Origin of the sequence: Streptomyces sp. NBC_00425 (assembly GCF_036030735.1) — a bacterium.
GTDB lineage: Bacteria > Actinomycetota > Actinomycetes > Streptomycetales > Streptomycetaceae > Streptomyces.
This window is the reverse complement of the sequence record NZ_CP107928.1, coordinates 4,526,654-4,641,557: the sequence shown is the minus strand read 5'-3', so window position 1 is coordinate 4,641,557 and position 114,904 is coordinate 4,526,654. Positions and strand designations below refer to the sequence as shown.

General features: G+C 71.5%; 95 protein-coding genes, 2 tRNA genes and 2 pseudogenes (2 of these 99 cut by a window edge). 63 read left to right on the top strand and 36 right to left on the bottom strand.

The window, feature by feature from the left end; all coding sequences use genetic code 11:
* The 14 genes from OHS82_RS19860 to OHS82_RS19795 form a co-directional block, all read left to right on the top strand.
* On the top strand, positions 1 to 121 hold the 3' end of the coding sequence (locus tag OHS82_RS19860; protein ID WP_057577872.1) for a permease. The gene continues 887 nt to the left of window position 1, outside the view; the window shows 121 of its 1,008 coding nt (coding positions 888-1,008); its start codon lies beyond the left edge, outside the window; its stop codon occupies positions 119 to 121.
* Complete coding sequence (locus OHS82_RS19855; protein WP_057577871.1) at positions 118 to 834, top strand: TIGR03943 family putative permease subunit; 717 nt, start codon at positions 118 to 120, stop codon at positions 832 to 834. The genes OHS82_RS19860 and OHS82_RS19855 overlap by 4 nt, the downstream gene beginning before the upstream one ends.
* A gap of 113 nt (positions 835 to 947) precedes the next feature.
* On the top strand, positions 948 to 1,364 hold the full coding sequence (locus OHS82_RS19850; protein ID WP_057577870.1) for a luciferase domain-containing protein: 417 nt from the start codon (positions 948 to 950) through the stop codon (positions 1,362 to 1,364).
* A gap of 124 nt (positions 1,365 to 1,488) precedes the next feature.
* Positions 1,489 to 2,064: a hypothetical protein gene (locus tag OHS82_RS19845; protein ID WP_328434231.1), complete on the top strand. Its 576-nt coding sequence runs from the start codon at positions 1,489 to 1,491 to the stop codon at positions 2,062 to 2,064.
* Between the two features lie 1,015 nt (positions 2,065 to 3,079).
* Entirely contained in the window at positions 3,080 to 4,510 is a 1,431-nt protein-coding gene (locus OHS82_RS19840) for a DUF2252 domain-containing protein (protein ID WP_057577868.1), read from the top strand.
* Positions 4,511 to 4,638: 128 nt separating this feature from the next.
* Entirely contained in the window at positions 4,639 to 5,418 is a 780-nt protein-coding gene (locus tag OHS82_RS19835; protein ID WP_057577867.1) for a hypothetical protein, read from the top strand.
* A gap of 134 nt (positions 5,419 to 5,552) precedes the next feature.
* Positions 5,553 to 6,359, top strand: coding sequence for a Crp/Fnr family transcriptional regulator (locus tag OHS82_RS19830; RefSeq protein WP_242433103.1), 807 nt, complete (start codon positions 5,553 to 5,555; stop codon positions 6,357 to 6,359).
* 92 nt (positions 6,360 to 6,451) lie between these two features.
* A complete protein-coding gene (locus OHS82_RS19825; RefSeq protein ID WP_057577866.1) occupies positions 6,452 to 7,270 on the top strand; it encodes a hypothetical protein in 819 nt (272 codons plus the stop codon).
* Positions 7,263 to 9,512 (top strand): hypothetical protein, encoded by a 2,250-nt coding sequence (locus tag OHS82_RS19820; protein ID WP_328434230.1) that lies wholly within the window; start codon positions 7,263 to 7,265, stop codon positions 9,510 to 9,512. The genes OHS82_RS19825 and OHS82_RS19820 overlap by 8 nt, the downstream gene beginning before the upstream one ends.
* On the top strand, positions 9,509 to 10,582 hold the full coding sequence (locus OHS82_RS19815; protein ID WP_057577864.1) for a hypothetical protein: 1,074 nt from the start codon (positions 9,509 to 9,511) through the stop codon (positions 10,580 to 10,582). Before OHS82_RS19820 ends, OHS82_RS19815 begins: the two co-directional genes overlap by 4 nt.
* Positions 10,575 to 12,050, top strand: a complete 1,476-nt coding sequence (locus OHS82_RS19810; RefSeq protein WP_057577863.1) for a DUF4407 domain-containing protein — start codon at positions 10,575 to 10,577, stop codon at positions 12,048 to 12,050. Before OHS82_RS19815 ends, OHS82_RS19810 begins: the two co-directional genes overlap by 8 nt.
* Before the next feature lie 88 nt (positions 12,051 to 12,138).
* Positions 12,139 to 12,690, top strand: coding sequence for a Pycsar system effector family protein (locus tag OHS82_RS19805; protein WP_057577862.1), 552 nt, complete (start codon positions 12,139 to 12,141; stop codon positions 12,688 to 12,690).
* Between the two features lie 108 nt (positions 12,691 to 12,798).
* Positions 12,799 to 13,785 (top strand): hypothetical protein, encoded by a 987-nt coding sequence (locus tag OHS82_RS19800; protein WP_328434229.1) that lies wholly within the window; start codon positions 12,799 to 12,801, stop codon positions 13,783 to 13,785.
* On the top strand, positions 13,778 to 14,209 hold the full coding sequence (locus OHS82_RS19795) for a hypothetical protein (RefSeq protein WP_328434228.1): 432 nt from the start codon (positions 13,778 to 13,780) through the stop codon (positions 14,207 to 14,209). Before OHS82_RS19800 ends, OHS82_RS19795 begins: the two co-directional genes overlap by 8 nt.
* A gap of 67 nt (positions 14,210 to 14,276) precedes the next feature.
* Here the strand turns inward: OHS82_RS19795 and OHS82_RS19790 are convergent, their stop codons facing one another.
* The 4 genes from OHS82_RS19790 to OHS82_RS19775 all read right to left on the bottom strand — a co-directional run bounded on the left by OHS82_RS19790 (position 14,277) and on the right by OHS82_RS19775 (position 16,936).
* Positions 14,277 to 14,684, bottom strand: coding sequence for an NUDIX hydrolase (locus OHS82_RS19790; RefSeq protein WP_057577859.1), 408 nt, complete (start codon positions 14,682 to 14,684; stop codon positions 14,277 to 14,279).
* Positions 14,685 to 15,018: 334 nt separating this feature from the next.
* A tRNA-Pro gene (locus tag OHS82_RS19785) sits at positions 15,019 to 15,092 on the bottom strand.
* A 42-nt stretch (positions 15,093 to 15,134) separates the two neighbouring features.
* The gene (locus OHS82_RS19780) at positions 15,135 to 15,920 is read right to left on the bottom strand and encodes a Pr6Pr family membrane protein (RefSeq protein ID WP_328434227.1); all 786 of its coding nucleotides are present in this window, start codon (positions 15,918 to 15,920) and stop codon (positions 15,135 to 15,137) included.
* 89 nt (positions 15,921 to 16,009) lie between these two features.
* Positions 16,010 to 16,936 (bottom strand): metallophosphoesterase, encoded by a 927-nt coding sequence (locus tag OHS82_RS19775; RefSeq protein WP_057577843.1) that lies wholly within the window; start codon positions 16,934 to 16,936, stop codon positions 16,010 to 16,012.
* 192 nt (positions 16,937 to 17,128) lie between these two features.
* On the opposite strand from OHS82_RS19775, the gene OHS82_RS19770 reads away from it, so the two are divergent.
* Positions 17,129 to 17,593 carry a GatB/YqeY domain-containing protein gene (locus tag OHS82_RS19770; protein WP_057577842.1) on the top strand — a complete coding sequence of 155 codons (465 nt, stop codon included), beginning with the start codon at positions 17,129 to 17,131 and terminating at the stop codon, positions 17,591 to 17,593.
* 211 nt (positions 17,594 to 17,804) lie between these two features.
* Here the strand turns inward: OHS82_RS19770 and OHS82_RS19765 are convergent, their stop codons facing one another.
* Positions 17,805 to 20,099 (bottom strand): transglycosylase domain-containing protein, encoded by a 2,295-nt coding sequence (locus OHS82_RS19765; protein ID WP_057577841.1) that lies wholly within the window; start codon positions 20,097 to 20,099, stop codon positions 17,805 to 17,807.
* Positions 20,100 to 20,506: 407 nt separating this feature from the next.
* Between OHS82_RS19765 and OHS82_RS19760 the strand changes: the two genes are divergently transcribed.
* A complete protein-coding gene (locus OHS82_RS19760; protein WP_057577840.1) occupies positions 20,507 to 20,845 on the top strand; it encodes a WhiB family transcriptional regulator in 339 nt (112 codons plus the stop codon).
* Positions 20,846 to 20,859: 14 nt separating this feature from the next.
* On the opposite strand, the gene OHS82_RS19755 is transcribed toward OHS82_RS19760, so the two are convergent.
* Positions 20,860 to 22,275, bottom strand: a complete 1,416-nt coding sequence (locus tag OHS82_RS19755; protein WP_057577839.1) for an ArsA family ATPase — start codon at positions 22,273 to 22,275, stop codon at positions 20,860 to 20,862.
* Positions 22,272 to 23,249 carry an ArsA-related P-loop ATPase gene (locus tag OHS82_RS19750; protein ID WP_057577838.1) on the bottom strand — a complete coding sequence of 326 codons (978 nt, stop codon included), beginning with the start codon at positions 23,247 to 23,249 and terminating at the stop codon, positions 22,272 to 22,274. Before OHS82_RS19750 ends, OHS82_RS19755 begins: the two co-directional genes overlap by 4 nt.
* A gap of 120 nt (positions 23,250 to 23,369) precedes the next feature.
* Between OHS82_RS19750 and OHS82_RS19745 the strand changes: the two genes are divergently transcribed.
* The 5 genes from OHS82_RS19745 to OHS82_RS19725 all read left to right on the top strand — a co-directional run bounded on the left by OHS82_RS19745 (position 23,370) and on the right by OHS82_RS19725 (position 26,162).
* On the top strand, positions 23,370 to 23,528 hold the full coding sequence (locus tag OHS82_RS19745; RefSeq protein ID WP_020129281.1) for a DUF4177 domain-containing protein: 159 nt from the start codon (positions 23,370 to 23,372) through the stop codon (positions 23,526 to 23,528).
* Positions 23,525 to 23,989, top strand: coding sequence for a RidA family protein (locus tag OHS82_RS19740; protein WP_057577837.1), 465 nt, complete (start codon positions 23,525 to 23,527; stop codon positions 23,987 to 23,989). Before OHS82_RS19745 ends, OHS82_RS19740 begins: the two co-directional genes overlap by 4 nt.
* A 123-nt stretch (positions 23,990 to 24,112) precedes the next feature.
* A complete protein-coding gene (locus tag OHS82_RS19735; protein WP_057577836.1) occupies positions 24,113 to 24,991 on the top strand; it encodes an NUDIX hydrolase in 879 nt (292 codons plus the stop codon).
* Entirely contained in the window at positions 24,988 to 25,335 is a 348-nt protein-coding gene (locus OHS82_RS19730; protein WP_328434226.1) for a hypothetical protein, read from the top strand. Before OHS82_RS19735 ends, OHS82_RS19730 begins: the two co-directional genes overlap by 4 nt.
* Positions 25,332 to 26,162: an MBL fold metallo-hydrolase gene (locus tag OHS82_RS19725; protein ID WP_328434225.1), complete on the top strand. Its 831-nt coding sequence runs from the start codon at positions 25,332 to 25,334 to the stop codon at positions 26,160 to 26,162. Before OHS82_RS19730 ends, OHS82_RS19725 begins: the two co-directional genes overlap by 4 nt.
* A gap of 43 nt (positions 26,163 to 26,205) precedes the next feature.
* On the opposite strand, the gene OHS82_RS19720 is transcribed toward OHS82_RS19725, so the two are convergent.
* Both OHS82_RS19720 and OHS82_RS19715 read right to left on the bottom strand, forming a co-directional pair.
* Entirely contained in the window at positions 26,206 to 27,024 is an 819-nt protein-coding gene (locus tag OHS82_RS19720) for a nucleotidyltransferase (protein ID WP_057577833.1), read from the bottom strand.
* A 272-nt stretch (positions 27,025 to 27,296) separates the two neighbouring features.
* Positions 27,297 to 27,971 carry a Crp/Fnr family transcriptional regulator gene (locus OHS82_RS19715; RefSeq protein WP_020129286.1) on the bottom strand — a complete coding sequence of 225 codons (675 nt, stop codon included), beginning with the start codon at positions 27,969 to 27,971 and terminating at the stop codon, positions 27,297 to 27,299.
* A gap of 329 nt (positions 27,972 to 28,300) precedes the next feature.
* Between OHS82_RS19715 and nth the strand changes: the two genes are divergently transcribed.
* From nth to OHS82_RS19700, 3 genes are all read left to right on the top strand, one after another.
* Entirely contained in the window at positions 28,301 to 29,383 is a 1,083-nt protein-coding gene (gene nth / locus OHS82_RS19710) for an endonuclease III (RefSeq protein WP_328434224.1), read from the top strand.
* 226 nt (positions 29,384 to 29,609) lie between these two features.
* A complete protein-coding gene (locus OHS82_RS19705; RefSeq protein ID WP_057577831.1) occupies positions 29,610 to 30,305 on the top strand; it encodes an NUDIX hydrolase in 696 nt (231 codons plus the stop codon).
* 13 nt (positions 30,306 to 30,318) lie between these two features.
* Positions 30,319 to 31,518 (top strand): MarP family serine protease, encoded by a 1,200-nt coding sequence (locus OHS82_RS19700; RefSeq protein WP_057577830.1) that lies wholly within the window; start codon positions 30,319 to 30,321, stop codon positions 31,516 to 31,518.
* Between the two features lie 117 nt (positions 31,519 to 31,635).
* On the opposite strand, the gene OHS82_RS19695 is transcribed toward OHS82_RS19700, so the two are convergent.
* The 6 genes from OHS82_RS19695 to OHS82_RS19670 all read right to left on the bottom strand — a co-directional run bounded on the left by OHS82_RS19695 (position 31,636) and on the right by OHS82_RS19670 (position 40,596).
* On the bottom strand, positions 31,636 to 31,818 hold the full coding sequence (locus OHS82_RS19695) for a hypothetical protein (RefSeq protein WP_079041174.1): 183 nt from the start codon (positions 31,816 to 31,818) through the stop codon (positions 31,636 to 31,638).
* A 150-nt stretch (positions 31,819 to 31,968) separates the two neighbouring features.
* Positions 31,969 to 32,919, bottom strand: a complete 951-nt coding sequence (locus OHS82_RS19690; RefSeq protein WP_328434223.1) for an alpha/beta fold hydrolase — start codon at positions 32,917 to 32,919, stop codon at positions 31,969 to 31,971.
* Positions 32,916 to 33,404 carry a phage holin family protein gene (locus OHS82_RS19685; protein WP_057577828.1) on the bottom strand — a complete coding sequence of 163 codons (489 nt, stop codon included), beginning with the start codon at positions 33,402 to 33,404 and terminating at the stop codon, positions 32,916 to 32,918. Before OHS82_RS19685 ends, OHS82_RS19690 begins: the two co-directional genes overlap by 4 nt.
* 173 nt (positions 33,405 to 33,577) lie before the next feature.
* Complete coding sequence (gene nhaA, locus OHS82_RS19680; protein WP_057577827.1) at positions 33,578 to 35,044, bottom strand: Na+/H+ antiporter NhaA; 1,467 nt, start codon at positions 35,042 to 35,044, stop codon at positions 33,578 to 33,580.
* A gap of 303 nt (positions 35,045 to 35,347) precedes the next feature.
* Complete coding sequence (acs, locus tag OHS82_RS19675; protein WP_057577826.1) at positions 35,348 to 37,309, bottom strand: acetate--CoA ligase; 1,962 nt, start codon at positions 37,307 to 37,309, stop codon at positions 35,348 to 35,350.
* Positions 37,310 to 37,734: 425 nt separating this feature from the next.
* Positions 37,735 to 40,596, bottom strand: a complete 2,862-nt coding sequence (locus OHS82_RS19670) for a bifunctional SulP family inorganic anion transporter/carbonic anhydrase (RefSeq protein ID WP_328434222.1) — start codon at positions 40,594 to 40,596, stop codon at positions 37,735 to 37,737.
* A gap of 336 nt (positions 40,597 to 40,932) precedes the next feature.
* On the opposite strand from OHS82_RS19670, the gene OHS82_RS19665 reads away from it, so the two are divergent.
* Entirely contained in the window at positions 40,933 to 42,213 is a 1,281-nt protein-coding gene (locus OHS82_RS19665; RefSeq protein WP_057577824.1) for a polysaccharide deacetylase family protein, read from the top strand.
* 95 nt (positions 42,214 to 42,308) lie between these two features.
* Here the strand turns inward: OHS82_RS19665 and OHS82_RS19660 are convergent, their stop codons facing one another.
* The gene (locus tag OHS82_RS19660) at positions 42,309 to 43,295 is read right to left on the bottom strand and encodes an ATP-binding protein (protein WP_057578130.1); all 987 of its coding nucleotides are present in this window, start codon (positions 43,293 to 43,295) and stop codon (positions 42,309 to 42,311) included.
* 101 nt (positions 43,296 to 43,396) lie between these two features.
* Between OHS82_RS19660 and OHS82_RS19655 the strand changes: the two genes are divergently transcribed.
* On the top strand, positions 43,397 to 44,221 hold the full coding sequence (locus OHS82_RS19655) for a Fic family protein (protein WP_057577823.1): 825 nt from the start codon (positions 43,397 to 43,399) through the stop codon (positions 44,219 to 44,221).
* A gap of 549 nt (positions 44,222 to 44,770) precedes the next feature.
* On the opposite strand, the gene OHS82_RS19650 is transcribed toward OHS82_RS19655, so the two are convergent.
* A complete protein-coding gene (locus OHS82_RS19650) occupies positions 44,771 to 45,604 on the bottom strand; it encodes an HAD family hydrolase (RefSeq protein ID WP_057577822.1) in 834 nt (277 codons plus the stop codon).
* Positions 45,605 to 46,186: 582 nt separating this feature from the next.
* Between OHS82_RS19650 and ssd the strand changes: the two genes are divergently transcribed.
* The 7 genes and pseudogenes from ssd to OHS82_RS19615 all read left to right on the top strand — a co-directional run.
* Positions 46,187 to 47,290 carry a septum site-determining protein Ssd gene (ssd, locus tag OHS82_RS19645; RefSeq protein WP_057577821.1) on the top strand — a complete coding sequence of 368 codons (1,104 nt, stop codon included), beginning with the start codon at positions 46,187 to 46,189 and terminating at the stop codon, positions 47,288 to 47,290.
* Complete coding sequence (locus OHS82_RS19640; protein ID WP_328434221.1) at positions 47,287 to 48,486, top strand: TadA family conjugal transfer-associated ATPase; 1,200 nt, start codon at positions 47,287 to 47,289, stop codon at positions 48,484 to 48,486. Before ssd ends, OHS82_RS19640 begins: the two co-directional genes overlap by 4 nt.
* A 291-nt stretch (positions 48,487 to 48,777) precedes the next feature.
* The gene (locus OHS82_RS19635; RefSeq protein WP_328434220.1) at positions 48,778 to 49,626 is read left to right on the top strand and encodes a type II secretion system F family protein; all 849 of its coding nucleotides are present in this window, start codon (positions 48,778 to 48,780) and stop codon (positions 49,624 to 49,626) included.
* A 64-nt stretch (positions 49,627 to 49,690) separates the two neighbouring features.
* Positions 49,691 to 50,500, top strand: coding sequence for a type II secretion system F family protein (locus tag OHS82_RS19630; RefSeq protein ID WP_328434219.1), 810 nt, complete (start codon positions 49,691 to 49,693; stop codon positions 50,498 to 50,500).
* Between the two features lie 121 nt (positions 50,501 to 50,621).
* Positions 50,622 to 50,852 carry a DUF4244 domain-containing protein gene (locus OHS82_RS19625; RefSeq protein WP_057578123.1) on the top strand — a complete coding sequence of 77 codons (231 nt, stop codon included), beginning with the start codon at positions 50,622 to 50,624 and terminating at the stop codon, positions 50,850 to 50,852.
* A 61-nt stretch (positions 50,853 to 50,913) separates the two neighbouring features.
* Positions 50,914 to 51,330, top strand: coding sequence for a TadE family type IV pilus minor pilin (locus OHS82_RS19620; protein WP_079041203.1), 417 nt, complete (start codon positions 50,914 to 50,916; stop codon positions 51,328 to 51,330).
* 353 nt (positions 51,331 to 51,683) lie between these two features.
* Positions 51,684 to 51,995, top strand: a pseudogene (locus OHS82_RS19615) (Rv3654c family TadE-like protein); the annotation flags it as partial.
* On the opposite strand, the gene OHS82_RS19610 reads toward OHS82_RS19615, so the two are convergent.
* Positions 51,940 to 54,606, bottom strand: coding sequence for a DEAD/DEAH box helicase (locus OHS82_RS19610; protein WP_242433101.1), 2,667 nt, complete (start codon positions 54,604 to 54,606; stop codon positions 51,940 to 51,942). The pseudogene OHS82_RS19615 and the gene OHS82_RS19610 sit on opposite strands and share 56 nt — an antisense overlap.
* Positions 54,607 to 54,687: 81 nt before the next feature.
* On the opposite strand from OHS82_RS19610, the gene bldG reads away from it, so the two are divergent.
* The 11 genes from bldG (at position 54,688) to OHS82_RS19555 (ending at position 71,087) form a co-directional block, all read left to right on the top strand.
* Entirely contained in the window at positions 54,688 to 55,029 is a 342-nt protein-coding gene (gene bldG / locus OHS82_RS19605) for an anti-sigma factor antagonist BldG (protein WP_328434218.1), read from the top strand.
* A gap of 112 nt (positions 55,030 to 55,141) precedes the next feature.
* Positions 55,142 to 55,570, top strand: coding sequence for an ATP-binding protein (locus OHS82_RS19600; protein ID WP_057577819.1), 429 nt, complete (start codon positions 55,142 to 55,144; stop codon positions 55,568 to 55,570).
* Positions 55,571 to 55,877: 307 nt separating this feature from the next.
* A complete protein-coding gene (locus OHS82_RS19595) occupies positions 55,878 to 58,286 on the top strand; it encodes a sodium-translocating pyrophosphatase (protein ID WP_057577818.1) in 2,409 nt (802 codons plus the stop codon).
* Between the two features lie 193 nt (positions 58,287 to 58,479).
* On the top strand, positions 58,480 to 59,079 hold the full coding sequence (locus tag OHS82_RS19590; protein WP_057577817.1) for a hypothetical protein: 600 nt from the start codon (positions 58,480 to 58,482) through the stop codon (positions 59,077 to 59,079).
* 64 nt (positions 59,080 to 59,143) lie between these two features.
* Positions 59,144 to 60,664 carry a DUF7059 domain-containing protein gene (locus OHS82_RS19585; protein WP_057577816.1) on the top strand — a complete coding sequence of 507 codons (1,521 nt, stop codon included), beginning with the start codon at positions 59,144 to 59,146 and terminating at the stop codon, positions 60,662 to 60,664.
* A gap of 368 nt (positions 60,665 to 61,032) precedes the next feature.
* Entirely contained in the window at positions 61,033 to 61,230 is a 198-nt protein-coding gene (locus OHS82_RS19580; protein ID WP_057577815.1) for a hypothetical protein, read from the top strand.
* Positions 61,231 to 61,498: 268 nt separating this feature from the next.
* Positions 61,499 to 64,339 (top strand): type I DNA topoisomerase, encoded by a 2,841-nt coding sequence (gene topA / locus OHS82_RS19575; protein ID WP_328434217.1) that lies wholly within the window; start codon positions 61,499 to 61,501, stop codon positions 64,337 to 64,339.
* Positions 64,340 to 64,543: 204 nt separating this feature from the next.
* Positions 64,544 to 67,771: a dTMP kinase gene (tmk, locus tag OHS82_RS19570; RefSeq protein ID WP_057577813.1), complete on the top strand. Its 3,228-nt coding sequence runs from the start codon at positions 64,544 to 64,546 to the stop codon at positions 67,769 to 67,771.
* A 175-nt stretch (positions 67,772 to 67,946) separates the two neighbouring features.
* Entirely contained in the window at positions 67,947 to 69,152 is a 1,206-nt protein-coding gene (locus tag OHS82_RS19565; RefSeq protein ID WP_057577812.1) for a DNA polymerase III subunit delta', read from the top strand.
* 176 nt (positions 69,153 to 69,328) lie between these two features.
* Positions 69,329 to 70,906 (top strand): alpha/beta hydrolase, encoded by a 1,578-nt coding sequence (locus OHS82_RS19560; RefSeq protein WP_057577811.1) that lies wholly within the window; start codon positions 69,329 to 69,331, stop codon positions 70,904 to 70,906.
* A 107-nt stretch (positions 70,907 to 71,013) separates the two neighbouring features.
* A tRNA-Thr gene (locus OHS82_RS19555) sits at positions 71,014 to 71,087 on the top strand.
* Between the two features lie 191 nt (positions 71,088 to 71,278).
* Here the strand turns inward: OHS82_RS19555 and OHS82_RS19550 are convergent.
* From OHS82_RS19550 to OHS82_RS19540, 3 genes are all read right to left on the bottom strand, one after another.
* A complete protein-coding gene (locus OHS82_RS19550) occupies positions 71,279 to 71,938 on the bottom strand; it encodes a PASTA domain-containing protein (protein WP_328434216.1) in 660 nt (219 codons plus the stop codon).
* A 75-nt stretch (positions 71,939 to 72,013) separates the two neighbouring features.
* On the bottom strand, positions 72,014 to 72,286 hold the full coding sequence (locus OHS82_RS19545) for a DUF4242 domain-containing protein (protein ID WP_057577792.1): 273 nt from the start codon (positions 72,284 to 72,286) through the stop codon (positions 72,014 to 72,016).
* Positions 72,287 to 72,353: 67 nt separating this feature from the next.
* On the bottom strand, positions 72,354 to 74,849 hold the full coding sequence (locus tag OHS82_RS19540) for a helix-turn-helix transcriptional regulator (RefSeq protein ID WP_328434215.1): 2,496 nt from the start codon (positions 74,847 to 74,849) through the stop codon (positions 72,354 to 72,356).
* Positions 74,850 to 75,150: 301 nt separating this feature from the next.
* On the opposite strand from OHS82_RS19540, the gene OHS82_RS19535 reads away from it, so the two are divergent.
* Entirely contained in the window at positions 75,151 to 75,675 is a 525-nt protein-coding gene (locus OHS82_RS19535; protein ID WP_242433100.1) for a hypothetical protein, read from the top strand.
* 340 nt (positions 75,676 to 76,015) lie between these two features.
* Here OHS82_RS19535 and OHS82_RS19530 read toward each other — a convergent pair whose 3' ends face one another.
* The 5 genes from OHS82_RS19530 to rfbB form a co-directional block, all read right to left on the bottom strand.
* Positions 76,016 to 76,774, bottom strand: a complete 759-nt coding sequence (locus OHS82_RS19530; RefSeq protein WP_057578116.1) for a hypothetical protein — start codon at positions 76,772 to 76,774, stop codon at positions 76,016 to 76,018.
* Between the two features lie 13 nt (positions 76,775 to 76,787).
* Positions 76,788 to 81,557: a putative T7SS-secreted protein gene (locus tag OHS82_RS19525; protein WP_328434214.1), complete on the bottom strand. Its 4,770-nt coding sequence runs from the start codon at positions 81,555 to 81,557 to the stop codon at positions 76,788 to 76,790.
* Positions 81,558 to 81,559: 2 nt separating this feature from the next.
* Positions 81,560 to 82,216 (bottom strand): hypothetical protein, encoded by a 657-nt coding sequence (locus OHS82_RS19520; protein WP_057577789.1) that lies wholly within the window; start codon positions 82,214 to 82,216, stop codon positions 81,560 to 81,562.
* Positions 82,213 to 82,629 (bottom strand): hypothetical protein, encoded by a 417-nt coding sequence (locus OHS82_RS19515; protein ID WP_199863751.1) that lies wholly within the window; start codon positions 82,627 to 82,629, stop codon positions 82,213 to 82,215. Before OHS82_RS19515 ends, OHS82_RS19520 begins: the two co-directional genes overlap by 4 nt.
* Before the next feature lie 137 nt (positions 82,630 to 82,766).
* Positions 82,767 to 83,786, bottom strand: a complete 1,020-nt coding sequence (gene rfbB, locus OHS82_RS19510) for a dTDP-glucose 4,6-dehydratase (protein ID WP_057577788.1) — start codon at positions 83,784 to 83,786, stop codon at positions 82,767 to 82,769.
* A gap of 183 nt (positions 83,787 to 83,969) precedes the next feature.
* Here rfbB and OHS82_RS19505 point away from each other — a divergent pair, with 183 nt between their 5' ends.
* Entirely contained in the window at positions 83,970 to 84,767 is a 798-nt protein-coding gene (locus tag OHS82_RS19505; protein ID WP_079041168.1) for an antibiotic biosynthesis monooxygenase, read from the top strand.
* Between the two features lie 46 nt (positions 84,768 to 84,813).
* Here OHS82_RS19505 and OHS82_RS19500 read toward each other — a convergent pair whose 3' ends face one another.
* The 3 genes from OHS82_RS19500 to OHS82_RS19490 form a co-directional block, all read right to left on the bottom strand.
* Positions 84,814 to 85,617 carry an AfsR/SARP family transcriptional regulator gene (locus OHS82_RS19500; protein WP_323184593.1) on the bottom strand — a complete coding sequence of 268 codons (804 nt, stop codon included), beginning with the start codon at positions 85,615 to 85,617 and terminating at the stop codon, positions 84,814 to 84,816.
* 155 nt (positions 85,618 to 85,772) lie between these two features.
* Positions 85,773 to 86,177 carry a hypothetical protein gene (locus tag OHS82_RS19495; RefSeq protein WP_057577787.1) on the bottom strand — a complete coding sequence of 135 codons (405 nt, stop codon included), beginning with the start codon at positions 86,175 to 86,177 and terminating at the stop codon, positions 85,773 to 85,775.
* A 26-nt stretch (positions 86,178 to 86,203) separates the two neighbouring features.
* Positions 86,204 to 87,619, bottom strand: a complete 1,416-nt coding sequence (locus OHS82_RS19490; protein ID WP_057577786.1) for an NDP-hexose 2,3-dehydratase family protein — start codon at positions 87,617 to 87,619, stop codon at positions 86,204 to 86,206.
* A gap of 178 nt (positions 87,620 to 87,797) precedes the next feature.
* Between OHS82_RS19490 and OHS82_RS19485 the strand changes: the two genes are divergently transcribed.
* Both OHS82_RS19485 and OHS82_RS19480 read left to right on the top strand, forming a co-directional pair.
* Positions 87,798 to 88,046, top strand: coding sequence for an acyl carrier protein (locus tag OHS82_RS19485; RefSeq protein WP_057577785.1), 249 nt, complete (start codon positions 87,798 to 87,800; stop codon positions 88,044 to 88,046).
* A gap of 34 nt (positions 88,047 to 88,080) precedes the next feature.
* Complete coding sequence (locus tag OHS82_RS19480) at positions 88,081 to 88,860, top strand: SDR family NAD(P)-dependent oxidoreductase (protein WP_057577784.1); 780 nt, start codon at positions 88,081 to 88,083, stop codon at positions 88,858 to 88,860.
* A gap of 133 nt (positions 88,861 to 88,993) precedes the next feature.
* On the opposite strand, the pseudogene OHS82_RS19475 reads toward OHS82_RS19480, so the two are convergent.
* From OHS82_RS19475 to OHS82_RS19465, 3 genes and pseudogenes are all read right to left on the bottom strand, one after another.
* Positions 88,994 to 90,417: pseudogene (locus tag OHS82_RS19475) on the bottom strand (IS200/IS605 family accessory protein TnpB-related protein); the annotation flags it as partial.
* Between the two features lie 216 nt (positions 90,418 to 90,633).
* Positions 90,634 to 91,851: a cytochrome P450 gene (locus OHS82_RS19470; protein WP_057577783.1), complete on the bottom strand. Its 1,218-nt coding sequence runs from the start codon at positions 91,849 to 91,851 to the stop codon at positions 90,634 to 90,636.
* 2 nt (positions 91,852 to 91,853) lie between these two features.
* Positions 91,854 to 92,525, bottom strand: a complete 672-nt coding sequence (locus OHS82_RS19465; RefSeq protein WP_328434213.1) for a dTDP-4-dehydrorhamnose 3,5-epimerase family protein — start codon at positions 92,523 to 92,525, stop codon at positions 91,854 to 91,856.
* 88 nt (positions 92,526 to 92,613) lie between these two features.
* Between OHS82_RS19465 and OHS82_RS19460 the strand changes: the two genes are divergently transcribed.
* From OHS82_RS19460 to OHS82_RS19420, 9 genes are all read left to right on the top strand, one after another.
* Positions 92,614 to 93,771 (top strand): nucleotide disphospho-sugar-binding domain-containing protein, encoded by a 1,158-nt coding sequence (locus OHS82_RS19460; RefSeq protein ID WP_063894242.1) that lies wholly within the window; start codon positions 92,614 to 92,616, stop codon positions 93,769 to 93,771.
* 44 nt (positions 93,772 to 93,815) lie between these two features.
* The gene (uvrA, locus tag OHS82_RS19455) at positions 93,816 to 96,293 is read left to right on the top strand and encodes an excinuclease ABC subunit UvrA (RefSeq protein ID WP_063894250.1); all 2,478 of its coding nucleotides are present in this window, start codon (positions 93,816 to 93,818) and stop codon (positions 96,291 to 96,293) included.
* On the top strand, positions 96,293 to 97,438 hold the full coding sequence (locus tag OHS82_RS19450) for a Gfo/Idh/MocA family protein (protein WP_328434212.1): 1,146 nt from the start codon (positions 96,293 to 96,295) through the stop codon (positions 97,436 to 97,438). The genes uvrA and OHS82_RS19450 overlap by 1 nt, the downstream gene beginning before the upstream one ends.
* The gene (locus tag OHS82_RS19445) at positions 97,435 to 97,854 is read left to right on the top strand and encodes a cupin domain-containing protein (RefSeq protein WP_057577780.1); all 420 of its coding nucleotides are present in this window, start codon (positions 97,435 to 97,437) and stop codon (positions 97,852 to 97,854) included. Before OHS82_RS19450 ends, OHS82_RS19445 begins: the two co-directional genes overlap by 4 nt.
* 45 nt (positions 97,855 to 97,899) lie before the next feature.
* Positions 97,900 to 99,627: an MFS transporter gene (locus tag OHS82_RS19440; RefSeq protein WP_328434211.1), complete on the top strand. Its 1,728-nt coding sequence runs from the start codon at positions 97,900 to 97,902 to the stop codon at positions 99,625 to 99,627.
* A gap of 174 nt (positions 99,628 to 99,801) precedes the next feature.
* Entirely contained in the window at positions 99,802 to 100,095 is a 294-nt protein-coding gene (locus OHS82_RS19435; RefSeq protein WP_057577778.1) for a hypothetical protein, read from the top strand.
* A gap of 2 nt (positions 100,096 to 100,097) precedes the next feature.
* Positions 100,098 to 102,362, top strand: coding sequence for a TOMM precursor leader peptide-binding protein (locus OHS82_RS19430; RefSeq protein ID WP_328434210.1), 2,265 nt, complete (start codon positions 100,098 to 100,100; stop codon positions 102,360 to 102,362).
* Between the two features lie 53 nt (positions 102,363 to 102,415).
* On the top strand, positions 102,416 to 103,894 hold the full coding sequence (locus OHS82_RS19425) for a SagB family peptide dehydrogenase (RefSeq protein WP_057577777.1): 1,479 nt from the start codon (positions 102,416 to 102,418) through the stop codon (positions 103,892 to 103,894).
* A gap of 90 nt (positions 103,895 to 103,984) precedes the next feature.
* Positions 103,985 to 105,199: a sensor histidine kinase gene (locus tag OHS82_RS19420; RefSeq protein WP_328434209.1), complete on the top strand. Its 1,215-nt coding sequence runs from the start codon at positions 103,985 to 103,987 to the stop codon at positions 105,197 to 105,199.
* 76 nt (positions 105,200 to 105,275) lie between these two features.
* On the opposite strand, the gene OHS82_RS19415 is transcribed toward OHS82_RS19420, so the two are convergent.
* From OHS82_RS19415 to OHS82_RS19400, 4 genes are read right to left on the bottom strand one after another with little or no spacing between them, the layout of a single operon-like run.
* Positions 105,276 to 105,881 (bottom strand): response regulator transcription factor, encoded by a 606-nt coding sequence (locus tag OHS82_RS19415; protein ID WP_057577775.1) that lies wholly within the window; start codon positions 105,879 to 105,881, stop codon positions 105,276 to 105,278.
* 44 nt (positions 105,882 to 105,925) lie between these two features.
* Positions 105,926 to 107,038, bottom strand: a complete 1,113-nt coding sequence (locus tag OHS82_RS19410) for an acyl-CoA dehydrogenase family protein (RefSeq protein ID WP_057577774.1) — start codon at positions 107,036 to 107,038, stop codon at positions 105,926 to 105,928.
* Between the two features lie 33 nt (positions 107,039 to 107,071).
* On the bottom strand, positions 107,072 to 108,187 hold the full coding sequence (locus OHS82_RS19405) for a winged helix DNA-binding domain-containing protein (protein ID WP_057577773.1): 1,116 nt from the start codon (positions 108,185 to 108,187) through the stop codon (positions 107,072 to 107,074).
* Between the two features lie 2 nt (positions 108,188 to 108,189).
* Positions 108,190 to 109,203 carry an MDR family NADP-dependent oxidoreductase gene (locus tag OHS82_RS19400; protein ID WP_057577772.1) on the bottom strand — a complete coding sequence of 338 codons (1,014 nt, stop codon included), beginning with the start codon at positions 109,201 to 109,203 and terminating at the stop codon, positions 108,190 to 108,192.
* A gap of 235 nt (positions 109,204 to 109,438) precedes the next feature.
* Between OHS82_RS19400 and OHS82_RS19395 the strand changes: the two genes are divergently transcribed.
* The 6 genes from OHS82_RS19395 to OHS82_RS19370 all read left to right on the top strand — a co-directional run.
* Positions 109,439 to 109,933 carry a nuclear transport factor 2 family protein gene (locus OHS82_RS19395; protein ID WP_057577771.1) on the top strand — a complete coding sequence of 165 codons (495 nt, stop codon included), beginning with the start codon at positions 109,439 to 109,441 and terminating at the stop codon, positions 109,931 to 109,933.
* 70 nt (positions 109,934 to 110,003) lie between these two features.
* A complete protein-coding gene (locus tag OHS82_RS19390) occupies positions 110,004 to 111,047 on the top strand; it encodes a methyltransferase (protein WP_328434208.1) in 1,044 nt (347 codons plus the stop codon).
* 237 nt (positions 111,048 to 111,284) lie between these two features.
* A complete protein-coding gene (locus OHS82_RS19385; protein ID WP_057577769.1) occupies positions 111,285 to 111,941 on the top strand; it encodes an FMN-dependent NADH-azoreductase in 657 nt (218 codons plus the stop codon).
* Between the two features lie 72 nt (positions 111,942 to 112,013).
* Complete coding sequence (locus tag OHS82_RS19380; RefSeq protein ID WP_057577768.1) at positions 112,014 to 113,282, top strand: beta-ketoacyl-[acyl-carrier-protein] synthase family protein; 1,269 nt, start codon at positions 112,014 to 112,016, stop codon at positions 113,280 to 113,282.
* Positions 113,279 to 114,496, top strand: coding sequence for a ketosynthase chain-length factor (locus OHS82_RS19375; protein ID WP_057577767.1), 1,218 nt, complete (start codon positions 113,279 to 113,281; stop codon positions 114,494 to 114,496). The genes OHS82_RS19380 and OHS82_RS19375 overlap by 4 nt, the downstream gene beginning before the upstream one ends.
* Before the next feature lie 53 nt (positions 114,497 to 114,549).
* Positions 114,550 to 114,904, top strand: the beginning of a protein-coding gene (locus OHS82_RS19370) for an acyl-CoA carboxylase subunit beta (RefSeq protein WP_079041164.1). 1,268 nt of this gene lie beyond the right edge of the window; the window shows 355 of its 1,623 coding nt (coding positions 1-355); the start codon lies at positions 114,550 to 114,552; its stop codon lies beyond the right edge, outside the window.

The following is a 114,904-nucleotide window of genomic DNA, read 5'->3' as shown; positions in this document are numbered from 1 at the left end:
CCTCAAACTGTTCGCGATGCAGGCGGGCACGTTCGGCCGGGGCTTCGCACTGCGCTTCGCCCCGGCGACCTTCGCGCTGGCCATCGCGTCGGCGGTCCTGACGGGATGGGTGCTGCTGTGAACCGACAGGCCCAGTCGGCCGTGCTGTTCCTGCTCGGCGCGGCCCTGCTGCACGCCGGCACCACCGACCTGTATCTGCGGTACGTCAAGGCGGGTCTGCGCCCGCTGCTGCTGGCGGCCGGCGCGGTCCTGATCGTCACGGCGCTGGCGACGGCGTGGTACGAGCGCCGCAGGGTCGGCCGGCGTCACGGGGAGGGACACGCGCACCCGGAGCCCCGAGTCTCCTGGCTGCTGATCCTTCCCCTCCTCGCGCTGATCCTCGTCGCCCCGCCGGCCCTGGGTTCGTACAGCGCGACCCGCACGGGCACGGCTCTGCAGGAGCCCCTGGCCTATCCGTCGCTGTCCGCAGCCGACCCGCTGCCGCTGAGCGTCGTCGACTACGCGGGCCGCGCCGTCTACGACCACGGCCGCACCCTCGCCGGCCGCACGGTCCGGCTGACCGGCTTCGTGGCCCTGGACCACGACGGCACCCCCTACCTGGTCCGTATGGCCCTCAACTGCTGTGCGGCCGACGCCCAGCCGGTCAAGGTCGGCCTGACCGGCCACATCCCTCCGGTCCTCCAGCCGGACACCTGGCTGGCCGTCACCGGCGGCTACACGCCCCGGACGGTCCGCGACCCGGTCAACGGCGGCCCGATCCCCTTCCTCGAGGTGACCGACGCCCGTCCGGTCCCGACCCCGCGTGACCCTTATGACGAGTCCTGGAACAACTGAGCGTGGTCGCCCCGGCACCTTTGGGAACGTCCGGAACGATCCTTGACCTCCCAGGTCGGCGAACCCTGCCGCAACCCCTGGTGGCCGGGCGGTGAGCGCCGCATGATGGGGCCATGACGGCGGCCTTGCGTGCCATGGCACGACTGGTGAACTGGCGGGACCTCGCGGAGGACCGGCCCAGCTGCGGTACCGGCCGGGCACTGCGCTCGGCCGGGGCGGAGATCGTGCACTTCCATTCCGACCGCAGCGTCGATCTGCATCTCACGGCCCGCGCGATCCGCCGGTTCGAGAGCGACCTGAGACACTCCACCGCGATCCGGCTGCAGCCGGGCTCGCACTGGGTGACCGTCCGACTGGAGTGCGAGACGGACATCGACCTGCTCATGACGCTGGTCAGCGCCGCCCTCCAGGCACACCAGAGGCATCCGGCCGTCGACGACGCCCCGCTCCCGCGCTGCAACGACCGCCGGGAGGCGACGCTCACCGACGAGGGCGCGGCCGGCGCGACGCCCCGGCCCTGCGTCCGGTGACCGACTGCGGGGCTGCGGGACTGTGCGTCTGGTGACCTGACGATGCGTCAGTTATGGTCCCCCTGCCGTGCACTGCAGCGCAGTGCTGCACTGCCGTGTGTGCCGTCACGGAAGGGTGAGCGCCATGGAGACCCGTTCGACCCGCCTCCGCAGTCCGCAGCCGCCGGGGCCGCCCCGCTGGGTGGCCATGTTCCACAACGCGTCCTCGGCGTCCTGGCGTTCGGCCGCCGAATCCCCCGACCGCACACCGGTCCTGTACGCGATCGGCCAGATGACCCAGGTCGGACGCGCCCGCGGCGAGGAGGTGGCCGTCGACCTCTGGGGCCCGGGAGCGAACGGGGAGTGGGCGCGGTTCGACCCGGCCCCCGCCACGCCGACGACCCCGGTGGCCACGACGGCCCCTGTGGCCACGACGACCCCGGTGTCCACCACGGCCTCGACGGCCTCGACGGCCACCACGACCTTGACGGTTCCTGTGGCTTCCAGCGCGCCGGAGCCGGGCGCGGGGCACGCCCGGCACGTGGAGCGCATGGAGGACCGCCGACACCAGGTGATCATGGCGGGCCTGAGCAGGGCCGGCCTCTACGACCTCGCGGAGGAGGACGTGGCCGCCGTCCGCACCCTGGTCGACCACGTCGACGAGGCCACACTGCGCCGGATCGCGCACTGGATGGCGGTGGCGGGCGGCCCGGTCGAGTGACCTGCCCGCCAGGCAGCCGGGCAGTCAGGGTGCCAGGACGCGGCGGTCCCGACGGAGCGTGCCCGAAAAGGCGTGTCTGCAAGGGCGGGCCGGGGAGGGGCCGGGGCGGGCCGACAAAAGACCCGGCCGCTGGCGACGGGGGATGCACCAGCGACCGGGCTATGGCCAAGGCTAACAAGGTGGCTGGTCCGGCGGGAGCCTCCTTCTCAGCTGCCTCGCCGTTGTGATCGGGATCACTGTCCCGACCTGGTCGGGCTGCGGGCCGCCCCCCTTGCGCGGACCGGTGACGAACGGTGCGGGCGGGTGTGCCGCGCCGTGGCGGCGTGTCTCGCGGAGCGGACACGGGACCGGGCCCGGAGGGGGCTGCCGCGCCGGGACCGAACGGAAGGTGTCGACCGGCCCGCAACCCCAGAACCGAACCACCGAGCACGGGCCCCGACGGCGAGCGCGGACAGCCGGGCACTGAGAGCCGCCGAATCGCTGAGCCGCCCAGCCCCCCAGCCGCCGGACCGCGCAGCCGCCCAGCCGCCGGACCGCGCAGCCGCCGGGCCGCCCAGCCGCCCAGCCGCCGGACCGCGCAGCCGCCCAGCCGCCGGACCGCGCAGCCGCCCAGCCGCCGGACCGCGCAGCCGCCCAGCCGCCGGACCGCGCAGCCGCCGGGCCGCCCAGCCGCGCAGCCGCCGGACCGCTGGGTCGCTGAGTCGCCGGGCCGCCGCGTCGCCGCGTCGTCGGGCCGCTGAGTGGCCGGGCCGCCGGGCCGCCGAGTCGCCGGAGGCAGGGTGCGGAGATACGTTGGAGGACGGGCGCCGGTCGCCCGTCCGGCCCCTGTCCCACCTGCCGACGAGGACCGCTCGGTCCGGTCCTCGCAGAGCGGTCCGGCCGGCCGACGACCGGCCGCCGAGGTGCCGGCCGGCCGGAGGATCCGGGACGGCCCCTCTTCACCTCCCCCTTCCCCCCTTCCCCCTCTTCCTTCTCTTCCGTCAACGGCCGACGAGCCCCGTGTGGAGCGTCTGAGATGAGCGAGAGCAGCACGACCCGCAACGGTCACGGCGACGACCGGCGCCACCGCACCCCGAGGGAGCGGGCCGAGCGCGGCAGGGCGGCGAGGGCCGACGTACCGAGGTCCGCCCACGCCGAGTTCACGCCGCCGCCGAAACGCACCGATCCGGTGGACGTCATCGAGGCGCAGTCCGCGCAGCGGGTCCCCGAACTCGTCCCGATCCGCTACGGGCGGATGAGCGAGTCGCCGTTCCGCTTCTACCGGGGCGCCGCCGCCATCATGGCGGCGGACCTGGCGGAGACGCCGCGCACCGGCATCCGGGTCCAGCTGTGCGGCGACGCGCACATGCTCAACTTCCGGCTGCTGGCGTCTCCGGAACGGCGTCTGATGTTCGACATCAACGACTTCGACGAGACGCTGCCCGGCCCCTGGGAGTGGGACGTCAAGCGGCTGGCGGCCAGCCTCGTCATCGCGGGCCGGGCGAACGGCTTCAGCTCCAAGGAGCGGGCGTCGGTGGTCCGGTCGGCCGTGCGGGCCTACCGCGAGCGGATGCGCGGCTTCGCGGAGATGGGCAACCTCGAGGTCTGGTACAGCCGCTTCGAGGCGGACGAACTGCAGGAGACGTACGCCCCGGAGCTCGGCGCCAAGAACCGTGAGCGCTGGCGGCAGGCCAGGGAACGGGCCCGGCAGCACGACAATCTTCAGGTCGTCGAGAAACTCACGCACGTGGTCGGCGGCCGGCGGCTGATCGCGAACGACCCGCCGCTCCTGATCCGGCTGGCCGACCTGCTGCCGAGCGCCGAGAGCGACGTGATGGAGCGGGAGATCGGCAAGATCGTCGGCGGGTACATGGGGTCCCTGCAGTCCGACCGCAGGTTCCTCCTGCAGGGCTACCGCGTCGCCGACATCGCCCGCAAGGTGGTCGGAGTGGGCAGTGTGGGCACCCGCTGCTGGATCGTGCTGCTGCTCGGCAAGGACGACGACGATCCCCTCTTCCTGCAGGCCAAGGAGGCCGACGAGTCGGTGCTCGCCCCCTTTGCGGGGGCCGGCGAGCACCACACTCAGGGCGAGCGGGTCGTCGCCGGTCAGCGGCTGATGCAGGCGACCAGCGACATCTTCCTCGGCTGGGAACGCACCACCGGCCTCGACGGCCGGCGCCGCGACTTCTACGTCCGCCAGCTGCGGGACTGGAAGGGCATCGCCGTGCCGGAGAACATGTCGCCGAACCGGATGTCCCTCTTCGGCAGGCTCTGCGGCGCCACCCTGGCCCGGGCCCACGCCCGCTCCGGCGACCGTATAGCGATCGCCGCCTACCTGGGTTCCGGCGACGTCTTCGACCGCGCCCTGACCACGTTCGCCGAGCTCTACGCCGACCAGAACGAATCCGACCACCAGGCCCTGCTCCACGCCGTCGCCTCGGGCCGGGTCCGCGCCGAGGCGGCTTGAGACGCGCGGATTCCGCCGGACTGCGCCCGATGACGTCAACTCCCTTGATTCCAGGGAGAAAACAATGTGCTGAATCCTTGGCCAAAGCCTTACGATCCCCCTGATTCACCGACTCAGGGGGAACACTCATGCGCGCAACCATGCGCCTCGCTCTGCTCGGCACCGGCATCGCGCTGGTCGCCACCGCGACCGGTGCCACCGCCGCCCAGGCGACCGACGGCGGCGCGGGCGACATCCGGATCGACAAGGTCGTCGTCAACGGCGGCAAGCCGGTCGTGGTCGGCACCACCAGAGTGGTGTCCGCCAAGGTCTCCGTGACCGCGACGGACGACTCCGGCATCGCCAAGACCACGTACATCAGCGCCTTCGGCCCGACGCCGAACTTCGCGCAGGTCTGGGACGACGACATCACGTGCGTCAAGAAGAGCGCCACCACGTCGACGTGCACGGGCACGCTGACGTTCGATCCGACGGCGGCCACCGGCTTCGTCGGCAACAGCGCGGCGGGCACCTGGAAGCTCGGCACCCTGGTCTCCGCGAACGACTACGACTACATCCACCGGGACGCGGCCACCACCTTCCGGGTGCAGCGCGACGCGCGGCTCACCACGAACGCCACGCCCGAGCCCGTCAAGAAGGGCAGGACCATCACGGTCACCGGCGTGCTGTCCCGGGCCGACTGGGACACCAACAAGTACGCGGGCTACGCCAAGCAGAAGGTGATCCTGCAGTTCCGCAAGAAGAACTCCAGCACGTACACCAACGTCAAGACGGTGACGTCGTCCGCGACGGGCTCCCTGAAGACGACGGTCAAGGCGACCCAGGACGGCTACTTCCGCTACCGGTTCGCCGGCACGTCGACCGCCCCGGCCGTCGCCGCCGCCGGCGACTACGTCGACGTCCGATAACCGCCCCCGATCCAGCCCGCACACAGGCCCCCCGCGCCCACCCGCAGGGGGCCTGCCCTGTGCGCGCTGCTGACGGTTCGGCGGTTCGGCGTTCATTCGGTCAATTCCGGCTGCGAAGCGAGGAAATAGGCCACATGCCACCCCGGCTGTTTTCCGGGACGCGATTCGACGGCAACATGGTCAGGCATTTGAACGGCCCACTGTGCTGCCAAGTGAGATCGTCGGGGGTGCTGGTGAATCATGCGTGGCCGCCGTCCACCTTTCTCGGCCGGTTGCGGAATGCCACACGGGACGAACTTCTGAGGCAGGGCACGCCGATCACCTATCCGCCGCATCGGGCGCTGCTGCAGCAGGGTGACGACAGCCGGCACGTCCTACTGGTCACGAGCGGTGTAGTGAAGGTGGTCGCCAGCGCGGAGAGCGGCTACGACATGCTGCTCGCCGTCCGTATAGCGGGTGACCTGGTCGGCGAAATGGCGGCCTTCGAGGAGCGCCCCAGATCCGGCACGGTCGTGGCGTGCAGCGACGTGACCGCCCGCATCATCCAGGTGCGGGCGTTGGAGACCTTCCTCACCCACCACCCGGACGCCGTTCGGGCCATCCTCCACATGCTGAGCGCCCGGCTGCGCTGGGCCAACCGGCGCCGGATCGACTATCAGGCCTACGACTCGCTGACCCGACTGGCCCGGGTCCTGGCCGAGTTGAGTCAGGCCTATGCCCAGCCAGTGCCGGACGGTGACGGCAAGCGGTGTGACCTCGGGGTGACGCTCACGCAGAAAGAGCTCGCGTCGCTGGCCGGTCTCGCTCTCAACACGGCCGAAAAGAGTCTGGCCGCCCTGGCCGCCAAAGGCCTGGTGGAGCGCAGTTACCGAAACATAACCATCTGTGACGTTCCGAAACTGCTTGAATTCGCCAAAGTCGTGGCCGACAACCCGTATTGATACGGGATCACTCCACGCGAACGCTCCTAGCCTCTCGGGCAGCACTTCGTGGGCCCTGTCCGCCCACGCCCAGCTCAGAGAGGAATGATCCGGTGCTTGAGTGGTCCGGGTTCTGTCACTGCGCCTGTATAGCCGTGGACGCGCAGGCCTACGGCAGCAAGAACGACCGAAGTCAGTCCGAAATCCAGCATGACCTGCCGCGATTGCTCGACCGAGCGGCCAGGGGCGCCGGCCTGGACCGTGCGCAGTGGCAGATCCAGCGCAAAGGCGACGAACAGCTCGCGGTGCGTCCTCTGGACGGCACCGAGCCGCGGCTGGTCGACGACTACGTCCGTCATCTCGTCGCCGAGCTGCGCCGGTACAACGCCCAGCGCGTGCCCGAGGCCCGGATGCGTCTGCGGGCGGTGGTCCACCAGGGGCTGGTGGAGACGGCCGAAAACGGCTTCGCCGGTTCGGCCGTGGTGGCCACGGCACGACTGCTGGGCGCGGACCAGCTCTACGACGCCCTGGCCGCGCACCCCGACGCCGACCTCGTGCTGTTGCTGTCCGACGACGTCTTCCGGTCCACGGTGGCGGGCGGTCACACCACCCTGTCCACCGAAGACTTCACCCACGTCACCGTCCGAGTGAAGGAGTACGAGGCATCCGCCTGGCTGAGCGTGCCCGCACTCGGCATGCCGACCGCCGCCCCGCGTACGCCCGGAGCGGCGGAGGAGGGGCGGCCCGCCTCCGCCGCTCCGGCGTCGCGGCCGCCCGCAGGGCACCGGCACGAGCCGGTCGCCGTGGACCCGGTCGCCGGTGGAACGGGGATCAGCAACGAGTACCGGGCCGAGAGCATCAACGTCACCAACGTGGCAGGCTCCGTGGACGCCCGGGGCGCCGTCTTCGGCTTCGGGAGCGCCGGTGGCTGACGCTTCGGACCCGGACGAAGGGCCGGCCGTACCGCCCGTCCAGGAGGACGGCGCAGGTGACGGCCCGCCCGAGGCCGCAGAGGAGGATCCCGGCCCCGATACCGGCAAGGACATGGCCGCCGGGCGGCGCAAGGAGCCGGACGAGCGGGAGGACGACGACCGGGGCTTCGACGAACTGCGCCGCGTCCACCAGCTCGTCAACAACAACTTCTACGGCGTCGTCGACGCCTGCGGAGCGGCATTCGGCTTCGGCGCGGCGTCGTCCCCCGGACTCGCCCCCGGCACCATCGAGCGGGAGGAGGTGGACCGGGCCCTGCGGTTCTACGTCGCGCCGCAACCCTGCTTCGACGAGGCCCTCGGCAAGCTGCGCGAGGACGCCCTCGTCGTACTGACAGGCCAGGACAACAGCGGTCGGGGCACCGGGTCCCTCGCCCTGCTCAGAAGGATCCTGGGCGAGGACGTCGGGCCGCGCAGCCTCTCGCCCGCCAACGCCCTCGCCGACCTGGCCGCTTCCAAGGATCTCAAGCCGGGGCAGGGGTACGTCATCCTCGACTACGTCGGCGAGCGGCGTCCCGAGGCCGTACAGGCCTACGACATCGGGCGGTTGAGCGAGGAGCTCAGCCGCAAGGGGTCCTTCCTGGTGATCACGGCGGGTGACACGGCCCGCCGTCGGCTGGCGCTGCGGGACCACTGCGTGTCCTGGCAGGCTCCTGACCCCGGGGAACTGTTCGAGCACTGCGTGGAGCAGCTGCCGGACGCCGTCCTCGAGCCGGAAACCGAGAAGGAGCTGCGGGAGCGGGTCAGCGAACAGCGGCGGCCGGCGGACGTCGTCGCAGCGGCTGTGGCCCTGTCCCGGGACGGCGCGGAGAAGGCGCTGGACACCCTGCGGGACCGCTACCGGGAGCGGGTCCAGGAGTGGTTCCGGGAGCGGCCGAGCGCTGAGGACCTGCTCCCGCTCGCTGCCCTGGCCTTCCTGGAGGGCATCCCGGAGCGGACGTTCGAGAAGGAGTGCGCCGCCCTCGCCACGCATGTGCGCAACTGGGAGCAGAGCGGCGAGACGCCGATCGCGGAGCCGGACGGATCGACCGCGGCGCCGTCGGCCGGTGCGGTGGCCGGCCAGTCCCGCGCCCGATGGCGAGAACGGGCGGCGGGGCTGGTGGCGACCGAGCACAGGCTCGGTCCGAGCCCCGGCGACGGGCGCAGTGAACGGTGTCTGGTCTTCACCTCACCCCGCATCCGCGAACTCGTCATCGCGGAGCTGCACGACCTGTACGGCTACGAGCTCTGGTATCCGCTGCGCCAGTGGCTCGGCGAACTGGCCCTGCTGGGCGACCTGGACACCCGGACGGAGGTGGCCCGGGGCGTCGCGCTGCTGGCCCGCTACGCGCTCGTCGAGGTCGACGAGAGCCTGCTGACGGTGTGGTCCGAGGGTTTCACCAACCAGCGGGTGACGGCCGCGCTGACGCTCCAGTTCATGTGCGACGTCGAACACCTCGCCCCACAGGCCCTGAGCACGGTCGTGAGCTGGGTGGACAACCGAGGCGCGGGGCGTGCGGTGACGGCGGCCATGGCGCTGACGGGTCGCCTGGGCTCGCTCTACCGCCTGGAAGCGCTCAAGTGGCTGTGGTTCCTGGCCTGCCGGGGCGAGCGGGTCGCGTTCTCGGCCCGCCACTCCCTGGTGCTGCTGCTGCAGACCGCGGAACGGGAGCCCGAACGCGCCCTGCTGATCCTCCGGTTCGTACGGACCGTGATCGTGAAGGCGCCGCCGGGTTCCCGGGAGCGGACGATCGCGCTGAGGATCGCCGTCCAACTCCTGGAGACCACCCGGCTGGAAAGCGCCGAGCCGGCGACCGCGGCACTCCTGCGCAGAGTTCCCGACAGCGCCCGCCATCTCGCGTCGCTGTGGGCGGACGTCCTGCACAGCAGCAACCGCAGCCGGGCGGTGAGCGCGCTGTGCCGGACGCTGGTGCAGTTGCGCGACGACCCGTCCGTCACCGGCACCGTCCGCGAACTCGGCGAAGCCATGCGGAATGCCATGACCCCGAGGCAGTGGACCGCGCTGCGCCATCACCTGTCCCTCGCCCTCCGGCACCCCGACTACGCGATGCCCGATGCCGGCCGTCTGGTCCAGGTGCTCCTCGGATCACTGCGCGGACAGGCGTCGGCGGACTCCCGGCGCTCCACCGTGTCTCTTCCTCCCATCGTCCCCTTCCCTTCCGCTCAAGGAGGCCGAAGCAAGTGAACTACCCGGTCATAGCCGAGCACATCCTGGCCACGGTCCAGGGCACCTGGTGGTCTCGGCGTCGCCGTCGCGACGGCGTGCCTCCGCTACCGCCCGGCGCGGTCCATGTCTTCCGGGTCGGCGGGAACTACCGCACCTTCTCCGACGGCATGGTGTTCGACCCGTCCCACCCCGACGTGCTCGACGCCACCTCGGTGAGCCTGATCGACACCCGGGCGCGCCTGGTCGATGTGGAGCGCACACTGCCGTCGGTGAGCGAGGCGGACAACTTCACCCTGCGGGCGTCCTTCACCTGCCAGGTGACCGACCCGACCGTCGTCGCCCGGCAGGGGATCATCGACGTCACCGTTCCCCTGCGTGCCTACCTGATGGGCGACTGCGACCTGCCGAGGGTGAGCGCCGGACACCGCGTGGAGGAGATCAACGCGGTGCGCACCGAGGCCGGCCACCGCATGACCGCCTACAGCGCGATCGTGCCGCCGCGTGTCGCCGGTATGAGCGTCGAGTTCGTCAGCGCCGAGGTGCACGCCTCGCAGGAGCTGCGGGACTGGGAGCAGAAACTGCGCGACGAGCGTCGTTCCTGGGAACTCCAGCGTGGACAGCGCGACTTCGAGACCCAGGACGCCCTCCGGATCGCGGAACTGCTCTCCCACGGTTCCGACCACGTGGACGCCTTCGGCATCGCCCGCAAGGAGATCGACGTCACCGAGGTGGCGTCCCGCATCCACCGGATCACCGAGGAGGAGTCGTCCCGTCGGCACAAGGCCGAGACGGGGGAACGGGCGCACACGCAGTCACTGGAGACCGCGGAGGCGCAGATGCGCCGCGAGATGCTGTTGACGCTGCTGCGGCAGGCCGCCGGCAGCGACTACGTCGACTACCACCAGATGCTGGACCAGGTCCTGCGGGAGACGGGCGGTCAGTCGGTGCCCGGCATCGGAGCCGCCGCGGACCCTGCCCGCATGGTCGAGTCGGGACAGTCACGCCCCGGCCGCGCGGCAGCGGCCCGGGACGGTTCGCGCGCTCCGGAGGGCGGTTTCGTCAAGGACGAGGACGATCTCGTTGACTGACATCCTGACGGACCGTACGACGGCCTCGGCCTCCGGCCCGGCGGATGGTCCGGGCACCGGCGACGCGGCTGCCTTCCCCACCGCGAACGGCCGGGCCACCGCCCGCACCGGGGGCCGGGCAACCTCGGCCGGGGCCGGCCGGGCAACCTCGGCCCGGACCACTGGTGAAGAGGGCCGTGACCGCGCCACCGGCCGCCGCCGCCTCGACGCCGCACGACGTCTGCGCACCCTGACCGGCGTCGACGAGGAGCTGCTGGCCAGGGTCAGGTACGAGCGCAGCAAGTACACGGCCCTCGGCGGGGTCGTCCTCGGAACCTCTGTCATCGCGGGGTTCTCCATGTGGAACTTCGCGACGGAGGCGCTCGGCAGGGTCTCCGTCGCGGCCCTGGTCCCCACCGTCATCTGGATGCTGTTCGTGCTCAACCTCGACCGCTGGCTGGTCACTCCCCAGCCGAACGCGCGTCGACGGGTCGGGCCCCTCCTCACGCGGCTGCTGATCGCCCTGCTGCTCGGCGCGGTGATCGCGGAACCTTTGGTGCTGCGCATCTTCCAGACGGCCGTCGAGCAGCATGTCGCGGACGAACGCACGCGTGTCGTCGACGAGCTGCGCACGAACCTGGTCCGCTGCAACCCCGTACCGTCCACGACGCGGACCGCCGTTCCGAAGGGCTGCGGCACGACGTACATCCTCTCCTTCGGCGCGACGCCCGGCGAGCAGGCCGAGGAACTGGCCGCCCTGCGCTCGGACGCCACCACGCTGCAGAAGCGCGTGGACGTGGACACCACCCGACTGGAGGCCATCGACTCCGAGGTGCGCGACGAGTGCCGCGTACTGATCCGCATGGCCTCCACCGGCCTGTACCAGCGGACGTCCGAGTGCCGGCGCCTGCGGGACAAGGCGCGCGACTACCGGACCACCCATCACACCGGTGAGAACGAGAAGCGACTCGCCGGCATGCACAGCCGCATCTCGGGGATCGAGGCCGGACTGACCTCGTCACGCACCGCGTTCCTCAAGACCCGGGCCGACGGCATCGAACGGCGACTGGACGCTGAACGCGCCAAGCAGAAGGAGATCGGCGCCCTGGAACGGATCCGGGCCCTCGACGAACTCGCGAGCGGGAACGCGGTGCTGTTCGTCGGTATCTGGCTCGTCCGGCTGCTGTTCGTCCTGCTCGACGTGCTCCCCGTGCTGGTGAAGTACCTGAGCGGTGAGACCGCGTACGACCGGATGCTCACGGGCGAGAGCAACAGCGCGGTGAAGATCCACAGCGAGGAGGTCCGGCTGGCCGAGCGCCGGGCCATGGCGAACCTCGAGATAGGGCAGGACGCCATCGAACAGGAGGTACGACGCCATCGTGTCGAGTCGGAGGCGGCGTTGCGGGAACACACGGCAACGATGAACATCCGGGTCCGACAGGCGGTGAACGCATTGCAGGACGAGATCCGCCGCTCCTCGACGGTCTGACGTACCCGGCCCCACCAGGAACACAGCACCACGGCCGCCCCGCACCCTCGGGGCGGCCGCCTGACACCGACGGAAAGGAGGGGGAGGCATGACCACACCCGGAGGCGGCGCCGACACAGAGCCCGACAACCACGACGACACCGGCGCGGCGCCCGACCGGGGCGCGGAACTCGCCAGGGTTCTGCTGTCCGAGGCCCGTGAGGAGCTCGCGAGGGCCGACAACAAGGCCGGCCTCATACTGGCGGTTCTGGGCGCGACGCTGACCGCCCTGTTCGGTGCGATCGGCAGCGGCCTCATCGCCCCACGGCACTACCCGGTCGTCCCGCAACTCCTCCTCTGGGTGGGCTGCGCCGCCTGCGCGCCGGCCCTAGTCCTGCTGGGCCTGGCCGTGACACCACGGCTCGGAAGCCCCCACCACTCCCGAGGCCACTACTTCGGCGACGCGCGGCTGACCGTGTCGCTCGCCCACCTGGAGCGCACGGTGCGCCGGACCGACCCCATGTCCCGTGACCTGAGCCAGCTCGCGATCCTGTCCCAGATCGTCTGGACCAAATACCGCTGCGTACGCCACGCACTGGCCTGGGGCACCGCGTTCTTCACGCTCACGCTGGTGGGCATCGTGACGGGAGTGTCGCTCTAGTTTTCCGGTGTTTCCCGGTTTCTCCCTTCTGACTGTTGCCCACGGGCACAATGTGAACGGTCGGACCCGCTGGTCGACGCGGGATCCTGGTGCACCGAGGGGGAGTTCGTGCCGTTCTTCATACCGATCGTGCTCATCGGCGTCGGTGTGGCGACCGGCGGCAGCGGGGTCACTGTCGGCGGCAAGGGCGCCTACGACCTCAAGCGTTCGAAGGCCCGGCTCAAGGAGGCGGGCCAGGTCTACGAGCGACGCCTGGCCGAGGCAGAGGACGCACTGGCAGCGACGAACACCGTCCTCGGGACGCTGGGCGAGCAGCAGAGGCGGGCACGGGTCGATGTCGTCCTGCGCATGGGCGACTTCTTGCGTCGCCATGAGCGGCAGGTGCGCGAGAGCGAGCGGTTGCTGGTCGAGGGCATCGACGCCACCATGACCAAGGTCCCCGGGCTTCATGGTCTCGATGTCGACGCGATGGCGTGGATCGGCGGGGCTCTCGGCTCTGCGGCGGCGGGCGCGGGAGCGGGCGTAGGGATCACGGCGGCAGCGAGCAGCTTCGGAGTCGCGAGCACCGGCGCGGCGATCTCGGGTTTGGCGGGCGCCGCGGCCGAGAGTGCGACCCTCGCCTTCCTGGGCGGTGGTTCGCTCGCATCGGGCGGCGGCGGGATGGCTCTGGGAGCCACGGTGCTCAACTTCGTCACCATCGGACCCGCGCTGCTCGTCGGTGGACTGCTCGTCAAGGGCCAAGGGACCAAGGCGCTCACCCGGGCCGGGGAGTTCGAGGCGAAGATCGCCGTCGCGATCGCTGAACTCGACGAGACCGGCGCCCGCCTGAAGGGCGTCGACGCCCGCGCTGCGGAACTGCGCGAGCTTCTCACGGACCTCACCTGCAGGGCGCTCGAGGCGCTGGACCTCCTCGAGTCCGAGCCGTTCGATCCGCCGAAGCACGCCACACGCTTCCAGCGGGCCATGACGCTGGTCATGGGGGTCCGCGACGTCGCGGCGACTCCGATCGTCGACGCCGAAGGCGAGCTGGACGAGCGCAGCGCGAACCTCACCATCAGGTACCGACCCTTGATCGAGGAGACTCACGATGCCTGACCAGCCCAAGGTGCATGTCGGCAAGGTCTTCGGGGCGGCCAGGGGCCCCCTACGCGCGATGGACGGATTCGCCGCGCTGAACCAGATCGTCGAGGCCGCCCGTGAGTGCATCCACGTCCATGAGGTCGAGAGCACCAAGAGGGCCCGGATCGAGGCCTACGAGGCCACGGAGGTCGCTCGGATCCGGGCCGCCGAAGCCGTCCTCAAGGACTACTTCGCGCAGGCGTTCGCGGAACGACGCCACCTCTACGACGAGATGTTCGCCCGCCTGGACACGGCGCTCGAGGACGGCAACGGCGAAGTGCTCCACACCGTCGTGCGTGGAATCGTCGAGATCGCCAAGAGCTCCCCACTCGCGGACATCGGAGATCTCTCCCAGGTCCGCGCGGCGCTGGACGACCCTGACCAGGTCTGGGACCTGTGACCGACGGCATCGCCGCATCCGGATCGGGGCTGCTGTGCTGCTGTACTGAAGTCACCAGATCAACGGATCAGGAAAGCTGCCCGCCCACGTGCAGTGCGTCGAGGACCATCGCGTCGACGGCCGAGACCCGGTCCCGATCGGCGTGACGGAACCACGCCATCTCGGCGATCTCCCTCGCCGGGGTCAGCCGACCGCGGTGATCGGCGCTGTAACAGATCATCCGAAAGGGTCCGTGCTCCGGATGACCTTCGCCGATCTCGAAAGTGCCGAAGTGCACCATGGAGCCGGGGTCGATCACCGCCCGTAGTTCTTCGTCGATCTCGCGCACCAGGGTCTCGCTGTCGGATTCGCCGGTCTCACGGTGACCGCCGGGGAAGTAGAAGCGATCTCTGCCGTGACTACGCGTCACCAACACACGGCCGCCTCGAACCAGAACCCACGCCACCTTCTCCGGCACGCCGTCGCCATTCGCCATGGCCCGGGACCGTAGTGCAAGCAAGCCGCCGTCCGCGTCAGCACGGTCCCTGGCCGTATGACCACAACCCGGGAGAAGACACCTTCCCCACGCCAAGCCCCCACGGCCGTCCGGCCGGCCGCTCCGCATGACCGGAGACCGGCAGCGCGATCCGGCCGTCACCCAGACCGGGGCAGTCGCCATGGACGGCATCTTCCGCACCGATCCGCGCGGCCGTAGCTGCCGTGGTCACACCGCCGAGCACTCAGGAACCGATGGTCACACAGTTGGCCACACGGCACGCCAGAGGGCCCTTACCGATCCGGTAAGGGCCCTCTGAACTGCGATTCAGCTGTCGGGGTGGCGGGATTTGAACCCACGACCTCTTCGTCCCGAACGAAGCGCGCTGCCAAGCTGCGCTACACCCCGATGTCGCTGCTTGTCCTGCTTGTCGCGGCGACGTCGTTTACTTTAGCCCACCGGTGGCCGGAGACGAAATCCGGTTTTGGCGCGGTGGCTGATGGGGTTCGGGCGGGCGTGGTCGAGGGCCACGAGGAGGACCGCGAGGGCGTAGAAGGAGAGGCCGAGGAGCAGAGCGTTGGCCAGGGCGTGCTTGTAGCCGTGGGCCTCGGCGTCGAGGAAGGGGTAGAGGTAGCGGCCCGGGGTGCCGGGCGCGATCAGCTGGGCGCGGGCCAGGCAGAAGGCCAGGTAGAGCGTGGGGTACAGCATCCATGTCGCGGCCCGGCGCAGGCGCATGCGGCCCGGGGCGGTCAGCAGGAGCCAGTCGAGGACGGCGGCCACCGGGGTCACGGTGTGCAGCAGGTGGACGGCGACCAGGTGCCAGCCCGTGGGGTCGGCCGTTGTGCCGGTCAGCGGGAAGGGGGCGGCCGAGTCTGCAAGGAGCAGGTGGTAGACGAGGCCGGTGATCATGACGTATAGGAGGGCCGCGCCTGTCAGGGCGGCGGGGAGCGGGCGGCGGGCCGTCCATGCCCGGCGGGCGGACAGCAGCGTGACCAGGGCCAACAGGATGTTGCTCTGGATCGCGAAGTGGCTGAGCACCCGCAGCGGGCTGCTCAGCAGGAACGCGAGGGTCACGCCCGCCGCCGCCGTGCCGGCCAGGAGCAGGCGGAGCGCGGCGGCCAGCGGGCGGCGGAAGGGGGTCACCACCGCCGAGGCTGGGACGGAGGAGAGCAGGAGCGCGTGGGTCCGCGGAATCGCGGGCAGATCCGGGAGGTCCCTGGGTATCGGCGCGGTCATGCCCTCACGCTAGGCAGGGGTGACATAAGGGGCGATACGGGTGGGCCGTTCGGGGGACGTCCTCGGCCTCTCCGGGAGGGAGGAACGCGCTACTCCCGCTCCACCAACGTCAGCAGCGTCACCTCGGGCGGGCAGGCGAAGCGGACGGGGGTGTAGCGGCTCGCGCCGCAGCCCGCCGAGACGTGCAGGTAGGAGGTACGGCCCTCCGCCGTGTGCGTCGACAGACCCTTCACGCGGTCCGTGTCCAGGTCGCAGTTGGTGACCAGGGCGCCGTAGAAGGGGATGCAGATCTGACCGCCGTGGGTGTGGCCGGCCAGGATCAGGGGATAGCCGTCCGCCGCGAAGGGGTCCAGGACCCGCAGGTACGGCGCGTGCACCACGCCCATCGAGAAGTCGGACGACTCCGACGGACCGCCGGCCACCCGCGCGTACCGGTCGCGCTTGATGTGCGGGTCGTCCAGTCCCGTCAGCTCGATCGACGCGCCCTCGACCTTCAGCACGCCCCGGGTGTTCGTCAGGTTGAGCCAGCCTGCGGCGTCGAAGCCGTCGCGCAGGTCCTCCCACGGGTTGTGGACGACGTCCACCGCGGGCGGGTTGCCGTTCAGGCCGTGTCGGCCCTGGGCCTTCTCCATCAGGTAGCGGGCGGGGTTGCGCAGCTTCGGGCCGTAGTAGTCGTTCGAGCCGAAGACGTACGCCCCCGGGAACTCCATCAGGGGCCCCAGCGCGTCCAGCGTCTCCGGGACGCCTTCCGGGTCGGACAGGTTGTCGCCCGTGTTGATCACGAAGTCGGGGCGCAGTCCGGCCAGCGAGCGCAGCCAGCGCTGCTTCTTGCGCTGGCCGCCGACCATGTGGATGTCGGAGACCTGCAACACGCGCAAGGGGCGCATTCCGGCGGGGAGGACGGGGACGGTGACTCGTCGGAGGCGGAAGGAGCGGGTCTCGAAACCCGCCGCGTACACCAGACCGGCGGCGCCGACCGCCGCAATGGACAGAGGTACTCCGTATCGCGCGCGCATACGTCCATCGTCTCAGACCGCGCCGACGCTTCCGCCCGCCCGCCTGTCCGTTCGCTCGCCAGCTCGCCCGTCCGTTCGCCCTTGCGGTCGTTCGCCCTTGAGGGCTGCGGGGTGGCTCTGTCCGGCGCCCTTCCGGCACCGACCGGTAAATGACCGGGCGTCGGGCCGTCCACACCTGCGACAATCAGACCCATGACCACGCTCAAGTCGAAGCTGCAGGAAGACCTCAACGCCGCAATCAAGGAGCGCGACGAGCTCCGCTCCTCGACGCTCCGGCTGACGCTCACCGCGATCACCAAGGAGGAGGTCGCCGGCAAGGAGAAGCGCGAGCTCTCCGACGACGAGATCCTCAAGGTGATCGCCAAGGAGGCGAAGAAGCGCCGGGAGGCGGCCGACGCCTTCGCGCAGGGCGGTCGTCCCGAGAGCGCCGAGCGTGAGACGGCGGAGGGAGAGCTGCTCGCCGGCTACCTGCCCAAGCAGCTCAGCGACGACGAGCTGAACGACATCGTCGGGCAGGCCGTCGAGGAGGCGAAGGCGGCCGGTGCCGAGGGGCCGCGGGCCATGGGCGCCGTGATGAAGATCGTGAACCCGAAGGTGGCCGGTCTGGCGGAGGGCGGCCGCGTCGCCGCCGTCGTCAAGAAGCTTCTCGCGGGCTGACCCGAGGGACGGGCTGACCCGGGGACGGGGGCTGACCCGACGGACGGGCTGATCCTGCAGCGCGCTGGAACAGAACGGTCCCTGACTCTCCTCACGGGAGTCAGGGACCGTTCTCACGTCTGCGGCTGAGTCTGCTCAGCCGGACCGGCTGAGCCGGGTTGTCGAGCCGGACCGGCTCGTCCCAGCCGGCTCGGTGGACCGGCCGCCGGTGTCAGCCGCGGCCGCCGCTGTTGTCGTTGCCGTTGCTCTGGCCCTGGAAGAAGCCGCCGTTGTTTCCCCGGTTCGCGTTGCCGCCGTTGGTGTTCCCACCGTTGGTGAGCAGCCCGGTGAGGAAACCGCCGTCGTCCCCGTTGTCGTCCCCGTTGTTGTTGTCGCCGTTCCCGTTCCCGTTCCCGTTGCCGTTGTTGTCGCCGCGGTCCTTCTTCGGGGGCTGCGGGATGAAGACCTTGTTGAACGGCGTGGGTTCCTTGCCCTCGAGCGCCCCGGTCATGGCGTCGCGCCAGATGGGGCCGGGGGTGTCGCCGCCGTAGACCTCAGAGTGGTAGCGGCCGCCGATCCAGATGTTGGTCATCTCCACCTTCTGGGTGGCGCTGCCGACCCAGACGGCGCCCGACAGGTTCGGGGTGTAACCGACGAACCAGGCGTTCTTGCGGGAGTCCGTCGTACCCGTCTTACCGGCGTTGTCGCGACCGGACAGGCCGGCCTGCTTGCCCGTGCCGGAGTCGACCACGCCGCTGAGCAGGGTGTTGATGGTGTCCGCGGTCTTCTCGCTCATCGCGCGCGAGCAGGTCGACTTCGGGACCTCCAGCGACTTCTTCGTGCCGCCCACGGTCTGGGTGATCGACTCGATGGCGACCGGGGTGCAGTACATGCCGCGGCTGGCGAAGGCGGCGTAGGCGCTCGCCATCGTCAGGGGGGAGAGGCCGGTGGAGCCGAGGGTCATCGAGGAGGGCACCTCGGGGACCTTGGTGCCGTTGCCCTGGACCACGCCCAGCTTGTCGGTCATCTTCACCACCGGGCACATGCCGATGTCGGCGAGCATCTGCACGAAGTAGGTGTTGACCGACAGTTCCATGGCCTTCTGCAGCTGGTACGGGCCCTTCTCGGACGCGCTCTCGTTCTCCAGGGTGTACTTCGGCCTGCCGTCGTTCGTCCACGGCTTGCTGCTGCACGTCTGGACCGTGTCCGGGTACGGCATCTGGTACGGCGCCGAGTACGACTGGTTCGCCGGGCGCCCCTCCTCCAGCGCGGCCGCGGCCACGAAGGGCTTGAAGGTCGAGCCCGTCGGGAAGCCGAAGTTCGAGCCCCCCATGGAGGCGTTGACCGAGTAGTTGTACTCGGTCTCGTTCTTGCCGTAGCCGTACGGCTTCGACTGGCCCATGCCGAGGATCTTGCCGGTGCCGGGCTCGACGAGGGTCGCGGCCCCGGCGACCTTGTCCGACTTGTAGACGTGGTCCTTGAGCGAGCTCTGGACGGACTTCTGGGCCTGCGGCGACAGCGTCGTCCGGATCGTCAGGCCGCCCTGGTTCCAGACCTTCGCCCGCTCCTCCTTGGTCTTGCCGAAGACCGGGTCGCTGAGGAAGACGCGTTCCACGTACTTGCAGAAGAAGCTGGCGCCCTGGACGGCGGTGATGCAGCCGTTCTTCGGCTTCTTGACCTTCAGGCCCAGCGGTGCCTTCTGCGCGGTGGCCGCCTCGGCCTCGGAGATGTCGCCGACCTCGGCCATGCGCTTCAGCACGGTGTTGCGACGCTTGGTGGCCTCGGCCTCGTCGTTGACGGGGTCGTAGCGGCTCGGAGACTGGACGATGCCGGCCAGCAGCGCGGCCTGGGGGAGCGTGAGGCTCTTCGCGTGCGTGGAGAAGTAGCGCTGGGAGGCGGCTTCCACGCCGTAGGCCTGCTCACCGAAGAACGTGATGTTCAGGTAGTTCTCGAGGATCTTCTTCTTGCTGAGCTCTTCCTCGAGCTGGATCGCGTACTTCAGCTCCTTGATCTTGCGCCCGATGGTCTGCTGCGTGGCCTGCGCGACCTTCGTCGGGTCGTCGCCCGCCTCCTCGACGGCGACGTTCTTCACGAGCTGCTGCGTGAGCGTGGAGGCGCCCTGGGACACCCCGCTGTTCTGCACGTTCTTGTTGAGCGCGCGCAGGACGCCCTTGAGGTCCACCGCGCCGTGCTCGTAGAAGCGCGAGTCCTCGATCGCGACGATCGCCTTCTGCATGTAGGGCGAGACGTTCTTCAGGTCGACCACCGTGCGGTCACGTGAGTAGACGGTGGCGATCTGGCCGCCCTCGGAGTCGAGGATCGTGGTGCGCTGGCTCAGCGGCGGCGTCTTGAGATTGACCGGGAGTTCGTCGAACGACTCCACCGACCCCTTGGCCGCCAGGCCCAGCGCGCCGAAGGCGGGCAGGGCGATGCCTGCCAGCACGGCTCCCGCGAGCACACTGACACCGAGGAACTTGGCGGCCTGCTGCGTTGGCGACAGACCACCGCCCGAGCGCTTCTTTGGCATGAGGGCAGCCTACGTTCTCATTCGCCGGACACGCGTCAATGCCTTGGCCTAAGCTGCTCGCAACTGTCACAGCAGCAGGGCTACGTATCAATACGTCCGGCGACCCCGAATCGTTCCGGAGGTTCCCCGACTTTTTTGGTGGGGGTGTGCCCGAATCCGCCTTGTGTGTCACCCGGCGTCCGTTGTGACTCAACTGAACTGTCCCGTTCGCCGGGAAGGTCACACATGTCGCAGGCTCACTCCCCCGGGTGATCTGCCGCTTACGCATAGTCCGTTCGGGCCATTCAAGATTGGGCCCGAAGGGGGTGTTGCGCTGTGCCCGCCTTCCGTAACGTCCTCAACTGGCGGCGGTGAATATGCCGCTGCCGCCGTGGGGGAGCCTCGATTCGGGAGAGGACGGCGCCGGTATGGGCTGGGTAACCGACTGGAGTGCGCAGGCCGCCTGCCGCACTACCGATCCGGATGAACTGTTCGTTCAGGGAGCAGCGCAGAACAGGGCCAAGGCGGTGTGCACCGGATGTCCGGTACGCACCGAATGCCTGGCTGACGCGCTCGACAACCGCGTCGAGTTCGGCGTGTGGGGAGGCATGACGGAGCGCGAGCGCCGGGCACTGCTGCGCAGGCGGCCGACGGTGACCTCCTGGCGCCGGCTCCTGGAGACGGCGCGCTCGGAGTACGAGCGTGGGGCGGGCATCCTGCCGCTCGACGACGACCAGATGTACGAGACCTTCGCGGCGGTGGGCTGAGGGGAACCCTCGGCTCAGGATCCGGCGGTCTCGGGCAGCTCCGGCCGGTCGGCCGCGAGGCGCTGTCCGATGTCGCGCAGCCCCGTGATGTCGTGCACGTCACCGGGGAGTGCGGCCACTTCGGCCACCGCCACCTCGGGGTGGAGTGCGGTGAAGCGATCCCGGGTGCGTTGCTCGCGGGAGAGTAGGTGCATGCGTTCCGCATGCAGTCTGAGCAGGCCTGCGGTGAGGTCGTGCACGGTCCGCTCCGCGGCCGCGCCGTCGTGCGCGTCCGAGGTCGCCGTCCGGTCCGTCTCGGTGGACCCGGAGTGATCCGTGTGTGCGTCCGAGTCCGTGGTCCGGGCCGCTTCGGTGGGGGCGTCGCGCTCCGGATCGGGTGCGGGGGGTGCTGAACTGCCTTGGGTGTCGGGAGAGTTACGAACTCCAGCTTTCCCGCCGTCCTGATCCACAATGCCGGGCTCTTCAAGATTTTCCGCAGCGGCGAGCGCCCGCTCGGCGGACAGCTGGGCGGCACCGCTGCCATGGACCCGGTTGAGGACCAGACCGGCCAGCGGCATGTCCTCGGCGGCCAGCCGCTCCACGAAGTACGCGGCCTCCCGCAGCGCGTCCCGCTCGGGAGCCGCCACCACCAGGAACGCCGTGCCGGGCGCCTGGAGCAGCTTGTACGTGGCGTCCGCGCGCGTACGGAAGCCGCCGAACATCGAGTCCATCGCCGCGACGAACGTCTGCACGTCCTTCAGCAGTTGCCCGCCGAGCAGCTTGCCCAGCGCGCCGGTCATCATCGACATCCCGACGTTGAGGAACTTCATCCCCGCCCGGCCGCCGACCTTCGCCGGTGCGAGCAGGACGCGGATCAGCTTGCCGTCCAGGAACGAGCCGAGGCGCTTCGGCGCGTCCAGAAAGTCCAGCGCGGAGCGGGACGGCGGGGTGTCGACGACGATCAGGTCCCACTCGTCCCGGGCCCGCAGCTGGCCCAGCTTCTCCATCGCCATGTACTCCTGGGTGCCCGCGAAGCCCGCGGAGAGCGACTGGTAGAAGGGGTTGCCCAGGATCGCGGCTGCCCGGTCGCCGTCCGCGTGCGCCTCGACGATCTCGTCGAAGGTGCGCTTCATGTCGAGCATCATCGCGTGGAGTTCGCCGTCCCCCTCCACGCCCTTGACGCGGCGGGGGGTGTTGTCGAGCGAGTCGATGCCCATGGACTGGGCGAGCCGGCGTGCCGGGTCGATGGTGAGGACGACCACCTTGCGGCCGCGCTCGGCCGCCCTGAGTCCCAGGGCGGCCGCGGTGGTCGTCTTGCCGACGCCGCCCGAGCCGCAGCAGACCACGATGCGCGTCGCCGGGTCGTCGAGCAGCGGATCGAGATCGAGCACGGGCGCCGGGGTGAGACGGCGACGGGTGGCCCCCTGGTCGTGACTGCGGTCCGCGCTCATGCGATCCCCTGCTTCCGCAGTTCGTTGGCGAGCTGGTACAGGCCCGCGAGGTCCATGCCCTCGGCGAGCAAGGGCAGTTCGTGCAGCGGCAGATCCAGTTCGCCGAGGACCGCGCGCTGCTCGCGCTCCAGTGCGTACCGCTCGGCGTACTCCTCGGCCTGCCGCAGGAGCGGGTCCACCAGCCGCTCGGCGTGCCCGCCGCGCCGCGCCCCGCCGAGCCCGGCGGCGGACAACGACCGGGCGACTGAAGAACGCGTCACGGTCCGTGCGAGTTCCAGACCGTCCTCGTCCAGCATCTCCGGCCGCACCATGTTGACGATGACCCGCCCCACCGGCAGTTTCGCCGCCCGCAGCTCGGCGATGCCGTCCGCGGTCTCCTGGACGGGCATCTCCTCCAGCAGCGTGACCAGGTGCACGGCGGTCTGCTCCGACTTCAGCACCCTCATCACGGCCTGCGCCTGATTGTGTATCGGGCCGATCCTGGCCAGCCCGGCGACCTCGTCGTTGACGTTCAGGAAGCGGGTCACGCGGCCGGTGGGCGGTGCGTCCATGACGACGTGGTCGTACACGAACCGCCCGTTCTTGTCCTTGCGCCGCACCGCCTCGCACGCCTTGCCGGTGAGGAGCACGTCCCTCAGGCCGGGTGCGACGGTGGTGGCGAAGTCGATCGCGCCCAGCTTCTTCAGGGCCCGCCCGGCGCCTCCCAGTTTGTAGAACATCTGGAGATAGTCCAGAAGGGCCAGTTCGGGGTCTATGGCGAGGGCGTAGACCTCACCGCCCCCCGAAGCGACCGCGATCTTGCGTTCCTCGTAGGGCAACGCCTGTGTCTCGAAGAGCTGTGCGATGCCCTGCCGGCCCTCCACCTCGACGAGAAGCGTCCGCTTCCCTGCCGTGGCGAGGGCCAGCGCGAGGGCCGCGGCGACCGTCGTCTTGCCGGTCCCGCCCTTGCCGCTGACGACCTGGAGCCTGCTCACGCCTTCGAGCGTAACCAGTCGGCGCCCGAGGCACTCGGGAGGCTGTGGACAACGGGGTCGGCAATCGGCCACATGGCCTGTGAAACAGGGCGCTGCGCGCCAGCGGATACAGTCGCCCCCATGACCAAGTGGGAATACGCAACTGTGCCGCTGCTCGTCCACGCCACGAAGCAGATTCTGGACACCTGGGGCGAGGACGGCTGGGAACTCGTCCAGGTCGTCCCCGGGCCGAACAACCCGGAGCAGCTCGTCGCCTACCTGAAGCGGGCGAAGGCGTGAGCGCGGTCGAGGCGAGGCTCGCCGAGCTCGGCCTGACCCTGCCGGCGGTCGTGCCGCCCCTCGCGGCCTACCAGCCCGCGGTGCAGTCCGGCCCGTACGTGTACACCGCCGGCCAGCTGCCCATGGTCGACGGCAAGCTGCCCGTCACCGGCAAGGTCGGCGCCGAGGTCACCCCCGAGGAGGCCAAGGCACTGGCCCGCACCTGCGCGCTGAACGCCCTGGCCGCCGTCAAGTCCGTCGCGGGCGACCTGGACCGCGTCGCGCGCGTGGTGAAGGTCGTCGGCTTCGTGGCCTCGGCCTCGGATTTCACCGGCCAGCCCGCCGTGCTCAACGGCGCGAGCGAGCTGCTGGGCGAGGTCTTCGGCGACAAGGGCGTGCACGCGCGCAGTGCGGTGGGCGTCGCGGTGCTGCCGCTGGACGCGCCGGTCGAGGTCGAGATCCAGGTGGAGCTCGCTCCGTAGGGCCTGTGCTGCCGGCTCAGGGCCTGTCCCGCCGTTCCCCGGCGTCGAGCAGGCGTTCCGTGGGAGCGCGCTGACCTCGGGGAGCTCTCGAACATTCGCGCACCACGGGATAGCCTCGCGCCCATGGCGAATGGGCAGTGGTTCCCCCAGGACTGGCCGGAACGCATCCGCGCGCTGGCGGACGGCGAGCTCACTCCGGTCGTCCCGAAGCGCGCGGCCACCGTCATGCTCCTGAAGGACACCGACGGCGGCCCCGTGGTGCACATGCTGCGCCGACGCGCCTCCATGGCCTTCGCCGGAGGCGCGTACGCCTATCCCGGTGGCGGCGTCGACCCCCGTGACGACGACCGGCACGTGCGCTGGGCGGGCCCCACGCGTGCGTGGTGGGCCGAGCGGCTGGGCGTCGACGAGACGGCCGCACAGGCGATCGTCTGCGCGGCCGTGCGCGAGACGTACGAGGAGGCCGGCGTCCTGCTCGCGGGGCCGACGCCCGACTCGGTCGTCGGTGACATCACGGGCGCCGAATGGGAGACGGACCGGGCCGCGGTGGCCGCCCGTGAGCTGTCCTTCGCCGAGTTCCTCGACCGCCGCGGCCTCGTCCTGCGGTCGGATCTGCTGGGCGCCTGGACGCGCTGGATCACCCCGGAGTTCGAGCCCCGCCGCTACGACACCTGGTTCTTCGTGGCCGCGCTGCCGGAAGGACAGCGCACCCGCAACGCGTCCACGGAGGCCGACCGCACGGTGTGGATCCGCCCGGCGGACGCCGCTGCCTCGTACGACAAGGGCGAGCTGCTGATGATGCCGCCCACCATCGCGACCCTGCGCCGGCTCACCCCGTACGCCACGGCGGCGGAAGCGCTCGCCGCGGCCCCGGACCTCGACCTCGCCCCCGTCCTGGCGCAGGCCCGGCTGGTGGAGGGCGAGGTCGTGCTCTCCTGGCCCGGACACGACGAGTTCACCAAGCGGATCGGCGCCGAGACCACGGGAAGGGGGCCCGCATGACGGCCCTCCGCACGGCTCGGCGCCCGGCCGTCCGCACGACAGCGCTCCGGATGAGGGACGTCCCCGCGACAGCGCTCCGCGCGACCGACGTCCCCGCGACAACCGTCCGCAAGACACCCGTCCTCGTGTCGGGCACGCGCATGACGGGCACCGGCGCCATGGACACCCGCGCCATGGGTACTCGCATCATGGGCAAGGAGACGGTGAGCACGCGCGTCACGGGCGCGGTCGCGCCGTCCGGCCCGCGCGGGACTGGCGCCCGTCGGCCGTACGGGGGCGTCGTCGCGGCCGCCGACCGCCACCGCGACGTTGTCCCTGGCGCCAGGGAAGGGGTCCCGGCATGACCGACGCAGCCGCCCTGCCCGGCCAGCCCCGCGGCGGAGCCCTCTCGGGCCCGGCCACCGCGCGCGCGGTCAACATCCTCGCCCCGAACGCGTCCGCCATGACCCTGGACGGCACGAACACCTGGATCGTCTCCGAGCCCGACTCCGACCTGGCGGTCGTGATCGACCCGGGCCCCCTGGACGACGGCCATCTGCGCGCCGTCGTGGACACCGCCGGGCGGGCCGGCAAGCGCGTCGCGCTGACCCTGTTGACCCACGGCCACCCCGACCACGCGGAGGGCGCCGTCCGTTTCGCCGGGCTGACCGGCACGAAGGTGCGGGCCCTGGACCCGGCGCTGCGGCTCGGCGACGAGGGCCTGGGCGCCGGGGACGTGATCGCCGTGGGCGGCCTGGAGCTGCGGGTCGTCCCGACGCCCGGCCACACCGCCGACTCCCTGTGCTTCCATCTCCCGGCCGACCGGGCCGTCCTGACCGGCGATACGATCCTGGGCCGGGGAACGACCGTCGTGGCGCACCCCGACGGTCGCCTGGGCGACTATCTGGACTCCCTGCGGCGGCTGCGGTCCCTCACGGTCGACGACGGCGTCCACACGGTCCTTCCGGGCCACGGCCCGGTGCTCGAGGACGCCCAGGGCGCAGTCGAGTTCTACCTCGCCCACCGCGCCCACCGCCTCGCCCAGGTCGAGACCGCGGTCGAGAACGGCCGGCACAACCCCACCGACGTCGTGGCCCATGTGTACGCCGACGTCGACCGCTCGCTGTGGCCGGCGGCGGAACTGTCGGTGCGGGCCCAGCTGGAGTACCTGACGGAGCGCGGGCTCATCTGACCCGCACCGCAGGGAACGGGTCGGCTCCCCTCGCCGGGTCGGGTCAGTCGGGTCTCGGGGCCTTCACGCCGTGCACGCGCGCGTACTCCAGGGCGAGCCAGGGGCCCAGGTCGTCGACGTAGGACGAGAGGACTGCGCGGTCGTCCCGGGGCTCGTACCCGAGGACGGCCGCGGCCCGCAGCTGCTCCGCGCGCCGCGGGTAGTAGGCGCCGAAGGCCTCCGCCATCTCGTGGAGGTCGCTCGTCCAGCCGTTCCAGCGGGGCATGACGAGGGTGAAGCCGGTCCGCACGAGACGCCGGGACATGAACCGCACGAGAGACCGCCGGGCGCCCTCGGAGTCCGCCGCGGCGATGCGCTCGCGCCAGCGCGGCAGGAGCCGGGCGAGGTCGCCGTTGGTCTCGCGCGCGAGGAGGGAGTCGGGGCGGTAGCGGGGGAGGTGCTCGGCCAGGTCCGCACCGAGCAGGGGAGTGCACAGGCAGGCCACGAACCACCCCAGGTCGTGCGTCTCCAGGTCGCTCAGCACGCGCGGACGGTCGACCAGGAGCGTCCCGCAGCCGTCGATCTGCGGGAACTCGCTGTCGAGGGTCTCGTCGAGCGCATCGGCCGCCGCCCGGTCCCGTGCGGTCGGCTCGTCGAGCAGCACCACCAGCAGGTCGAGGTCGCTGCGCCCCACGCGCGCGGCGCCGCGCGGGATCGACCCGTAGAGGTACGCGCTGTGCAGCTGCGCCGCGAAGAGGTCGAGGAGGCGGTCACGGGCGGTCGCGACGACGGGGCGGAAGACCGTCGGCACGCGCGCGAGGGAGCCTTCGCGCGCGATGAACCCCTGGGCGTCGAGACCTCTGGACGGAAGCGTTTCTGCCATGGGGCCACTGTGCTGCGCGTGACGGCGGCACGGCGGATCATTTTCGGGCGCGGGCTCGGGTGCATACGAGGGGCGCAGACGCGGGCGCCGGCTCGGCGGAGGTCCGGCGCGGCCGCGCCGTGAAAGCCCGCGCCCCTGGAGCGCACGAGGCGGCCGCTCAGGGGCGTCGGCAGGGGCCTGGGGGCGGGTGGGCCCCCAGGGTCGGTCACGGCGACCGGCGTCACCCCTCGGAAGCGGGCAGCGGGCAGCGGCCAGCAGCCGACGGCTGGCGGCTAGCGCGAGCGCTTGGCCAGTCGCTCTACGTCGAGAAGGATGACGGCGCGTGCCTCCAGGCGCAGCCACCCACGCTGGGCGAAGTCCGCCAGGGCCTTGTTCACGGTCTCCCGCGAGGCGCCGACGAGCTGTGCCAGCTCCTCCTGGGTGAGGTCGTGGACGACGTGGATGCCTTCCTCGGACTGCACGCCGAAGCGGCGCGAGAGGTCCAAAAGGGCGCGGGCCACACGGCCGGGAACGTCCGAGAACACCAGGTCGGACATGGCGTCATTGGTCTTGCGCAGGCGCCGGGCGACGGCGCGCAGGAGTGCGGTGGCCACTTCCGGGCGGGCGTTCAGCCAGGGCTGGAGGTCGCCGTGGCCGAGGCCGAGCAGCTTCACCTCGGTGAGGGCGGTGGCCGTCGCCGTCCGCGGACCCGGGTCGAAGAGCGACAGCTCTCCGATGAGCTCGCTGGGGCCCACCACGGCCAGCATGTTCTCCCGGCCGTCCGGGGAGGTGCGGTGGAGCTTGACCTTGCCCTCGGTGACGACGTAGAGCCGGTCGCCCGGATCGCCCTCGTGGAACAGGGAGTCGCCGCGGGCCAGGGTCACCTCGCTCATGGAGGCGCGCAGTTCCGCGGCCTGCTCGTCGTCGAGTGCCGCGAAGAGCGGGTTGCGCCGCAGAACGTCGTCCACGAGTTCTCTCCTTGTCGACCTGCTCGGGGGATCTTGCTCCCCCGAGTACCAGGGGACCGTGTTCCCCACTCTGCCGGAAGGTCCAAACAGTGTGATCTGTCACAAGGATGCCGCACACATGTCCTGAGGTAAGCGGCAGGGGTCCAATTGGGGGCTGATCTTCAGGGTCCGGGGCGGATGTCGGTCCCGGGCTTTAGGCTGGCCGAGTGTCCAAAACGCCGGTGAGAGCACAGGCCTAGGGGGCTGGGCGGGTGGTTGTACGTCGCGTTTCCGCTGTGGGCGAACAGAACTCTGGTGGTGGTAGGAAAACGGCAAAGGTGGCAAACGAGATGCCTGGTGAGAAAGCCGTGGAAACGACCGGCGGAGCAGCCGGCGAAAAGGCTTCCGGGGAACAGAGCGGCGGCCGTGGGGCCGCAGACGGGTCCGCTCCGGCGAAGAAGGCGGCGGCACGGAAACCGCCGGTGAAGAAGTCCCCGGCCACGGAAACCGCCGCAGGTGAGGCCCCGGCCAGGAAAGCTTCGGTCAAGAAGGCCCCGGCCAAGCAGGCTCCGGGCAGGACGGCGCCGGCCAAGAAGGCTCCGGCCAAGCGGGTCGCCGGCGAGAAGTCCGCCACGGCAGCGAAGGCCGTCGTCAGGAAGCCCGAGTCCCGCACCGCCCTCGTCCGCCGCGCCCGCCGTATCGACCGCGAGCTCGCGGAGATCTACCCCTACGCGCACCCCGAGCTGGACTTCGTCGATCCGTTCCAGCTGCTCGTCGCCACGGTCCTGTCCGCCCAGACCACCGACCTCCGGGTGAACCAGACGACTCCCGGCCTCTTCGCCAAGTACCCCACCCCGGAGGACCTGGCCGCCGCCGACCCGGAGGAGGTGGAGGAGATCCTGCGTCCCACCGGTTTCTTCCGGGCCAAGACCAAGTCGGTGATCGGCCTCTCCAAGGCCCTGGTGGAGGAGTTCGGCGGCGAGGTCCCCGGCCGGCTCGAGGACCTGGTGAAGCTGCCCGGCGTCGGCCGCAAGACCGCCTTCGTGGTGCTGGGCAACGCGTTCGGCAGGCCCGGGATCACCGTGGACACGCACTTCCAACGGCTCGTACGGCGCTGGCAGTGGACCGAGCAGACGGAGCCGGACAAGATCGAGGCCGAGATAGCGGCGCTCTTCCCCAAGAGCGAGTGGACGATGCTCTCGCACCACGTGATCTTCCACGGTCGCCGCATCTGCCACGCCCGCAAGCCCGCCTGCGGCGCCTGCCCCCTCGCCCCCCTCTGCCCGGCGTACGGGGAGGGGGAGACGGACCCGGAGAAGGCGAAGAAGCTCCTGAAGTACGAGAAGGGCGGCTTCCCCGGCCAGCGGCTGAACCCGCCCCAGTCCTACCTGGACGCGGGCGGGAAGCCGGCCCCGCCGCTGGGGGCCGGATGACGCGAGAGCTGACGGCCGCGGGGCCCACCGCGGCGGGGCAGGCGCGTCCTGAACGGCGCTCTGCCGCTGTGGCGGTCGACGCAGGTGCTGAACGGCGCTCTGCCTCCGTGCCGATCGAGGCGGGTGCTGAGCGGCGCTCTGCCTCCGTGGTGATCGACAAGGGACCCGCGGAACGATCTGCCGGTGTCCGGGCGTTGGACTCGGCAGAACGGGGGGTGGTGTGGCGATGACGCGAGCGAGCGATACCCAGGGCGGTTCGGTGACGGTCAGCAAGGAGGGCCTGCCCGCCTGGCTGGATCCGGTGGTGCGCGCCGTGGAGACCGTCCAGCCGCCCCAGCTCAGCCGCTTCCTCCCCCCGGCGAACGGCGCGGGGCGCCAGTCGGCCGTCCTGATCCTGTTCGGCGAGGGCGACCGCGGCCCCGAGCTGCTGCTCATGGAGCGGGCGAGCTCCCTGCGCTCCCACGCGGGCCAGCCCTCCTTCCCGGGCGGCGCCCTCGACCCGGAGGACGGCGACCCGCACGGCGACGGCCCGCTCAGAGCCGCCCTGCGCGAGGCCGAGGAGGAGACCGGGCTCGATCCGTCCGGCGTCCAGCTCTTCGGCGTGCTGCCCAAGCTGTACATCCCGGTCAGCGGCTTCGTCGTCACCCCGGTGCTGGGCTGGTGGCGTGAGCCGAGCCCCGTGGGCGTCGTCGACCCCGGTGAGACGGCCCGGGTCTTCACGGTCCCCGTGGCGGATCTCACGAATCCGGGCAACCGGGCCACGACCGTGCATCCGAGCGGTCACCACGGCCCGGGATTCCTGGTCGAATCCGCCCTTGTGTGGGGGTTCACGGCCGGTGTCATCGACCGGTTGCTGCACTTCGCGGGCTGGGAGCTGCCCTGGGACCGTGAGAAGCAGGTCCCGCTGGACTGGCGGTCATGACAGGGTGAGCCCCGTGAATGTGCTGGACATCCTGTTGCTGGTCGCCGCCCTCTGGTTCGCGGTGGTGGGCTACCGCCAGGGCTTCGTCGTCGGCATCCTGTCGGTGATCGGCTTCCTGGGCGGCGGCCTCGTCGCCGTCTACCTGCTGCCCGTGATCTGGGACGCGCTGACCGAGAAGTCCGAGGTGAGCACCACGGCCGCCGTAGTGGCGGTGATCGTGGTGATCGTCTGCGCCTCGATCGGCCAGGCGCTCACCACCCATCTCGGCAACAAGCTGCGCCGGTACATCACCTGGTCCCCGGCCCGCGCGCTGGACGCGACGGGCGGCGCGCTGGTCAACGTCGTGGCGATGCTGCTGGTGGCCTGGCTGATCGGCTCCGCCCTGGCCGGCACCACCCTGCCGACCCTCGGCAAGGAGGTCCGCAGCTCCAACGTGCTGCAAGGGGTGTCCCGGGCGCTGCCCGCCCAGGCCGACACCTGGTTCGCCGACTTCTCCTCCGTCCTCGCGCAGAACGGCTTCCCGCAGGTCTTCAGCCCGTTCTCCAACGAGCCGATCACCGACGTCCGGCCGCCCGACCCGGCGCTGGCGAACAGTGCGGTGGCCAAGCGCGCCCAGCGCTCCATCGTCAAGGTCATGGGCACCGCGGAGAGCTGCGGCAAGGTCCTGGAGGGCACCGGGTTCGTGTTCGGCGAGCGCAGGGTCATGACCAACGCGCACGTCGTCGGCGGGGTCGACGAGCCCACCGTCCAGATAGGCGGTGAGGGACGCAAGTACGACGCCACGGTCGTGCTGTACGACTGGAAACGCGACATCGCGGTCCTGGACGTGCCGGATCTCGACGCGCCGGCCCTGCGGTTCGCCACCGAGGACGCGGCGAGCGGCGACAGCGCGATCGTCGCGGGCTTCCCGGAGAACGGGTCGTACGACGTGCGCGCCGCGCGGGTACGCGGGCGCATCACGGCCAACGGTCCCGACATCTACCATCGCGGCACCGTGCGCCGTGACGTGTACTCGCTGTTCACGACCGTCCGCCAGGGCAACTCCGGAGGCCCGCTCCTCACCCCCGAAGGCAAGGTGTACGGCGTGGTCTTCGCGAAGTCCCTGGACGACGCCGAAACCGGCTACGCCCTCACCGCGGACGAGATCCAGCAGGACATCTCCACGGGACGCACCGCGGGGCAGCAGGTGGACAGCGACAGCTGCGCTCTCTGACCGCGCGCTCCGCACTCTCAGCGCTCTCCTCGCCTAATGCATACGAGGTGCATACGAGGTTGCGGTTGCGGTACGGGGGCTTCGGCCGCGTTCGCCCAGGGCCGCCCGCGGCCTGTGTCAGCCTCGAGGGTGGCGCAGGCGGACCGAGACCCAGCGGGCCCGGCGGCGCAGGATGCGCGGGATGCCCACCCGGAGATCGGAATCCGGAAGTTGCGGGTCCGCGCCTCGTCGGTGGGGGCTCAGGCCACTGGCCGAGCGGCGGTTGCGTCCTGCGTCACTGTAGTCGTGCGTCCAGCCCATACCCGGACGTCTGCCCCTGCCCCAAGGTCGATAACCGCCCGGGCAGCCGCCAATTGGCCTATGCGTCAGGCATTTGGCTGATCGTCGTACAGGTGTGCCGAGCCGGATGTCCGGGCCCGGCCGAACGGTGTACCGATCGCGATCGAACGGTCACCGGTCGGGTTCGGAATCCTTCAACCAACTGACCAGTTCAGTGGAGAACGCGACCGGATCCTCCTCGTGCGGAAAGTGCCCGAGTCCGTCGAACAGCCTCCAGCGGTACGGCGCTTCGACGTACTCGCCGGAACCGGCCGCACTGCGGGTGCGCATCACCGGATCGAGGGAGCCGTGCAGATGCAGCGTGGGCACCCGCACCGGCCGCTTCATACGCCGGTAGAACTGGACGCCGTCCGGACGCGCCAGCGAGCGCACCAGCCACCGGTACGGCTCGACGGCGCAGTGCGCGGTGGAGGGGATGCACATCGCGCGCCGGTAGGTCTCCACCGCGTCGTCCTCCGGCAGCCGCGGCCCTGACCAGTCCCGCATCAGCCGGCCCACCAGCTCGCCGTCGTCGGCGGTGAGCTGCCGTTCCGGGATCCACGGCCGCTGGAACCCCCAGATGTGGGAACTCGCGGCGGTCTGCCGGACGTCGGCCAGCATCGCCGAGCGCCAGCGCCGGGGATGCGGCATCGACGCGACGACGAGCCGCCGCACGAGCTTGGGGCGCATCACGGCCGCCGTCCACGCCAGGTAGCCGCCGAGGTCGTGGCCGACCAGCGCGGCGTCCGGCTCGCCCAGGGAGCGGATCACGCCGGTGATGTCGAGGGCGAGGTTGGCCGGGTCGTAGCCGCGGGGCGTGCGGTCGCTGCCGCCCACGCCCCGCAAGTCCATGGCCACGGCGCGGAAACCGGCGTCGGCCAGCGCGACCAGCTGGTGCCGCCACGTCCACCAGAACTGCGGGAAGCCGTGGACGAGCATGACGAGCGGACCGTCACCCGCCTCCGCGATGTGGAACCGCGCGCCGTTCGCGGCGACCTCGCGGTGGGTGACCGGCGTGCCGAAGACCGCGTCCGGCCGTACGAGCGAGGCGGGCGGCGGTGAGGGAAGCGCGGGGTCCGTCATGACGACGAGCGTGCCACAGCCTCGAGGGCCTCCGGCGCCCGCTCCTGGGGCAGCTCGGGCCGCGGGTGCGGCTTGGCGTTCTGCAGGACGCCCGCCGTCTCCTTCATGGACGCGGCCACCTTCTGCGGCCCCTTGCCCTTCTGCGCCTTCTTGGCGAAGACCACGCCGATCATTACCAGGACGACCGCCACCAGCACGTTCGCCGCGAAGGACAGCAGGAAGCAGATCGCCAGGTTCCAGTCGCTCCAGGTCCGGATGCCGTACGCCAGGGCGAAGTTCAGCATCGGCAGGGAGAACACCAGGACCGCGCCGGCCACCGAGAACGCCCCGCCGCTCACGGCGCCGCGCTTGACGTCCTGCTTCAACTGCGCCTTCGCCAGCGCGATCTCGTCATGCACCAGCGCCGACAATTCGGTCGTCGCCGAGGCGAACAGCTGGCCGATGCTGCGTTCGGCGCCGACCGGGCTGCCGTCGGGTGCGCTCATCGCGTTCTCCCTCTCCTGCTGCTCTGTGTTTCCGGGTCCCGAGGGCCGGGGTGCCGGATGCGTTTCCGGCTTCTGCCCGGCTTCGGGCCCGGTTCGTTTCCAGTTTCGGAGCCGGTCGTTTCCGGGTTCGTTTCCGGTTTCGGTTCCGGGTTCTTTTGTACCGTCCCGTCAGATCATGCCGGACGGTCGCCGTCCTCGCCTGCCCCGCCCGGCACTTCGGCAAGCCCGTGGCGCGCGGCGGCATCCTCCTGGGCGATCCGCCGGCCGATCTCCTCGGCCGTCCGGCGGTGTTCGGCGGCCTTGCGGTCGTGGATCTCCGCCATCCGCAGGTGGTACGCCGGGTCGTCCTGCTCGTAGACGTCGGGGATGCCGTCGAGGTCTTCGTCGCGCTCCTCCGTCTCGCACATCCGGCGGTACCGGGCGTTGCGCAGCTTCAGCAGCACCGTCGCCAGGGTCGCCGAGATCAGCGAGCCCAGCAGGACGGCGGCCTTCACCTCGTCGGTCAGGGCCGCGTCGCCCTCGAAGGCCAGCTCCCCGATCAGCAGCGAGACGGTGAAACCGATGCCGGCGAGGGACGCGACGGCGAAGACGTCCGCCCAGGCCAGGTCCTCGCTGAGCGAAGCCCGGGTGTAACGGACGGTCAGCCAGGTCCCGCCGAAGATGCCTAGCGTCTTGCCGATCACGAGGCCGAGCACTACGCCCAGCGTCTCCGGCCGGCCGAACACGTCCGCCAGGGCGTTGCCCGAGAGGGTCACCCCGGCGCTGAACAGGGCGAACAGCGGGACCGCGACCCCGGCGGAGAAGGGCCGCACCAGGTGCTCGATCCGCTCGCCGGGGGAGCGCTCCTCGCCGTCGCGCGTCGTGCAGCGCAGCATCAGCCCCATGGCGACGCCGGCGATCGTGGCATGGACGCCGCTGTTGTACATCAGCGCCCACACGATCAGCGCGAGCGGCAGATACACGTACCAGCCGCGTACGCCCGAGCGCAGCAGGAGCCAGAAGACGACGAGCCCCGCGGCCGCGCCGCCGAGCGCGGCCAGGTTGATGCTGCTCGTGAAGAAGACCGCGATGATCAGGATCGCGAAGAGGTCGTCGACGACGGCGAGGGTGAGCAGGAAGGCGCGCAGCGCACTCGGCAGCGAGGTGCCGATGACGGCGAGCACGGCGAGCGCGAACGCGATGTCGGTGGCCGTGGGCACGGCCCAGCCGCTCATGTCGCCGCCGCCCGTGAGGTTCGTGAGCGTGTAGACGAGCGCCGGCACGGCCATGCCGCTCAGGGCGGCCGCGACCGGGAGCGCGGCGGCCCTCGGGTCCTTGAGGTCACCGGCGACGAGTTCGCGTTTGAGTTCGATGCCGGCGACGAAGAAGAACACGGCGAGGAGACCGTCGGCCGCCCAGTGCTCCACGGACAGGTGGAGTCCGAGGGCCGAGGGACCCAGGTGGAAGTGGCTCACGCTCTCGTAGGCGTCGTGCAGTGCGGGTACGTTCGCCCAGATCAGCGCGGCCACGGCCGCCGCGAGCAGCAGCACCCCGCCGACGGTCTCGGTGCGCAGGGCGTCCGCGACGAAGTTCCGTTCGGGGAGGGAGAGCCGTCCGAACACCTTGCGGGGGGAGGGGGCCGGGGGGCGGGGCGCGTTCACGGGGGAGACCTCCGGTCGGTGGGCAGGGCTGAGCACATGCCGACCAGACTTCCCGGCGCACCTGAGGTTCACGTTTCTTCCTGAGCCTACCCGCGGCACGGCGGGACGCATCAGGAGCGTGCGGCTCCTGTGCAGGGCACGGGTCTCCCTCGGGTGCGGCTCGGGTGCCGCTCGCGGGCAGGGAATGGGGCGGCCCCGGGTGCGGACGCGCAGGCGCGCAAAGGGCCGCCCGGCGCAGCACGCGCCGGACGGCCCTGGTGGCGAGCGTGTCCGCGGGGACCCCCGAGGGAGGCCTCCCGGGGCTCAGTCCTCGCTGGGTGCGGCGGGGAGCTTGGCCTGGATGAGGTCCATGACCGTGGAGTCGGTCAGCGTGGTGACGTCACCCAGCTGTCGGTTCTCCGCGACGTCCCGCAGCAGCCGGCGCATGATCTTGCCGGAGCGGGTCTTCGGCAGCTCCGCGACCGGCAGGACGCGCTTCGGCTTGGCGATCGGGCCGAGCGTGGCGCCGACGTGGTTGCGCAGGTCGGCGACGAGCTGCTCGTCCTCCGCGTTCGCCGTGCCGCGCAGGATGACGAAGGCGACGATGGCCTGTCCGGTCGTCTCGTCCGCGGCGCCCACGACGGCCGCCTCGGCGACGGACGGGTGGGACACCAGCGCGGACTCCACCTCGGTGGTGGAGATGTTGTGGCCCGACACCAGCATCACGTCGTCGACGCGCCCGAGGAGCCATACGTCCCCGTCGTCGTCCTTCTTCGCCCCGTCGCCCGCGAAGTACCTGCCCTCGAAGCGGGACCAGTACGTGTCGAGGAACCGCTGGTCGTCGCCCCAGATGGTGCGCAGCATCGACGGCCACGGCTCGGTCAGGACCAGATAGCCGCCGCCCCCGTTCGGCACCTCGTTGGCCTCGTCGTCGACGACGGTCGCGGAGATGCCCGGCAGCGGCGTCTGCGCCGACCCCGGCTTGGTCGCCGTCACGCCCGGCAGCGGCGAGATCATCATCGCGCCGGTCTCCGTCTGCCACCAGGTGTCCACGACGGGCGTGCGGTCGCCCCCGATGTGCTTGCGGTACCAGATCCACGCCTCGGGGTTGATCGGCTCCCCGACCGAGCCCAGCACGCGCAGGCTGCTGAGGTCGAACTTCGCGGGGATGTCGTCGCCCCACTTCATGAACGTGCGGATCGCGGTCGGCGCCGTGTACAGGATCGTGACCCCGTACTTCTGCACGATCTCCCAGAAGCGGCCCTGGTGGGGGGTGTCGGGTGTGCCCTCGTACATGACCTGCGTCGCGCCGTTGGCCAACGGCCCGTACACGATGTACGAGTGGCCGGTCACCCAGCCGACGTCGGCTGTGCACCAGTACACGTCGGTCTCGGGCTTGAGGTCGAAGACCGCGTGGTGGGTGTACGCGGTCTGCGTGAGGTAGCCGCCGGAGGTGTGCAGGATGCCCTTCGGCTTCCCCGTGGTGCCGGAGGTGTAGAGGATGAAGAGCGGGTGCTCGGCCTCGAACGCCTCGGGTGTGTGCTCGGTCGGCTGCCGGTCGACGGCCTCGTGCCACCACACGTCCCGGCCCTCGGTCCAGGCCACCTCCTGGCCGGTGCGCCGCACCACGAGGACGTGCTCGACGCTGTCCACGCGCGCGACGGCGTCGTCGACGGCCGGCTTCAGCGCGGACGGCTTGCCGCGCCGGTAACCGCCGTCGGACGTGATGACGACCTTGGCGTCCGCGTCCTGGATCCGGGTGGCCAGCGCGTCCGCCGAGAAGCCGCCGAAGACGACGGAGTGCGCCGCGCCGATCCGGGCGCAGGCGAGCATCGCGATCGCCGTCTCGGGGATCATCGGCATGTACACCGCGACCCGGTCGCCCTTGCGAACTCCCAGCTCCAGAAGGGCGTTGGCGGCCTTGGACACCTCGTCCTTGAGCTCCGCGTAGGTGAGAGCGCGGCTGTCGCCCGGCTCACCCTCGAAGTGGATGGCGACCCGGTCTCCGTTGCCGGCCTCCACGTGCCGGTCGACGCAGTTGTAGGCGACGTTGAGCGCGCCGTCCTTGAACCACTTGGCGAACGGCGGGTTGGACCAGTCCAGCGTCTCGGTCGGCTCCTTGGCCCAGGCGAGCCGACGGGCCTGCTCGGCCCAGAAGCCGAGCCTGTCAGCCTTGGCCTGCTCGTACGCCTCCGCCGTGACGTTGGCGTGGGCCGCCAGCTCGGCGGGCGGCGTGAACCTGCGCTCTTCCTTGAGCAGGTTGGAAAGTGAAGGAGACTCGGTCATACGCCACTCTCCTCCCCCAGCAGGTTGGCCAGGCTTTCGTTGTTCACGACATCTCCCTCTCGAAGGGTGTCCGTGTCCGTTGTGTCCCAGGCCACAGCTCATCAGACCCGAGGGGCCGGTGACAAGGGCCGACGAATAATTGGTTTAGACCTGTCCGGGACCGGGTGGAGCGTCCGGGTCGCGGGCGGGGGGCCGGGACGGAGGCCGGGACGGGGTCGGTATCGGGGCGGGCCGGGGTGACACGAGGTGCTCGCCCCCGCCACGGTGAGCCAGGGGTCATCCGTACCCACGGACACGGAGCGGAAGGAGTTCAGCGGGTGTAACGCCTCTCACACCGCCCGCCCCTCTCCGCAGGGGCCGTTGCCCTCCCGTCCGAGTCCGGAAGGGCAACGGTGCGCGGTGTGTTGACGTATGCGCGTCGAGGCTCAGGCGGACACGTCGGTCACTCCTGCGTCCGACACCCCTGCATCCGTCACCCCCACGTGGTCGAAGACCTCGCCGTCGCCCTGCCCGGCCTCGGTGAGCAGATACGTCTGCGCTTCGCCGACGTGGAAGTACAGGCCGTGCAACTCCAGCGCCCCGGCCTGCAGCGCCCGAGTCACGGACGGGTGCGTCCGCAGGTGCTCCAGTTGCTGGACGACGTTGGTCAGGCACAGCTGCTCGACCGTGTCCGCCGCGGCCCGTCCGGCCAGCCGGGCGACCGGACGGCCGGCGTCGGCCATCCGCTCCAGGCTCGGCAGGCCGTGCCGCAGCCACCGTCTCAGTGGAGTGCGTGCCGCGCCGGGCTCGCAGGTGAGCAGCGCCTGCATGGCTCCGCACCCCGAGTGCCCGCACACCGTGATGGACCGCACGTTCAGCACGTCCACCGCGTACTCGATCGCGGCGGCCACCGAGTCGTCCCCGCTGTCCTCGCCGGGCGGGGGCACCAGGTTGCCCACATTGCGCACCACGAACAGGTCGCCTGGACCACTGGAGGTGATCATCGACGTGACCAGTCGTGAGTCGGCGCAGGCGAGGAACAGCTGGGACGGCTGCTGCCCCTCCCGCGCCAGTCGAGCCAGCTCGCCCCGCACCAGCGGCGCGGTGTTGCGCTGGAACGCGCTGATCCCACGGACGAGCCGACGTGCGCTCGGCCCGGACGTCCGCGCCTCGGTTCCGCTCCCGGACCCCACGGCTCCGCCGGTGCCGGCGGTCCCGGCGGTCCGGCGGGCCCAGGCGTCTGCGTGGCCGTCAGCGGACCTCCCGGTGCGGGCGGAGGCGCCGTTGCCGGGAACACTGCCGACCTCGGGAATGCCGTCGGCATCGGCGGGCCCGTCGAACCCCGGCCGGGCCTCGTCGGCCCCGGCTCCGGCCGCCGACCCGTCGGATTCACTGTCGCGCGTGAGGCCGTGAACCGGTTCGCCATGCGGTGGTTCGTCATGCGTTGGTTCGCCATGCGTCGGTTCACCGTGCAGCGGCTCGCCGTGCCCTCCGACCGGCTGCCCGGCCGCCGGTGTCGACTCCGAGCTGCCGGACATGCCGGCCGTACCGCTGCCGGTACCGCCGCCCAAGCCACCGTCCGCACCGTCCCCGGCACCGTGGTCGAGTGACAGGGGAGCGGAACGCGGTTGCTCGCACTGGTGGTTGCGCCAAGGCGTCCAGGGTCGGCAGCGGCAGTCGGCGAGGGCCGTGCCCGCTTCCTGGCCGTGGCCGGCGCCTTCGGCGACGGCAGCCTCGAGGACTCTGCCCCCGAAGGCGGAGCGCCGTCCGGTCAGGTCGACCGAGCCGCCGTGTGCGGTGTGCGTCTTCTGCCAGTGCTGCAGTGACTCGTAGGCGGCGTGATCCATGAAGGAGCCGTCCAACTCGACCACGACATGGGTTCCTTGGGGGACGAGGTGCAGGATGCGGCTGAGCCGCGGCACCGCGAGGAACGTCAACTGGCCTCTGACCTGTACGTGATGGGCTCCTTCCTTCTCATGGTGCGTGATGCGGGTGCGGGCGAGGCGGTGCAGGGCCACCGCGACGGCCACGGCGATGCCGAGGGCCACGCCTTCGAGGACGCCGAGGACCACCACTGCGAGGGTGGTGACGGCGTACACCAGTACCTCTCGGTGGCGCGTCACCGTGCGAATGTGGTGCAGGGACACCATCTGGATGCCGACGGCCATCACCAGGGCGGCGAGTGAGGCGAGCGGGATGAGATCCAGGATCGGGACCATCAGCAGCGCGGCGACTACTACGAGAACGCCGTGCAGCATCGTGGAGTTCCGGCTCACGGCACCGGCTCGGACGTTCGCCGAGCTGCGCACGGCAACGCCCGCGACCGGGAGTCCGCCGAGTGCGCCGGAGACGATGTTGGCCGCGCCCTGGCCGAGCAGCTCGCGGTCCAGATCGGAGCGGCCGACGCGGGCGGAGCGGGAGCCGAGCAGGCCGGGCCGGGTGGCGATCATCTTGTCCACGGCGACCGCTCCGAGCAGCGACTGGACACTGCAGACGAGCGTGGTGGTGAGGACGGCGGCCACCAGCCCGAGCACCGGTCCCTCGGGGAGCCCGGCCAGGGCGTGACTACTCCAGGACGGCAGGTCGACCTTCGGCAGGGTGAGGCCGGCGAGCGCGGCCATCGTGGTGGCGCCGGTGACCGCGACCAGTGCGGCGGGCACCTTGTTGAGCAGACGCCCCGCCCGGCCGGGGATACGCGGCCAGAGCAGCAGCAGGGCCAGCGTCAGCGCGCTCACGACGACGGCCGACGGGTGCAGGTGGGCCAACTGGGGCGGCAGACTGCGCAGGTTGTCGAGGACGGAGCTCTGCGGGTTGCCGCCGAGGACGACATGGAGCTGGGCTACGGCGATGGTGACGCCGATGCCGGCGAGCATGCCGTGCACGATGGCGGGACTGACCGCGAGGGCCGTGCGCGCCACGCGCAGGCAGCCGAGGCCCAGTTGGGCGAGTCCGGCGAGGACGGTGATGGCGCAGGTCGTCCGCCATCCGTAGCGCTGGATGAGATCGGCGGTGACGACGGTCAGACCCGCCGCGGGGCCGCTGACCTGGAGCGGCGACCCGCCGATCCAGCCGGCGACGATCCCGCCCACGGCGGCGGCCACGAGGCCGGCCTGAAGGGGCGCGCCGGTGGCGAGGGCGATGCCGAGGGACAGCGGCAGGGCGATCAGGAACACCGCGATCGAGGCGGACACGTCGGCGCCCGCGACACGGAAGCGGCGACGAGGGGGCGGTGGCGGACTGTGGGGCTGCTGGACGCGCTTCGTGTGCGTCGAGTGGGCGGTGGTGCGGGTGGGGACGCAGGCGGACATGGTTCCCGTCTCCTCCGGGGCAGCGCGGTCGCGGAACAGGTGGTCCCCCGGCTGTGGCGGGGGCGGTCGCGGCCGTGGGTCACGGCGTGCAGCGGCGGGATGAATTTCAACGCTCGGTAAACGAATCGTAATGCAGAGTAAAGGTCAAGCATGGATTTTTGCGGCAAATAGGGCAGGAGTTCGCCTAAAAGGGTGAAGTGGTCTTTTCATCGGCTTGTCGTATTAATTCCCTCTCGGTCTCATGCGATCTTGACGGCGCCGTCGGCTCGTTCCGGCGCGTCGTCAGAGAACGCCGTCGTCGGCGTTGGCCGAGAGAAGGAAGAAGGTGGGCGGAACATGGCCGCCACCCAGAGGATCGCCGTAGGCGCAGTGGTCGCCGCGGCCGTAGCCGCATCGCTCGCCGGTTGCGCCACGGGAACCGGTGGTTCCCATGGCTCCGAGGAAGGGGTTGCGGGGGCGGAGAAGGCGAAGCCGGCTCCGGCGCCCAAGAGCCTCGTCAGGCTGATCGGCGACGGCTCCACCGCGTACACCGGAGCGCAGCCCCACCTGCCCAGAGCCGAACGCCTGAAGCCGGGCCAGAAGCCGCCACAGTTCGTGGTCTTCTCCTGGGACGGCGCCGGCGAGGACAGCCAGAAGCTGTTCTCCCACTTCCGCAAGGTCGCCAGGGACAACCACGCGACCATGACCTACTTCCTCAGCGGCGTGTACATGCTGCCGGGGGAGAAGGCCGACCTGTACAAGCCGCCGCAGCATTCGCCGGGCCGCTCGGACATCGGGTTCAACGACGAGCAGGGCATCGCCGACACCGTGAAGCAGCTGCGCCTGGCGTGGCTGGAGGGCAACGAGATCGGAACCCACTTCAACGGCCACTTCTGCGGCAAGAACGGCGGCGTCGGCGAGTGGTCCGTCGAGGAGTGGAAGGACGAGATCGACCAGGCCAAACAGTTCGTCAAGACCTGGAAGACCAACACCGGCATGAAGAAAGCGGCCCCGCTGCCCTTCGACTACGACAAGGAGCTCGTCGGCGCGCGCACGCCCTGCCTCGAGGGCCAGAAGAACTTCATGACGGCCGCGCGCAGGCTCGGCTTCCGCTACGACACCAGCGGCGTCAACAACCAGGTCTGGCCCGCCAAGAAGCAGGGCCTGTGGGACCTCTCGATGCAGCTCGTGCCCTTCCCCGGCCACCGCTACGAGCAGCTCACCATGGACTACAACTACATGGTCAACCAGTCCGGCACCGCCACCCAGGGCGACCGGGCCAAGTTCGCCTACTGGGGCGACCAGATGCGCGAGAGCCTGCTCAAGGGCTTCGACCGGGCCTATGACGGCAACCGCGCGCCGCTGATCATCGGCAACCACTTCGAGTCCTGGAACGGCGGCACGTACATGCGCGCCGTCGAGCAGGTCGTCGAGCACGTCTGCAACAAACCCGACGTGCGCTGCGTGTCCTTCCGGCAGTTGGCCGACTGGCTGGACGCCCAGGACCCGGCGGTCCTCGCCAGGATGCGCACCCTGGACGTGGGCGAGGCCCCGAAGCAGGGCTGGGCGTCCTTCCTCTCCGGCCACCCGGCTCCGGCCCCCAAGGGAGTGCCCGGGGCGCCGGCGGCGAGGCAGTAGCCGACGAGGACGGCCGACGCCGGCCGGCACGGGTGCCGCCGGTCACGGCAGGCGCCGCCGACGAGGCGCCTGCCGAAGGGGAGCGGTCGTCTCCGTCACACGGAGGCTGCGGCGGTGACGCCTTCCCCCAGGACGAAGTCGGGGTCGACCTGCGCCGCCAGGTCGGCCCCGGTGCGTTCGTTGCCCCAGGACTCGGCGTTCTTGAGGTGGAAGTGCACCATCTGGCGGGTGTAGCGGTCCCAGTCCCGCTTGCCGTACGCCGAGTCGGCGGTCGTCCGCAACAGGTTCAGGGCGTGACGGTTGGCGTCCTCGAGGAGCTCGAACCGGGGCGGCCGGCCCTTCTCCATCGCACGCACCCAGTCCGAGTGCCCGACCGTCACGAGCAGGTCGTCGCCGACTTCGGCGCGGAGGAAGTCGATGTCGTCCCGGCCCTGCACCTTGTTGCCGACGACCATCAGCTCGACACCGAAGTCGCGGGCGTACTCCTTGTACTGGCGATAGACGGAGACCCCCTTGCGGGTCGGTTCGGCCACGAGGAACGTGATGTCGAAGCGGGTGAACATGCCGGAGGCGAAGGAATCCGAGCCGGCGGTCATGTCCACCACGACGTACTCGTCACGACCGTCCACCATGTGGTTCAGGCACAGCTCCACCGCTCCCGTCTTGGAGTGGTAGCAGGAGACCCCCAGGTCGGCTTCCGTGAAAGGCCCCGTGACCATCAAACGGACGGCGCCGCCGTCGAGTTCCACCGACCGGGCGCACGCGTCGTACACCGGGTTGTCCTCGCGCACCCGCAGCAGACGTGAGCCCTCGCCGGGCGGTGTCGTCTTGATCATCGTCTCGGCCGAGGCGACACGGGGATTGGAACCGCGCAGATAGTTCTTGATCAACGGCAGCCGGTCGCCCATCGCGGGCAGTGCGGCGGCGTCCGACTCGTCGAGGCCGAGCGCTGGGCCGAGGTGCTGGTTGATGTCCGCGTCGACCGCGATGACGGGTGCGCCGCCGGCGGCGAGGTGACGGATGAAGAGGGAGGACAGCGTCGTCTTGCCGCTGCCGCCCTTCCCGACGAAAGCAATTTTCATGTTCACCAAGCGTAGTGACCGCATAGCTGTAGGTGACAGGAGTGCGTGAAGAAGACCACTCCTTCGTGGGGTGCGGGCACCGGTTGCGTAGTGTCGTACTCATGAGTACGACAGGCGCGTCCGCCGATCCGCTTGCGGCCCTGGGCTCGTTGCCCGGAGTGGCCGAGTCCGTGGAGTCCGTCCGCAAGGCCGTGGACCGGGTCTACGGTCACCGCGTCATGCGCCGCCGCAGCGGCGCGGTCACGTCCGAGGCCGCTCTGCGCGGAGCCCGCGGCTCGGCGGCGCTGTCCGGGGCGGACTGGGCCCTGGAGGAGGTGCGCCGTCGTAGCGACTTCGGTGTGGACGGCGAGGCGCGCGTCATGGGCGCCTCGCTGCGGCTCACCGCGGAGGCGGGCCAGTTGCTGTCCATCTGGCGGCAGTCGCCCCTACGGGTGCTGGCGCGCCTGCACCTCGTCGCCGCCGCGAGCGACGGTGACGAGGTCGGTCGCCCGCGCCACGCCGGGGAGGCGGTCGACGAACCGCTGATCGAACTGCCGCTGCCGGGCGCGGACGAGCTGGCCGGCCGCTTGGAGGGTCTGTCCGAGCTGATCATCGCGGGAGGGTCCGCGCCCGCCCTGGTGACGGCCGCGGTCGTGCACGGGGAACTCCTGGCGCTGCGCCCCTTCACCTCCCACAACGGTCTGGTGGCGCGGGCCGCCGAGCGCGTCGTCCTGATCGGGAGCGGCCTCGACCCCAAGTCGGTCTGCCCCGCCGAGGTCGGCCACGCCGAGCTCGGCCGTGCGGCGTACCTCGCGGCCCTGGACGGCTATGTGTCCGGCACCCCGGACGGCATGGCGGCGTGGATCACCCACTGCGGCAAGGCCGTGGAGCTGGGCGCCCGCGAGTCGACGGCGGTGTGCGAGGCGCTGCAGCGGGGAGCGGCGTGAGGCGACGCTTCACGCGCGCGGAGCGTGGTGACGACACCCGGGGCATGCGGAGCGGTAGCGGCATTCGCGCGCGCGTGGGCGCAGGGGCATGAAAAAGGCCCCGCGCGGGGGCCGTGCAAAGGGTTGCGGCGGTACGAGTCCTCGTACCGCCGCTGGCATGATCACCCGGTTACCAAGCGTCCTCGATATATGCCCATCAGGTCGGGACTTTGCCCGTGACCTGGTGCGGCTGGCCCGTAATCGACGGGTCGACGTCGCGTGGGTGCCCGGTTCTCATGCGCGGTCCGTGGGGCCAAATGCGTTATTAAGGTGATCCTCTCGGATGTCCTTGGTCTCGCGGGCCGTTGAGTCCTTTGTACTCCAGGACCCGGACAAGCGGAAGTCCTGGCACCAGTTCTTTACTTTTACTCTCAAACAACAGTGAATTCCAAGGAAACGGTCATTGCGGCGCGATTCGGGGGCGATCGCTGCGGACGGAGCTCGGCGCTCGCCTCGGACCGTCGCCGCCGGGCACCCGTCTCAGACCGTCGCCGCCGCCGGGCACCAGCCTCAGACCGTCGCCGCCCGCCGCCTGCTGGCGTACCAGACCAGGCCCGCGGTGGCCGCCGCCGCTCCTACGGCCGCCATGGCGACGAGCGCCGGGCGAGGCGGCACGGAGAAGGCGGGGATCCGCTGCTTGAGCCGCACCGGCCGGTGGAAGTCGAGGATCGGCCATCCGCGCGCCACTGCCTCACGCCGCAACGCCCGGTCCGGGTTCACCGCGTGCGGATGCCCGACCGACTGCAGCATCGGCAGATCGGTCGCCGAGTCGCTGTAGGCGTAGCAGCGGGAGAGGTCGTAGCCCTCGGAGACGGCCAGCTCCTTGACCGCCTCGGCCTTCGTCGGGCCGTACGCGTAGTACTCCACCTCGCCGGTGAAGCAGCCGTCCTCGCCCACGACCATGCGGGTGGCGACCACACGGTCCGCCCCGAGCAGCTCGCCGATCGGCTCGACCACCTCCGCGCCCGACGTGGAGACGATCACCACGTCGCGACCGGCGACGTGGTGCTCCTCGATCAGCGAGGCCGCCTCGTCGTAGATCAGCGGATCGATCAGGTCGTGCAGGGTCTCGGCCACGATCTCCTTCACCTGCTGGACGTTCCAGCCGCGGACGAGGGCGGACAGGTACTCGCGAGTCCGTTCCATCTGGTCGTGGTCCATGCCACCGACGAGGAACACGAACTGGGCGTATGCGGTGCGCAAGGCCGCCCGACGGTTGATCAGCCCGCCTTGGTAGAAGGACTTGCTGAAGGTGAGCGTGCTCGACTTCGCAATGACCGTCTTGTCCAGGTCAAAGAAGGCCGCTGTGCGGGGCAAGGAGTGGTTTTCCACAACCAAGAGCATAGGGGCAGCCCATTCGGCGTAAGGTGGGCGCGTGGGTTTGCCTGAGAGGGCTCTCGGGTACACCATGGAAGTCACGGATCGTTCGCGACCGTGCTAACCCGGTCCGGCTCCTCCCCCCCCGAGTCGGCCGTGGAGACGACCCCCGCTCTCCCCCCCGGCGGGGGTCGTCGCATGTCCGGGCGGGTTTTCTCCTTCTGAACGCGGCGGATGCGCCGTCTCGAGGCGGCTGCGGCCGCCTCTTTCGCATGCCCCCGAACCGTCACGGTGCGTAGTCGTCGGACTGCTCTGCGGGAGTCGCACAGGAGATGGCGCCGTGCTCACCGGTTTGGGTGACGGCGATATTCACAACTGTCCACCCGTCCACAGTTTTCCACCAAGATCCACACGATTTCCGGGTTCGTCGCACCGTGATTCCCACGCCTCCGCTCGGGCCGACTTCACACGGTCGGTTCCGTTTGCCGGTGGCCCGCTGCCGGTTTCCGGTGGCCGCTCATACGGAGACCGCACTCCGGTTCTCCGCGCATTGGTGAATCAGGGGGCCGCTGACACTGCGCGACCCCGCCGTGAAGGGGGATGGAAAACATGACCGGAGCCGTCACGCACGAACCACCGCCCACCGCCGCTGGGCGGCCGGGCAAGCCTCTGATCGTCACGGAGGACCCGGATCTCCTCGACGACCTGCTGCGCCTGTGCGCCGCGGCCGGCGCCACGCCGGAGGTGCACCACTCTGCGCCGGAGCGCCGGGGCAGTTGGGAGTCCGCGCCGCTCGTCCTGGTCGGCGACGACGCGGCACGTCGCGTGCGGGGGGCCGCCCGCCGACGCGGGGTGGTCCTCGTCGGTCGCGACCAGGACGACTCGGGGGTGTGGCAGCGCGCCGTGGAGATCGGCGCAGACCACGTCCTGATGCTTCCCGACGGCGAGCAGTGGCTGGTCGACCGCATCGCCGACGTCGCCGAGGGCATCGGCCGGCCCGCCCTCACCGTCGGTGTGATCGGCGGCCGCGGCGGCGCCGGAGCGTCCACGCTCGCCTGCGCCCTCGCCGTCACCTCGGCACGCGAAGGGCTGCGCACACTGCTGGTGGACGCCGACCCGCTGGGCGGTGGACTCGACGTGCTCCTCGGCGGCGAGAGCGCCGAAGGCCTGCGCTGGCCCGCCTTCGCCGCCTCACGGGGGCGAGTCGGCGGCGGCGCCTTGGAGGAGTCGCTGCCCCGGCTGCACGCATTGAGCGTCCTGAGCTGGGACCGAGGCGACTGCGTGGCCATCGCGCCCCAAGCTGTGCGAGCGGTGCTCGCGGCGGCCCGCCGCAGGGGCGGCACGGTGGTCGTCGACCTGCCACGCCGCATCGACGACTCGGGCGCCGAGGTGCTGGCCCAACTCGACCTGGGTCTCCTCGTGGTCCCCGCCGAACTGCGTGCCGTCGCCGCGGCCGGGCGCGTGGCCTCCGCCGTCGGCATGGTGCTGCGCGACCTGCGGGTGGCGGTCCGCGGCCCCTACGGACCAGGGCTCGACGACGGTGAGGTGTCCCGCCTGCTCGGGCTGCCGCTGGCCGGCGAGGTGCCCGTCGAGGCGGGCCTGCTGCGCCCGGACGGTGGGAAGGCGCCGCCGGGTGCGACCGCACGGGGGCCCCTCGCCCGCTTCTGCAAGGAGTTCTGGGAGCGGGCGCTGACAGAGACGGGCAGGTCATGAGCGGGCCGCTCGGCCTCGAACGGACGAGAGAGGCCGGGGCGCTGCTGGACGGCGTACGGCAATGGCTCGCCGAGAGCGGGGCAGACCCCACTCCCGCGCGCGTGGCGCAGGCCCTCCGCGAACAGGGCCGGGTCCTCGGGGACGCGGAGGTCCTCGGGGCGGCCGAGCATCTGCGCTCCGAACTGATCGGCAGTGGCCCTCTGGAGCCGCTGCTGGCCGATCCCCGGGTGACGGACGTTCTGGTCTCCGCGCCGGACCGGGTGTGGGTCGACCGCGGCGGCGGCCTCGAACCGACCGGTGTCTCCTTCCCGGACGCGGCGGCCGTGCGACGCCTCGCGCAGCGACTCGCGGCGGTGGCCGGACGGCGGCTGGACGACGCCCGCCCATGGGTCGACGCCCGGCTGCCGGACGGGACGCGACTGCACGCGGTGCTGCCCCCGGTGGCCGTCGGCTGCACCTGCCTGTCGCTGCGCGTCGCACGGCACCGCGCTTTCACGCTCGGGGAACTCGTGGCCGCCGGCACGGTCCCGCCGGGTGGCGACCGGGTGCTGCGGGCCCTGCTGCGAGCACGGTTGTCCTTCCTGGTCAGCGGCGGTACGGGGAGCGGCAAGACGACCTTGCTGAGTGCGCTCCTCGGCCTGGTCGGGCCGGGGGAGCGGATCGTCCTGGCGGAGGACTCGGCGGAGCTGCGACCGGACCACCCGCACGTGGTCCGTATGGAGAGCAGACCCGCCAATCAGGAGGGTGCGGGGCTCGTCACGCTCGAAGACCTGGTGCGCCAGGCCCTGCGGATGCGGCCCGACCGCCTCGTCGTGGGCGAGGTGCGGGGGCGGGAGGTCGTCGATCTGCTGGCCGCGCTCAACACCGGCCACCAGGGCGGGTGCGGCACGGTCCACGCCAACGCCGCCGGTGATGTCCCCGCCCGGTTGGAGGCGCTCGGCACGGCGGCCGGGCTCGACCGGGTCGCACTGCACAGCCAGTTGGCGGCAGCGCTGTCGGTGGTCCTGCACCTGGCGCGTGACCCGGCAGGCCGACGGCGGATCGCGGAGGTGCACGTGCTGGAGCGGGACCCGTCCGGATTGGTGCGGACCGTGCCGGCACTGCGCTGGACGCCCGAGGCCTTCGCCCGCGAGCGGGGATGGGAGCGGCTGCGGGAGCTGCTGCGGACCGAGGAGGACGACGAATGGGCGGGATGAGGCGTGGAGGAGGGCGAAGGGGCGCGATGCGGTTGGGCGAGGTCGGAGGGGCGCGATGCGGTGTGGCCGAGGGCGGAGATGAAGGGGGTGCAGCGCAGGGCGGGGTGAGGGATGAGGGAACGCGGAGGCCCGCGACCAGGGAGGGAGAGCAGGTGCCTGTGACCAATGGGGAGAGCAGCGGGCTTGGGCCGGTGACGGGTGAGGAAAGGCAGGGACCCGTGACGGGTGAGGGAGAGGAGAGGGCTGTGACGAGCGACGAAGGGGTGGGCGGGTGTGATGAGTGAGATGCCCATGGCTGCTGCCGTGGCCTGTGCCGGGGCGGCGGCCTGGCTGACGGGCGGACCGTACGCGGGGGCCAGGAGGGCGCAGTTGCTGCTCGCCGGAGGCGGAGTGGTCGGCAGCGGGCCGCCCACGACCTGGCGGCGCCTGGCCGGCGACCTGCGCAGGATCCAGGGGCGGTGGCGGCCCGAATGGTGGGCGCCGGTCGCCGGTCTGATCCTCGGGCTGCTGGGCGGCTCGGCACTGCCGGTCGTCGCGGGGGCGGCCGGAGTGCCCCTGCTGCGCCGGGCGCGGCGGGCCGCCGAGACGAGGCGGGCCGGGGAAAGGCGAGGCGATGCGGTGATCGCGCTGTGCGCCGCTCTCGCGGGGGAGGTGCTCGCGGGTCGGCAGCCCGGGGAGGCGTTGCAGTGGGCCGCGCGGAACACGGGCGGGCTGGGCGAGGCACAGCCCATGGTGCTGGCGGCGGCGCGGTTCGGCGGCGACGTGCCCCGGGCCCTGGCGCTCGCCGCGCGGTCACCGGGAGCCGAGGGGCTGCTGGGACTCGCCGCGTGTTGGCGGGTGGCCGTGGACCAGGGCGCGGGCCTCGCGGCCGGACTCGACCGTCTGGAAGCCGCGTTGCGAGCGGAGCGGGACCAACGTGCCGATCTGCGAGCCCAGTTGGCTGGACCCCGCGCCACGGTGGTGATGCTCGCCGGCCTGCCGGTCCTGGGACTGCTGCTGGGCGCCGCGCTCGGCGCCGACCCCCTGCACGTCCTGCTGCACACCGGAGCGGGGTTGGGCTGCCTGCTCGTCGGCGGAGTGCTGGAGGGGGCCGGGGCGTGGTGGGCGCTGCGGATCGTGCGCACGGCGGAGGCGACGTGAGCGAGACACGGCGTGGGAATCCGAACCGCGGTCACGGGAGACGGGCGATGTGGACGGGGCGGCCATGAGCGGGGAAGTTTTCCACAGGCTGGGGGTGGCCGTGGGGATTGCGGCGGCCCTGTGGTGGTCGGTGCGGCGGCTGGCGACGATACGGCGCGAGCGCCTGGCCCGCCGGCGGCTGGCCCGGCTGCTGCGTGCGGACGCGGCGTCGGGTACGGCGTTCGAGTCGACGTCGGGCGGACGGCGTCCCGGCCCCCGCGAGGTCGTAGGGCGGTGGCTCCCCGAAGTGCTCGTGGTGGGCGCCGGATGGGTGGCGCTCGGCGGTGTCACAGGTCTCGCCCTGGGGCTGACGGGCGCGGTGGGCCTGGGGCGGTGGCGCCGTCGGCAGCGGCCCAGGGGCACGGCGAGCGGGGACGACGCCGGGCTCGCCGCACGGCAACTCCCGCTCGCCGCGGATCTGCTGGCCGCGTGCATCGCGGCGGGGGCCGGACCCGTGATCGCGGCCCAGGCGGTCGGTGAGGCCCTGGGCGGTCCCGTCGGGAACGGGCTGGCGCGCGGCGCGGCCGAAGTGCGGCTGGGCGGCGAACCGGGAACCGCCTGGCGGAGGTTGGCCTCGACGCCCGGCGCGGCAGCGCTGGCCGGGCTGCTGGAGCGGGCTGACGTGTCGGGTCTGCCGGCCGCCGCACCTGTCGCCCGGCTCGCCGCAGACACCCGGGCCGGCTGGGCGCGCGCGGCGACGGCTCGGGCTCGGCGGGCGGCCGTCATGGTCACCGCGCCCGTGGGGTTGTGCTTCCTTCCCGCCTTCATCGCGGTCGGGGTGCTGCCCACCGTGCTCGGACTGGCGGGCGGGGTCCTGGGAGGAGGTGGGCCATGACGACGTGACGCGCATGAGCGGCCGGACGACAAGAGACCGACAGAGCTGGACTGAACTGGACTGGACTGAGCTCAACCGAATGGGGCTCAGCCGAACTGCACCGGGAATCACGGGGGTTGAAATGAGCAAGACGACGGCACGGGTGGTACGGACGGTGAGGGCCGGGCTGCTCGCCCTGGTGCGCGGGGCGCAGGGCCCACGGCGGGACGCGGGAATGGTGACGTCCGAGTACGCGATGGGAATCGTGGCGGCCGTCGGCTTCGCGGTGCTCCTCTATCAGGTGGTGACGAGCGATGTGGTCGCGGAGCAACTGCAGGCGCTCGTGAAACGGGCGCTCAGTGCGGGCGCGTAGGCACGGAGACCGGCTCGCGCGTGGGTACCGGTGGCAGCGGGGTCGCGGGGACCGCGGGTTCGTGACGGCGGAGTCGGCGGTGGTGCTGCCGGTACTGGTGGTTTTCGCGATGGGGCTGGTCTGGGGGCTGCTCGCCATGTCCGCCCAGATCCAGTGCGTGGACGCGGCCAGGGCTGGCGCCAGGGCCGCGGCCCGGCAGGATCCCGCTGCCGCGGTGCTCGAGGTGGCCCGCGCCACGGCGCCGCGCGGGGCGCGGGTGACCGTCGGCAGGGAGGGTGACCAGGTTCGCGTGGTCGTCGTGGCGAAGCCGCCAGGGCTGCGCGGGTTGCCCTTCGAGGTACGGGAGGAGGCCGTGGCCGCCGCGGAGGAGGCCGTGGGCGACGAAGGAGGCGCAGAGGCCCCAGGGGCCCCATGGAGCGTCGGAGGCGGGCTGCCCGACGGCTCAGGGGCGGCCCCGGACGCGGAGCCGGAGTCATGAGCCGCCTGAGCCGCCTTGGAGAGGACGGGAGGGGCCATCGTGATCTCGGAGGAGGCGCGATGGGTCTCCCTGACGTCGGACAGGGCCCGAATCGTCGTCATGACGTCGGAGAAGGCCCGAACCGTCTTCATGGCGTAGGGCAAGGCCCGAACCGTCTTCACGGCGCCGGAGAAGGCAGGAGAGGCCTTCGGGGGCTCGGAGAAGGGGGAAGGGGCCATCTCCGTGGCCTGTGGGAAAGCATCGGCGGGTGCCTCTGCCGCGCCGGTGGGGGCCGGGCTCGCCTCCGGCGTCTCCCGGCCGGCCGCCGCGGCGGAGGAGATCGCGGCTCCGCCACCGTCTGGAGCGTCGGTGCGATCGCCGTGCTGTGCGTGGTGTTCGGCGCGGTACTAGCCCTCGGGCAGGCCGTGACGAGCCGACACCGGGCCGCGGGCGGCGCCGACCTCGCGGCGCTCGCGGCCGCCGACCACTGGTCGGGCGGCGCCGCCCGGGCCTGTGCCCGGGCGGACAGCGTGGCCCGGGCACAGCGCGCGCGACTGGTGCGGTGTTCCGTGATCGGCCGGATCTCGGACGTGACGGCGGCCTCGGGACACGGACCCTTCGTGGCCGAGGTCAGGGCGCGGGCGGGACCGCCGGAGGAGGCGGCGCGTCCGGCGCCTCAACCGCCCCGGACATCTCCGGCTCCGCTTGCCGACGCACGTCACGCTCCGCTTGCGGACGCTCCTTCGCTTCCTCCTGCGCGGCCGGTGCTGCCATCGGCTCCACGGCCGGTGCTGCCATCGGCTCCACGGCCGGTTCCGCCGGCTCCTGCGAGCTCGGTTCGGGCTTCTCCTGCGGAGCCTCCCGCAGGAGTTCCGTGAGGAGGCGGACCGCGCCTCTCTTGTGCAGCGGATCGTTGCCGTTGCCGCACTTGGGGGACTGGATGCACGACGGGCAACCGGCGTCGCACTCGCAGGACGCGATGGCCTGGCGGGTCGCGGTCAGCCAGGCACGGGCGGTGTGGAAGGCACGCTCCGCGAAGCCCGCGCCGCCGGGATGGCCGTCGTAGACGAAGACCGTCGGCAGCAGCGTGTCGGGATGGAGCGGCACCGACACGCCGCCGATGTCCCAGCGGTCGCAGGTCGCGAAGAGCGGCAGCATGCCGATCGACGCGTGTTCGGCGGCGTGCAGGGCCCCGCCGAGGATCTCGGGGTTGATCCGCGCCGCGTCCAGCTGATCGTCGGTGACGGTCCACCACACAGCGCGCGTGCGCAGCGTACGGGGAGGGAGGTCGAGCTTCGACTCGCCCAGAACCTCCCCGGTGATGACGCGCCGCCGGAGGAAGGAGACGACCTGGTTGGTGACTTCGACCGAGCCATAGCACAACCGTCCCTGACCCCAGGGGACTTCGACGTCCGTCTCCAGGACGGAGATCGACGTCGTGTCGCGGGCGACCGTCGAGTACGGCGGGTTGGCCTCCTCGACCAGGGCGACGGAGTCGTCCAGGTCCAGGGAGCGCACGAGATACGTGCGGCCCTGGTGGAGGTGGACGGCGCCCTCGTGGACGGTGGTGTGGGAGGCCCCGGCGTCGACCGTGCCGAGCAGTCGGCCCGTGCCGTCCTCGACGATCTGGACCGGGCGACCGCCCTGCCCGCGGATGTCCGCCAGGTCGGCGGCCCGTTCACGGCGGGTCCAGTGCCAGGCCTTCGTCCGGCGGCGCAGCAACTTCGCGGCCTCCAGTTGCGGCAGCAGGCCTTCGGTCTCGGGGCCGAACAGCGGCAGGTCCTCGTCGGTCAGCGGCAGCTCGGCGGCCGCCGCGCACAGGTGCGGGGCGAGAACGTACGGGTTGTCGGGGTCGAGGACCGTCGACTCCACCGGACGGTCGAACAGCGCCTCCGGATGGTGGACGAGAAAGGTGTCCAGGGGGTCGTCGCGGGCGATGAGCACGGCCAGCGCGCCCTGGCCTGCGCGGCCCGCCCGGCCGGCCTGCTGCCACAGGGAGGCGCGCGTGCCCGGGTAGCCGGCGATCAGGACGGCGTCGAGTCCGGAGACGTCGATGCCGAGTTCCAGGGCGGTGGTCGCGGCGAGACCGAGGAGCTCGCCCGAGTGGAGGGCCTGTTCCAGGGCGCGGCGCTCCTCGGGCAGGTAGCCGCCGCGGTAGGCGGCGACACGCCGGGCGAGCGAGCGGTCGACCTCGGCGAGACGTTCCTGGGCGATCACGGAGATCAGCTCGGCGCCGCGCCGGGAGCGGACGAAGGCGACGGTGCGCACGCCCTGGACGGCGAGGTCGGTCAGCAGGTCGGCTGTCTCGGCGGTGGCCGTACGCCGGACGGGTGCACCTTTCTCGCCCACCATCTCGGTGAGCGGCGGCTCCCAGAGCGCGAACACCAGTTCCCCCCGGGGGGAGGCGTCGTCGGCGATCTCGACCACCGGGAGGCCGGTGAGCCGGCCTGCGGCGACGGCCGGGTCGGCCGCGGTCGCGGAGGCCAGCAGGAAGACCGGGGAGGCGCCGTAGCGGGCGCACAGACGGCGCAGACGCCGCAGCACCTGGGCGACGTGCGAGCCGAACACGCCGCGGTAGGTGTGGCACTCGTCGATGACGACGTACTTCAGCGACTTCAGGAAGGAGGACCAGCGGGGGTGGGACGGGAGTATGCCCCGGTGCAGCATGTCCGGGTTGGTGAGGACGTAGTTGGCGTACTGGCGGATCCACTCCCGTTCCTCGAACGGCGTGTCGCCGTCGTACACGGCCGGCCGCACGGCGTTGCCGAGAGGTTGTGAGAGTTCCTTCACCGAGCGGCACTGGTCAGCCGCCAGGGCCTTGGTGGGGGCCAGGTAGAGGGTGGTGGCGCCGCGGCCGTTGGGGGCCTCGGAGCCGTCCAGGAGGGCCGAGAGGACCGGTACGAGGTAGGCCAGCGACTTGCCGGACGCGGTGCCCGTGGCGACGACCACGCAGTCGCCGTCGAGGGCGTGCTCGGCGGCCCGGGCCTGATGGGCCCAGGGGTGCTCGATGCCGCAGGCCTGCACGGCCGCGACGACCTCGGAACGAATCCGGTCGGGCCAGACGGCATGGCGGCCCGCACGCGGGGGCAAGTGCTCCGTATGAGTGATGCGCGACGCCCGGCTCGGTCCGGGGGCGAGCCGGTCGAGGACAGCGCCCGGAGACAGGCGGGGCGCGGTCTCGGGCGAGGACCGATCGGATCGGAGATTATTGGCCATCGGCACCGAGTGTGTCACTGGCGTGACGGACAATGGAGCCAAGGCGTCGTGCACGCCTGCCGGTAAGTGATTGAATGCCATCGCGGCTGGCGTACCGTCCCGGGGGCTCCTGTTCAGGTGTTCCGAGGGACGACCGCTCGATAGCAAGGTGCTGGAGGATCCGTGGACCTGTCCCTGTCGACCCGTACCGTCGGCGATCGTACGGTCGTCGAGGTCGGTGGCGAAATCGACGTATATACCGCGCTCAAGTTGCGCGAGCAGCTGGTCGAGCTGGTGAACGACGGGAATTTCCACCTCGTCGTCGACATGGAGGGCGTGGACTTCCTCGACTCCACCGGGCTCGGCGTACTGGTGGGCGGACTGAAGCGGGTGCGTGCCCATGAGGGCTCGCTCCGCCTGGTATGCAACCAGGAGCGTATTTTGAAGATCTTCCGCATCACTGGTCTGACCAAGGTGTTCCCCATTCACACCTCGGTCGACGAAGCGGTCGCTGCCACCGACTGACCACCCCTGCCGGGCCCCCGCGGCCCGGCACGGATGGTCGAACAACGTAGGGGGTCCGGGCCTCGGTGGCCCGGCCCCCCTGACAGCACGCCCGTAGTTCCGAGGGGGACGCATGGCCACCGTTGAACTCCGCTTCAGCGCGCTGCCCGAGCACGTCAGGACCGCCCGACTGGTGGCGGCGGCGGTGGCGCGCAGGGCCGGGGTGGACGAGGCCGTTCTCGACGAGGTGCGGCTCGCCGTCGGTGAGGCCTGCTCCCGCGCCGTCGGACTGCACCAGACGGGCGGTATCACCGCGCCCGTGAAGGTGCTGTTGATCGAGGAGGAGAAACAGTTCTCCATCGAGGTCGGCGACGAGGCGCCGCGTACGGCGCCCGGAGACCGGGCTCCCGGTTCCGGCGGCGACGTGGAGGCCGAGGAGGACGAGATGGGCCTCGCGGTCATCAGCGGCCTCGTGGACGACGTGGAGGTCACCGCCGGAGAGCACGGCGGGCAGATCCGTATGACCTGGCCGTCGGCTGCGGTGACGGCCACGCTGACCTGAGCCGTCCACAGCGTTCGGGTTTTTCCTGAAGGGCCCCACTCCGGTGGGGCCCTTTGGCATGCGCGGACCTGGGTAGTCGTGCATGCTTGCAGTGATCTCGCGAGTGAATCATGAGAAGTCAGTCACGAGAAGTGAATCATGCGGCGACCTAAATCGACTGCAATTCGTGAAGCAATTCACGATCAATGCCTTTAAGGCATTACTTGACGAAAAGGCGAATTTCGTTTGCCGGACACTGTTTTGATCAGGTTCCGGTACCTACAATCCGTCCACATCTTGAGCTCAGCCCAAGCGTCAAGGAGGACGAATGGCGGGGCTTCCCACCTCTCATCCGTTGGATCACCCGACTACCCTCGCAGCCGCGGAGCTGACCGACGGCAACCGCCTCCTGGTGGTGGTCATCGCGGTCGTGGCGTTGGCCGCCCTCGTGGTCGCGGGCGTACTGCTGCGCCAGGTCCTCGCGGCCGGCGAAGGCACCGACAGCATGAAGAAGATCGCGGCGGCGGTCCAGGAGGGCGCCAACGCCTATCTGGCCCGGCAGCTGCGCACACTCGGCGTATTCGCCGTCGTCGTTTTCTTCCTGCTCATGCTGCTGCCCGCGGACGACTGGAGTCAGCGGGCCGGCCGATCGGCGTTCTTCTTGATCGGAGCGGCGTTCTCGGCGGCCACCGGCTATATCGGTATGTGGCTCGCCGTGCGCAGCAACGTACGTGTCGCCGCGGCGGCACGGGAAGCGACTCCGGCGGAAGGCGAACCGGAAAAGGATCTCACCGCCGTCTCGCACAAGGCAATGAAGATCGCATTTCGTACGGGCGGCGTCGTCGGCATGTTCACGGTGGGGCTCGGCCTGCTCGGCGCGGCCTGCGTGGTGCTGGTGTACGCGGCCGACGCGCCGAAGGTGCTGGAGGGATTCGGACTCGGCGCCGCCCTCATCGCCATGTTCATGAGGGTCGGCGGCGGCATCTTCACCAAGGCCGCCGACGTCGGCGCCGACCTGGTCGGAAAGGTCGAGCAGGGCATTCCGGAGGACGACCCGCGCAATGCCGCGACCATCGCCGACAACGTGGGCGACAACGTCGGCGACTGTGCGGGCATGGCGGCCGACCTCTTCGAGTCGTACGCGGTGACCCTGGTGGCCGCGCTGATCCTGGGCAAGGCGGCCTTCGGCGACGCCGGACTCGCCTTCCCGCTGCTCGTGCCCGCGATCGGCGTGCTCACGGCCATGGTCGGGATCTTCGCGGTCGCCCCGCGCCGGTCCGACCGAAGCGGCATGTCGGCGATCAACCGGGGCTTCTTCATCTCGGCGACGATCTCGCTCGCGCTGGTCGCCGTGGCCGTCTTCCTCTATCTCCCCGGCACGTACGCCGACCTCGACGGGGTCACCGACGCGGCGATCCAGGGCAAGAGCGGCGACCCGCGCCTCCTCGCGCTCGTCGCGGTGGCGATCGGCATCCTTCTGGCGGCCGTCATCCAGCAGTTGACGGGCTATTTCACGGAGACCAACCGCCGACCGGTGCGCGACATCGGCAAGTCGTCGCTGACGGGCCCGGCCACCGTGGTCCTCGCCGGAATCTCCGTCGGTCTCGAATCGGCCGTCTACACCGCCCTGTTGATCGGCCTCGGCGTGTACGGCGCGTTCCTGCTGGGCGGTACGTCGATCATGCTGGCGCTGTTCGCGGTGGCGCTGGCCGGCACCGGTCTGCTCACCACGGTGGGTGTGATCGTGGCCATGGACACCTTCGGGCCCGTCTCCGACAACGCGCAGGGCATCGCCGAGATGTCCGGTGACGTCGAGGGCGCGGGCGCGCAGGTGCTCACCAACCTGGACGCCGTCGGCAACACCACCAAGGCGATCACCAAGGGCATCGCCATCGCCACTGCCGTCCTCGCGGCGTCGGCGCTCTTCGGGTCGTACCGGGACGCGATCACGACCGGCGCGCAGGACGTGGGCGAGAAACTGTCCGGGGCGGGCGCGCCGATGACCCTGATGATGGACATCTCGCAGCCCAACAACCTCGTCGGGCTCATCGCGGGCGCGGCGGTCGTCTTCCTCTTCTCGGGGCTGGCGATCAACGCGGTGTCGCGGTCGGCCGGCGCCGTGGTGTTCGAGGTGCGGCGGCAGTTCCGCGAGCACCCCGGGATCATGGACTACAGCGAGGAACCGGAGTACGGCAAGGTCGTCGACATCTGCACCCGGGACGCGTTGCGTGAGCTGGCCACACCCGGACTGCTCGCCGTGCTGGCGCCCATCTTCATCGGGTTCACCCTCGGGGTCGGGGCGCTGGGCGCGTTCCTGGCGGGCGCGATCGGCTCCGGCACGCTGATGGCCGTCTTCCTCGCCAACTCCGGGGGCGCGTGGGACAACGCCAAGAAACTGGTAGAGGACGGCCACTACGGCGGCAAGGGCAGCGAGGCGCACGCGGCGACGGTGATCGGTGACACGGTCGGCGACCCGTTCAAGGACACCGCCGGCCCCGCGATCAACCCGCTGCTGAAGGTCATGAACCTCGTCGCGCTCCTCATCGCGCCCGCAGTGATCAAGTTCAGCTACGGCGACGACAAGAGCATCGGTGTGCGGATCGTGATCGCGCTCCTCTCGCTCCTCGTCATCGTGGTCGCGGTGTACGTCTCCAAACGGCGAGGCATCGCCATGGGTGACGAAGAGAACAACGCCGGCAGCGCGTCCAAGTCGGCCGATCCGGCGGTGGTTTCCTAGCGCGGCACACCGGAGCCCAGTTCAAGGGGCGGGCGGACGACGCGGGTTGACGCGTCGCCCGCCCGCTGTGTCGTCGGTGTGAGCCGGCCGTGAGCCTTCTCTCTCTTGGTGTAAATGGTGCACAAGCTTTTATAACGGTCATTCGTTCTGGGGTTGTCGCCCGGTTGCCGTGTATGTTCCGGGGCCGAGAGCCATGGAAGGAACCAAACCGGTGAACAAGAAGCTCACGGCCGCACTGTCCGGCGGTGCGGTACTGGTACTGGCGCTGTCCGGATGCAGCAGCGACGAAGGCAACAAGGAGCTCGACGCCTGGGCCAAGCAGGTCTGCGACGCGCTGCCCGCGCAGGACGCCAAGGTCGACGCGGCCAACGCCGCGATCAAGCAGGCCGCCACGGACAACAACGCTCCGGTGAACGTCCAGAAGACCGACTCGAAGGCCTTCCAGGACATGTCCGACGCCTACAGCGCGCTCGCGCAGGCCGTCCAGAAGGCGGGAACGCCGCCCGGCGTCGACAACGGCGAGAAGAAGCAGAAGGACGCCGTCGCGGCGCTCACGACCCTCTCGACGTCCTACGCGGGCCTGAAGAAGCAGGTCGACGCCCTGGACACCAAGGACCAGGGGAAGTTCGCCGACGGTCTGCAGGACATCGCCACCGATCTCGGCCAGCTCAGCAAGAGCGGCAACACCGCGCTGAAGAACCTCGAGCAGGGCGACGTCAAGGACGCCATGGCCAAGCAGGACAGCTGCAAGAAGGTGGCAGCCTCCGCCTCGGCCCGCGCGACGAAGAGCTGAGCGGGCGCGAACAGAGCGGCCGGGGCCGGGAGCGGCCCCGGGGGCGACGGGAGACAATGGGGGCGTGAGTAACGCCACCCTGTCTCCCCTGCCCTCCGCCGACCGCCGCGACGTCGCCGCCCGGCTGCGGGAGGCCCTGCTCGCGGCCTCCTTCACCGCGGACGGTCTGCTCGACCTGCTCGGCGCCCCCGCCTACGCGGCCCTGGCCCGCAGCGAGACCGTGCCGGCGCTGCGCGCGACCCGCGGGGACACCCCGCTGGAGACGCTCGTGCGCCTCTTCCTGCTCCAGCAACCGGTCCCGCACGCGCGCGTGGCGGAATTCCTGCCGGTAGGCGCGTGCGTGGAGAGCGGCTGGCTGGTCCCCACGGGCGGGGACGAGATGGCCGCGACCGTCGATGTGCGGCCGTACGGCGGCCCGGACGGCGAGGACTGGTTCATCGTGTCCGACCTCGGGTGCGCGGTCGGCGGCGCCGGCGGTATCGGCAGCACCGACGAAGGCGTCGTCCTCGGTGTCGGAGGCGCGTCGACGACCCTCGCCGGCATCACCGTGCGCAGGCCCGTCTCGGCCGCGCTCGACCTGGGCGCCGGCTCGGGCATCCAGGCGCTGCACGCCGCCCGGCACGCCACACGCGTGACGGCGACCGACCTCAATCCGCGCGCGTTGCACATCACCGCCCTCACCCTCGCGCTGTCCGACGCCCCGGCGGCCGAGCTGCGCGAGGGCTCGCTCTTCGAGCCGGTCCGGGAAGACGAGACCTACGACCTGATCGTGTCGAACCCGCCGTTCGTGATCTCGCCGGGCGCCCGGCTGACCTATCGGGACGGCGGGATGGGCGGGGACGATCTGTGCCGCTCGCTCGTTCAAGGGGCGGGGGAACGGCTGAACGAGGGCGGGTTCGCGCAGTTCCTCGCCAACTGGCAGCACGTGGAAGGGGAGGACTGGCAGGACAGGCTCAGGTCGTGGGTGCCCCGTGGGTGCGACGCGTGGATCGTGCAGCGCGAGGTGCAGGACGTCACGCAGTACGCCGAACTCTGGCTGAGGGACGCCGGTGACCACCGCAGCGACCCGGCCGAGTACCAGGCCCGCTACGACGCCTGGCTGGACGAGTTCGAGGCGCGCAAGGTGAAGGCCGTCGGCTTCGGCTGGATCACGCTCCGCAGGACGTCGGCCGCGGAGCCCGTGATCACCGTGGAGGAGTGGCCGCACCCGGTGGAACAGCCGCTCGGCGACGCGGTCCTGGCGCACTTCGAGCGGCTCGACTACCTGCGTGCGCACGATGACGCGGCTCTGCTCGCCGGTCACTTCAGGCTGGTCGCGGAGATCGTGCAGGAACAGGTGGGGCTCCCGGGCGCGGAGGACCCGGAACACGTGGTGCTGCGCCAGCATCGCGGCATGCGCCGGGCGACCAAGGTCGACACGGTCGGCGCGGGCTTCGCGGGCGTGTGCGACGGCTCGCTGAGCGCCGGCCGCATTCTCGACGCGATCGCCCAGCTGGTGGGCGAGGACCCGGTGCGGCTGCGGGACCGCACTCCGGCCCAGATCCGCCTGCTGGTGGAGCAGGGGTTCCTCGAACCGACGCAGTGACGCCGTCGAGCGGCCGGATTTCGCCTCAGTCCGGTGTGGGGGACGCCGCCGTACCTCCTCGGGACGGACCGGTCCCGGCGCCGCCGGTCACGAGCGCCCACCGAACGCCTCGGCGGCTCCGCGGCCTGCACATCCCGGTGGCCCCGCGCCTCCGTGGCTCCGACCGTGCCTGCCTGCTTGCCTGCCCCTCTCCTCGCCGGCTCTGTTCCCTCCTGCCCCGGTGATGCGGTGTTCGCCCCGCGCGTAGTCCGGGCGTTCACCTCGGGTTCGCCGGATCGCCGCCCGCGCGTGACAACGTCCGGGCCGGGGCCGGGACGGACACGGGCAGGCGTGAGCAGGCACGGGCAGAAGAGGGGGCGGAGGCGACCATGGAGAGTGTGTCGATGATCTTCGCGGGAATGGTGTTCGCCCTGTTCGGGGGCGGCCTGCTGGTATGGACCGCGGTCAGGGTGGGGCAACGGCAACCCGTGGCCCATGGTGTGAGCCCTGTCGCATCGGCGGCTCTGGCCCTGCTGGCTTCGTGTGCGGCACTCGCGGTCGGCGTCTGGTGCCTGGCCCGCCTGTGACTCGTTCTCGCCGCACGCGCGTTCGGCCGGCGTGAGGGTGCTCACGCCGACCAGGGGGAGGGCGCCCTGCGGCGTACGGAAAAGGGCCGGTCGGCACTCCGGGCGGCAGGAATGGCGGTAGTCGGGTTACCGTTCGAGTGGCCGTTGCGGGCTTTTCCCGTTTGACACGGGGGCGGGATGTACCGTCACACTCCGCAGCGTCCCCATGACCCGACCCCGGGAGCAAGGCCTGGGGAGGCCCCAGCCTCGACCGGAGAGAAGAGCGAAGTTGTCCCCGACCAGCGAGACCGCACAGGGCGGCCGCCGACTCGTGATCGTCGAGTCGCCTGCCAAGGCGAAGACGATCAAGGGTTATCTCGGCCCCGGCTATATCGTCGAGGCCAGCGTCGGGCACATCCGCGACCTTCCCAACGGCGCCGCGGAGGTGCCGGACCAGTACACGGGCGAGGTCCGCCGTCTCGGTGTGGACGTCGAACACGACTTCCAGCCGATCTATGTGGTCAACGCCGACAAGCGGGCGCAGGTCAAGAAGCTCAAGGACCTGCTGAAGGAGTCCGACGAGCTCTTCCTCGCCACCGATGAGGACCGCGAGGGCGAGGCGATCGCCTGGCACCTCCAGGAAGTCCTCAAGCCGAAGATCCCGGTCAAGCGGATGGTGTTCCACGAGATCACCAAGGACGCGATCCGGGCCGCCGTCGCCAACCCGCGCCAGTTGAACCAGAAGCTCGTCGACGCCCAGGAGACCCGCCGCATCCTCGACCGTCTCTACGGCTACGAGGTCTCGCCGGTCCTGTGGAAGAAGGTCATGCCGCGCCTGTCGGCCGGGCGTGTCCAGTCCGTCGCCACGCGTCTCGTCGTCGAGCGGGAACGCGAGCGCATCGCGTTTCGTTCCGCTGAGTACTGGGACCTGACGGGCGCCTTCGCGACCGGCCGCGCCGGCGACCCGTCGGACCCGTCGTCGCTGGTCGCCCGCCTCCAGTCCGTCGACGGCAGGCGCGTCGCGCAGGGCCGCGACTTCGACTCCCTGGGACAGCTCAAGAGCGCGAACACCCTCCCGCTCGACGAGGCGAACGCCCGCGCCCTGGCCGCCGCCCTGGAGGACACGCGCTTCTCCGTGCGCTCGGTCGAGTCGAAGCCGTACCGCCGCTCGCCGTACGCCCCCTTCCGTACGACGACCCTGCAGCAGGAGGCCAGCCGCAAGCTGGGCTTCGGCGCGAAGGCCACGATGCAGGTCGCGCAGAAGCTGTACGAGAACGGCTACATCACGTACATGCGTACGGACTCCACGACGCTGAGCGACACGGCCGTCTCCGCGGCCCGCGCCCAGGTCACGCAGCTGTACGGGGCCGACTATCTGCCGGCCCAGCCGCGCACGTACGCGGCGAAGGTCAAGAACGCGCAGGAGGCGCACGAGGCGATCCGCCCCTCGGGTGATCGTTTCCGCACCCCCGCCGAGACGGGCCTGGCCGGCGACCAGTTCAGGCTGTACGAGCTGATCTGGAAGCGGACCGTCGCCTCGCAGATGAAGGACGCCACCGGCAACAGCGTCACCGTCAAGATCGGCGGCACCGCGGCCGACGGCCGGGACGTCGAGTTCAGCGCCTCGGGCAAGACGATCACCTTCCACGGCTTCCTCAAGGCCTACGTCGAAGGCGCCGACGACCCGAACGCCGAGCTGGACGACCGCGAGCGGCGGCTGCCCCAGGTCACCGAGGGCGACCCGCTGTCCGCCGAACAGATCACGGTCGACGGGCACGCCACCAAGCCCCCGGCCCGCTACACCGAGGCCAGCCTGGTCAAGGAGCTCGAAGAGCGCGAGATCGGCCGGCCGTCCACGTACGCGTCGATCATCGGCACGATCCTCGACCGCGGCTACGTCTTCAAGAAGGGCACGGCGCTCGTCCCGTCCTTCCTGTCCTTCGCCGTGGTCAACCTCCTGGAGAAGCACTTCGGGCGGCTCGTCGACTACGACTTCACCGCCAAGATGGAGGACGACCTCGACCGCATCGCCAACGGCGAGGCGCAGTCCGTGCCGTGGCTGAAGAGGTTCTACTTCGGCGAGGGCGCGGCCGAGGGCCGGGCCGCCGACGCCGGCAACGGCGACGGGGACCACCTCGGCGGCCTCAAGGAACTGGTCACCGACCTGGGCGCGATCGACGCGCGCGAGGTGTCGTCGTTCCCCGTCGGCAACGGCGTCATGCTGCGGGTCGGCCGCTTCGGCCCCTACATCGAGCGCGGGGAGAAGGGCGAGGAGGGCCACCAGCGGGCGGACATCGCCGAAGAGCTGGCGCCCGACGAGCTGACCCTCGAGATGGCCGAGGAACTCCTCGCCGCGCCGAGCGGTGACTTCGAACTGGGCGCCGACCCGGCGACGGGTCACCAGATCGTCGCCAGGAAGGGCCGCTACGGCCCGTACGTCACCGAGGTGCTCCCGGAGGGCACCCCGAAGACCGGCAAGAACGCCGTGAAGCCGCGTACGGCCTCACTGTTCAAGACGATGTCGCCGGACACCGTGACGCTGGAGGAGGCCCTCAAGCTGATGTCCCTGCCGCGTGTCGTCGGCGCGGACGCGGAGGGTCAGGAGATCACCGCGCAGAACGGCCGCTACGGCCCGTACCTGAAGAAGGGCACGGACTCGCGGTCGCTGCAGACCGAGGACCAGCTCTTCACGATCACCCTCGAAGAGGCGCTGGAGATCTACTCCCAGCCCAAGCAGCGCGGCCGGGCCGCCGCCAAGCCGCCGCTGAAGGAGCTGGGCGCAGACCCGGTCAGCGGAAAGCCCGTCGTCGTCAAGGACGGCCGCTTCGGCCCGTACGTCACCGACGGGGAGACCAACGCGACCCTGCGCTCCGGCGACAGCGTCGAGGAGATCACCCCGGAGCGCGGCTACGAGCTGCTCGCCGAGAAGCGTGCCAAGACGCCCGCCAAGAAGACGGCGAAGAAGGCCCCGGCGAAGAAGACGGCGACCGCGAAGAAGGCCGCGCCGGCGAAGAAGGCCGCGGCCAAGAAGACCACGACGGCCGCCAAGAAGACGACGGCGAAGAAGACGACGGCGAAGACGAGCGCCGCGACGAAGACGACGGCCGCTCGGTCGACGTCCGAGGACTGACCGGCCCGGCCCGCGGCCACCGTCCGGACGGATCGCTCCTTTCGGGCATACGACGCCTTCAGGGTGTGGTGGCGGCGGGTCCGACACGGTTTCCGCACGGCGTGTTCACACGAAACGACCGCCCCGGCATCACTTTGGTGTCGGGGCGGTCGCACGTCCGGACGGGGGCCACGGGCTGTCAGCCGTGGCCGATAGGCTGAAAGCATGACGCGAGCCGAGCAGCCAACGGCCCACCACCCGGCCCCGGACGACGCCCTGGTGGCGGACTCCCGCGAGCGCGCCGTGCGCGCACTGTTGCGCGAGCCGCAGCTCAAGCGGCTCTGGAGCGCGCAGCTGGTGGGCGGTGTGGGCGACGCCCTCGCCCTTCTGGTCTTCGTCCTCCTGGTCCTCCAGGCGGCCATCGCGGAAGCCTCCTTCGGGGGCGGTTACCGTGGCGTGGCGTTCGCCGTGGCGACCGTCTTCGGGGTGCGCATTCTGGCCACCCTGCTCTTCGGAGCGGTCCTCCTGGGCCCGTTGACCTCGCTCACCTCGCCCGACGGCCCCCTCGACCGCCGCTGGACCATGGTCGCCGCCGACGGTCTGCGCGCCGCGCTGCTGATCGTCGCGCCCCTGTGGATCGACTGGACCCCGGACGACGCGCTGCCCCTGCTGCTCGTCACGGTGTTCGTGACGGGTGTCGCCGAACGGTTCTGGACGGTCGCCCGGGAGAGCGCCGCCCCGGCACTGCTGCCTGCGCCGCCTCTGGAGGGCGCGACGGTACGGCCGTTGCCCGACCACATGGACGCCCTGCGCCGCCTGTCGCTGCGCACCGGTTTCGTGACGATCCCGCTGGGTGCCCTCACCCTGGTCGTCGCGGCGTTGTTCAACAATCTCCTGGGCGTCGGCGTCGCCTGGTTCGACCAGCACCAAGCGGCCCTCGCCTCGTACGTCGCCGGAGGGCTCTTCGCCGGGTCGCTGTCCATCGTGACGTTCCTCGAACTGCCCGCGGTGCGCACCCCCCGCGCGCGGTCGCCGCTCGAGGGCCTGCGCCGTCCCCGCACCGCCACCGGCGTCGACAGCGGCCGCACGGGCGCGATCCCGCTGCTGGTCCTCGCCTGCGCCGCGGTCGCCGGGGCGATCGCCGCCGCCGTCGCCGTCGCCGTGCTGCACGCCAAGGACCTGGGCGGCGGCCCCGTCCTCTACGGGCTGCTCGTGCTCGGGCTGACCGGCGGCGTCGTCATCGGCGTCCGCACCGCCCCGAAGGTGCTGGTGTCGCTGTCGCGCCGCAGGCTGCTCGCACTGGCCATCGCCTTCACCGGCGTGGCGCTGCTGGCCGCCGGCCTGGTCCCGGACGTCACCAGCGTCCTGCTGATCGTGACCCTGGCCGGCGTCGGCGCGGGCGTCGCCGCCAACACCGGGCACGCGCTGCTCGACCAGGAGACCGAGGACCACCGCCGCGCGCGGACGACCGAACACCTGCACGCCGTGGTCCGGGTCATGGTGGCGCTGGGCGCGCTGCTCGCCCCGCCGGTCGCGGCGCTCATCGGCCCGCACCGGCTGGAGAACGGCCGGTTCGTCTTCGCGCACGGCGGAGCGGCGTTCGTGCTCATGCTGGTCGGCGCGCTGCTGCTGCCGGTGGCCGCACTGGTGCTCGCCAAGGTCGACGACCGCTCCGGCGTCCCCCTCCGGAAGGACCTGCGGGACGCGCTCCTCGGCGGCGACGACCCGGAGACCGTTCCGGCCGCGAACGGCTTCTTCATCGCCCTGGAGGGCGGCGACGGCGCCGGCAAGTCCACCCAGGCCGAGGCGCTCGCCGAATGGATCAGGGCCAAGGGACACGAGGTCGTCCTCACCCGCGAGCCCGGGGCCACGCCCGTGGGCAAGCGGCTGCGCTCGATCCTGCTGGACGTCTCGAGTGCCGGGCTGTCGCATCGCGCGGAGGCGCTGCTGTACGCGGCGGACCGCGCGGAGCACGTCGACACCGTCGTACGGCCCGCTCTGGAGCGCGGCGCGGTGGTCATCACCGACCGGTACGTCGACTCGTCCGTGGCCTACCAGGGCGCCGGCCGTGACCTGTCCCCGACCGAGATCGCGCGGATCTCGCGCTGGGCGACGAACGGCCTGGTCCCGCATCTGACGGTCCTTCTGGACGTGTCGCCGGAGGCCGCCCGCGAGCGCTTCACGGAGGCGCCGGACCGGCTGGAGTCGGAACCGGCGGAGTTCCACGCGCGCGTGCGCTCCGGTTTCCTCACCCTGGCCGCCGCGGACCCGGGGCGGTACCTGGTCGTCGACGCGGCGCAGGAGCCCGAGGCCGTAACCGCCGTCGTCCGGCACCGGCTCGACCAGTTGCTGCCCCTGTCCGAGGCCGAGATCAAGGCCCAGGAGGAGGCGCGCAGGAAGGCCGAGGAGGAGGCCCGCCGCAAGGCCGAGGAGGAGGCCGCGCGCAAGGCCGAGGAGGAGCGCCTCGAGCGTGAGCGCCAGGAGCAGCTCGCCAAGCTGCGCGCCGAGGAGGAGGAGCGCAAGCGGCGCGAGCTGGAGGAGGCGCAGCGCCGCGAGGCCGAACGGCAGGCGGAGGAGGCCCGGCTGCGCGCCGAGGAGGCGCGTAGGCGTGCCGAGGAGGAGCGGGTCCGGCTGCTCGCCGAGGAGAAGGCCCGCGCCGAGGAGGAGGCCCGCCGCAAGGCGGACGAGGAGCGGCGTCGCAAGCAGGCCGAGGAGGAGGCCAGGCTGCGCGCCGAGGCCGAGAGCCGGCGGCTGGAGAAGCAGCGCAAGGCCGAGGAGGCACTGCTGCGGGCCGAGCAGGCCCGGCGTGCGGCCGAGGAGGCAGCCGCCGCCGCGTCGGTCGGCCCGAGGTCGCCCCGTCCGGCAGCCGCTGCCGCGGCGGTCCCGCCGGAGGCGGTGACCGTGCCGACGCCGGTGGTGACGCCGACCAACGCGTCGGGCGGGCCGGTGGACGAGACGGCGGTGCTGCCGCCGGTACGGATGGACAAGGAGCCCGAGCGGTCCTCCCGGACGCCGGCCGGGCCCGCCGGGCCGACGGCCGACGCCGAGGTGACGACCGAGCTGCCGCAGCCGCCGATCCCGGCAGGCGCCGCGGACGAGACGGCGGTCCTGCCTCCGGTGCGTGACCGGGGACCCGAGGACGAGACGGCCGTCCTGCCTCCGGTCAGGGACGAGAGCCCCTCGGACCGGGTGCCGCCGGGCTTCTTCCGCGACGAGCGGGGCGGACGGGCCGAGCGGGGCGGTGCACGTCCCGACGGCGCCGACGACCGGACGCGCGAACTGCCGCAGCTCGACGAGGAGGGCGCACCACGTCGGCGCCCGCGGCCCGACTGGGCCGAGGAGACCCCGCTGGACGATCTGCCGACGCTGGCGGACGAGCTGCTGGGACCGCACCGGGACGAGGACGACCGCGACGACCGCGACGAGGGCCGTGGGCGGGGCCGTCGCCGCTGAGGGATCCGCTCGTGGTGCGGTGTCGCTCGTGGTGCGGCGGGCCCCACTGCGGGGGACCGTGCCCACGTCGGCGCCCGCGGACGGACCGTCCGCCTCGCCGCGTGGCCCGGTTGTCAGTGGCGGCCCGCACAATGGAACCCGCAGCGCGAAACGTGACGAAAGGGCGGCGTGACGCATGACCGTGTGGGACGACCTCGTCGGGCAGGAGAAGGTGAGCGAGCAGCTGATCGCCGCCGCTCGGGACGCCGACGCGTTCGTCACCGCGGCCGCCTCCGGAACGGCCCCGCCGGAGGCGTCGAAGATGACGCACGCCTGGCTGTTCACCGGCCCGCCGGGCGCCGGCCGCAGCCAGACAGCACGGGCCTTCGCCGCCGCCCTGCAATGCGTGAGCCCGGACCGGGCGCTGGGCGGCACCCCGGGCTGCGGGTTCTGCGACGGCTGCCATACGGCGCTCATCGGCACGCACGCCGACGTCACGACCGTCGCCGCGGTCGGGTCGCAGATCCTCGCCGAGGACATGCGCGACACGGTCCGCAAGTCCTACACCTCACCCGCCACGGGCCGCTGGCAGGTCATCCTCGTCGAGGACGCCGAGCGGCTGAACGAGAAGTCGGCCAACGCCGTGCTGAAGGCGGTCGAGGAGCCCGCTCCCCGCACGGTCTGGATGCTCTGCGCCCCCTCCCTGGAGGACGTGCTGCCCACCATCCGCTCCCGCTGCCGGCACCTGAACCTGCGCACACCGTCCGTCGACGCCGTCGCCGACATGCTCGTACGGCGCGAGGGCATCGAGCCGGCCGTCGCCGCGGCCGCCGCCCGGGCCACCCAGGGGCACGTCGACCGCGCCCGGCGACTCGCCACCGACCCCGCCGCGCGCGAGCGGCGGGCGACCGTGCTGAAGGTGCCCCTGCGGGTCGACGACGTCGGCGGCTGCCTCAGGGCCGCCCAGGAGTTGGTCGACGCGGCCGCGGAGGACGCCAAACAGCTCGCGGAGGAACGGGACGGCAAGGAGACCGAGGAGCTGAAGGCGGCACTGGGCGCGGTCCAGGGCGGCCGGATGCCGCGCGGTACGGCGGGCGTCATGAAAGACCTGGAGGACAAGCAGAAGCGGCGCAGGACGCGCACCCAGCGCGACAGCCTCGACCTCGCGCTCACCGACCTCACCGCCTTCTACCGTGATGTCCTGGCCCTCCAGCTCGGCTCCCGCGTCGCGATCGCCAACGCGGACGCCGAAGAGGCGTTGGAGCGGCTCGCCCGGGGCAGCAGACCCGAGTCGACGCTCCGCCGGATCGACGCCATCGCCGCCTGCAGAGACGCCCTCGACCGCAACGTGGCCCCGCTGCTGGCGGTGGAGGCGATGACGCTCGCGCTGAGAGCGGGCTGACGAGGACGCCGAACCCGGGGCACCGCCGTAGCCCGGCGGCGGCCCGAACCCGCCGGACCTCCGGTGACCGCCGTAGCCCGGGGAAGCCGTCGGCCGTGGGTTGACGGCGTCACTCGTCCGTGAGTACTTGCTGTACGCAGAGCGTGCGACTCGTCGCTCACAGTTACGCTCGTCCGATGGACATCAGGCGTTCCCTCCGCAGGTCCCGTACCGGCGTCACCCTCCTGTCGCTCGCCGCGCTGCTCGTCTCCGGCTGCTCCGCCGGGAAGCCGACGGGCACCGCCGGTTCGACGGCGCGGGCGGCGCTCGCCGCGCTCCCGCGGGCCACGCCCACGTCGCTCGCGCCGTACTACGCGCAGAAGCCGAGCTGGCGCGACTGCGGTGTCCCCGGATTCCAGTGCGCCACCATGAAGGCGCCGCTCGACTACGCCGAGCCGGGCGCGGGCGATGTCCGGCTCGCGATCGCCCGCAAGAAGGCGACGGGCCCGGGCAAGCGCCTCGGCTCGCTGCTGGTGAACCCGGGCGGACCGGGCGGCTCGGCGGTCGGCTACCTGCAGCAGTACGCCGGCATCGGTTACCCCGCCGCCGTCCGCGCCCGCTACGACATGGTCGCCGTCGACCCCAGGGGGGTGGCCCGCAGCGAGCCCGTGGAGTGCCTCGACGGGCCCGAGATGGACGCGTACACGCAGACGGACACCACCCCCGACGACCGACGGGAGAGGGACGAACTCGTCGGCGCGTACAAGAAGTTCGCGGAGGCCTGCGGCGCACGTTCGACACGGCTGTTGCGTCACGTCTCCACCGTCGGGGCGGCCCGGGACATGGACATCCTGCGCGCGATCCTGGGCGACGGGAAGCTGACGTACGTGGGGGCGTCCTACGGAACGTTCCTCGGGGCGACGTACGCGGGCCTGTTCCCGAACCGGGTGGGCAGACTCGTCCTCGACGGCGCGATGGATCCGGCGCTGCCCGCCCGCCGGCTGAACCTGGACCAGACGGCCGGGTTCGAGACGGCGTTCCGGTCGTTCGCCAAGGACTGCGTGCGACACCCCGACTGCCCGCTCGCCGCGAAGGGCGCCCCTCCCGCCGAGGTCGGCGAGAACCTGAAGGCCTTCTTCCGCAAGCTCGACGCACACCCCCTCCCCGCCGGCGACCCGGACGGCCGCAGGCTCGGCGAGGCCCTCGCCACCACCGGTGTGATCGCCGCGATGTACGACGAGAGCACGTGGGAGCAGTTGCGTGAGGCGCTGGCCTCGGCCATGAAAGAGGGCGACGGCGCGGGGCTGCTCATCCTCTCGGACGCCTACTACGAGCGCGACGCCGAAGGCCGGTACGCCAACCTGATGGCCGCCAACGCCGCGGTGAACTGCCTGGATCTCCCCGCCGCGTTCTCCACCCCGGAGCAGGTGGAGATGGCGCTGCCGTCCTTCGAGAAGGCGTCCCCGGTCTTCGGTGAGGGCCTCGCCTGGGCCTCCCTGACCTGCACGTACTGGCCGGTGGGGCCCACCGGTGAACCGCAGCGCATCGAGGCGAAGGGCGCCGCGCCGATCGTCGTCGTCGGCACCACCCGCGACCCGGCGACCCCGTACCCCTGGGCCGTGTCCCTCTCCCGCCAGCTCACCTCCGCCCGCCTCCTCACCTACGTCGGCGACGGACACACCGCCTACGGTCGCGGCAGCGCCTGCATCGACTCCGCGATCAACGGCTACCTGCTCGACGGGACGCCTCCGGCGAAGGGAAAGCGCTGCTCATAGCCCCTCGACGGGCCCCGCGCCCGGTACCCCCGGAGCCGGTGCGGAGCACCCCCGGAAACTGTGTAGACTTACCGACGTTGCTGATCGCACCATGGTGTGGACAGCGCGCCGCCTTAGCTCAGATGGCCAGAGCAACGCACTCGTAATGCGTAGGTCTCGGGTTCGAATCCCGAAGGCGGCTCTGTGGAAGCCTCAGGACTCACTCGCCGTGACCTGGGGCTTTTGCTTTTGTCGGGTGCGGCGGCGAGCCGGCAGGCTCGTGTGTGGCTCCGTGGTGGAGGCGGGCGTCAGGCGGGTCGGTTCTTGTGACGACGGCGTCACCCGCTCCGCCCGGGGCTCGTGGGCAGAGCGGGTGACTTCACCGGCAGCGGTTCACCGGCAGACGCGAGGAGGCGGCGGTTTGACGCCGAGGGTGAGCGCGACCGGGGATCCGGGCAGGAGCGGCGTGCCCGCACCCGGACTCTGGCGGCTCACCCTGCCGACGCTGTCGCAGTCGACCACCGTGCCCACGGCGCCTACCACGTACCCGGCGGCCGAGAGTGCCCGCGAGGCCTGGTCCCGGGAGTCGCCCACCATGTTCGGGACGACCTTGACGCCGGTGACCGGCACCGTCACGGAGGCCAGGATCCTGGTGAAGCCGGTGTCCGACGACAGGTCGATCACCGTCAGCGTCCACGTCACGGTTCCGGCCGACGTGATGAGCACCGGACCGGAGCTGCCGCCACCGACCGGGAAGATCTCCGTCGCCGGGTCGAAGCCGGGCCCGGTGATCAGCAGCGCGTCGTCCGGGCCGCACCCCTCGCCTTCGGCGTTCCAGACCACCCGGGCGTTCTGCCCGAAGACCACCGGTGACGGCGCGACCGACAGGGAACCGGTCGCGGTGATCGCGCAGCCGAGTCCGGGATCGTCCGCGTAGGCGGGCGCCGTGGCGAACGCGGTCGCCAGCAGCGCGGCCGCCACCAGGAGCGCCGCCCTGGGGGATCGCTTCGACCGGCCGGCGGTGCGGCCGATCCGATGCGGTGATGCGTCCAATGTTCCTCCTTGTTCGCTGTCGGTTCGCTGCCGTAGTTGTCGCTGTCGCGGCCTCAATGGGCGGCGCTGCGAGGGTCAGTGATAGAAGTACGGGTCCAGGACGCTGACCTCGGTGATCCGGTCGACGGGCAGGCCGGTGGTCTGCGCGGCCTGGCGCACCGCTTCCGGCGACGGTCCGTCGTACACGCAGTAGGTCACGCTCTTGTCCCGGCTCACGTACGACTGGACCCACGTCACGCCCGACGCGGCGTTGCCCTCGACGACGGTCCGACAGGCCTTGGCGCCCTCGTCGTCCGTGGGGATGTGCAGACCCTCGGTGAAGGTCCGTTGCACGAGATATCGCGGCATGGTGCACGCTCCTTTCCGACAGCCAGAGTCGGCCCGGGGGCGGCCCTGGGACATCGGGAGCGACTCCCTATGTTCGCTCGGGCGTCTCCCCATGTCTGGCGGCCTCTTGGCGGGTGCGCACGCCGAGCTTGGACAGGATGGAGGAGACGTGATGGCCGGCCGTCTTCTCCGTGATGCGGAGCCGGTCGGCGATCTCGGAGTTGCGCAACCCGTCCTTGAGCAGGTCGAGGACATCGGCTTCGCGCGCGGTGAGGCCGTGGGGGTGGGCCAGGGTGGAACGCCTCGGGGTCCGGATTCCCAGGTCGCGCATCCGCCGGGCCGCCCGGTCCGCGGCGGGCCGGGCCCCGAGGCTCTCGAACCGGCGCACGGCCTCCCGCAGGTGGTCCGGGCTCTGCGCGAGCGCCATGGCCGACTCGTACGGGCAACCCAGCTCGTCCCAGGCCCGGGCCGCCTCGACGGGGCTCATCCGATAGGGCGGGGCGGCGGCCGGGTGGACTTTCCCGGGCGCCGGTTCCAGCCACTGCCCGAGTTCACCGATCGCCCAGCCGATGCCGAGCCGTACCGCCAGCGCGTAGGTCTCGGGCAGGCTGCCGTCGGCCTGCCGCCCGCTGAGGGAGGCGAGTTCGGCGCGGCCCGCGGCGACCGGCCACAGGCGTTGCAGGTCTCCGGTCTGTTCGGCCAGCGACCACGCCTCGTCGAGGAGGTCCGCCGCTCCCGGCTCGCCCCGCCGGGTGCGCAGCCGCCCCAGCACGGTGAGCGCGACGATCCGGCTCGGTGCGCACTCGGTGGCTCCCACCTGTTCGACCGTCGCTTCTGCCGCCGCCCACTGCCCGCGCTCCCACAGGCACCGGGCCAGCCATGCCGTGGCGTAGCTGCGGACGTCGTCCAGGTCACGGTCGGAGCACCACGTCATGGCCTCCCGCAGCCAGTGTTCCGCGATGTCGTAGCGACGGATCTCGCCTGCCGCGGATCCCAGGTTGACCATGGCGCTTCCGACGGCGGCGTCGTCACCGGCAGCGCGGCCCGCCCGAAGACTTCGGAGCATGGTCCGCACGGCCAGGTCCGGATCGATCGACCACTGGGCGGAGCCGACCGCGTTGAGCGCTCGGGCGAGCAGGGTGTGTTCGCCGAACCGCTCGGCGAGCTCCGCGGCGCGACTGCCGGTCCGCACCGCCCCGGCGATGTCCCGGGCCAGCATCAGAAGGTACGCGGACCAGGTGTAGGCGGCGACCAGCCCAGGGCCCTCGGGCAGCCTTTCGGCAAGGGCGAGCGCCTGCCGCACCATGGCGTGCGCCTCGGCGTTGCGGCCCTGGTTCCACAGGTAGTAGGAGCAGCACGCCATCAGCGCGGCCTCGCGCTCCTGGTCGCCTTCGTCCCGCCAGCGCTCGATGGCCCGAAGGGAGGAGCGCACGGCCGCGGCGCTCCGCCCGGCGTGCGCACAGGCCTCACCGTGGCGTTCGAGCAGTTCCGCGTGTCGGCGCGGGCTGGTCCCGTCGGTGAACCGCAGGGCCTGGGCGTAGTGGTCGGCCGCCTGCCGGTGAGCACCGACAGCCGCGGCGCGCCCGGCCGCGGCGTCGGCGTGCACGAGTACGGCCGCCGCGTCGCCCGCCTGCTCCGCGTGGTAGGCGAGCCTGGCCGGATCGCTGCCCCACCGCGTCAGATCCGCCAGCGCACGCGCGTGCAGCTCGGTCCTGCGCGCCGACGCGATTCCCTCCTCGACGGCGAGTCTGGCCAGCTCGTGACGGAACAGGATCCGTGTGCCGTCCCGGATCAGCATCCCGGCGTCGACGCAGTTGTCGACGGCCTTCCCGGGCGCCTGGACGAGAGGTGCGGGAGCGTAACCGGGGAAGACGGCCACCGAGTTCAGCGCGTCGCGCTCCGCGGGGCCGAGACCGGCCGCCCGGGCCAGCACCGCGTCCCGTACGGTCTCGGGAACCCGGCGGTCGGGATCGGCCAGGACCTCGGTCACGAAGAAGGGGTTGCCGCCGGCCCGGGCGTGCAGTTCCGCCGCGTCCGGACCGTCCGGCCCGACCAGTGTCGCGACGGCCGCGACCGAGAGCGGTGCCAGCCGGATGCGCAGTGCGCTCGCGTCGGTGGAGAGCGCTCCCAGCACGGCGCGCAACGGGTGATCCGGTCCGACCTCGTCGTGCCGGTAGGTGATGACGAGCAGGCCGCGCGTGGAAGAGATGCGGCGGGCGGTGAAGAGGAGCAGGTCGAGTGTCGCTTCGTCGGCCCAGTGCGCGTCCTCCACCACGGCGACGGCTTCCCGCGCCGTCAACTGGTCGAGGAAAGCGCGGAACATCGCCGGACGCGAGCTCTCCGCGGCCATCGAGGCGGCCAGTTCACCCGTCGCCTGCCGTGCGATGTCGTGGAGCGGGCCGAGCGGCTGCGGCGTCTGCAGCGCGTCGCACGAACCCCACAGGACGGGCCGGGTCAGGCCGTCGCAGAACGCCCTGACGAGAGCGGTCTTGCCGATACCCGCCTCACCGGACACCAGGGCCACCCGCCCGGCCGGGCTGTGGCGCAGCGCGTCAAGCCAGTGCTCCCGCTCAAGTAACGCCATGGCGTGGATGGTAGTCCCGGGCGCGCGCTGCGGTTCGGCTGCCGGGGCAGTCGGGGTGCGAGGGATCGTGCGCTCGGGGTGAGGCGGAGAAAGAGGGGCCGGGGTGCGCCTTCGCGGGGGCGGGGGGATGCCGGTTCGGCGGTGGGCAGTGTCCCGGCGGCCGTCCGCCCCGTCGGCGCCCTCGCCGTCCGGCCGGTCGCCCTGGGGGCCCGGCGCAGGCACCGCGTTTGGGTCTCCCGCCGTCCTGCCCGGTAGGGTCTCGCCGGCATGATCGCATGGGTGAGCGAGTGGAGGGGGAGTCGTGAGCGAGTCCGTGTCGGTGGAGGGCGGCTTTGCCGAGCCGGGGCCCGAGCAGGGCGGTGAACTGGCCGCCCGCTGGTGGCAGTGGGCGCTGTCCGCGCCCGACGACCGCAGCCCGGTCAGTGACACGACGGGGGAGTTCGCCGGCTGGCGCCAGCCGGACGACGTCTGGTTCCTGGCCGGTACCTACGGCGGCCGCGTGGTGCGGCGTTGTTCGATGCCCTCGGGACGGCCGGTCTTCTTCCCGGTGTTCAACACGCAGCGGCCGCTGACGCTGACCTCGCGCGAGCCGATGGTCATGGAGGTCGCCGACGCCAGGGCGTTCCTGAACGGAGTCCCGCTGCCGATGCGGGAGTTCACCTCGAAGCCCTTCCGCGCAGCGCTGCGCAAGCGCGTCGCCTGGGGGCTCTGGTGTGCTTTCGACGCGTTGCCCGTCGGCCACTACGTCGTCGAGATCAAGGCCCGCACCACCGGGGGGTTCTGGGTGGACACGACGTACCACCTCGCCGTCGTCGACGGCGGCTGAGCGCGCCGGCACGGCGGCCGGGCGGCCGGTACGGGAAGCCGTACGAGGAGACGGGCGGCGGGTAAGCCGCGACGGCGCCGCCCGAGGGCTGTGCGGACGGTTCAACACCCGCACCCGCACCCGCACCCGCACCCGCACCCGCGTCCAGCCCGCGCCGCCTCCCGCCCGCCTCGGCCGCCGCGCTCTGGCTCGCGGCGGCCGACGTCACCGCGTCGACCTTCTGCTGCCGCTCTCGACCGCGGACTGCACGGCCTGGCTCGCCCGGGACCTTGCGGCGGCGCCCGCGGTCGCGGTGATCGTCGGTCTGAGCAGGCCGAACCACGCGGCCGTCAGGCGGGTCTCATCCGGTCGCGTAGTCCTCGACCAGTTCGGCGACGAAGGCCAGCAGGGCGTCGACGCGGTGCCGGTCCTCGCGCCGGTCGCGCAGGGCCTGCTCCAGGGCCCGGACCCGGTCCAGGGCGGCCGGAACCCGGTCCCGCACCTCGTCGAGGAGTTCCGTGGTGATCAGGTCCAGGCAGTCGGTGAGGAGGAGCCGGGTCGCCGGGGCGGGGGGAGCCGGGTCGGGGGCGGCGAAGCCGGTGGTCAGGTAGCGCGCGGGGTCGGTGAGGCTCCAGCCGACGACCGCGCCGTGCTGGACGAGGAGCGCCACGTCGGGGGCGATGCCGATGCGGGCGTCCAGCGGCTCGTCCAGGACGTCGAGGTCGCGCAGGCAGGTCAGCACGGTGTCCCCGGGGGCGCGGCAGAGCTCCGAGGTCACCTCCAGACGGAAGTCCCGTACCTCGTCCGCGCGAAGGCCGCCCGGGCGCACGGGGGGTGCGGCGGGCAGGCGGGCGCAGTCCCCGGCGTCGGCGGCCTCGCCGGCGATCTGGAACTCGGCGCCGACCAGTTCCCGGCCGGTCCTGTCGAAGTGGAGCTCGTCGGGCGTGTCCCAGAGCCACGGCCGGCTGCCGAAGGTGTCCAGGAGGAACCGCCCGCGTTCCTCGACGTCCGCGTACGCCCCGAGGCGCACCCGGAAGTCGCGGAAGTCGAAACGCGGGCTGACGCCGAGCGGATCGGCCGTCACCGTCGCGGTCCAGTCGTCGTCGATGGTGATTCTCATGGTGCGCGCCACCTCATCTGACCTGCTCTGCGGGAGGCATGAAGCCGTTCTTGGCCGGAATCCTGCCTTCCACGACGTCCGCGTGTGTGATCGGCCCGCCGGGATCGCTGGGCAGGCCGCCCAGCGCTTCGGCCCCGGAAGGACCCTTGATGCCGGACGACCCGTACGCCGTGATGACGTTGCCGGCCCCGGTGCGGTCGGCCCGGACCACCACGATGTCGTCGCCCTGACGGAAGATCAGGTTCCCGCTGCCCCCGGTCGAGTGGTAGACGGCGTCCGGTTTCTTGAGGATCTCCGTGACCATCTCCTCGGTGAAGCCGTGGTCGTCCGCGTGGTAGTTGCCGGCCTTCTTGATCTTGCCGTCCTGAGCCCTGGCGATGACGTCGTCCATCGCCTTGAGGGCGTCGTCCCTGGCCTTCTGGGCCTTCTCCTCCTTCGTGTACTTGGGCATGAGGCCCAGCGGGTCGGACCCGCTGAGCGGATTGTCCACATACGCGAGAGGGTTGGGGGCGGGGGCGAGGCCGAGGGGGTCGGGGGAGGTGTAGCGGCCGGTCTCGGGGTCGTAGTGGCGGAAGTAGTTGTAGTGCAGGCCGGTCTCGGGATCGTAGTACTGGCCGGGGAAGCGCAGCGGGGTGTAGGCGCTGCTGTCCCGGGACCAGGCAGTGGTGCCCCAGAGCGTGCTGCGGCTGCGCCACGCGATGTCGCCGCACTCGTCGATCAGCTCGGTGGGAGTGCCGACGACGTCGGTGGCGATGGCGAAGAACCGGCGGTCGATCTCCTCCTGGCGGGCGTCGGCGGTGAGGATGCGCTCGGTCTGGGCGAGGGCCGTGCCGGCGCGGTGGTCCCAGGTGAGGGCGACCGTGTGCGGAACGTCCGGCTGGTGGCTGGTCTGTTCGCACAGGGTGAGGCCGTCCCAGGTGAAGCGGGTCTCCTCGACCACGCTCTCGCCGTCGGACGCCAGGCGCTGCTTCGCGGTGCGGCGGCCCAGCGGGTCGTAGCGGTACCGCCACAGGGTCCCGTCGGGGGTGGTGACGGAGGTGAGGCGGTTCTCCGTGTCCCAGGCGTAGCGCCAGGTGTCGGGCTTGCGGGAGAGACGGGTCTTCTGCCGCAGGACGACCCGGCCGAGGGCGTCGTGCTCGAAGCGGACGTCTCCGGCGCGGGTGATGCGGGTGCCGGTGTAGGCGCGCGCTCCGGTGGCCTCGCTGCCGGGATGGCCGGACGGCCAGGACGCGGAGGTCTGGTTGCCGGCGTCGTCGTAGGCGTACCGCTCCGTCCAGCCGTGGGCGTGGACGGCGGTGACCCGGCCTGTCGCGTCCAGGTCGAAGGTGCGGGTGCCCGACTTCCGGTCCGTGACGGAGATCAGGTGGCCGTCGGCGCGGTAGGCGTAGACGCGGCTGTCGACGGCCCGGGCGCCGGCGGTGATGTGCCGCGCGGCGAGCCGCCCGGCTTCGTCCCAGGTGGAGGACACCGTGATCGCGTCGCCGAAGACACGGGCGAGTTCCCGGCCGACGGCGTCGTGGGTGAAGCCCACCCGGTGACCCCCGGTGGCCAGGTGCTCGAGTCGTCCGTCGTCACCGTAGGCGTAGGAGGTGACGTGGCCGGTGGGCGTGGTGCGCTGTGTGCGGCGGCCCAGGGCGTCGTAGGAGTAGGAGACGGGACGGCCGTCCACCAGCTCGGTCTTGACCTTCCCCCGCCGGTCGTACTGGTAGCGGAGCACACCGTCCGGGCCGGCCGCCTCCAGCAGGCGCCCGGCCCGGTCGTGGACGTAGGTGGTCACGTGGCCGTCGACGTCCTTGCGGACCACCCGGCCCAGCCGGTCGCGCTCGAAGGAGACGGTTCCGCCGAGCGCGTCGACACGGGCCGCGAGCCGGCCCGCGGCGTCCACCCGGTAGGTGAGGGTGCGGCCGTCGAAGTCGGTCTCGGAGCGGATGTCGCCGGCCGCGTCGTACGTGTAGGTCCAGCTCAGCCCTTGTGGGTTGGTGACGCGGGTGAGGCGCAGCTCGGCGTCGTGCTCGAACGTGTAGCGGGCGCCGTCGGGCAGGGTGCGGGCGACCGGGAGGTCGAAGTGGGTGTACTCGAAGCGTGAGACGCCACCGGAGGCGTCGGTGTGGTCGAGCAGGTTGCCCTCGCCGTCGTACGTCCACGATTGCGTCTCGCCGTCGGGTCCGGTGCGCCGGGCGAGCTGCCCGTCGGCGTGCCACTCGAAGAGGGTGACGGCGCTCGTCGGGTCGGTGACGCGGACCGGCCTGCCGAGGGCGTCGCGCTCCGTGCGCGTGACGGCGCCGTCGGGAGCGATCACCTCCAGCGGCAGCCCGGCCGCGTCGCACACCACGCGTGTCGTCGCGCCGAGGGCGTCGGTGACCGAGGTGAGCCGGCCGGCGTGGTCGTAGGTGTGGCGGGTGGTGGCGCCGGCCTGGTCGGTGACCGCCGTGCGGTTGCCGCGTTCGTCGAACTCGTGGACCACGCGGGCGCCGTCCGCTCCGACGACCTCGACGGGCAGGCCGAACGGGCCGCGCACGGTGCGTAGTTCGCTGCCGTCGGGGCGGACGGCGCGTACGACCCGGTCGGCCTCGTCGTAGGAGAAAGCGGTGGTGAGGCCCAGTGGATCGGTGCGGGTCAGCAGGTTGCCGCGGGCGTCGTAGGTGAACCGGGTGGTGTGGCCGAGCGGGTCGGTGACGGCCAGCAGCCGGCAGCCGGGGCCGAACAGATGGCGGGTCGCGTGCCCGTCGGAGGTGGTCAGCGTGGTGCTGCGGTGGCCGGTCTCGGGGTCGGGTCCGGTGTAGGCCAGGCTGATCTGGACGTGACCGGCCTCGCCGCCCTCCGCCACGACGCGGTCGTGGTCGTCGTAGACGTAGTCGTAGCGGTGTCCGCCCGAGTCGATCCAGGCGATGACCCGGCGGCGGTCGTCGTAGACGAAGGCGGTCGTGGCGCCGGAGGGCCGGGTGACGGCGGTCAGGTCGCCGTCCTGGTAGCCGTAGGCCATCAGCGGCAGGTCGGCGCCGTTCTCGCCCGCGCCGGCCAGGGACAGCCCGGTGACGAGGCCGTCGGCGGACGACAGGTTCACCCGGCGGCCCGCCGAGTGGACCAGGGCCAGCGGCAGGCCGTCCTCGCCGCGGTCGACGGTGATCGTGTGGCCGTTGCGTTCGGTGACTTCCGACAGCCAGGCGACGCCGTCGCCGCCCGGTTCGGCCCCCGGCGGGGCGGCGAAGCGGAACACCAGGCCGCTGTCGGGCTCGGTGACCGTGTAGTCGCCGTGGGCGTCGCGGGCCAGCTCGGTGCGGGACCGGCCGGACTCCGGTGTGGTGGGCACGCCGGGGACCGGGTGCGGGTATGCGATCAGGAGCCCGTCGGCGGTGACGTGGAGAACGCCGACGGCGTCGATCTGGAGGCGCTCGTCGACGGTGGACGTCCAGGCAGGGCCGAGGAAGCGGCCGGCCGCGCAGCCGGACTCGGTGCGGCGCGTGAAGACCAGCGGCAGGATGCCGGGGAGGTCGAGGTCGGTCTGAGGCAGGTACATCCGTCCGGTGGCGAGGTCCACCGGGTCGCCGCCGGGATTGCGGTCGCCGTCCGGGGTGTTGTGGGTCCCGTCCGGGGCGTCGTCGAGCAGGCGGCGCAGCCGTGCGGCCTCGGCGGCGTCCTCCGCGATCCGCACGCCCTTCACCGCGGCGCCGCCGCCCCCGGTGGCCACGGTCAGTGCGACGTCGGGCAGCAGCCGTCCCAGACCCTCGCTGGGGTCCTTCATGAAGTCGGTGACCATCTGCTTGCCGGTGCCGACCGGGTCGTTGGCGGCGACGACCAGTCCGGCGGCCAGGCTGTTGAGGGAGGTGACGTACTCGGCCGGATGCGTGATGTTGTACGGGTCCATCGGGTTGACGCCGCGGACGAAGTTGAGGATGCCGGCGGTGCCCTTGATGATGCCGCCGCCGACGTGGTCGCCCATGATCTGCAGTTCCTGCATGCCGTCGTTCAACTGCTCGGCGTAGGACGGCTTCGCGGGGGCGGTGTCGCGGGCGGCGCGGACGGCGGAACGAGCGGTCTCCGCCGCCGAGTTGCGCTGCTTGCGGGCCTCGGAGAGCAGGTTCTGAGCGTCCTGCATCAGCTTCCTGCCGGGGTCGTCGAAGGTCGCCGCCGGCTTGGTGGGGAGGGTGGAGGCGTCGCGCTTGTCGGCGGGCTGGGCGTTGTAGCGGTCGACGGCGCTGTTGTAGTCGTCGATCTTCTTGCGGTGGGCGTCGGCGGCGTCCTCGGACGCCTTGACGCCCTCCTTCCACTTGTCGATCGCCGTCTGCGCCTGTCCCTGTGCCCAGGTGACGGTGCCGGCGAACGCCTCGAGCGCGGCGGCCGCCTTCGTGCAGGCGTCGGCGCCGGTGAACCACTTGGGCGGCTGGGTGCCCACCGCGGTGCGCAGCGCCTCGGCGGTCTCGCCCTTGAGCCGGGACGAGTCGAGGCCCTTGAGGCCCTCGCCCGCGCTGTCGAAGGACGACTGGAAGCCGCGGAGCTTCTCGGCGGTGGAGCGGATCTTGTCGGCGCTGCCGTAGATCAGCTTGGTCTTGTCCTCGGTCTGCCCGAGGTCCATCTCGTCGACCTCGGCGCCCAGCCGGTCGGCGACCGAGCGCGACTGCTCGCGCACCCAGTCCGCGCCGGTCTGCCAGCCGGCGTCCTCCAGTTTGTCGGCCGTCCAGTTGCCGGCGTCCTCGACCCGGTCGCCGACCCACGCGACGCCGTCCTCGACCGCGTCCTCGACCGAGTCGGGCGTGATGTCACTGATGAAGTCGCCGATGCCCACCGTCAGTTGCCCCCGGAATCGCCCTGTTGCTGTTGCTGCTGCGCGCGTTCCTCCGGCGACGGGCCGAAGGTGTCGTCCAGTGCCTGGTTCCACTGGTCGTCGGAGATGCCGAGCGCGTCGTTGAGCAGTTCCGACCGCCGGCCGCCCTCGCCCTCGGTGAGGACGGTGCGACCGGTGTCCTTCCAGGTCTGCTCGATGTCCTGACCGGCCTTGTCGAACGACTCGCCGCTCCAGTCGGGGTCCAGGGCGTCCGGTGTGAAGACGTCGCCCCAGTCCTGCTGGGCGATCTCCGCCTCACTGGCGTGCGGGTTGCCGCCCATCACGGAGTTGACGCCCACCTTCAACGAGCCCGCGATGTACTGGTCGTGCTCCCACTGGGTGCCCGCCGCGAGGCCGAGGCGGCTCGCGAGGGCGCTGGCATCGTGCACCAGGGCGCGCACTCCCCACTCCCAGCGCTCGCAGAAGTCCTCGAAGTCCACCGACAGGCCGTGGTGCCCGGCCTCCATCTGGGTCATGGCCAGCTCCGAGAAGCCCTTGCCCATCACCGAGCCGGTGGCGCCGCCGAGTTCGCCGAGCTGGTCGATCGTCGCGCCCACGCCCTGGGTGAACTTCGCGACGGCGGCCTGGCCGAGCTGGAGGTCCGTTCCCTCACCGCTCATGGCCGCCTCCGCTCCTGGGCGGCGCCGGCATCGACGGCGACCGCGTCGCGGACGATGCCGACGACCGGCGGGAAGAACATCGACCCCTCGTCGGTGGCGATGTCGACGGCCAGCCCGGCGGGCTCGCCCAGGGTCGGCACGATCTCGTCGACGATGCGCGCGCCCAGCAGCGCCGCGTAGTCCACGGGCCGGTCGCCGGGCCCGTGTCGCAGGGCGAACCGGGCGAGCGCCGTCTCGTCGGTGAACCCGCAGATCCACCGCACCCCGCCGGACCGCACCGACCACAGACCTCCGTCGGCCACCGGCACCAGCAGGACCGAGCGTCGCATCTCGCCCACCAGAGCGCGGGGGTCGTCACCCCCGGCTCTGCGCTCCGCGATCCGTTCGGCGAGCGCCGCCCTCGGCTGCTGCACGGTTCCTCCCCGGTCCCAGGTGCCTCATGGCACCGTAGATCAGGACGCGCGGCAGGGACGGGTCGGTTCTTGTGAAGGTTCGCGGGACCGGCCGGGCTCCCGGCGGATCAGCCCTCTCCCCGGGGGGACGGGCGGGATCAGGCGGTCCTCCCCCGTCCGCCGGCCGCCGCGGCGGCCGCGGGTTCCCGGCCGTCGTTCTTCAGGGGGCGCCACCAGGTCGGGTTGTCGCGGTACCAGGCGACGGTCGCGGCGAGGCCCTCGTCGAAGGGGACCTCGGGGGCGTAGCCGAGTTCGGTGCGGATCCTGGAGTCGTCCAGGGCGTAGCGCAGGTCGTGGCCCTTGCGGTCGGGGGCGCGGTCGACGAGGGACGGGTCGGCTCCGCACAGGTCGAGGAGCAGGTCGGTGATCTCCCGGTTGGTGCGTTCGGTGCCGCCGCCGACGTTGTAGACCTCGCCGGGGCGGCCGCCCGTCAGCACCAGCTGCACGGCCCGGCAGTGGTCGGACACGTGCAGCCACTCGCGGATGTTGGTGCCGTCGCCGTAGAGGGGGACGGGGACGCCGTCGAGCAGGTTGGTGGCGAACAGCGGGATGAGCTTCTCGACGTGCTGGTAGGGGCCGTAGTTGTTGGAGCAGCGGGTGACGGACACGTCCAGGCCGTGCGTGCGCGCGTAGGCGAGGGTGATGAGGTCACTGGCCGCCTTGGACGCCGCGTAGGGCGAGTTGGGGGCGAGCGGCCAGTCCTCCGTCCAGCTGCCGTGGGTGATGGAGCCGTACACCTCGTCGGTGGACACGTGCACCACGCGGGACACACCGGCGGCGAGGCTCGCCTCCATGACGTTGTGCGTGCCGACGCAGTTGGTGCCCACGAAGTCGGCCGCGCGCACCAGGGAGCGGTCGACGTGGGATTCGGCGGCGAAGTGGACGACGGCCTCGTGCCCGGGGACCAGGTCGCGCAGCAGTTCGCGGTCGCAGACGTCGCCGTGGACGAAGGTCAGCCGGGGGTGCTCGGCGGGGAGGTTCGCCCGGTTGCCGGCGTAGGTGAGTTTGTCGAGGACGGTGATCTCGGCTTGTTCGTATCCGGCGTACTCACCGCTCAGCATCGCTCGCACGTAGTGGGAGCCGATGAAGCCGGCCGCGCCGGTGACCAGGATACGCATGCGGTTCACGGTGGGCCCGGACGCTAGAGAACCCCTACACCCGCGATCGACGCCGGTCCCGGCCTGCTCGTGCCCGCCCTGTCGGCGTCCCGGGCGGGCGCCCCGCGTTCCATCGGTGTTCCGTCCAGGTTCAAGACGCGTCGACCAGGGTGGAGGCATGATCCCAACGCCCAAGGAGCAGTCATGACCGAGGCGCAGAAGGTCCCCGACGTGCGCAAGACGGTGACCGTGGACGTGCCCGCCGACCGGGCCTTCGCCATTTTCGCCGAGCGTCCGATCGAATGGTTCCCCGAGAGGCACGTCTTCGTCGAGGACCGGGTGTCGCTGACCATCGAACCCTTCGAGGGCGGCCGCTACTACGAGGTCGGCGCCGACGGCACCGACATCGCCTGGGGCACGGTGGTGGAGTGGAACCCGTCCAAGCGGATCGTGCTGACCTGGCGGGTCGGCCCGCACTGGCAGCCGATCTTCGACGACGAGAAGGCGAGCTTCATCGAGGTCGACTTCGAGCCGGCTGGCCCCGGGCGGACGACCGTGGCGCTCACGCACAGCGGACTTCACCGGCACGGCGAGATCGCGCCGCAGATCCACGCGGCGCTCGACGGCCCGAGCCCCGGGGACACGCTGGCCCGCTACGAGCAGGTCGTCGCCCGGGTCAGTGCGGCGGCGAAGGCGGTCCCCGTGACCCTCGTCAACAGGTTCCAGCTGACGGGGGACGCCGAGGAGTTCGAGAAGGTCTTCGCCGCGACCTCGGCGTTCTTCGCGGCCCAGCCGGGTTTCGTCGAGCACACCCTGCACCGGCGGCTCGGCGACCCGTCGTCGTACGTGAACATCGCGCGCTGGGCGGACAACGCCAGTCTGCGGGCGGCGGTGGCGCAGCCGGAGTTCCAGCCGCACAGTGCGGCGCTGCGGGCGCTCGCCGTGTCGAGCCCGGAGCTGTTCGAGGCGCGTCTGCAGGTGACGGCCGGCGACGCCGAGTGAAACGGCCGGGTGCGGGAACGGCGTGGATCGCCGTTCCCGCACCGGGTCATGTCGGCTGGGTGAACAGGGTGGTCGGGGCGACGAAGTCGAGCGCGGGATCCGCTGACAGGATCGCGTGCTGCAACTGCTGCAGTCGGGCCGACGGTTCCAGCCCGAGCTCGTCGGCCAGTTCGCTGCGCACGCGCTGGTAGACCTCCAGCGCGCGCCAGCGCTGCCCCGAGCGGTAGAGGGCGATCATGAGCTTGGCGCAGAAGTTCTCGTGCATCGGATTGCGGGCGACCAGCACCGCGAGTTCGCCGAGCAGCATGTGGTGCCTGCCCAGGTGCAGTTCGGCGGCGATACGGGTCTCGAGCAGACCCAGCCGGCTCTGCTCCAGACGTGTGGCCTCGATGCTGAGGTGGACCCCGCGCAGGACGTCGATCAGGGCGTCCCCCGACCAGAGGTCGAGGGCCTGCCTGGCCACCCGGTACGCCTCCACGTGGTCGCCGTTCTCCGAGGCCTGGTTGGCCTCGTCGACGAGCCCGTCGTAGAGCTGGGCGTCCACCATCACCGCCTCGGGAGCGAACAGGTAGCCGTTGTAACGGGTCAGCAGGACGTCCTTCGCCGAGCCCGACAGCACGACCCGGCCGATCAGTCTGCGCAGTTGCAGGATGTAGGTCTGCAGGGTCGTCAGCGCGCTCCGCGGTGGTTTCTCACCCCAGATCTCCTCGACCAGGGTGGACACCGACACGACCTCACCGGCCCGCAGTGCCAGCAGTGCGAGGACCTGGCGCGGTTTCGCCGCCGTGGGCGCGATGCACCGGCCGGCCCCGGTGGCCTCCATCGGCCCGAGCACGTTTATTTCCAGCAACTTTTCCCCCTCTACGTGGCGCTTCTTTTAAGCCTCTGCGGTTACCTTCGAAGAATGCACGACCGGAATTGAGGCTCGGAACTGCCGCTGTCACCAATGCGCATGAGGTTCACAGGACCCAGGTATGGGTTTTTCATACGCGTGACGCGAACGGATCAGACGATCAGTAGCTTGGTGTCCTCGGGGAGGGCGGGAGAGCCCACCATCCTGGCGGTGCGCCGCCAGCGCCGGCGGCCCAGCACGACCCAGCCGGGCTCCCTCCTGCGGACCAGGCCGGCGACGGCTCTGCCGGTGTCGCTGTAGGTCGTGTGCAGGGTCCACTTCACGGCCCTGCCCTCCAGGAACGCCCCGACCTTGAGCAGGGACTCCAGTTCGAGGTCGGTGGAGTCGAACGCGGCGGCAAGGGAACAGTCGAGCAGCAGGGTCCACGGCCGTCGCAGGACCAGGACGAGGACCAGGTCGCCTCCGTGTTCCTCGGCCAGGCCGACGGCGCAGCGCATGAGGCCGCTGTCCACCGTCCACATGACCGCGACGACGGGACGAGGGCGCCGCAGTGCCATCTTCCGCTCCTTCCCGCTCTTGCCGTCTAGCCGAGGGAGTTCAGGCAGGCGACGAGGGTGCGTGCCTGCACGTTGACGTACTGGCTGTGCCGGAGCAGGGCGGTGAGCTGGCTGACCGTCGCCCAGGCGTGACCGGGCGGCGGGGCGTCGGTCGCCGCCGCGTCCGTCTCGGCGACGACGTAGCGGCTCACCGCGTTCAGGAAGCGGCCGCCCTCCTCGGCGTGGAGTGCGTCGTAGCGGATCCGCGGGGAGCCCTGGACGGGGATCAGGCCGAGGAACGGCGAGGTCTCCTCCTCGAGTTCGCCTTCCGACATGCACTGGACCGTCGGGGCCAGTTCGACGCCGTCCAGGAAGCCGCCCTCGGTCGCGGCGCGCACGAGGACGTGGAGCACGCCGTCGAACTCCCTGACCAGAAAGGCGGACAGGCCCCTGCCGACGGGCTCGACGAGCGGCTGGGACCAGGACGCGACCTCCCGGCTGCCGGCCCGTACGTCGGCGGCCACCACCCGGAAGTACCGGCCGTCGTCGCGGCTGATCTCCTTGTCGTCGCGGTGCCAGCCGGGCAGGGCGCCCAGCGGGAGCCGGCCCGCCTCGAGCCGGCAGTCGGCGCGCAGCCCGGTGAACCAGCTCAGCAGCTCGGCCGTGGTCGACACGGCGCCGGCGCCGGGGTCGCGGGAGGCGGCCAGCGAGCGGCTGAACCGGTCGGCGGCCCCGGCCTCCGGCCCCACCGGGGGCAGGCACGCCAGCACGGTGCGCGAGTCCATGTTGATGACGTTGTCCCTGGCCAGCAGGGCGTTGATCTGCCCGAGGGTCAGCCAGCAGAAGTCGTCGTCGAGCGGGACCACGTCGTCGGGGGCCGCCTCGACCAGCATGTTCCGGTTCCGTTTGCGGTAGAACCAGTCGCCGTGCTCGGACTGCAGCACGTCGGCGATCACCCGGGCCGGCCGCCGTCCCGTGAAGTACTCCAGGTACTTGACCTTCGCGCCCCGGTGCACCTGCGTGTAGTTGCTCCGGGTGGCCTGGACGGTCGGCGACAGCATCAGCGGCACCGGGTTTCCCGGCTCCATCTTGGCCTGCATCAGGAAATGCAGGACCCCGTCGAACTCCTTGACGAGAATCCCGAGGATGCCGACCTCGGGCTGGTTGATGATCGGCTGGAACCGGTCGGCGGATCCAGGGGTGCGCAGGCAGAGGCCTTCCACGGAGAAGAACCTGCCGCTTTCGTGCACGAGGTTCCCGATGTCGTTCTCGAATTTCCACCCGCGCAGTCCGGAGAACGGAATGCGATCGACCGTGAAGTCATGCGCGCCCGCCCGTTCGGCCAGCCACGCGTCGAATTCGTCCATGTGCATCTGAACGCCCGCCGTCCGCTGGGCGGAGGCGGCGAGTCGGCTGGGAAGAACGAGGTCTTCCCGTGGCTTCAGATTTTCCACACCCGACACACCCTCGTTGGCTGGGAATCGTTGGGCGGCCCACGCTGGACGGGGCCGCTCGATTTCCGCGGCAGCGCTGCTGGAGCATTGCTCGGAAGGTGGGTTTTCCAGGCGTCCGCGAGCACGATCCGAGTCGTCAGGCACAAATTCTCAGAGCACGCACAACCCTCCGACACGGGAGATGGAAATGGCGGAACTGACGATCGACCGGCTCAAGGACATTCTGCGGATCAGCGCGGGCGAGGACGAGTCGGAGCAGCTCGCCGGCGACATCGGCGGGACCACGTTCGGCGAGCTCGGCTACGACTCGCTGGCCCTGCTGGAGACGGCGGCCCTCATCAAGCGCGAGTTCGGCGTCGACATCACCGACGACATGGAGCACCTGAACACGCCGCAGGCGATCACGGACTTCGTGAACGGCAAGTCCCTCGCGTGAGGGGCTTCGACGGGACGGGACGGGAAGGACCCAGATGAGCGACAGGCGCGTAGCGTTCGTCACCGGAGCCAGCAGCGGCATCGGCCTCGCGGTGACCCGGACCCTCGCGGAGCAGGGCATGGCGGTGTACGGGTGCGCCCGGGACGCCGACAAGCTGGCCGAGACGCTGGAGAAGCTCACCGCGGAAGGGCTGGAGGTCGCCGGCGGGCCCTGCGACGTGACCTCCACCGACGGCGTCCGTGCCGCCGTCGCGGCGGCCGTGGAGCGCTTCGGCCGTATCGACGTCCTGGTCAACAACGCCGGCCGCGGCGGCGGCGGGGAGATCGCGCATCTCGACGAGCCGACCTGGCTCGACGTGATCGACACCAACCTCAACGGTGTCTTCCGGGTGACCAAGGAGGTGCTGGCGTCCGGCCGGATGGGTGAGAACGGCTACGGACGGATCGTCAGCATCGCCTCCACCGGCGGCAAGCAGGGCGTCGTCTACGCGTCGCCCTACTCGGCCTCCAAGCACGGGGTGGTCGGCTTCACCAAGGCCGTCGGTCTCGAACTGGCGAAGTCGGGCATCACCGTCAACGCGGTGTGTCCCGGGTACGTCGAGACGCCGATGGCCGAGCGGGTCAGGTCCGGGTACGCGGACTTCTGGGGCGTCTCGGAGCAGGACGTCCTGGAGAAGTTCAACGCCAAGATCCCGCTGGGCCGTTACTCCACCCCGGAGGAGGTCGCGGGCCTGGTCTCCTACCTGGTGACCGACACCGCGGCGTCCATCACGGCGCAGGCGATCAACGTCTGCGGCGGGCTGGGCAACTACTGAGCGCGCGACGGCTCCGGCCGTCGCGCGCCCGGCGCCCGAACCGCGCACGACGACCGCACGACGTACGGCAACCGCACCGCGTACGACAACTGAACGACACAGCAGAGGGAGGGAGTGCCAGGCGCCGTTCCTCATCAGTGGGCAGGAGTGGGTCTTGGACCCATGCCTGGTCACTGCGGACATCCCGAACGGTTTTGGGTGTCCTGGTTGCCCGCGTACTCGCCGCGTTCGGCGGCACGGATCGTGTCCGTGGTCCGGGGATGCGGGGGCGGATTCCCTCACGCCCAACGACACGCCGGTCGGCCTGGACGGTCCGATGCCCCACCGCATCACTCCGGTGTGGTGGGGCCGGTGCCGTCCTCCCCCAGTGCCTCAAGGGCCTGGGAGGTGCCCCCAGCCGGATCGGGTGTTGCTGGGCGCGTCTTCCGATCGCCACGGCGGCAGCGTCGTGGCGGGTGGTCTTCCTGGTTGTGGTGGTGAGGGGTTTGTGCCAGTGCTGGGCACCCCATCGGCTGGTGTAGGCGGGGTCGACGGCGATGACCGCGATCCCCGTGGCGTCGGCCATCGAGGCCGGCCGGGTTGCCGTGGACGTCCAGGCGCCAGGCGGCGAGGTGGTCGGCGTTCATGTCGACGCCGATCACCCCGTGGGCGAGGGCGGCCTCGATCGGGAGAGCGGGGGTGGGCGGGATCTGCCAGGACGCGGTCACATGCCAGCGGTCGCGGCCGGTGTCGTAGTGGATGCGGTAGGCGACCGCGCGGTCGGCCGCGACCCGGTCCGCCCACTCGCCGCCCCGGTGGGCGAAGGCGACCCGGCCTGCCAGGACGTAGCGGCCGTGCGGGGCGTTGGCCAGATGAGCGAGCGGGGCGGGGAGCTTGACGCTCACCTCACCGTCGGGGCTGATACGGATCGTCTCGTTGCCGTGGCGCTCGCCGGACTCGCCGTCCGCCTGGCAGAACCAGCGCTCCGCCTCCCACCGCCCACGCCATCCGGACTCCGTCAGCCCGGCCGCCTCCAGATGGTGCCGGGCGCGGGCCAGCCGTTTGCCGCCGCGCACGACACGGACGATGCCGGCCTCGCGATCCGCCCGCACGGCAGCCGGCCGGTCCTGAAGGACGCGCAGCCGCCGCGACTTCGCGTGCCACTCCCGCCGGGACCGGTAACCCCCGGCGCCCTCTTCGTGCCCTTCTGCCCGACCGGCAGCGACAACCGGTCCCCGACGGTACGGACACCGGCTTCCAGGTTCTGGATGGGCGCCGATGGCAGCGGCGGGCCAGCGCCCACTGGTCGTGCGTGGCCTTGGTGATCGATCCCGCCCACCGCGAAGACGAGACCGGGGTCAGCTCCCGCTTGCGCACCGCCCACGCCTCAGCCGAGTGCGCCAGACCCTCTCGGCAGCGTGCCTTGAGGCCCTTCGACGCCGGCGACCCCAGATGCGCGCCCATCAGTCGCAGGACCTTCTCGTCACCGGGCGTCAGGTAGTTGAGGCGGGTCCGGACGGTCACACCAGAGGAGCCGGACGCGACGAACGGCGCTGCGATACTCCTCAGCTCACCCACCCCTGCCACCCCCCGCCCGGCCCGATCCGACGTTCTGACGCCATGGGAAACGAGAGCCACCCGCGAAGGTCACGCATTCGATGTAGGAACGTCAGTTCCCGCCGCAAACAACTCCACGGCCAAGGTGTGCATGACACGAAGCGACACGCAGCACTCACCCTGACTCACCAGAACGCACTCCACCGGTAAGCCCTCACCCCCTCCCTCAAGTCGTGTTCACCACTTGACGGGCAGCGACCAGACACCGTAGACGACGGAGCCCTCCTTGGTGCGGATGTCCTCGTAGGGCACCGCGAGCTGGAGGTCCGGGAACCGCTCGAAGATCTTGGTGAGGGCGATCTCCAGCTCGACCCGGGCCAGGTCCGCGCCGATGCAGTAGTGCGCGCCGTGCCCGAAACCGAGGTGGCGCCGGGTGCCGCGGGAGAGGATCAGCTCGTCGGGCCGGTCGAAGACGGTGGCGTCCCGGTTGGCCGGCAGGGCCAGGCACAGGATGCCGTCGCCCTTCTTGATGGTCACGCCGTCGAGCTCGATGTCGTCCAGCGCGACCCGGGGGACGGCCAGGTCGCCGATGGTGATGTAGCGGACGAGTTCCTCGACGGCCGGGCCGATCAGCGTCGGGTCCGCCTTGAGCTGCTCCAGCTGCTCCGGGTTGCGCAGCAGGGCCATGGTGCACAGGGAGATCATGTTGGCGGTCGTCTCGTGCCCGCCGTTCATCAGCAGCCGGCACAGATTGACCAGATCGCGCGTGGTGTACTCCTCGCCGGACTCCCGGTAGGCGGTGATCGCCCGGCTGAGCAGGTCGTCGCCGGGCTCGCGTTCCTTGAGGCCGACCAGCTTCTCCAGGTACCTGCCCACCTCGACCATCGCGGCCTGCCGCTGGTCGGGGGTGCTGTGGCCGCCCAGCAGGTTGGTGCCGTGCTCGGCGAAGAACGCGTGGTCCTCGTACGGCACTCCGAGCAGTTCGCAGATCATCGACATCGGGACCGGCAGCGAGACGATCTCGTGCAGGTCGGCCGGCGAGCCCGCCGCCTCGAGGGCGTCGAGGCGCAGGTCCACGTTCTCGGCGATCTTCGCGCGCAGCTGCTGGACCCGGCGGTTGGTGAAGGTGACGGCGGCCTTGCGGCGGGTGGTGGTGTGCTCGGGGGCGTCGTACCCGATGAAGGAGGTCTCGGTGCGGAACTCCGGCGGGGCCTCGAAGTAGAAGGGGAAGTTGTCGTGCTTGCGCGAGGAGCTGATGCGGGGATCGGTCAGCAGCTGGCGTATCAGGTGGTAGTCGGTGACCGCCCAGACCTCGAGGCCGGTGATGAGGCTGACTTTCGTCACCGACCCCTTCTTCATCATGGGCCCGTACTCCTCGGGCAGGGAGAAGGGGCACTTGCGCTTGTAGGGAAACGTCGACTGGTCGGTCGTGGATTCGGCGGCGTTCACCGACATGACTACTCCTTTTCTCCGGCGAATTCAGAAGGTCGGCTCGGAATCGCGTTCCAAGGCGAATGCGAAAGGAAAGCGGAGCGCTGCCGGGCGTAGTGCGCCAGACAGTCCTCGTAGCGGGGCAGGATGCCGAGTTCGGCGGCCCGGGACAGACTCGGCGCCTGGAGGTCCTTCGGCGCCACCACCACCGGTTCCTGTGTCGAGGGCCAGGGCAGGGCCAGATCAGGGTCGAACGGGTCGATCTCGAAGGGAGTGCCCGGAACGTACGGGGTGTCGAACACGTAGCTGACGCAGGAGTCGTCGGTCAGTGACACGAAACCGTGCGCCATCCCGTCGGGCAGGAACACCGCCGTGCCCTTCCCCGGCTCCAGCAGGCTCACGTCGTGGCCGCCGAACGTCGGCGAGCCGACGCGCACGTCCAGCACCACGTCCAGCACCGCGCCCCGGACGCAGGTGACGTACTTGGCCTGGCCCGGCGGCAGACTCACCCCGTGCATGCCGCGCAGCACGTTGCGGTGGTTGACGGAGAAGTTGGTCTGCACCGGCCGGAACACGTGGCCGGTGACGCGGGTGAACTCCTCGTCCCGGAAGGACTCGAAGAAAGCACCCCGCTCGTCGCTGTGGATTCGCGGCCGGATGCGGTAGGCGTCCCGCACGGCCATCTCCTCGATCTCCATGGCCCGCGAAGCTACGAGACACGGCTCGAGCACCGCTGGTGGCGGCGGCTCAAGTACGGCTCGAGTGGCGGCCGGTTGCATGACCAGCATGAGGATTCTCGTGAGCACCGGCCCGAGCTACGGGCTCTACTGTCCGGTCGTCCCGCTGGCCTGGGCGCTGCGCGCGGCGGGTCACGACGTGCTGGTCGCCGCACCGGAGAGCCTTGCCCCCGTGGCCAACGGCTCGGGGATGCCCTTCATCCCGACCTACGGGCCGATGCACATGCGGGAGGTCATGGCCCACGACCGGCAGGGCGAACCCATCGCGTTCGCGCGTGAGGAGCCGCAGATGCTGGAGCAGGCGGGCCGCGGCTTCGGCCGGCTCGCCGCCCGTACCCTGCCCGGCCTCCTCGACGTCGCCGAGAAGTGGAAGCCCGACGTCATCGTCGCCGAGCCGCACACCTACGCGGCCGGCGTCGTGGCGCAGCTGAAGGGCATCCCCTGGGTCGAGCACGGCGTCGGCCTCGGCTACTTCCGCGAGATGGACAAGTCGGGGGCCGACGAGCTGACGCCGGAACTGACCGAGCTGGGCCTGGGCGCCCTGCCCGAGCCCGACCTGGCGCTGGAACCCTGCCCGGCCTCGCTGCTGCCCGCCGGGGGCGCCCACGGCGTCCCGATGCGCTACGTCCAGTACGACCCGCCGGCCACCGTGCCGTCGTGGGTGTTCGAGGCGCGCGAGCGCCCCCGCCTGCTGCTCACCCTGGGCACGGTGGCACCGGCGGCCGGCGGCGCCCGGGTGCTCAAGGACCTGGTCAACTCGCTGCCCGCGCTGGGCGTGGAGCTGCTCGTCGCGGTCGCCGACGACATCGTCCCCGAGCTGGGCCCGCTGCCCGACGCGGTGCTGGCCGCCGGCTTCCTGCCGCTCGCCTCGGTGCTGCCCTCCTGTGACCTGGTGGTCCACCACTGCGGCGGCGGCTCCACCATGGCGGCGATCCTCGCGGGACTGCCGCAGCTGCTGGTCCCGCAGCCGATCGTCGCCGAGCAGTACGACAGCGCGCGCCGTGTCACCGCGTACGGCTCCGCCCGCCAGCTGGTGGGACAGCCCATCGACCCGGAAGCCGTCGTGGAGAACTGCCGCGCCCTGCTCGAGGACGAGTCGTACGGCGTCAAGGCCCGGGCACTGCGCGCGGAGGTGGCCGCGATGCCGTCTCCGGCGTCCGTCGTGCCCGTCATCGAAGAACTCGCCGGCGCCAGGCCGGGACGGTAGGGAAGGAAACCCCGTTGAGCGACACCAACAGCCGCGCGCACCTGCTGCCGGAGACGCTCGAGGTGCGCGGCGCCCGCGAGCACAACCTGCGCGGCGTCGACGTGGACCTGCCGCACCGCAACCTCACGGTGTTCACCGGCGTCTCCGGCTCGGGCAAGTCGTCCCTGGCCTTCGCCACGATCTATGCCGAGGGCCAGCGGCGCCAGCTGCAGAGCATGTCGACCTTCGCCCGCCAGTTCATGCACCAGATGGACAAGCCGGACGTCGACCACATCGGCGGCCTGTGCTCGGCCGTCGCGGTCGACCAGCGTTCCTCGGCCTCCCGCAGCCCGCGGTCCACGGTGGGCACGGTCACCGAGGTGTACGACCTGCTGCGGGTCGTGTTCGCGCGGATCGGGCACCCGCACTGCACCGTGTGCGGGACCGAGCTGGCCGGCGACGCCTGCCCGCAGGGGCACGACAGCGCGCTGCCCGAGATGACCAACGGGGCCTTCTCCTTCAACCTGCCCTTCGGCCAGTGCACCGCCTGCCAGGGCGTCGGCACCCGGCTCGAGGTGGACCCCACGACCCTGGTCGCCGATCCGGGCCGCTCCCTGCTGGAGGGCGCGATCACGCCCTGGCGGCCCACGTTCACCGAGCCGGAGCGGATGAAGGCCCGCGCGGTGGCGCAACTGCTGGGCGAGGACGAGGACACGCCCTGGGAGGAGCTGTCGGAGGGGCTGCGGCACACGCTGCTGCACGGCACCGACATCAAGGTCCGGGCCCGCAAGTTCGACAAGCCCGGCGACCCGGTCAAGGACGTGGTGTTCACCGGGGTGGTGCCCTGGCTCTACGAGCGGTACCGCAAGTCCGGCGGTGAGAACTTCGGGCAGCTGGAGAACTACATGCGGCCGGCGCCCTGCCGTGAGTGCGGGGGCGGCCGGCTCAACCCGGCGCAGCTCGCGGTCCGGGTCGCCGGGCGCGGCATCGCGGAGGTGACGGCGCTGCCGGTCTCCGTGTCGCTGCGCTTCTTCCAGGAGCTGGACGTCGCGGAGCGCGAGCGCGCCGCCGTCGGCCAGGCCCTGGAGGAGATCGTGCAGCGGCTCGGCCATCTGACGCGGATGGGGCTGGAGTACCTCAGTCTCGACCGTCCGGCGCGCACCCTGTCCGGCGGCGAGTCACAGCGCATCCGGCTGGCCGGACTGCTCGGCACCGACATGTTCGGGCTGCTCTACGTCCTGGACGAGCCGACCACCGGTCTGCACCCCAGGGACATCGAGAAGCTGGTGGCCACCCTTCAGGACCTGCGCGACCAGGGCAACACGGTGCTCATCGTCGAGCACGACCACCAGATGATCAAAGCCGCGGACTGGGTGGTGGAACTCGGTCCGGCGGCCGGTGAGCACGGTGGCGAGCTGCTGTTCAGCGGCCCGGCCGAACAACTGCTCGGCGACCCGGACTCGCCGACCGGCGGCTACACGAGCGGCACGCGCGGCATCGCGGTGCCCGCGAGCCGACGGCCCGGGGCGCCGGACCGCAGGATCGCCGTGTACGGCGCGAAGGAGAACAACCTCGCCGGGTTCGACGTCGCCTTCCCGCTCGGCACCTTCATTGCGGTGACCGGGGTGTCGGGGGCCGGCAAGTCCACGCTGGTGGACGACATCCTCTACCCGGCCGTGGAGGGCGCGCTGGGCGGCGACGCGCCGGCGCCGGGCGCCCACACCAGGATCGAGGGGCTGCACCACGTCGACCGGGTGATCAGGGTGGACCAGGCGCCGATCGGGCGTTCGGGCCGGTCGACGCCGGCGACGTACACCGGCGTCTTCGACAGTGTCCGCAAGGTGTTCTGCCAGACCGCGGAGGCGAAGAAGCGCCGCTACAAGCCGGGCCGGTTCTCCTTCAACTCGGCGGGCGGACGCTGCGAGACCTGCACCGGCGACGGCTCCATCAAGATCGAGATGCAGCTGCTGCCCGACGTCTTCCTGCACTGCGAGACCTGTGACGGCACCCGCTACAACGCGGAGACGCTGGAGATCCGCTACCGCGGCAAGAACATCGCCGAGGTGCTGGCCATGCCCGTCGAGGAGGCGCTGGAGTTCTTCGCGGGGGAGCCCGCCATCGAGGCCCCGCTGCGGGTGCTCGACGAGGTCGGCCTCGGCTACCTGCGGCTGGGGCAGTCGGCGACCACGCTCTCCGGCGGTGAGGCCCAGCGCGTCAAGCTGGCCAACGAGCTGCAGCGCAGGGCGGGCGCGCACACCCTCTACCTGCTCGACGAGCCGACGACCGGCCTGCACTCCAGTGACATCGAGCGGTTGCTGTCGGTGCTGCACAGCCTGGTGGACAAGGGGCACACCGTGCTGGCCGTGTCGCACAACCTCGACCTGATCAAGACGGCGGACTGGGTGGTGGACATCGGTCCGGAAGGCGGCGACGGAGGCGGCGCGCTGGTCGCCGCGGGGACCCCCGAGCAGGTGGCCGGGCAGTCGGACGGCCACACCGGGCGTTTCCTGCGTGACGTGCTGGGGACGAGCGGGCGGCCGTGATGAAGGGGTCGCCCACGTCGGGCTCGGAGCCGGTCCGGATCGGTGTGCTGGGGTGCGCGGACATCGCCCGCCGCCGGGTGCTGCCCGCCCTCGCGGCGGACCCCGGCAGCCGGGTGGTGGCCGTGGCCAGCCGGGACGGCGGCCGGGCGCGCGAGGTGGCCGACCGGTACGACTGCGCCGCCGTGACGGGCTACGAACGCCTGATCGCCGACCCGCAGGTGGAGGCCGTCTACGTGCCGCTGCCCGTCGCCCTGCACGCCCGGTGGATCGAACGGGCGTTACGGGCGGGCAAGCACGTGCTCGGCGAGAAACCCCTGACCGGCGACGTCGACTCCACCCGCCGGCTGTTCGGACTGGCCGCGTCGCGCGGGCTGGTGCTCGCCGAGAACTTCATGTTCCCGCGGCACCCGCTGCACCGGCGGGTGCGGGAGCTGCTCGCGGCCGGCGCCATCGGTGAACTGCGCAGCTTCACGGGGGAGTTCGCCATCCCCGCGCCGCCACCGGGCGACGTCCGCTACGACGCGGCCCTCGGCGGCGGCGCCCTGCTGGACATCGCCGTCAACCCGCTGCTCGCCGCCTGCTTCTTCCTCGGCCCCGAGCTCACGGTGTGCGGGGCGCGGCTGCGCCGGCACCCCGTGCACGGCGTGGACACCGGTGGAGCGGTCCTGCTGGCCGCGCCGGACGGCGTCACCGCGCAGGTGGTGTTCGGCATGGAGCACGCCTACCGGGCCGCGTACGAGCTGTGGGGGAGCGCGGGGCGGATCCGGGTGGAGCGCGCCTACGCGCCGCCCGCCGACCACTGTCCGGTGATCCGCGTGGAGCGGCCGGAGGGCGTCGAGGAACTCGTCCTGCACCCCGAGGACCAGTTCCTCGAGGCGGTCCGCGCGTTCTCGCACGCCGTCCGGCAGAGCCGGCTCACCGGAGAGACCCAACAGACCCTTCAGACCCAACAGACCCAACAGACCCATCAGACCCGACGGACCCGTGAGGGCCTCGGGGCCGAGCGGGGTCTTCGCGAACGGCACCAGGAGCGGGCCCTCACGGTGGCCCGGCTGGTCGCCGAGGTTCGAGCGGCGGACAAGGCCGCTTCCAGCGCCGCACAGCACCCTGTTCCGAGCTGGGACGACCCGAGAGGGGCCTTATGAACTCCGCTGTCACCGACAAGCTGCGCTGTGAGCGCATCACGAAATTCCGTGACGTGATACCCGGCGACGGTCCGGGCAGGCTCTCCTCTCCCGCCGGGGATCTGGTGAGGTTCGCCAACGGCGACGCCTACCGGTTCGCCGCGTACTGGGACTGCCTGCCGGGCGGACCGTGCCGCGGAAACCACTACCACCTCGACAAGACCGAGGTGATGTTCGTGATCTCCGGCGAAATGAGAGCCGCGTACTACGACCTCGACACCGGCCAGCGCTTCGACACCGTGCTGGTCGCAGGGGACCTGGTCACCGTTCACCCGCGCCTCGTGCACAGCTACATGGCGCTCAGCCCCACCCAGGTGGTGGAGGTGGCCTCGCACGCCTACTCGCCGAGCGACACGCATCCCTACGTGTTGCTCTGACCGACCAACCCGCCGCACACACACCCCCCATAGAAGGAGAAGATCGTGACCGCTCTGGAAGCAACGTCGTCCGGGGAGCGGGAGGGAGAGCTCAATCCCAAGCGCTGGATCGCGTTGACCGTGATCCTCGTGGCCGCGTTCATGGACATGCTCGACAGCACGATCCTGAACGTGGCGATCCCCTCCATCCGAACCGATCTCGACGCCGGCTACGCGGACATCCAGTGGGTCACCGCCGGCTATCAGCTCGCCTTCGCCCTGCTGCTGATCCTCGGCGGCAGGCTCGGTGACATCTACGGCCGCAAGCGGATCTTCCAGATCGGCGTGGCGGGCTTCACCCTCGCCTCGCTGGCCGCGGCCGTGTCGGTCGACCCGGGCATGCTGATCGTGTCCCGGCTGGCCCAGGGCGGCTTCGCCTCGATCATGGTGCCGCAGGTCCTGGCCATCATCCACGTCAGCTTCCCGCCGCAGGAGCGCGCCAAGGCGTTCGGCATGTTCGGCACGGTGGCCGGTCTCGCCGCGCTCACCGGTCTGAGCCTCGGCGGCCTGCTGGTCGAGTGGAACCTGTTCGGCCTGGAATGGCGGCTGGTGTTCCTCATCAACATCCCCGTCGGCCTCTTCGGTCTGATCGTCGGACAGAGGAGCATCGTCGAGTCCAAGGCGCCGGTGGCGCTGCGGCTGGACATCCTCGGCGCGGTCCTCGCCGCCGTCACCCTGTTCCTGCTCGTCTTCCCGCTCATCCAGGGGCGCGAGCTGGGCTGGCCGGCCTGGGGCTTCGTCCTGCTGGCGCTGACGCCGGTGTCGCTGTTCGTGTTCGTCCGCCAGCAGCAGGCCCGAACCCGAAGGGACGGTTCGCCGCTGGTCGCGCTCAACCTGTTCCGGCTGCGCAGCTTCTCCTCGGCGCTCAGCGTGCAGCTCGCGTTCAACATCGGCGTGGGCGTGTTCTTCCTGTCCTGGAGCCTGTACATGCAGGTCGGCCTGGGCTGGAGCCCGATCCGCGCCGGTCTGACCAGCCTGCCGTTCTGCATCGCCACCTTCGTCACGTCGGCGCTGTCGTACGCCTTCCTCGCCGCGAAGATGGGACGCAAGCTCCTGCAACTCGGCGCGGTTCTGGTGCTGTTGGGCCTCGGCTCCTACATCTGGGTGGTGGAGCACTACGGCAGCGAGGCCACCAGCTGGAAGATGGCGCTCCCGCTGGCCTTCTTCGGGCTCGGCTTCGGCATGGTCATGTCCCCGATCCCGGACATGGCCACCAGTGAGGCTCCGCGGCAGGACGCGGGCTCGGCCTCCGGTCTGGTCAACACCAACCAGCAGCTCGGGTTCGCCGTCGGCACGGCCCTGGTCAGCGTCATCTTCTTCGGCGCCCTGGGCGGCAACGCGGCCGACAACTCCCGGGAGGCGGCCCCGCAGCTGCGCAAGGACCTGGCCGCCGTGTCGGTCACCGGGCAGGGCGCGGACCGGGTCGTGGACTACTTCGTGCAGTGCACGAGCGACCAGGCGAAGGAGAAGGACTGGACCGTTCAGGCGCCGAGCTGCGCCAAGGCCCCGTCCGAGCTCACCGGCAACCCGAAGGTCGCCGCGGTGTTCGCCGACACGGGCAAGCACACCAACGCGCTCACCTTCGCCGACACGTTCGCCCACGCGCTGCGCTGGTTCATCGGTGGCATGGTCCTCACCCTGCTGCTGACGTTCCTGCTGCCGCGCAAGAACGCGGCGCACGGCGAGCAGAGCGAGGCCGGCACGGAGCCGAAGGCCGTGGCGGAGAACGCCTGACGGTCGCGGACCGCGACGGGAGACCGGGCCGCGGCCCGTGGGGCAGCACGCCCCGCGGGCCGCGGCCTGCACGTTTGCGGCGGTCCGCACACCCCTGGTGCGCCCCGTGGTGCGCCCGGGGCGAAGCCTGCTGAGGCGGTCATCCGGCGATCATGAATTCTTCACCACCGGCCGGTGAGTGCGGCACTACTGCGGCCCTCCTCCTCTCGGCGAGACTCCTGGTCAGACGCCGAAGCCGCGGAGAACACCGACCCGCAGGACGGCGGCGCACCGCACGGTCACACCGACCACGTCGCCCGACGCGGTTCACAGACGATCGAGGGGGAGACCATGTCCGCACAGCACCTTTCCGAGGACCTGTTCATCGAGGAGTACAACCCGGCCGGCCCGTGGGCCGCGCCGACCGACTCCTTCGTCTGCTGGGCCGAGTCGGCCGTGCCCGCCACCGCGGACCACAGCGGGGTCTGACGGTGATCCGGTCGGCTTCGGGGAAGCCCCGCCTGGGCTTCAAGGAGCATCTGACGGTCCAGATCGTCCCCGGGGAAGCGGTCTACCTGATGTCCGGGCGACGCGTCACCACGTTGCACGGCGCGGAGATCTGCCACCTCGCGGAACTGCTGGACGGCGCCAGGACGCGCGACGCCATCCTCGCGGAGGCGTCAGGGCGACTGCCGGTCGAGCGAACGCTGCGGCTGCTCGACCGTCTGACCGAAGCCGACCTGCTGGCCGAACTGCCCGAGTCGCGGGCCGACGACGCCGCGGAGCGCGCGTACTGGGACGCCGCCGGCCTCAGCGGCGGCGCCGTCCGCCCCGCGGCCACCGTGCACACCGTGGCGGTGGGGGGCGTCGGCCCCGAGACACTGCACACCGCCGCCGTGGCGGCCGGCCTGCGCACCGGGCCGGCCGCCGAGGCGGACCTGGTCCTGGTGGCCTGCGACGACTACCTCGATCCCCGGCTGCGCGAACTCGACCGGGAGTACCGGGAGGGCGGACGCTGCTGGCTGCCGATCCAGCTGCACGGCACCGAGACCTGGATCGGCCCGTTCCTCGGCGTGCCGGACGGCCCGTGCTGGTCCTGCCTGGCCGAACGGCTGTGGCGCAGCCGTCCGGTCGAGGCCCGGCTCCAGCAGGGGCTGGGCCGCTCCGGCCCGCTGCCCCGCCGGCCCTGCGCGGTCCCGGCGAGCCTGCTCGCCGGGCTCCACCTGGCCGTGCTGGAGGCGGTCAAGTGGCTGGCCGGTCTGCGCCACCCCGGCCAGGAGGCGCTGTGGACCCTGAACGGACTGATGCTGACGGGCAGTCACCATCCGGTGAGCCGACGCCCGCAGTGCCCGGACTGCGGCGACCCCACGCTGGTCGCCGCCAGGGTCGAGGCGCCCGTGGTGCTGACGTCCCGGCCCAAGGCGGACAGCGGCGGCGGCGGGCACCGGGCCCTCGGCCCGGAGGAGATGCTCCGGCGCTACGGCCGTCACGTGGACCCGCTCACCGGCCTCGTCCGGGAGATACGCCGTGACCCGCGCGGGCCGGCCTTCCTCAACGTGTTCCACGCCGGACACAACCTGGCCCTGACCCACCACGACCCGCGCGGCTGGCGCACCGGGCTGCGCGCCACCAGCGCGGGCAAGGGCAGCACCCCGCTGCGGGCGAAGGTGAGCGCGCTGGCCGAGGTGCTGGAGCGGCACAGCGGCCACCTCCAGGGCGACGAGCCGATGCTGCACGCGAGCTACGACGCGCTCGGCGAGGAGGCCGTCCACCCCGACTCCGTCCAGCTCTTCGCCGCAGCCCAGTTCACCGGCCGCGCGCGCTGGAACGCCGGACACGGCGCGTTCCAGCAGGTCTGCGAACCCTTCGACGAGGGCCGGGAGATCGAGTGGACCCCGGTGTGGTCGCTCACCGAAGAGCGGCGCAGGCTGCTGCCCACGGCCCTGCTCTACTTCGGCGCCTCCCGCCTCGCGGGCCGCCCGTACTGCCTCGCCACCTCCAACGGCGTGGCCGCGGGCGCCTCTCTCGAGGACGCGGTGCTCCAGGGGTTCCTGGAGCTCGTCGAGCGGGACGCCGTAGCCCTGTGGTGGTACAACCGGCTGCGCCGGCCCGGGCTGGACCTCGGCTCCTTCGAGGACCCCTGGATCGCCGAACTGCGCACGGTCCACGCCGGCCTGAACCGCGAGGTGTGGGCCCTCGACCTCACCGCCGACCTCGGCATTCCCACGGTCGTCGCCCTGTCCCGCCGCACGGACAAGGCCGGGGAGGACATCACGCTCGGCTTCGGCGCGCACTTCGATCCCCGGATCGCGCTGCACCGCGCCCTCACCGAACTGAACCAGATGCTCCCCTACGTCGTGGACGCCGGCGCCGACGGCACCGGATACGGCACCGACGACGCCGAGGCGCTGCGCTGGATGCGCACCGCCCGGGCCGCCGAACTCCCTTATCTGCGGCCGGATCCGGAGCGTCCAGCGACGAACGCGGACACCCACCCGTACCGGGCCCGGGCCGATCTGCGGGAGGATGTCGCCGAGGCGGAGCGGATCGTCCGCGAGGCCGGACTGGACATGCTCGTGCTCGACCAGACCCGTCCCGACGTGGGGCTGCCGGTGGCCCGCGTCATCGTCCCCGGGCTCCGCCCCCACTGGGCCCGGTTCGCACCCGGTCGTCTCTACGACGTGCCGGTGCGAAGCAAAGACCTGACCGAACCGACCCGCTACGAGGACCTCAACCCGGTCCCCCTGTTCCTGTGACCGTCCCCGTGATTCCCCAGCGATCGCGACCGTCCCCCCACCTTGGATCAGCCGTGCACCTTGGCAGTCTCGCCCCCCAACTGGTCAATCTGTGGTCCCTGAGGCCGGACATCGTTGTCGATCCGGACACCGATCCCGAGGACGCCCTCCTGCTGGAGACGCCCTGGGAGGATCTGCGGATCAAGGAGCCCAGCGCCGCCCTGCGCGAGGCCGTGCGCCGGATGCAGCTCGGCCCGTCGGCCATCCCCAACATCCTGGCCTCGGCGTCGGACTCGCCCGGCGGCGCGGAGAAGCTGCTGGACGAACTCCGGCCGCTGCAGCACCTGGTGGTGCGCACGCTGGCCGTCGGTGCGGTGCCGCTGCTGTCCGTGGTGCCGATCTCCGGGCAGGCCCGGTTCACCCGGCTGAAGCCGCTGCTGGGCCGGGTCTGCAGGCTCTCCCGGTTCGCTGTGATCCGCTGTGCGCCGGGCGGCCTGTCGGTCGAGTCCTCGCTCGTCGACCACAAGGTCGAGCTGCACCACCCGGGCGTCATGGGGATGCTGGGCCGCATCGACGGCTCGGCGGACGACCTCGACGCGCCGCACCTTCCCGTGGTGGAGGCGGTCCGGTCGTATCTGGTCGCCGCCGGCGTGCTGGTGGTCGCGGACGAGCCCGCCGGGCACGGTCCGGGCGGCGACGGGCCCGTCTTCGCGGAGGACCGCGACCCCGCGCTCACCGGCTGGTCACCGGACGAGCTGATGGTGCACTCCGGCAGCCGCCGGGAGCGCTTCGGCCGCCCGCGCGGAGCCGCGTTCGCCCAGGTCGGACGGATGCCCCCGCCGCCGGTGGTCAAGCCGCCGGCCGCACCGGACCCGGTCCGCCCCGCGCACCGGATCGCGCTCACCCGGCCCGACCTCGACGGGCCGGCGGCCGCCGACCCGTCCCTCACCGCGGTGCTGGAGCCCGGCTCCCGGCCCGCCGTCGAGGACGGCGAGCTGTCGTTGGACCGGCTCGGCGCGCTGCTGTACCGGTCGGCCCGGGTCCGCTCCCTGCTGCCGCCGGCCGACTTCGATCCGGCCGGCTACCCGACGAGCGAGCGCCCGTACCTCAGCGTCGACGACAGTTACGCGCTGGAGGTCTACGTCCTGGCCGACGAGGGGGCGTCCTGTCTGCCGCCGGGCGCGTACCACTACCGGCCGCTCGACCACTGCCTGGAGCGGATGGGCGGCGATCCCGGCGCCGCGGCCGACCTGGCGGGCGCGGCGCGCAGCGGGGAGCCGGGCCCGGACGGGGAGCCGACGTTGCTCATCGCCATATCCGCCCGGTTCGCGCGCGCCGCCTACAAGTTCAGCGGCACCGCCTACAGCAACGTCCTCAAGGACGTGGGAGCGCTCCAGCAGACACTGACGTTGGTGGCACGTGCCATGGGACTGCAGTCCCGCGTCCTGCCGGTCGGTGACGCGGACGCCTTTCAGCGGGCCGTCGGTCTGGACTGGCGGGTGGAGTCCAGTATCGGAGACATGGTCATCTCGAGTCGTATACCGCTGAGTTGAGGGACTTGAGGGCCTGTCGGAAGACCGGTATGGTGCGCTTTCACCAGCTGGGACTCGGGGCGGGGGAGCGGTCGAGACGGCATGGAACCTATGGAACCCAACGATCTGCAGGCCGATGAGGCCGAGGCGGCGGCAGCGCACCTCGCACCCAGGATCGCGGCGGGCATCACCACGGTCGTCCTGCTGGCCTTCGGCTTCGTGGCGGTCACCTATCTGACGGCCGCCCCGCACTCGGCGGCCCGGCTGGCCGTGGCGCTGGGGCTGCTCGCACTGGTGCTTGCGCTGCAGTTCTTCATCTCCTTCCCGCGGCTGCTGCCGAGGGTGGCGCCCGGACTGGCTTCGCGGCTGGGCCGGCACCGGTGGTTCCTGCTGCTTCTGCAGGCGCTGCTGACCTATGTGCCCTTCCTGCAGTTCGGTCTGGCCTGGCTGCCGTTGCCCGGGCTGCTGGCGGGGTCGGCGCTGCTGGTGCTGCGCGACGCGCGTCAGGGGTGGACGGCGTTCGGCCTGGTCGTGCTGAGCACGGACCTGCTGCAGTTCGGCGTCGGGCTCGGCTGGCGGAACGTTTCTTACACGACCGTCTCCACGATCCTGACCGGGCTCGTGGTGTTCGGCCTGTCCCGGCTGACCGACCTGGTCTCCGAGGTGCACCGGTCCCGCGCCGAGCTGGCGCAGTTCGCGGTCACCCAGGAGCGGTTGCGCTTCGCCCGGGACCTGCACGACCTGCTCGGCTACAGCCTGTCCACGATCACCCTGAAATGCGAGCTCGCCTACCGGCTGACGCCGGTGACCGCCGACCAGACCCGGCAGGAGATCTCCGAGGTCCTCGACATCTCCCGGCAGGCGCTCGCCGACGTCCGCGCGGTCGCCCACGGGTATCGGGAGATGTCCCTGTGCGACGAGGTGCGCGCCGCCCAGGCGATGCTCTCGATGCTCGGTGTGCAGGCGAAGGTGAACGTGGCGTCCGACTCGCTGTCGACCGATGTGGACACCGTGCTGGCCACGGTGTTCCGCGAGGGGCTGACCAACATCCTGCGCCACAGCGAGGTCAGGCACTGCGAGATCGAGACCGGCCGCCGGGCCGGCGCGGTCTGGTTCCGGCTGGCCAACGACGGTGTGGCCCGCGCCGGGTCGGCGCCGTGCGTGGAGCAGGGGGGCGGCAGCGGCATCAAGAACCTGACGTTCCGGGTGGAACGCCTCGGCGGACGACTCACCGCCGGCGCCGACGGCAACGGCTGGTTCGAACTCCGCCTGGAGATGCCGCTGGGCGAGGTCCCGGTGCCTACTCGGACGCCCGTACCGTCCTGACGGCGGGCGCGACGGGGCGGGGTGGCACTCGGTGGGCCGCGCGGGCGGTGTTACGGGGTCTGCCGCGCGGGGCGGGTCACAGCCAGCCTGATTCGCGGGCGATCCTGATGGCGTCCACCCGGTTGCGGGCGCCCAGCTTGGTGACCGCGGTGGTCAGGTAGTTGCGCACGGTGCCGGTGGCGAGGTGGAGCTTCCTCGCTATCTGGGCCGCCTCCTCGCCCTGGGCCGCCAGCCGCAGCACCTCGACCTCGCGTGAGGTGAGCGCACCCGGCTCGGTCTCCAGCGCGGCGAGGGCGAGCGTCGCGTCGAACGCGCGCTCGCCCCTGGCGATGGCCCGGATCGCGGCGGTCAGCCGCTCCGGCTCGGCGTCCTTGGGCAGGAAGCCCTGGGCGTGCGCCGCCACCGCCCGGCGCAGGTGACCCGGCTGCCCCAGACCGGTGAGGATCAGCGTGCGGCACTCCGGGAGCGTGGTGTACAGCGCGGACGCCACGCTGATCCCGTCCGTGCCCGGGAGGTCGATGTCCAGCACGGCGACGTCGGGCCGGCACTCCAGTGCGCGCGCCACGACCTCCGAACCGTTCGACAGCTCCGCGACGACCTCAATGTCCCCTTCGAGGCTCAGCAGGGAGACGAGTGCCCTGCGCAGCATGTGGAGATCCTCAGCCAGCAAGACTCTGATCACGTGGTCATTCAAGCATCGGAATCTGGCCGTGTACGCAAGTTTCCTCAGATGGCTTGTTCGATAAGTGCCGTGCTGTAGTTCGCCGCTGCGCGGGTGATGTCGTAGCGCAGCGCCACATGGCTCGTCGCCGTCGTGACGTCCCGCCAGACGCGTTGCAGCTCACCCGAGCCGCTGAGCCCCGCCGTGCCCGTCACGCGCACCAGCGCCGTGACGGCTTCGGCCGCCTGTTCGCCGGCGAACGAGGCATTCCGCTGATTGCGTGCCAAAAAGGTTGGCGTGAAAGTACGGTCGTCGATGACGGCGGCGTTCTGCTCGACCAGATGACGCGCCGAGTCGATCCGCGCCGTCGCCCTGACCAGCTCGATCTGCACCGCCTCGGTGAGCCGCTTGCCCTTCAGCACGCGGACGGCGGCCGCCAGCGCACCCTGCGCGGCGCCCACGGCGGGGGCGGCGAAGGTGGTGGCCCCGATCGCCTGGAAGGGGATGTTGTGCGCGGGCAGCGGAGACCAGCTGTTGACGCCGGTCTCCATCTCCGCGCGGGCGAAGGACAGATGGGCCGGGACGAACACGTCGTCGACCACCACGGTGTGGCTGCCGGTGGCCCGCATGCCGACGCAGTCCCAGGACTGCACCACGCCGAAGGTCCCACGGGGCAGCGCGAAGAAGCGCGGCCCCGCGTCCTCCCCGGACACGTTCGCGCACAACAGCACCCAGTCCGCGAAGTCGACGCCGCTGATGTACTGCCAGCGGCCGGAGAGCCGGTAGCCGTTCTCCGCCGGTCCGGCCGTGCCCGCCGGCACCAGGCCGGTGGCGATGAGGGCGTCGGCGCCCGAGCCCCACAGCTTCTCGTGCCCCTGCTCGGGCAGGTGCGCCGCGTAGCGGGAGGACGCGGCCAGCAGCGCGACGCACCAGCCGGTGGCGGCGCACGACGCCGACACGCGCAGCACGCCCTGCACGAAGTCGGCGACGGTCCCCTCGGTCCCGCCGTAGCGGGCGGAGACGAAGTGCCGCGCGAATCCGCTCGCGCGCAGGGCGGTGACGACGTCCGTGGACAGACGGCCGGCGGCGTCGGCGGCCGCGGCGTGCCCGGCCGACAGGCCGGCCAGCTCGCCGGCCGCCGCCGACAGGTCGCGGGTGGAGAGGGTGGCGACGGTCATGGGAGTGGCTCCTCGGATGTGGGCGCGCGGATGTCAGCCGACCGTCTCGAACCGGATGTCGTGGCGCCCGGTCCCGGAGGCGGCGAAGCTCAGCAGCCGCTCCCCCTCCTCGGTCAGTTCGGCGACGTCCCGGCGTGCCAGGGGGACGAAGGGCTCGACGACCAGGGTGGCGGCGTCCTTGGCGCGGTCGATCCGCCACAGGCCCCGCACGAAGCCGTCGATCAGGAAGGTGGCGCGGATGATGCCGTTGCTGGTGAAGACTCTCGGACGGTGCTCCGCAGCCATGATCCGTTCCCGGTCGGCGTGCGAGAGCAGGATGTTGTCGAACTCGGGCAGATACCGGGCGGGCAGCTCCTCGGACGGATCCGGCAACCGTGTCCCGGCCAGGTCGTACAGCACGGTCCCGGTCTCGTCCCGGTAGGTGCGCAGGGCCGGCCCGAGCCGGGTGAACGCCTCCTTCAGCCGGGTCAGACCGGACCACTTCTGCATGTCCTTGACGCTCGCCGGGCCGAACGCGGCCAGGTAGCGCCGTACATAGGTGTCGAGGGAGGCGTCCGGATCGAGTCCGCGGCCCAGCCAGCGCTCGACGGTGGTGTGCGCGGCCTGACCGCTGTGGCCCCAGAGGCCGCGCGGCGGGACCTGGACCAGCGGCACCAGGTTGCGCACGGTCTGGGCCAGCGCGTTCGCATCGTGCCCCGGCATGCGTTCCGCCATCAGCGCGCCCAGCTCGGCGAAGGTCAGCGTGCGCTCCTCGGCCAGCTCCGCGCCCAGCTTGGCGATCTCGTCGGTGGCCAGGCCCGCGACCTGCCGGCCGAACTGCCCCTTGACCGTGCGGGCCAGCATCTCGGCCAGCAGCGGACGCAGGGCGAGGCAGTCGTCGTCGGTGACGAGGTGGATCGTGGAGCGCATCAGGGCGATGCGCACCACCTTCCGCTCCCGGACCAGGACCGCCAGGTCCTCGACCGCGAAGTCCGCGAGCCGGGTCCACAGCCCGATGTACGGCGGGTTGGGGGCCTGGGCCTGCAGCCCGGCCAGATGGGCGACTGCCCCGGCGGGCGACATCGTGGACCGCTCGGCGAGCAACTGGCGGTGGATCAAGGCGCGGTTGAGCGCCTTCACGCTCAGGACCGGGCCTGCGGCGGTACTCATGGTCAGGACAACCTCACCAGCGCGGTGCCGGAGAGCCGGCCCTTCAGCAGATCGATCATGGCCTGCGGCAGCGCGGCGACGCCGCCCTCCACCACGGTGTGCGGGAAGGAGATCCGGCCCTCGGCGAGCCACGCGCCGAACTGCGTGTTCCAGTCCTCGATCTGCTGCGGGGTGTGCAGGGTGGCGAAGCCCTGGAAGGACAGCTCGCGCGGGATGAGGCTCGTGAGGTCCAGCCGGGGGCGGGCGTCCTCGCCGTGCTGTGCGGCCAGCGAGCCGCAGAGCGCGAAGCGGGCGCCGGGGGCGGCCGCCTGCACCGCGGCCTCGAACTGCTCGCCGCCGACGTTGTCGAAGAAGACGGTGATCCCGTCGGGGGCGAGCTCACGCAGCCGGTCGACCACGGGGCCGTCGTGGTAGTCGAACGCCGCGTCGTAGCCGGCTTCCCGGACCAGGAAGTCGATCTTCTGCGGGGAGCCGGTGCTGCCGATGACCTTGGCCGCGCCGAGCGCCTTGGCGATGTGGGCGGCGAGGCAGCCGACGCCGGAGGTGGCGCCGGAGACGAACACCACGTCGCCCTCGCGCACCTTGGCGATCTCGGCGAGACCACGCCAGGCCGTGGGTCCGTTGGAGAGGAAGTACTCGCTGCCGGGCAGCAGTTCGGGGTCCCGCTTGAAGAACTGCCCGGCGTAGCCCACGACATGGTCGCGCCAGCCGCTGAAGTGCTCGACGAGGTCGCCCACGGCCAGGTCGGGGCTGGCGGACTTCACCACGGTGCCGACCGTCCGGCCCCACATGGGCTGGCCCAGCTGGAACACGGGGATCGGGATGTCCAGCGAGGACTGCATCTGGTCGCGGTAGACCGTGCCGAGGGACATCCAGTCGTTGCGGACCACCACCTGACCCGGCTCCGGCTCGGCCAGCTCCGTCACGGCGACCTCGAAGTGGTCGAGGGAGAGCTCGCCGTCCGGGTAGGAGACGAGCCGCACCTCCTGGCTCTTCGTCGGCGTCCCGTCGGACATGTCGTCAGCTCCTTGTGCGAGGGATCGAGAGATCGTGCTGTGCCGAGGGTGGGGGAGCGGTCTCGAAGGGAGGTCGCGCCCGGCTGGAGCGTCCGGGGCCCGCGGCCCGCCCAGAGCCGTGATCGACGAGGCGGGGCCTCGGCGCCGGCGTTTCACCGACGCTCCAGTCGCTCTGGATCGGCGGGGTGCACGGTGCGGTTCCCGCGAACCACCGGACCGTCGAAAGGGGTGCACCGTGTCGCAGACGCTGCAGCACTCGGAGCAGCACACCGGCCAGCACACCGAGCAGCACACGGATCTCTCCTCGGAGATCGCCGCCTACTACGCCCACCAGATGCCGCTGCTGGAGGGGCGCGATTTCGAGGCCTTCGTGCAGACCTTCACCGAGGACTGCTTCTTCGGCTACGAGGGCGCCTGGCAGCTGCGCAGCCGCCCCGCACTGCTGGAGGGCGTGCGCGCGAACATCTCCCGCTACGGGACCAGCACCATCCGGCACTGGTTCGAGAACCGCCGGGCCGAGCCGCAGCCGGACGGCTCGACCCGGGTCACGGCCACCTGTCTGGTCAGCGTCACCGACGAGAACGGCGACGTGACGTTCGAGCCGAGCTGCGTCGTCACCGACGAGCTGGTGCGCACCGGGGAGGGGCTGCGCGCCAGGTCCCGGGTCATCCGCCACGACGTGCCCGACCCCGGCCGCTACTACGCCCGGCTCGCGGCACAGCACGGCTGACCCGAGCCCCCCACGACCGGTATGACCGGCGCTGCCCGGCACGACCGGCACGATTGGAGCAAAGAGAGCCATGACCACTCCCGCACTTCCCTCCCTCGAAGCCCGGGTGAAGCTGTACCGGATCGGCATGGGCTTCGCCGCCCTGCAGTTCGTCCAGGCCGCCGTCGACCTGAAGGTGGCCGACGCGCTGGACGACGAGCCGCTCGGCGCCGACGAGCTGGCGAAGGCCGTCGACGCGGACCCGGACGCGCTCGGCCGGCTGTTGCGCGCGCTGTCCTGCCACGGATTCTTCGAGGCCCTCGAGGACGGCCGGTTCCGGCACACCGAGCTGTCGCGGATGATCCGTCAGGACTCCACCTGGGGCGCCCCGGACGTCATCCGCTTCGGGTGGCTGCACGTGCCGGTCGCGGTGCTGCACCACACCGCGGACGCCGTGCGCACCGGTGAGGCCGCCTTCCCCAAGGTCTTCGGCACCCAGGCGCAGAGCTACTTCGTCAACGACGACCCCGAGGCCGGCGCGATCTTCAACCGGGCGATGACCGCCAACACCATCCTGCTCAACAACGCCCCGGCGCTGGTGGCGGCGCTCGCCCCGCGTCCCGGCGAGACGGTCATGGACGTGGGCGGCGGCCAGGGACAGCTGCTGCTGCAGCTGATGGAGGCGTATCCCGACATCCACGGGGTGCTGCTCGAGCTGGAGCAGGTGCTGCCGGGCGTCGACGAACGGCTGCGGGCCGGCGGCGCGCTGGCCGCACGCGCCGAACTGCTCGCCGGGGACTGCCGCGAGTCCGTGCCCGGCGGAGCGGACACCTATCTGTACAAGCACATGATGTACATGTGGGACGACGACACGGTCGTCGCCATCCTGCGCAACACCGCGCGGGCCGCGGCCTCCGGCGCCCGGGTGGTCGTCGTCGACATGCTGCTGGGCGGCGACAGCCCGTTCGAGGAGATCTGCACCGCCGTCGACCTGCTGATGGTCCTCATGGGCGGCGGGAAGCGGCGCAGCGTCGACCAGTTCGCGGCGCTGTTCGAGCAGGCCGGCCTCGACTACCAGGGCGCGCGGAGCATCGAGGGCGACCAGTCGGTGCTGCTGACCGCGCTCGTCCCGTAGGAGAGCGCGGCACCGGGGCGTCGGGCGTGTGTCCGGGGTCTTTGGGCCGTCCCGGATCTGCGGGACGGCCGGATCGCAGCGGAGCAACAGGGGTGGGAACGCCGTGGGCGTCCCGCCCCTGACGCGTGCCGGGGCGCGGGGGCCGCTTGAGGCGGGGTCCGCCGTGACACGAGCGGGCTGACCGACCGTGGCGTGAACGGACCCCTGCCACCATCCGCAGACTTTCGGGAGACAGCCATGCCGCACCTGCTGCACATCGACTCCTCCGCCATGTCCCGGGGCTCGGTCTCCCGGGAACTGGCCAAGACCTTCCGCCGGGCGTGGCAGAAGGAGAACCCGGACGGTGTCGTCACCTACCGGGATCTGGGCGCCGTGCCCGTGCCGCCGCTGACCGAGGCGGGCGTCACCGCGGGGTTCGTCCCGCCGGCCGCGCACGACGGTCACCAGCGCGCCGCCATGCTGCTGCGCGACGAGCTCGTCGAGGAGCTGCTGGCCGCCGACACGCTGCTGGTGAGCACCCCGATGTACAACTGGTCGATCCCCTCCACGCTCAAGGCGTGGCTCGACCAGGTGCTGGTCAACGACCGCACGATCACCTTCGACGGCAGCCCCGGCCCGCTGGCCGGCCGTCCCGCGACCGTCGTCGCCAGCTACGGCGGCGGCTACAGCCCGGGCGCTCCCATGGAGAAGGCCAACCACTGCGGCCCGTACCTGCAGACCGTGTTCGGCACCGGTCTCGGCCTGGACGTCGAGATCATCGCCGCCCAGCTCTCGCTGGCCCCCCGGGTGCCCGCGATGGCCGCGCTCGTGCCGCTCGCCGAGCAGTCGCTGGCGCAGGCGCACCAGGCGGCCGAGAAGCGGGCCCGCGAGGTGTCCGCCGTGCCGGTGCGGTGATTGTCGAGTCAGTCACGAGCCAGACGCCGCATTCTCGTACAAACCAACCTGCATTGATCCAGGAGGCCATCGGTGTCCCGTCGCGCTGTGATCACCGGGCTCGGCGTCATTTCGCCAGGTGCCATAGGTGTCAAGGAATATTGGAGCCTACTTGCCGAGGGCAGGACGGCGACCAGGGCGATCTCCCACTTCGATCCCTCGGCCTTCCGTTCCCGCATCGCGGGCGAGGTCGACTTCCACCCGCTGAAGTCGGGGCTCACCCCGCAGGACGTGCGACGCCTCGACCGGGCCGCGCAGTTCGCCGTGGTCGCGGGCCGGGAAGCCGTCGCGGACGCGGGCCTGCAGTTCGACGTCATGGACCCCACCCGGGTCGGCGTCGCCCTCGGCTCCGCCGTCGGCTGCACCACCAGTCTGGAGCGTGAGTTCACCATCGGCAGCGACGGCGGCCGGCTCTGGGAGGTCGACCAGGGCTACACCGTCCCCCATCTGTACGACTACGTGAACCCCAGCTCGATGGCGGCGGAACTCGCCACGCAGACCGGCGCGGAGGGACCGGTCACCCTGGTCTCCACCGGCTGCACCTCCGGCATCGACTCGGTGGGCTACGCGGCCCGGCTGATCGAGGAGGGCAGCGCCGACGTCGTCGTCAGCGGAGGCACGGAGGCTCCGCTGTCGCCGATCACGGTGGTCTGCTTCGACGTGCTCCGCGCGAGCTCCACCCGCAACGACGACCCCGAGCACGCCTGCCGCCCCTTCGACAAGACCCGCGACGGCCTGGTGCTGGCCGAGGGCTGCGCGATCGTCGTCGTCGAGGAGCTCGAGCACGCACGGGCCCGCGGCGCGCACATCTACGGGGAGATCGCCGGGTACGCCTCGCGCTGCAACGCGTACCACATGACCGGTCTCGAGTCCGAGGGCAAGGACATGGCCTCGGCCATCGAGGTGGCGATGGACGAGGCGCGCATTCTGCCCCCCTACATCGACTACATCAACGCGCACGGCTCGGGCACCAAGCAGAACGACCTGCACGAGACGGGCGCCTTCAAGCGCAGCCTCGGCGAGGACGCCTTCACCACGCCGATCAGCGGCTTCAAGTCGATGATCGGTCACTCGCTCGGCGCGATCGGCTCGCTGGAGATCGCCGGCTGCCTGCTCGCCATGCGCGAGGGACTGATCCCGCCGACGGCCAACCTCAACGAACCCGACCCGCTGTGCGACCTGGACTACGTGCCCAACGTGGCCCGCGAGAAGCGGCTCAACACCGTGCTGACCGTCGGCAGCGGCTTCGGCGGCTTCCAGAGCGCGATGATCCTGCGAAACGTACGAGGAGCGAAGCGATGACCAGGCGAGCAGTGGTGACCGGAATCGGCATCGCGGCGCCCAACGGGCTGGGTCCGACGTCGTACTGGCGGGCGCTGATGGCCGGCCAGTCCGGCATCCGGCGGGTCACCAAGTTCGACATCTCGAAGTACCGCTGCAAACTCGGCGGTGAGATACCCGACTTCGTGCCCGACCGGCATCTGCAGGACCGGATCCTGCCGCAGTCCGACCACATCACCCGGTTGTCGCTGGTGGCGACGGACTGGGCGCTGCGCCAGGCCGGGGTGCGAGGCGGCGACGTCCCGACCGACGAGATGGGCGTGGTCACGGCGGCCTCCGGCGGCGGTTACGAGTTCGGCCAGCGCGAGCTGGCCAAGCTGCACCACCAGGGCCCGGAGTACGTCAGCGCCTACCAGTCGTTCGCGTGGTTCTACGCGGTCAACACGGGCCAGATATCCATCCGGCACAAGATGCACGGACCCGGCGCCGTGGTGATCAGCGAGCAGGCCGGCGGGATCGACGCGATCGGCCACGCCCGGCGGCAGTTGCGGGACGGCGCCAACCTGATGCTCACCGGCGGCATCGACAGCACGCTGTGCCCGTGGGCCTGGGTCGCCCACCAGGCCACCGGCCGGATCAGCCGCAGCTCCGACCCGCAGCGCGCCTACCTGCCCTTCGACGAGCGGGCGGGCGGCTATGTGCCCGGCGAGGGCGGCGCGATCATGGTGCTGGAGACGCCGGAGAGCGCGAAGAAGCGGATCGGCACCACCGTCTTCGGCGAGATCGCCGGTTACGCCTCCACCTTCGACCCGGGCACCCCCGGCCGCCCGCCGGGTCTGCAGCGGGCCATCGAGATGGCGCTGGGCGACGCCGGCATGGACGCCGCGGACATCGACGTCGTCTTCGCCGACGCGGTGGGCGAGGCCGAACTGGACCAGGTGGAGGCGGAGGCCCTCAAGGAGGTCTTCGGGCCGCACGGCGTCCCGGTCGCCGCTCCCAAGACCATGACCGGACGGCTGTTCGCCGGCGGCGCCTCCCTCGATGTCGCGACGGCGCTGCTGTCGATGTTCTGGAGCGCCATCCCGCCCGCCGTCGGCGTCCGGGAGGCCGTGCCCGAGTACGAGATGGACCTCGTGGTCGGCGAGCCGCGGCAGGGCCCGATCCGGTCGGCGCTGATCGTCGCCCGCGGGCACGGCGGCTTCAACTCGGCGATGGTGGTGCGCCAGCTCCGCTGAGCGGCAGCAGCCGTCCGTCATCGTCATCGACATGTCGCAACGAAAGGGCATTCATGCTGACGTCAGTCGCCGAGTCGGCCGGGAGCGCGATACTCCCGGACGACCTCGAGGAGGCCGTCCAACGCAACGACCTGCGGACCCGCACCGAGGAGCTCGCCCGGCTCAAGGCGGTCATCCGCGAGGGACCGAGCGTCGAGGCGACCGCAGCCCAGCGCGCCAAGGGCAAACTCACCGTCAGGGAGCGCATCGAGCTGCTCTTCGACGAGGGGACGTTCGTCGAGATCGAGGCGTTCCGCAAGCACCGGGCGACCGCCTTCGGACTGGCGAGCAAACGCCCCCACACCGACGGGGTCGTCGTCGGCTGGGGACTGGTCCACGGACAGAAGGTCTTCGCCTACGCGCACGACT

What these genes read in the sequence shown, in the direction of transcription:
- OHS82_RS19850 (WP_057577870.1), top strand. Translation starts at nt 948, where the DNA reads ATGACGGCGGCCTTGCGTGCCATGGCACGACTGGTGAACTGGCGGGAC.
- OHS82_RS19845 (WP_328434231.1), top strand. Translation starts at nt 1,489, where the DNA reads ATGGAGACCCGTTCGACCCGCCTCCGCAGTCCGCAGCCGCCGGGGCCG.
- OHS82_RS19840 (WP_057577868.1), top strand. Translation starts at nt 3,080, where the DNA reads ATGAGCGAGAGCAGCACGACCCGCAACGGTCACGGCGACGACCGGCGC.
- OHS82_RS19835 (WP_057577867.1), top strand. Translation starts at nt 4,639, where the DNA reads ATGCGCGCAACCATGCGCCTCGCTCTGCTCGGCACCGGCATCGCGCTG.
- OHS82_RS19830 (WP_242433103.1), top strand. Translation starts at nt 5,553, where the DNA reads ATGCCACCCCGGCTGTTTTCCGGGACGCGATTCGACGGCAACATGGTC.
- OHS82_RS19805 (WP_057577862.1), top strand. Translation starts at nt 12,139, where the DNA reads ATGACCACACCCGGAGGCGGCGCCGACACAGAGCCCGACAACCACGAC.
- OHS82_RS19795 (WP_328434228.1), top strand. Translation starts at nt 13,778, where the DNA reads ATGCCTGACCAGCCCAAGGTGCATGTCGGCAAGGTCTTCGGGGCGGCC.
- OHS82_RS19790 (WP_057577859.1), bottom strand. Translation starts at nt 14,684, where the DNA reads ATGGCGAATGGCGACGGCGTGCCGGAGAAGGTGGCGTGGGTTCTGGTT.
- OHS82_RS19780 (WP_328434227.1), bottom strand. Translation starts at nt 15,920, where the DNA reads ATGACCGCGCCGATACCCAGGGACCTCCCGGATCTGCCCGCGATTCCG.
- OHS82_RS19775 (WP_057577843.1), bottom strand. Translation starts at nt 16,936, where the DNA reads ATGCGCGCGCGATACGGAGTACCTCTGTCCATTGCGGCGGTCGGCGCC.
- OHS82_RS19770 (WP_057577842.1), top strand. Translation starts at nt 17,129, where the DNA reads ATGACCACGCTCAAGTCGAAGCTGCAGGAAGACCTCAACGCCGCAATC.
- OHS82_RS19765 (WP_057577841.1), bottom strand. Translation starts at nt 20,099, where the DNA reads ATGCCAAAGAAGCGCTCGGGCGGTGGTCTGTCGCCAACGCAGCAGGCC.
- OHS82_RS19760 (WP_057577840.1), top strand. Translation starts at nt 20,507, where the DNA reads ATGGGCTGGGTAACCGACTGGAGTGCGCAGGCCGCCTGCCGCACTACC.
- OHS82_RS19755 (WP_057577839.1), bottom strand. Translation starts at nt 22,275, where the DNA reads ATGAGCGCGGACCGCAGTCACGACCAGGGGGCCACCCGTCGCCGTCTC.
- OHS82_RS19745 (WP_020129281.1), top strand. Translation starts at nt 23,370, where the DNA reads ATGACCAAGTGGGAATACGCAACTGTGCCGCTGCTCGTCCACGCCACG.
- OHS82_RS19735 (WP_057577836.1), top strand. Translation starts at nt 24,113, where the DNA reads ATGGCGAATGGGCAGTGGTTCCCCCAGGACTGGCCGGAACGCATCCGC.
- OHS82_RS19730 (WP_328434226.1), top strand. Translation starts at nt 24,988, where the DNA reads ATGACGGCCCTCCGCACGGCTCGGCGCCCGGCCGTCCGCACGACAGCG.
- OHS82_RS19725 (WP_328434225.1), top strand. Translation starts at nt 25,332, where the DNA reads ATGACCGACGCAGCCGCCCTGCCCGGCCAGCCCCGCGGCGGAGCCCTC.
- OHS82_RS19720 (WP_057577833.1), bottom strand. Translation starts at nt 27,024, where the DNA reads ATGGCAGAAACGCTTCCGTCCAGAGGTCTCGACGCCCAGGGGTTCATC.
- nth (WP_328434224.1), top strand. Translation starts at nt 28,301, where the DNA reads ATGCCTGGTGAGAAAGCCGTGGAAACGACCGGCGGAGCAGCCGGCGAA.
- OHS82_RS19705 (WP_057577831.1), top strand. Translation starts at nt 29,610, where the DNA reads ATGACGCGAGCGAGCGATACCCAGGGCGGTTCGGTGACGGTCAGCAAG.
- OHS82_RS19695 (WP_079041174.1), bottom strand. Translation starts at nt 31,818, where the DNA reads ATGGGCTGGACGCACGACTACAGTGACGCAGGACGCAACCGCCGCTCG.
- OHS82_RS19690 (WP_328434223.1), bottom strand. Translation starts at nt 32,919, where the DNA reads ATGACGGACCCCGCGCTTCCCTCACCGCCGCCCGCCTCGCTCGTACGG.
- OHS82_RS19685 (WP_057577828.1), bottom strand. Translation starts at nt 33,404, where the DNA reads ATGAGCGCACCCGACGGCAGCCCGGTCGGCGCCGAACGCAGCATCGGC.
- acs (WP_057577826.1), bottom strand. Translation starts at nt 37,309, where the DNA reads ATGACCGAGTCTCCTTCACTTTCCAACCTGCTCAAGGAAGAGCGCAGG.
- OHS82_RS19670 (WP_328434222.1), bottom strand. Translation starts at nt 40,596, where the DNA reads ATGTCCGCCTGCGTCCCCACCCGCACCACCGCCCACTCGACGCACACG.
- OHS82_RS19665 (WP_057577824.1), top strand. Translation starts at nt 40,933, where the DNA reads ATGGCCGCCACCCAGAGGATCGCCGTAGGCGCAGTGGTCGCCGCGGCC.
- OHS82_RS19660 (WP_057578130.1), bottom strand. Translation starts at nt 43,295, where the DNA reads ATGAAAATTGCTTTCGTCGGGAAGGGCGGCAGCGGCAAGACGACGCTG.
- OHS82_RS19655 (WP_057577823.1), top strand. Translation starts at nt 43,397, where the DNA reads ATGAGTACGACAGGCGCGTCCGCCGATCCGCTTGCGGCCCTGGGCTCG.
- OHS82_RS19650 (WP_057577822.1), bottom strand. Translation starts at nt 45,604, where the DNA reads ATGCTCTTGGTTGTGGAAAACCACTCCTTGCCCCGCACAGCGGCCTTC.
- ssd (WP_057577821.1), top strand. Translation starts at nt 46,187, where the DNA reads ATGACCGGAGCCGTCACGCACGAACCACCGCCCACCGCCGCTGGGCGG.
- OHS82_RS19640 (WP_328434221.1), top strand. Translation starts at nt 47,287, where the DNA reads ATGAGCGGGCCGCTCGGCCTCGAACGGACGAGAGAGGCCGGGGCGCTG.
- OHS82_RS19635 (WP_328434220.1), top strand. Translation starts at nt 48,778, where the DNA reads ATGGCTGCTGCCGTGGCCTGTGCCGGGGCGGCGGCCTGGCTGACGGGC.
- OHS82_RS19630 (WP_328434219.1), top strand. Translation starts at nt 49,691, where the DNA reads ATGAGCGGGGAAGTTTTCCACAGGCTGGGGGTGGCCGTGGGGATTGCG.
- OHS82_RS19625 (WP_057578123.1), top strand. Translation starts at nt 50,622, where the DNA reads ATGAGCAAGACGACGGCACGGGTGGTACGGACGGTGAGGGCCGGGCTG.
- OHS82_RS19610 (WP_242433101.1), bottom strand. Translation starts at nt 54,606, where the DNA reads ATGGCATTCAATCACTTACCGGCAGGCGTGCACGACGCCTTGGCTCCA.
- OHS82_RS19600 (WP_057577819.1), top strand. Translation starts at nt 55,142, where the DNA reads ATGGCCACCGTTGAACTCCGCTTCAGCGCGCTGCCCGAGCACGTCAGG.
- OHS82_RS19595 (WP_057577818.1), top strand. Translation starts at nt 55,878, where the DNA reads ATGGCGGGGCTTCCCACCTCTCATCCGTTGGATCACCCGACTACCCTC.
- OHS82_RS19590 (WP_057577817.1), top strand. Translation starts at nt 58,480, where the DNA reads ATGGAAGGAACCAAACCGGTGAACAAGAAGCTCACGGCCGCACTGTCC.
- OHS82_RS19580 (WP_057577815.1), top strand. Translation starts at nt 61,033, where the DNA reads ATGGAGAGTGTGTCGATGATCTTCGCGGGAATGGTGTTCGCCCTGTTC.
- tmk (WP_057577813.1), top strand. Translation starts at nt 64,544, where the DNA reads ATGACGCGAGCCGAGCAGCCAACGGCCCACCACCCGGCCCCGGACGAC.
- OHS82_RS19565 (WP_057577812.1), top strand. Translation starts at nt 67,947, where the DNA reads ATGACCGTGTGGGACGACCTCGTCGGGCAGGAGAAGGTGAGCGAGCAG.
- OHS82_RS19560 (WP_057577811.1), top strand. Translation starts at nt 69,329, where the DNA reads ATGGACATCAGGCGTTCCCTCCGCAGGTCCCGTACCGGCGTCACCCTC.
- OHS82_RS19545 (WP_057577792.1), bottom strand. Translation starts at nt 72,286, where the DNA reads ATGCCGCGATATCTCGTGCAACGGACCTTCACCGAGGGTCTGCACATC.
- OHS82_RS19540 (WP_328434215.1), bottom strand. Translation starts at nt 74,849, where the DNA reads ATGGCGTTACTTGAGCGGGAGCACTGGCTTGACGCGCTGCGCCACAGC.
- OHS82_RS19530 (WP_057578116.1), bottom strand. Translation starts at nt 76,774, where the DNA reads ATGAGAATCACCATCGACGACGACTGGACCGCGACGGTGACGGCCGAT.
- OHS82_RS19520 (WP_057577789.1), bottom strand. Translation starts at nt 82,216, where the DNA reads ATGAGCGGTGAGGGAACGGACCTCCAGCTCGGCCAGGCCGCCGTCGCG.
- rfbB (WP_057577788.1), bottom strand. Translation starts at nt 83,786, where the DNA reads ATGCGTATCCTGGTCACCGGCGCGGCCGGCTTCATCGGCTCCCACTAC.
- OHS82_RS19505 (WP_079041168.1), top strand. Translation starts at nt 83,970, where the DNA reads ATGACCGAGGCGCAGAAGGTCCCCGACGTGCGCAAGACGGTGACCGTG.
- OHS82_RS19495 (WP_057577787.1), bottom strand. Translation starts at nt 86,177, where the DNA reads ATGGCACTGCGGCGCCCTCGTCCCGTCGTCGCGGTCATGTGGACGGTG.
- OHS82_RS19485 (WP_057577785.1), top strand. Translation starts at nt 87,798, where the DNA reads ATGGCGGAACTGACGATCGACCGGCTCAAGGACATTCTGCGGATCAGC.
- OHS82_RS19480 (WP_057577784.1), top strand. Translation starts at nt 88,081, where the DNA reads ATGAGCGACAGGCGCGTAGCGTTCGTCACCGGAGCCAGCAGCGGCATC.
- OHS82_RS19470 (WP_057577783.1), bottom strand. Translation starts at nt 91,851, where the DNA reads ATGTCGGTGAACGCCGCCGAATCCACGACCGACCAGTCGACGTTTCCC.
- OHS82_RS19465 (WP_328434213.1), bottom strand. Translation starts at nt 92,525, where the DNA reads ATGGAGATCGAGGAGATGGCCGTGCGGGACGCCTACCGCATCCGGCCG.
- OHS82_RS19460 (WP_063894242.1), top strand. Translation starts at nt 92,614, where the DNA reads ATGAGGATTCTCGTGAGCACCGGCCCGAGCTACGGGCTCTACTGTCCG.
- OHS82_RS19450 (WP_328434212.1), top strand. Translation starts at nt 96,293, where the DNA reads ATGAAGGGGTCGCCCACGTCGGGCTCGGAGCCGGTCCGGATCGGTGTG.
- OHS82_RS19445 (WP_057577780.1), top strand. Translation starts at nt 97,435, where the DNA reads ATGAACTCCGCTGTCACCGACAAGCTGCGCTGTGAGCGCATCACGAAA.
- OHS82_RS19420 (WP_328434209.1), top strand. Translation starts at nt 103,985, where the DNA reads ATGGAACCCAACGATCTGCAGGCCGATGAGGCCGAGGCGGCGGCAGCG.
- OHS82_RS19410 (WP_057577774.1), bottom strand. Translation starts at nt 107,038, where the DNA reads ATGACCGTCGCCACCCTCTCCACCCGCGACCTGTCGGCGGCGGCCGGC.
- OHS82_RS19405 (WP_057577773.1), bottom strand. Translation starts at nt 108,187, where the DNA reads ATGAGTACCGCCGCAGGCCCGGTCCTGAGCGTGAAGGCGCTCAACCGC.
- OHS82_RS19400 (WP_057577772.1), bottom strand. Translation starts at nt 109,203, where the DNA reads ATGTCCGACGGGACGCCGACGAAGAGCCAGGAGGTGCGGCTCGTCTCC.
- OHS82_RS19390 (WP_328434208.1), top strand. Translation starts at nt 110,004, where the DNA reads ATGACCACTCCCGCACTTCCCTCCCTCGAAGCCCGGGTGAAGCTGTAC.
- OHS82_RS19385 (WP_057577769.1), top strand. Translation starts at nt 111,285, where the DNA reads ATGCCGCACCTGCTGCACATCGACTCCTCCGCCATGTCCCGGGGCTCG.
- OHS82_RS19375 (WP_057577767.1), top strand. Translation starts at nt 113,279, where the DNA reads ATGACCAGGCGAGCAGTGGTGACCGGAATCGGCATCGCGGCGCCCAAC.